88 protein-coding genes and 1 pseudogene are annotated in these 97,057 nt (G+C 39.3%); 44 read left to right on the plus strand and 45 right to left on the minus strand.

Going from position 1 to position 97,057, the window contains the following annotated elements; all coding sequences use genetic code 11:
- Nucleotides 1-1,431, minus strand: a 1,431-nt coding sequence (locus AAA970_RS25980; RefSeq protein ID WP_338239842.1) for a malectin domain-containing carbohydrate-binding protein, incomplete at its 3' end; no start/stop codon positions are given.
- A 1,222-nt stretch (nucleotides 1,432-2,653) separates the two neighbouring features.
- Between AAA970_RS25980 and AAA970_RS25985 the strand changes: the two genes are divergently transcribed.
- The 5 genes from AAA970_RS25985 to AAA970_RS26005 all read left to right on the plus strand — a co-directional run bounded on the left by AAA970_RS25985 (nucleotide 2,654) and on the right by AAA970_RS26005 (nucleotide 12,132).
- Entirely contained in the window at nucleotides 2,654-4,192 is a 1,539-nt protein-coding gene (locus AAA970_RS25985) for an ATP-binding protein (RefSeq protein WP_338239843.1), read from the plus strand.
- 246 nt (nucleotides 4,193-4,438) lie between these two features.
- A complete protein-coding gene (locus AAA970_RS25990; RefSeq protein ID WP_338239845.1) occupies nucleotides 4,439-5,002 on the plus strand; it encodes a hypothetical protein in 564 nt (187 codons plus the stop codon).
- Between the two features lie 1,173 nt (nucleotides 5,003-6,175).
- Nucleotides 6,176-10,114, plus strand: coding sequence for a hypothetical protein (locus tag AAA970_RS25995; RefSeq protein WP_338239846.1), 3,939 nt, complete (start codon nucleotides 6,176-6,178; stop codon nucleotides 10,112-10,114).
- 11 nt (nucleotides 10,115-10,125) lie between these two features.
- The gene (locus tag AAA970_RS26000) at nucleotides 10,126-10,791 is read left to right on the plus strand and encodes a C40 family peptidase (RefSeq protein WP_338239847.1); all 666 of its coding nucleotides are present in this window, start codon (nucleotides 10,126-10,128) and stop codon (nucleotides 10,789-10,791) included.
- 402 nt (nucleotides 10,792-11,193) lie between these two features.
- Nucleotides 11,194-12,132 (plus strand): hypothetical protein, encoded by a 939-nt coding sequence (locus tag AAA970_RS26005; protein ID WP_338239848.1) that lies wholly within the window; start codon nucleotides 11,194-11,196, stop codon nucleotides 12,130-12,132.
- A 517-nt stretch (nucleotides 12,133-12,649) separates the two neighbouring features.
- Here the strand turns inward: AAA970_RS26005 and AAA970_RS26010 are convergent.
- The 7 genes from AAA970_RS26010 to AAA970_RS26040 all read right to left on the minus strand — a co-directional run bounded on the left by AAA970_RS26010 (nucleotide 12,650) and on the right by AAA970_RS26040 (nucleotide 17,880).
- Nucleotides 12,650-13,423: a ParB N-terminal domain-containing protein gene (locus AAA970_RS26010; protein ID WP_338239849.1), complete on the minus strand. Its 774-nt coding sequence runs from the start codon at nucleotides 13,421-13,423 to the stop codon at nucleotides 12,650-12,652.
- The gene (locus AAA970_RS26015) at nucleotides 13,423-14,160 is read right to left on the minus strand and encodes a ParA family protein (RefSeq protein ID WP_338239850.1); all 738 of its coding nucleotides are present in this window, start codon (nucleotides 14,158-14,160) and stop codon (nucleotides 13,423-13,425) included. Before AAA970_RS26015 ends, AAA970_RS26010 begins: the two co-directional genes overlap by 1 nt.
- A 797-nt stretch (nucleotides 14,161-14,957) precedes the next feature.
- On the minus strand, nucleotides 14,958-15,668 hold the full coding sequence (locus AAA970_RS26020) for a DUF5131 family protein (protein WP_338239851.1): 711 nt from the start codon (nucleotides 15,666-15,668) through the stop codon (nucleotides 14,958-14,960).
- Entirely contained in the window at nucleotides 15,665-16,309 is a 645-nt protein-coding gene (locus AAA970_RS26025; protein WP_338239852.1) for a hypothetical protein, read from the minus strand. The genes AAA970_RS26020 and AAA970_RS26025 overlap by 4 nt, the downstream gene beginning before the upstream one ends.
- Nucleotides 16,310-16,326: 17 nt before the next feature.
- Nucleotides 16,327-16,587: a hypothetical protein gene (locus AAA970_RS26030; protein ID WP_338239853.1), complete on the minus strand. Its 261-nt coding sequence runs from the start codon at nucleotides 16,585-16,587 to the stop codon at nucleotides 16,327-16,329.
- A 102-nt stretch (nucleotides 16,588-16,689) separates the two neighbouring features.
- Nucleotides 16,690-16,953, minus strand: a complete 264-nt coding sequence (locus AAA970_RS26035) for a hypothetical protein (protein WP_338239855.1) — start codon at nucleotides 16,951-16,953, stop codon at nucleotides 16,690-16,692.
- 72 nt (nucleotides 16,954-17,025) lie between these two features.
- Nucleotides 17,026-17,880, minus strand: a complete 855-nt coding sequence (locus tag AAA970_RS26040; RefSeq protein ID WP_338239856.1) for an ArdC family protein — start codon at nucleotides 17,878-17,880, stop codon at nucleotides 17,026-17,028.
- Nucleotides 17,881-18,448: 568 nt separating this feature from the next.
- Here AAA970_RS26040 and AAA970_RS26045 point away from each other — a divergent pair.
- The 18 genes from AAA970_RS26045 to AAA970_RS26130 all read left to right on the plus strand — a co-directional run bounded on the left by AAA970_RS26045 (nucleotide 18,449) and on the right by AAA970_RS26130 (nucleotide 33,528).
- Nucleotides 18,449-18,790 (plus strand): hypothetical protein, encoded by a 342-nt coding sequence (locus AAA970_RS26045; protein ID WP_338239857.1) that lies wholly within the window; start codon nucleotides 18,449-18,451, stop codon nucleotides 18,788-18,790.
- A 514-nt stretch (nucleotides 18,791-19,304) separates the two neighbouring features.
- Nucleotides 19,305-19,643, plus strand: a complete 339-nt coding sequence (locus tag AAA970_RS26050) for a hypothetical protein (RefSeq protein WP_338239858.1) — start codon at nucleotides 19,305-19,307, stop codon at nucleotides 19,641-19,643.
- 85 nt (nucleotides 19,644-19,728) lie between these two features.
- Nucleotides 19,729-20,085: a DUF4134 domain-containing protein gene (locus AAA970_RS26055; RefSeq protein ID WP_420916753.1), complete on the plus strand. Its 357-nt coding sequence runs from the start codon at nucleotides 19,729-19,731 to the stop codon at nucleotides 20,083-20,085.
- 10 nt (nucleotides 20,086-20,095) lie between these two features.
- A complete protein-coding gene (locus AAA970_RS26060) occupies nucleotides 20,096-20,410 on the plus strand; it encodes a DUF4133 domain-containing protein (RefSeq protein WP_338239683.1) in 315 nt (104 codons plus the stop codon).
- On the plus strand, nucleotides 20,385-22,820 hold the full coding sequence (locus AAA970_RS26065) for a TraG family conjugative transposon ATPase (protein WP_338239859.1): 2,436 nt from the start codon (nucleotides 20,385-20,387) through the stop codon (nucleotides 22,818-22,820). The genes AAA970_RS26060 and AAA970_RS26065 overlap by 26 nt, the downstream gene beginning before the upstream one ends.
- A 4-nt stretch (nucleotides 22,821-22,824) precedes the next feature.
- Nucleotides 22,825-23,850, plus strand: a complete 1,026-nt coding sequence (locus tag AAA970_RS26070) for a TraJ family protein (RefSeq protein WP_338239860.1) — start codon at nucleotides 22,825-22,827, stop codon at nucleotides 23,848-23,850.
- Nucleotides 23,850-24,464: a conjugative transposon protein TraK gene (gene traK, locus AAA970_RS26075; protein WP_338239861.1), complete on the plus strand. Its 615-nt coding sequence runs from the start codon at nucleotides 23,850-23,852 to the stop codon at nucleotides 24,462-24,464. Before AAA970_RS26070 ends, traK begins: the two co-directional genes overlap by 1 nt.
- Entirely contained in the window at nucleotides 24,442-24,786 is a 345-nt protein-coding gene (locus AAA970_RS26080) for a hypothetical protein (RefSeq protein WP_338239862.1), read from the plus strand. Before traK ends, AAA970_RS26080 begins: the two co-directional genes overlap by 23 nt.
- A complete protein-coding gene (traM, locus tag AAA970_RS26085) occupies nucleotides 24,773-25,972 on the plus strand; it encodes a conjugative transposon protein TraM (RefSeq protein WP_338239863.1) in 1,200 nt (399 codons plus the stop codon). Before AAA970_RS26080 ends, traM begins: the two co-directional genes overlap by 14 nt.
- Nucleotide 25,973: 1 nt before the next feature.
- Nucleotides 25,974-26,798, plus strand: a complete 825-nt coding sequence (gene traN, locus AAA970_RS26090) for a conjugative transposon protein TraN (protein ID WP_338239864.1) — start codon at nucleotides 25,974-25,976, stop codon at nucleotides 26,796-26,798.
- The gene (locus tag AAA970_RS26095) at nucleotides 26,795-27,316 is read left to right on the plus strand and encodes a hypothetical protein (protein ID WP_338239865.1); all 522 of its coding nucleotides are present in this window, start codon (nucleotides 26,795-26,797) and stop codon (nucleotides 27,314-27,316) included. Before traN ends, AAA970_RS26095 begins: the two co-directional genes overlap by 4 nt.
- Nucleotides 27,317-27,358: 42 nt before the next feature.
- The gene (locus AAA970_RS26100) at nucleotides 27,359-28,228 is read left to right on the plus strand and encodes a hypothetical protein (protein WP_338239866.1); all 870 of its coding nucleotides are present in this window, start codon (nucleotides 27,359-27,361) and stop codon (nucleotides 28,226-28,228) included.
- A 20-nt stretch (nucleotides 28,229-28,248) separates the two neighbouring features.
- Nucleotides 28,249-30,210 (plus strand): type IV secretory system conjugative DNA transfer family protein, encoded by a 1,962-nt coding sequence (locus AAA970_RS26105; protein WP_338239867.1) that lies wholly within the window; start codon nucleotides 28,249-28,251, stop codon nucleotides 30,208-30,210.
- Entirely contained in the window at nucleotides 30,207-30,860 is a 654-nt protein-coding gene (locus AAA970_RS26110) for a hypothetical protein (RefSeq protein WP_060690408.1), read from the plus strand. The genes AAA970_RS26105 and AAA970_RS26110 overlap by 4 nt, the downstream gene beginning before the upstream one ends.
- A complete protein-coding gene (locus tag AAA970_RS26115; protein ID WP_338239868.1) occupies nucleotides 30,857-31,513 on the plus strand; it encodes a hypothetical protein in 657 nt (218 codons plus the stop codon). Before AAA970_RS26110 ends, AAA970_RS26115 begins: the two co-directional genes overlap by 4 nt.
- Complete coding sequence (locus AAA970_RS26120) at nucleotides 31,501-32,154, plus strand: hypothetical protein (protein WP_338239869.1); 654 nt, start codon at nucleotides 31,501-31,503, stop codon at nucleotides 32,152-32,154. Before AAA970_RS26115 ends, AAA970_RS26120 begins: the two co-directional genes overlap by 13 nt.
- 4 nt (nucleotides 32,155-32,158) lie before the next feature.
- Entirely contained in the window at nucleotides 32,159-32,818 is a 660-nt protein-coding gene (locus AAA970_RS26125; protein ID WP_338239870.1) for a hypothetical protein, read from the plus strand.
- Nucleotides 32,819-32,829: 11 nt separating this feature from the next.
- Complete coding sequence (locus tag AAA970_RS26130; protein ID WP_338239871.1) at nucleotides 32,830-33,528, plus strand: hypothetical protein; 699 nt, start codon at nucleotides 32,830-32,832, stop codon at nucleotides 33,526-33,528.
- A 36-nt stretch (nucleotides 33,529-33,564) separates the two neighbouring features.
- Here the strand turns inward: AAA970_RS26130 and AAA970_RS26135 are convergent, their stop codons facing one another.
- From AAA970_RS26135 to AAA970_RS26195, 13 genes are all read right to left on the minus strand, one after another.
- The gene (locus AAA970_RS26135) at nucleotides 33,565-34,035 is read right to left on the minus strand and encodes a hypothetical protein (protein WP_338239872.1); all 471 of its coding nucleotides are present in this window, start codon (nucleotides 34,033-34,035) and stop codon (nucleotides 33,565-33,567) included.
- 18 nt (nucleotides 34,036-34,053) lie between these two features.
- Nucleotides 34,054-34,467: a PH domain-containing protein gene (locus AAA970_RS26140; RefSeq protein ID WP_338239874.1), complete on the minus strand. Its 414-nt coding sequence runs from the start codon at nucleotides 34,465-34,467 to the stop codon at nucleotides 34,054-34,056.
- A 7-nt stretch (nucleotides 34,468-34,474) separates the two neighbouring features.
- Entirely contained in the window at nucleotides 34,475-35,248 is a 774-nt protein-coding gene (locus tag AAA970_RS26145) for a hypothetical protein (RefSeq protein WP_338239875.1), read from the minus strand.
- A gap of 19 nt (nucleotides 35,249-35,267) precedes the next feature.
- Nucleotides 35,268-36,929, minus strand: a complete 1,662-nt coding sequence (locus AAA970_RS26150; RefSeq protein WP_338239876.1) for a toprim domain-containing protein — start codon at nucleotides 36,927-36,929, stop codon at nucleotides 35,268-35,270.
- Nucleotides 36,926-37,243 carry a hypothetical protein gene (locus AAA970_RS26155; protein ID WP_338239877.1) on the minus strand — a complete coding sequence of 106 codons (318 nt, stop codon included), beginning with the start codon at nucleotides 37,241-37,243 and terminating at the stop codon, nucleotides 36,926-36,928. Before AAA970_RS26155 ends, AAA970_RS26150 begins: the two co-directional genes overlap by 4 nt.
- 3 nt (nucleotides 37,244-37,246) lie before the next feature.
- Nucleotides 37,247-37,852, minus strand: a complete 606-nt coding sequence (locus AAA970_RS26160; RefSeq protein ID WP_338239878.1) for a DUF4099 domain-containing protein — start codon at nucleotides 37,850-37,852, stop codon at nucleotides 37,247-37,249.
- 27 nt (nucleotides 37,853-37,879) lie between these two features.
- Complete coding sequence (locus AAA970_RS26165) at nucleotides 37,880-38,308, minus strand: response regulator transcription factor (RefSeq protein WP_338239879.1); 429 nt, start codon at nucleotides 38,306-38,308, stop codon at nucleotides 37,880-37,882.
- An 11-nt stretch (nucleotides 38,309-38,319) separates the two neighbouring features.
- Entirely contained in the window at nucleotides 38,320-38,931 is a 612-nt protein-coding gene (locus tag AAA970_RS26170; protein ID WP_338239882.1) for a ParA family protein, read from the minus strand.
- A gap of 19 nt (nucleotides 38,932-38,950) precedes the next feature.
- A complete protein-coding gene (locus AAA970_RS26175; RefSeq protein ID WP_338239883.1) occupies nucleotides 38,951-40,525 on the minus strand; it encodes a relaxase/mobilization nuclease domain-containing protein in 1,575 nt (524 codons plus the stop codon).
- Nucleotides 40,522-40,920, minus strand: a complete 399-nt coding sequence (locus AAA970_RS26180) for a hypothetical protein (RefSeq protein ID WP_338239885.1) — start codon at nucleotides 40,918-40,920, stop codon at nucleotides 40,522-40,524. The genes AAA970_RS26175 and AAA970_RS26180 overlap by 4 nt, the downstream gene beginning before the upstream one ends.
- A gap of 2 nt (nucleotides 40,921-40,922) precedes the next feature.
- Nucleotides 40,923-41,177 (minus strand): hypothetical protein, encoded by a 255-nt coding sequence (locus AAA970_RS26185; protein ID WP_338239886.1) that lies wholly within the window; start codon nucleotides 41,175-41,177, stop codon nucleotides 40,923-40,925.
- A gap of 604 nt (nucleotides 41,178-41,781) precedes the next feature.
- Nucleotides 41,782-42,123 (minus strand): hypothetical protein, encoded by a 342-nt coding sequence (locus AAA970_RS26190; protein ID WP_338239887.1) that lies wholly within the window; start codon nucleotides 42,121-42,123, stop codon nucleotides 41,782-41,784.
- 160 nt (nucleotides 42,124-42,283) lie between these two features.
- Nucleotides 42,284-43,225, minus strand: coding sequence for a ParB N-terminal domain-containing protein (locus tag AAA970_RS26195; protein WP_338239888.1), 942 nt, complete (start codon nucleotides 43,223-43,225; stop codon nucleotides 42,284-42,286).
- Nucleotides 43,226-43,533: 308 nt separating this feature from the next.
- On the opposite strand from AAA970_RS26195, the gene AAA970_RS26200 reads away from it, so the two are divergent.
- The 4 genes from AAA970_RS26200 to AAA970_RS26215 all read left to right on the plus strand — a co-directional run bounded on the left by AAA970_RS26200 (nucleotide 43,534) and on the right by AAA970_RS26215 (nucleotide 47,537).
- Nucleotides 43,534-43,815, plus strand: a complete 282-nt coding sequence (locus tag AAA970_RS26200; RefSeq protein WP_338239889.1) for a helix-turn-helix domain-containing protein — start codon at nucleotides 43,534-43,536, stop codon at nucleotides 43,813-43,815.
- A gap of 412 nt (nucleotides 43,816-44,227) precedes the next feature.
- The gene (locus tag AAA970_RS26205) at nucleotides 44,228-45,553 is read left to right on the plus strand and encodes a replication initiation protein (RefSeq protein WP_338239890.1); all 1,326 of its coding nucleotides are present in this window, start codon (nucleotides 44,228-44,230) and stop codon (nucleotides 45,551-45,553) included.
- Nucleotides 45,554-46,560: 1,007 nt separating this feature from the next.
- Nucleotides 46,561-47,049 carry an IS66 family transposase gene (locus AAA970_RS26210; protein WP_338239891.1) on the plus strand — a complete coding sequence of 163 codons (489 nt, stop codon included), beginning with the start codon at nucleotides 46,561-46,563 and terminating at the stop codon, nucleotides 47,047-47,049.
- Between the two features lie 74 nt (nucleotides 47,050-47,123).
- Nucleotides 47,124-47,537: a hypothetical protein gene (locus tag AAA970_RS26215; protein WP_338239892.1), complete on the plus strand. Its 414-nt coding sequence runs from the start codon at nucleotides 47,124-47,126 to the stop codon at nucleotides 47,535-47,537.
- 240 nt (nucleotides 47,538-47,777) lie between these two features.
- Here the strand turns inward: AAA970_RS26215 and AAA970_RS26220 are convergent, their stop codons facing one another.
- Together AAA970_RS26220 and AAA970_RS26225 are read right to left on the minus strand one after the other, a co-directional pair.
- Nucleotides 47,778-49,340: a tetratricopeptide repeat protein gene (locus AAA970_RS26220; RefSeq protein ID WP_338239893.1), complete on the minus strand. Its 1,563-nt coding sequence runs from the start codon at nucleotides 49,338-49,340 to the stop codon at nucleotides 47,778-47,780.
- Between the two features lie 756 nt (nucleotides 49,341-50,096).
- Nucleotides 50,097-50,669 carry a recombinase family protein gene (locus AAA970_RS26225; protein ID WP_338239894.1) on the minus strand — a complete coding sequence of 191 codons (573 nt, stop codon included), beginning with the start codon at nucleotides 50,667-50,669 and terminating at the stop codon, nucleotides 50,097-50,099.
- A gap of 872 nt (nucleotides 50,670-51,541) precedes the next feature.
- On the opposite strand from AAA970_RS26225, the gene AAA970_RS26230 reads away from it, so the two are divergent.
- Nucleotides 51,542-55,033 carry an RNA-binding domain-containing protein gene (locus AAA970_RS26230; protein WP_338239895.1) on the plus strand — a complete coding sequence of 1,164 codons (3,492 nt, stop codon included), beginning with the start codon at nucleotides 51,542-51,544 and terminating at the stop codon, nucleotides 55,031-55,033.
- A gap of 595 nt (nucleotides 55,034-55,628) precedes the next feature.
- Here the strand turns inward: AAA970_RS26230 and AAA970_RS26235 are convergent.
- From AAA970_RS26235 to AAA970_RS27895, 3 genes are read right to left on the minus strand one after another with little or no spacing between them, the layout of a single operon-like run.
- A complete protein-coding gene (locus AAA970_RS26235) occupies nucleotides 55,629-56,462 on the minus strand; it encodes a type II toxin-antitoxin system HipA family toxin (protein WP_338239896.1) in 834 nt (277 codons plus the stop codon).
- Complete coding sequence (locus tag AAA970_RS26240; protein WP_338239897.1) at nucleotides 56,446-56,769, minus strand: HipA N-terminal domain-containing protein; 324 nt, start codon at nucleotides 56,767-56,769, stop codon at nucleotides 56,446-56,448. Before AAA970_RS26240 ends, AAA970_RS26235 begins: the two co-directional genes overlap by 17 nt.
- Nucleotides 56,766-56,954 (minus strand): helix-turn-helix domain-containing protein, encoded by a 189-nt coding sequence (locus AAA970_RS27895; protein ID WP_060688894.1) that lies wholly within the window; start codon nucleotides 56,952-56,954, stop codon nucleotides 56,766-56,768. The genes AAA970_RS26240 and AAA970_RS27895 overlap by 4 nt, the downstream gene beginning before the upstream one ends.
- 100 nt (nucleotides 56,955-57,054) lie before the next feature.
- On the opposite strand from AAA970_RS27895, the gene AAA970_RS26245 reads away from it, so the two are divergent.
- Nucleotides 57,055-57,588, plus strand: a complete 534-nt coding sequence (locus AAA970_RS26245) for a hypothetical protein (protein WP_338239899.1) — start codon at nucleotides 57,055-57,057, stop codon at nucleotides 57,586-57,588.
- A gap of 327 nt (nucleotides 57,589-57,915) precedes the next feature.
- On the opposite strand, the gene AAA970_RS26250 is transcribed toward AAA970_RS26245, so the two are convergent.
- Nucleotides 57,916-58,071: a hypothetical protein gene (locus AAA970_RS26250; RefSeq protein ID WP_338239901.1), complete on the minus strand. Its 156-nt coding sequence runs from the start codon at nucleotides 58,069-58,071 to the stop codon at nucleotides 57,916-57,918.
- Nucleotides 58,072-58,352: 281 nt separating this feature from the next.
- Between AAA970_RS26250 and AAA970_RS26255 the strand changes: the two genes are divergently transcribed.
- Genes AAA970_RS26255 through AAA970_RS26275 form a run of 5 tightly spaced genes read left to right on the plus strand, consistent with a single transcriptional unit; the run spans nucleotide 58,353 to nucleotide 64,581 of the window.
- On the plus strand, nucleotides 58,353-61,373 hold the full coding sequence (locus AAA970_RS26255) for a LysM peptidoglycan-binding domain-containing protein (RefSeq protein ID WP_338239903.1): 3,021 nt from the start codon (nucleotides 58,353-58,355) through the stop codon (nucleotides 61,371-61,373).
- Between the two features lie 5 nt (nucleotides 61,374-61,378).
- Nucleotides 61,379-61,972 carry a hypothetical protein gene (locus tag AAA970_RS26260; RefSeq protein WP_338239904.1) on the plus strand — a complete coding sequence of 198 codons (594 nt, stop codon included), beginning with the start codon at nucleotides 61,379-61,381 and terminating at the stop codon, nucleotides 61,970-61,972.
- Between the two features lie 26 nt (nucleotides 61,973-61,998).
- Nucleotides 61,999-62,613 (plus strand): hypothetical protein, encoded by a 615-nt coding sequence (locus tag AAA970_RS26265; protein WP_338239905.1) that lies wholly within the window; start codon nucleotides 61,999-62,001, stop codon nucleotides 62,611-62,613.
- The gene (locus AAA970_RS26270; protein WP_338239906.1) at nucleotides 62,567-64,000 is read left to right on the plus strand and encodes a C39 family peptidase; all 1,434 of its coding nucleotides are present in this window, start codon (nucleotides 62,567-62,569) and stop codon (nucleotides 63,998-64,000) included. Before AAA970_RS26265 ends, AAA970_RS26270 begins: the two co-directional genes overlap by 47 nt.
- Before the next feature lie 2 nt (nucleotides 64,001-64,002).
- Nucleotides 64,003-64,581, plus strand: a complete 579-nt coding sequence (locus tag AAA970_RS26275) for a hypothetical protein (RefSeq protein WP_338239907.1) — start codon at nucleotides 64,003-64,005, stop codon at nucleotides 64,579-64,581.
- A gap of 168 nt (nucleotides 64,582-64,749) precedes the next feature.
- Here the strand turns inward: AAA970_RS26275 and AAA970_RS26280 are convergent, their stop codons facing one another.
- From AAA970_RS26280 to AAA970_RS26290, 3 genes are all read right to left on the minus strand, one after another.
- Nucleotides 64,750-65,706: a DNA/RNA helicase domain-containing protein gene (locus tag AAA970_RS26280; protein WP_338239908.1), complete on the minus strand. Its 957-nt coding sequence runs from the start codon at nucleotides 65,704-65,706 to the stop codon at nucleotides 64,750-64,752.
- A complete protein-coding gene (locus AAA970_RS26285; protein ID WP_338239909.1) occupies nucleotides 65,703-67,325 on the minus strand; it encodes a hypothetical protein in 1,623 nt (540 codons plus the stop codon). The genes AAA970_RS26280 and AAA970_RS26285 overlap by 4 nt, the downstream gene beginning before the upstream one ends.
- Before the next feature lie 212 nt (nucleotides 67,326-67,537).
- Nucleotides 67,538-68,167, minus strand: coding sequence for a recombinase family protein (locus AAA970_RS26290; protein ID WP_338239910.1), 630 nt, complete (start codon nucleotides 68,165-68,167; stop codon nucleotides 67,538-67,540).
- Between the two features lie 592 nt (nucleotides 68,168-68,759).
- Here AAA970_RS26290 and ltrA (AAA970_RS26295) point away from each other — a divergent pair.
- Complete coding sequence (gene ltrA, locus AAA970_RS26295) at nucleotides 68,760-70,034, plus strand: group II intron reverse transcriptase/maturase (protein WP_338239912.1); 1,275 nt, start codon at nucleotides 68,760-68,762, stop codon at nucleotides 70,032-70,034.
- A 99-nt stretch (nucleotides 70,035-70,133) separates the two neighbouring features.
- Here the strand turns inward: ltrA (AAA970_RS26295) and AAA970_RS26300 are convergent, their stop codons facing one another.
- A complete protein-coding gene (locus tag AAA970_RS26300) occupies nucleotides 70,134-71,468 on the minus strand; it encodes a serine hydrolase domain-containing protein (RefSeq protein ID WP_338239913.1) in 1,335 nt (444 codons plus the stop codon).
- 635 nt (nucleotides 71,469-72,103) lie between these two features.
- Between AAA970_RS26300 and ltrA (AAA970_RS26305) the strand changes: the two genes are divergently transcribed.
- Nucleotides 72,104-73,378, plus strand: a complete 1,275-nt coding sequence (gene ltrA / locus AAA970_RS26305; protein WP_338239912.1) for a group II intron reverse transcriptase/maturase — start codon at nucleotides 72,104-72,106, stop codon at nucleotides 73,376-73,378.
- Nucleotides 73,379-73,473: 95 nt separating this feature from the next.
- On the opposite strand, the gene AAA970_RS26310 is transcribed toward ltrA (AAA970_RS26305), so the two are convergent.
- Nucleotides 73,474-75,495, minus strand: coding sequence for an amidohydrolase family protein (locus AAA970_RS26310; RefSeq protein ID WP_338239914.1), 2,022 nt, complete (start codon nucleotides 75,493-75,495; stop codon nucleotides 73,474-73,476).
- 666 nt (nucleotides 75,496-76,161) lie between these two features.
- Here AAA970_RS26310 and ltrA (AAA970_RS26315) point away from each other — a divergent pair.
- Nucleotides 76,162-76,995, plus strand: coding sequence for a group II intron reverse transcriptase/maturase (gene ltrA, locus AAA970_RS26315; protein WP_338239915.1), 834 nt, complete (start codon nucleotides 76,162-76,164; stop codon nucleotides 76,993-76,995).
- Here ltrA (AAA970_RS26315) and AAA970_RS26320 read toward each other — a convergent pair.
- From AAA970_RS26320 to istA, 4 genes are all read right to left on the minus strand, one after another.
- Nucleotides 76,992-78,224 carry an IS256 family transposase gene (locus AAA970_RS26320; protein ID WP_338238188.1) on the minus strand — a complete coding sequence of 411 codons (1,233 nt, stop codon included), beginning with the start codon at nucleotides 78,222-78,224 and terminating at the stop codon, nucleotides 76,992-76,994. The two genes, ltrA (AAA970_RS26315) and AAA970_RS26320, sit on opposite strands and share 4 nt — an antisense overlap.
- Before the next feature lie 176 nt (nucleotides 78,225-78,400).
- A complete protein-coding gene (gene istB, locus AAA970_RS26325; protein ID WP_338237833.1) occupies nucleotides 78,401-79,159 on the minus strand; it encodes an IS21-like element helper ATPase IstB in 759 nt (252 codons plus the stop codon).
- Nucleotides 79,156-79,587 carry a hypothetical protein gene (locus AAA970_RS26330; RefSeq protein ID WP_338239917.1) on the minus strand — a complete coding sequence of 144 codons (432 nt, stop codon included), beginning with the start codon at nucleotides 79,585-79,587 and terminating at the stop codon, nucleotides 79,156-79,158. The genes istB and AAA970_RS26330 overlap by 4 nt, the downstream gene beginning before the upstream one ends.
- 3 nt (nucleotides 79,588-79,590) lie before the next feature.
- Entirely contained in the window at nucleotides 79,591-80,685 is a 1,095-nt protein-coding gene (gene istA / locus AAA970_RS26335) for an IS21 family transposase (protein WP_338239919.1), read from the minus strand.
- A gap of 46 nt (nucleotides 80,686-80,731) precedes the next feature.
- Here istA and AAA970_RS26340 point away from each other — a divergent pair, with 46 nt between their 5' ends.
- Nucleotides 80,732-80,947: a transposase domain-containing protein gene (locus AAA970_RS26340; protein WP_420916757.1), complete on the plus strand. Its 216-nt coding sequence runs from the start codon at nucleotides 80,732-80,734 to the stop codon at nucleotides 80,945-80,947.
- A gap of 65 nt (nucleotides 80,948-81,012) precedes the next feature.
- A pseudogene (locus AAA970_RS26345) lies at nucleotides 81,013-81,186 on the plus strand (thermonuclease family protein); the annotation flags it as partial.
- A gap of 160 nt (nucleotides 81,187-81,346) precedes the next feature.
- On the opposite strand, the gene AAA970_RS26350 reads toward AAA970_RS26345, so the two are convergent.
- The 5 genes from AAA970_RS26350 to AAA970_RS26370 all read right to left on the minus strand — a co-directional run bounded on the left by AAA970_RS26350 (nucleotide 81,347) and on the right by AAA970_RS26370 (nucleotide 85,410).
- A complete protein-coding gene (locus AAA970_RS26350; RefSeq protein WP_338239920.1) occupies nucleotides 81,347-81,805 on the minus strand; it encodes a hypothetical protein in 459 nt (152 codons plus the stop codon).
- A gap of 3 nt (nucleotides 81,806-81,808) precedes the next feature.
- Nucleotides 81,809-82,225 carry an EVE domain-containing protein gene (locus AAA970_RS26355; protein WP_338239921.1) on the minus strand — a complete coding sequence of 139 codons (417 nt, stop codon included), beginning with the start codon at nucleotides 82,223-82,225 and terminating at the stop codon, nucleotides 81,809-81,811.
- 180 nt (nucleotides 82,226-82,405) lie between these two features.
- On the minus strand, nucleotides 82,406-83,200 hold the full coding sequence (locus tag AAA970_RS26360; RefSeq protein WP_338239923.1) for an IS3 family transposase: 795 nt from the start codon (nucleotides 83,198-83,200) through the stop codon (nucleotides 82,406-82,408).
- Between the two features lie 186 nt (nucleotides 83,201-83,386).
- Nucleotides 83,387-83,635, minus strand: a complete 249-nt coding sequence (locus AAA970_RS26365; protein ID WP_338239924.1) for a transposase — start codon at nucleotides 83,633-83,635, stop codon at nucleotides 83,387-83,389.
- A gap of 113 nt (nucleotides 83,636-83,748) precedes the next feature.
- Nucleotides 83,749-85,410: a hypothetical protein gene (locus tag AAA970_RS26370; protein ID WP_338239925.1), complete on the minus strand. Its 1,662-nt coding sequence runs from the start codon at nucleotides 85,408-85,410 to the stop codon at nucleotides 83,749-83,751.
- A gap of 642 nt (nucleotides 85,411-86,052) precedes the next feature.
- On the opposite strand from AAA970_RS26370, the gene AAA970_RS26375 reads away from it, so the two are divergent.
- From AAA970_RS26375 to AAA970_RS27900, 3 genes are read left to right on the plus strand one after another with little or no spacing between them, the layout of a single operon-like run.
- A complete protein-coding gene (locus AAA970_RS26375; RefSeq protein WP_338239926.1) occupies nucleotides 86,053-86,220 on the plus strand; it encodes a hypothetical protein in 168 nt (55 codons plus the stop codon).
- Between the two features lie 14 nt (nucleotides 86,221-86,234).
- Nucleotides 86,235-86,924, plus strand: coding sequence for a DDE-type integrase/transposase/recombinase (locus tag AAA970_RS26380; RefSeq protein ID WP_338239928.1), 690 nt, complete (start codon nucleotides 86,235-86,237; stop codon nucleotides 86,922-86,924).
- 24 nt (nucleotides 86,925-86,948) lie between these two features.
- On the plus strand, nucleotides 86,949-87,059 hold the full coding sequence (locus AAA970_RS27900; protein ID WP_420916758.1) for an integrase core domain-containing protein: 111 nt from the start codon (nucleotides 86,949-86,951) through the stop codon (nucleotides 87,057-87,059).
- A gap of 75 nt (nucleotides 87,060-87,134) precedes the next feature.
- Here AAA970_RS27900 and AAA970_RS26385 read toward each other — a convergent pair whose 3' ends face one another.
- The 3 genes from AAA970_RS26385 to AAA970_RS26395 all read right to left on the minus strand — a co-directional run bounded on the left by AAA970_RS26385 (nucleotide 87,135) and on the right by AAA970_RS26395 (nucleotide 91,862).
- Nucleotides 87,135-87,956 (minus strand): N-acetylmuramoyl-L-alanine amidase, encoded by an 822-nt coding sequence (locus tag AAA970_RS26385; RefSeq protein WP_338239929.1) that lies wholly within the window; start codon nucleotides 87,954-87,956, stop codon nucleotides 87,135-87,137.
- Between the two features lie 108 nt (nucleotides 87,957-88,064).
- Nucleotides 88,065-88,706, minus strand: coding sequence for a hypothetical protein (locus AAA970_RS26390; protein WP_338239930.1), 642 nt, complete (start codon nucleotides 88,704-88,706; stop codon nucleotides 88,065-88,067).
- 492 nt (nucleotides 88,707-89,198) lie between these two features.
- Entirely contained in the window at nucleotides 89,199-91,862 is a 2,664-nt protein-coding gene (locus AAA970_RS26395) for a malectin domain-containing carbohydrate-binding protein (protein ID WP_338239931.1), read from the minus strand.
- Between the two features lie 457 nt (nucleotides 91,863-92,319).
- Here AAA970_RS26395 and AAA970_RS26400 point away from each other — a divergent pair, with 457 nt between their 5' ends.
- Together AAA970_RS26400 and AAA970_RS26405 are read left to right on the plus strand one after the other, a co-directional pair.
- Nucleotides 92,320-93,012: a response regulator transcription factor gene (locus AAA970_RS26400; protein WP_338239932.1), complete on the plus strand. Its 693-nt coding sequence runs from the start codon at nucleotides 92,320-92,322 to the stop codon at nucleotides 93,010-93,012.
- Between the two features lie 273 nt (nucleotides 93,013-93,285).
- Nucleotides 93,286-95,784 carry a malectin domain-containing carbohydrate-binding protein gene (locus AAA970_RS26405; RefSeq protein ID WP_338239933.1) on the plus strand — a complete coding sequence of 833 codons (2,499 nt, stop codon included), beginning with the start codon at nucleotides 93,286-93,288 and terminating at the stop codon, nucleotides 95,782-95,784.
- Nucleotides 95,785-96,112: 328 nt separating this feature from the next.
- Here the strand turns inward: AAA970_RS26405 and AAA970_RS26410 are convergent.
- Nucleotides 96,113-97,057: malectin domain-containing carbohydrate-binding protein (locus AAA970_RS26410; protein WP_338239934.1), on the minus strand; the 945-nt coding region annotated here is incomplete at its 5' end.

Raw genomic sequence — 97,057 nt, forward strand, 5'->3', positions numbered from 1 at the left:
CTCTGACCATGGGCCATGATAATCTGAGATATCCAACCAAAAGGTTTCTGCAGTCCATACAGATACCTCATAAAATCCTGCTTGCTTAATGGGTAAATGATAGGCAAATGATTTCCCATAGCGCTCTGTCAAAAAAACGTTTTGCGGAATTGAAGTCCCTTTATCCATTGAAGTATTTGAATAGATGTCTTCCCATAATTCAAACGGCACCTCATACGAACGACCTCCCGTATAGAAAGACGCCTCTTCAGGCTTTTCATTTCCAGCATTGATATATTGTGCTTGTTCAATTTTCGTTAAGCTTAAAGCACTTAGCATGGGGTGATTCTTCATGCCGGGGAGAAATTGTAAGTCTAAAGCACCATCCTTTATTTCGATTTGAAAGGTTTTGGTAATTTCTCCTGCAGCTGGGTCCGGATTAAAATTTTTCAACAACAGACGATCCTCCGCCTTCACATGAAAATCCCTTTGATTCGTTTCTTTGAAATAAATCTCTTTAAAGAAAAGGTTCAGCTGATACAAACCATTCTCCAATGGTATTCGATAGCTAAATTGACCAAATCGGTGACTGTTCCAAAAAGAATCTCCAAGCGCTAAATCATCATAGCGGTTCCCTGTGCGTTGATTTAACCATTTTTCTTCTTCCGTGGACCGTATGGGATTTTCTCCGGCATTCACAAAGAAGTTGGCATCTTCGGCGGGATTTGAAATATATTCTACCAGCCAAAGTTCATTGTTTAATAGGGTGGTAAAATAAAAGGCATTTCCAATTTTAACTGCCCTATCCCCACTGTTGTATTTCGCTATAGCTGGAGGTAGTAAGGCGCTGTAGTTTAAATCCAGTCTTGGGTTCCGGTCACTTCCCTTATTAAACTGATCCGGCTCACGAGTAGTGAGTTTGGTAAACTCCATTCCCGTATTTAAAGGGACTCCTTTCAAAACGGTCTCTATGTTTATATCCAGTGGGTATGCATTCGTTTTGTTTACTCCCAAATACTGATATTTATAACCTAATTCATTATTGATAAATACTTCAGCTATTGGCCAGGGCAAAGTGATAAGGGAATCATTCATCAAATAAAACTGTGGCGACTGGAAGCCACTATACATCGCTTCGAGCGCCCCCTCTATATAACTTGCTTGAGTGTTTTCTTCGTTGAAATAAGTGACTTTTTGGCCATCATAACTTCCAAGCTGATTTCCCCAGAAATATAAGTAGTCGTCATAATGGGTATAATATATTCCGGTGAAATAACCACTTACTAAAGGGACCTGCTCCTCAGTTACAGGGTCGTAGGCGACTAAAACAACTTGGTCATCAACACCGCTAGAAAAAAAGCAGACCTTATCCTTGAAAACAAATGGACTTGCATGGTAAGGCCCTCTTTCGTCATCTTCAACGATAAAATAAAGTGGCCTCTCCTTTGTCAAATTTAGGCACAACCTGAGGTTTTCGGGGATTTGTGCTATTGTCATATGCCATGGAAGCACACAATATAGGATTGGGCTTAGGACTATCCTTTGGAAGTAGGAAAATTTTCTCATGATACCCTTCGTTTATACTATCAGAAAAATTTCTCCCTTGCGCTTTTTGTTTACATGAAGAGCCTGATTCTTCAAGTGGGATTATCAGTTTCATCACTTTCATAATTATTCACAAAAAATAAGGCACTTAATTCTATTGTATTGGTGTTTTTGCTTGTTATAATCAGAAGGTATTTGGAGCTTTATTTGGGGAAATTTCACCTCACTATCTCGTTTTAAATTTGATTTTAGAATCATACACTCAAAGCCTTAAACTTCTTTAATCGCGATGTATAGTTCTTCAATTCAAATAATAGCATGCACCTTATTTACTTTATTCAATGATCGATATTTTTTCAGCTAATAAGAGGTATCCAATAACGACTTGAAGTCCTTTTATTTGATGTTACTTTACTCGTGAATTAAAGGGCTTTAGGTTGTAATTTTCACTCCATTATTCAATAGATACCTTTCCATTTGGCTGCTTTTGTTTCGGATTTTCGATACCAGGTGACTTGTAATTAATTACATTGTTTCTTGGACCAAGAATATAGGAAAACGCTCCGTTAATCTTTGTCAATACGCCAATCATCCTCTTTTAGCCTAGTTTATTTGGCTTTTTTGACTCATTAGTGTCAGAATATTTTCCCGGACTACAAGCTGCAATTCTACGAAAATTAGTTTATCATATATCTTACAAACAAGCCATTTGATCACCATTGTCCTTGATCAGGATATCCAATTTGGGTATTTCATTGTATTCTATTCTCAGATGGGAATTGAGTGGGATAAGCTACACATTTATAGTAGGTTAAATCCATAGGGGGAATGGTAAATAACGCAATTTTCATTATATTAGAATAAATATGAAACTCCCCAACATATGTATTTTTTTGATAAAATATCCTCATATTTTGTCGACAGAGCGAATAATACTGAATCTGTCCATGAAGTTCGAACGGTTCTAAAGTACATTCTATTTACCTTTGGCTTTCAAACGATCTTAGGAATAGCATTTCTTTATTATGAAAATTATTGGACTGCCTTAGCGCTGATTGGCTCCAATGTATTGCTGTTACCCATGTTTTTTTGGTTAAAATCAGGTCGTTTTTTATTGCTTAAAACTGGAATGATTGGCATTCTTATGCTGATCAATACTGGCCTGATCCTCTCTTTTGGCATTACTACAGGTATTGAGTACCTGTATTTTACGGCTGTAGTGGCCATTTTTCTCCTTTTTAAAAAAGAGGAAAAGGTCGCTAAATTTTCTCTCCTTACTTTAGTTTTTTGCTGTTTTGTGGTAGTGAATTTTATTGAGCTACCTCAACAGTATCAGATTCATTTATCTGCCAAAGAAATTCAATGGCAAAGGACGGGATTCGGACTCTGTGCTTTGATGTTGAGTGCTTTAGGATTAAAAAGTCTTCAGGATAGTTTTCAATCATCTTTAAGCAAAGAGAAAACCTCTACACGGAAGGCAAAGAATTTTAGCCAGGAACTTTACGAAGCGAATAGAAATTTGGAAGGGTATATTGAGAAAATAAGGGAACAGGAGAGTCTGCGTTATCGATTTTTTAACACGCTATCCCATGAATTACGCACACCCTTGAATGGCATCATTGGACTGATTAATGTGTTGAAAGAACAGGAGTCCATCAAGCATAAGTCCATTATTGATTCTCTTTCTTATTCTTCCAACCTCCTCCTTTTTTTAGTGAACGATGTATTGGATCTAGCGAAATTTAATGATAGTGACATCCCTATTCAAGCGAGGCCGAATGACCTTTTTCTATTAGGGATGCAAGTCCAGAATATTTTTAAGGAGACAGCCACCAAAAAAGGAATTGAATTTCATTTAGAGATTGATGAGCGGCTACCTAAGAAGTTACTATTTGATCTTACTCGTTTAAATCAATGTTTAAATAACCTGGTAAACAATGCGATCAAGTTTACCCAAAAGGGCTATGTTAAGCTAAGCGCCTCTCTAATTTCGAGTGAAGATAAGGTGATGAATGTGCTTTTTACTGTTGAAGACACCGGTAAGGGCATTTCTCCGGAAGTTGGAGAAAAAATTTTTAAGCCTTTTGTGCAAGAAACATTTGAGGTCTATAAAGATTATGGTGGAACTGGTTTGGGGTTGTCCATTTCTCAGAAAATCGTACAGTCCATGGGAGGACACCTACAATACACATCCAAAGTTGATGAGGGGACCAGGTTTTATTTCCAGTTACTACTAGAGGAAAGTCCGAACATTACTAAAGCTACTGCGAATAAAGTTGAGGAGTCTGGGTTATCATTGGCGGATTTGAAAATTTTGGCGGTGGATGACAATCCAATTAACTTATTAGTTTTAAAGAAGCTACTTAAGAAATCCGGTAGTTCGGTATTAACAGCTAAAGATGGCAAGGAGGCGATTAAAAAAGTGGCGGAGCATCCTGATATTGATCTAATATTAATGGATTTGCAAATGCCAGTAATGGATGGTTATGTAGCCACAAAAGTGCTTAGACAACAAGGACTTCAAATCCCTATTATTGCCCTGAGTGCCACCCTTCCCTCGAATTTGGAAAATATGAACGAAAAGGGGTTCAGCCATGCATTAGTAAAACCTTTTGATGTGGGAAAATTAAGAGCGATCATCTCACGTTTTCATGCGGGAAACATATAGCCATTTGTATAGAATGGTTTATTCTTTTTGGGAAAATGTACAATTATTAAAACCAAGCCACCTCCTTTTGTGGGAAACAGGGGAACTTACACCGCGACTAAGATTTTAAAGGATGAATCATTGTAAGGGGCTGAAAAAGTGTAGGTTAAGGAGGTGTAGGGGTAAATACTCAATTTGAATAAATATGACGAACTGTCGGTAAAATAATTTGTTGTTGATGAAGGATATTAGTAATTTATTCTAATAATGAAAAAATTTAATCAAATGATGATAGCTGTTCTGTATTTGTCGATTTTGTGTCTCATTATTTTTGGTTGGAATTATATCCAAGTCAAGTTTCAAGAGGAGCGCAAAGAAAGCCAATGGTCGATTGATCCTGAAACGTCCATAAAAAGAGGCGAAACGAATTTTGTCAAGACAGAGACCATTCTTTTTGATAAGGAGAAAATTAGGCACTTATTCCAGCAGTCACGGCCTATTCCTGACCAAAATGGTTCTTATAGACTCCATATTTCAGAGGGTGATGTGAATAAAATTTTATCGAAGTGCTGTATTATAAAGCCAAATAGATTCGACAAACAAGTTTTTAGCTTTGATCATGCGCTATCTACAGAGGTTCAGGAGAGTATAAATCGACATGAATGGATTTTTGCCGATGGTGAGCAATGGTACTCCTCAAAGGATTTAGTTGAGCAATCTAGTTCATTACCTCCTGAAATAGATTTAGTAAAGGCGGGATTGGTAGAGGAGTTGGAACGCCTAAACGATCAGGAACTTTCTCACAAAGTGTATAAGGAAGGAAGAATATAGATATTGTAAGATTAGAGTCAATAACTACTATTGTCGTGGAATATGTAACATCCAACGAAAAGAACACCACTTCACAAATTGAATTAGATTACAAAAGAGGAAAGCTTACGAAAGCCTGCACATAGATTAGTGAAAGTTGAATTATTGACTGATGTCCAAATGGTAGAGGGATTAAATATTCCTCTAGACCAGGTGCTTCGATACATAAACGAATCTTAGATTTGAAATTGAAAAACCTATCAAACCTGTCTTATTATTAGAGTTGATGGAATTTATTAGTGGTAGCCTATGGAGGAATACAATTCATTCCTGTTTTAAGGCGTCAACTTATTTCAGGCCGAGACACCTATAATTGACAATGAGTTTTTTTGGTAACAGACTACCGCACGCGACCGGAAAAATGGGCGTTTGTTTTGTGATTCCGATGGGTTAAATTATAATTTTTCAATAAAGTGATGAAATTTGATATTTCTTAAAACTAAAACAGAAGGATGGTGATTATTCTGGTTAGGTTGTTGAATATAAAGTGTCAGAGAGATGAGAAAGCCATCAAAAATCCTTCCAAATCCCGGTATTATTGCTATAAAATATGCTGATGCAATAAGCAGCAATAGGAATGCCTCCGGAAAGGAAGGTGCCGGGTGATGTTGCAAAACGTTCCGGATAGTTGGTTTTTATGTATATCTCCCTTATAGTGTGGAAGGATAGCCAATACCTTTCCTGTGAGAGAAGATATTGATAAATATTTTTTTTACAGATAGGGACGGTGCCACTAATTATCCTCCGGGCTGGTAGTCCTGATTTTGCTTTTCATTAAAATTATGCACGGAATAATAGGGATCGGGACTTTTATGTCCTGATTTCTGCGACTGATTGCAGACCGTCCAATGAAAATGAAAGTGAAGAAAGTGCACGATGAGGGGTTCCGGTTCCTCTGAAAAATAAGAAAACCCTTTCCCCGAATACCCGATTTTTAGCCGATGAATGATTGCTTTTTTATAGCAATCCGTGTGGTATATTTTAATTGCAGGAAATATGAAAAGCAGGCCGTTGAAAAAAAGAACTTCCTGGATCATCATATCCATTTTGATTATAGCAGGGGTTTATGGCACCTACTTCTTCTATTATGTTGAAAATCGTAAAAAGGAGTTTGATCAACGTGCGATGGCAGAGTTGAAATCCATTGCCAGTGATTTGGAGGAGATTGATGCTTTCTATTCAAGTCCGAGCATTACCGCTCAATTATATGGAATAATCGATAAGAACTCTGATTTTATTTTTGCGGAACAAGAAATCAATAACATAAAAAATAATTCGACCGTATTTGGGTTTTCCAAAGAAGATGTTGAGAAGAAAAAGATGGCGTTGTTGGAAAAAGAAAAGAAAAAAAGAGAACAAGAAAAACAAAAATATATGGAAGATTATCTTTCTAGATTTGACGGTTATTATGAGGAGCCAGATATTTTTGACGATATATTGTTGTTTTTAAATAATCTTATTGAATACAGAACACCGGATAGTGATTCAGCAAAATGTACTACTTTATTTGAAAGTGATAATCCGGAAACTAATTTTGAAAAAGAACTTTTGAAAATTGATTCTGTTGATTTGTATCAGATTTCAGTAGTTAAGAGCTGGTGTGAGAAACTGAAGAATGCCCTACCGACTATAAGAGACTGTTATGGGCTGAATGAATTTGAGTACATTGAGCGAGGGCTAGATGAATTAATTGTCAAATGCCAAACCATTGAACAAAAAGAAAAGGAGGAAAAAATAAATTCTCCTGTGGCTAGTGTGACACAAAGCATCAAAAGGGAGGCTTTCGCGGCAGATGTTTTTTTATTTACCAGAAGTTTCAAGGAATTATTGCGTAACACAGAAGATTATTTATGTAACCGGGATAGGTACTTGGAAAAAGTGGCAAGATTAGATTCTTTATCTGAGGTACAAGATATCTATGATGATTCGCAAATAGGGCGATGGTTTCCTTTAATGGAACAAAATTTACAGGTTATTTTAGCGTGTTTTCCGGCTGAACATAGAGTATGGGTAAATGAGGCGCAATTAAAAGCGCTGAAAGAAAGTTGGGAGGATGTTAAGCAATTTGAAAAGGGGTTTGCAAGGGTAAAGGAAATAGAGGAGAGTTACCGTAAATTTAAGCAGAGTTTTAGTAATAAAAGAGGGCATGATATGGTTAAGCCTTATTTTTTTGACTCCGGAATTGTTTATTCTCTATCCGTTAGTCAGGATTATGATATAGAACTACTATTGGGAGATCATTATTTTGATGAATTTTCGGAATCCTCTACTGCACCATCGATTAATAGTATTTTAGGAATGGAACCCATGGCTCTACCGTATAATCCAAATGGGAAAAATAGGAAGCATATAGTATTAGGTTTGCATAATTCAGAAACAGAGTCTGTTGTAGTGTATTTTCATAAAGTATTTCCTTTTCTTGTTCCCTTGAAGCGGATTTTCCTAAAGGTCAAGAGAATGCAGCAGTATGGGGGCAATTACGCCAAGACCATTTCTTCCCTTTGTTTGTTAAACTCAAACCAGATTTATTTCTCCGCAGATTTGCATAACAAAGCGGAGGCTAAAGATAATTTTAAGCCTATTTTATTGAATAAAGATTCCTCTTTTATTAAAGAGAGTATATCGAGTGGGGGGGAGTTTGTCCTCAATCTGGGAGGTGGGAATAGGTTGTATTCTACTACCGTGTCATTAGGGGGGGGGGAGTACCAGTTGGTAGGGCTTTTGCCTCAAAGTACTTTTGATCAATATGCGAAGAATTTTTCCCCTATTACATTATTAAATTTAATTTTATTGGGAGTGATACTCCTGATATTGCTTCCTGTCATCAGGCTATGGTTAATTAATAAGTATGAGGGTATCCGATTGTTTGATCTTTATCTGGGCTTTTCCTCTCTTTTTATTTTTTCATTTGTTATGATTTGCTACTTTATTTCCATGAATCATTATTATATCCATAGAAAAAAGATATTCGATGATTCCTATGATTTAAAGTGTGAGCTAAATAAGCGATTATCCGAATTGAGGGATAATTTTAGAACTAAAACGGCTATCTCTTCCGAGGAAATTATATTTGATGAAGAAGGTAAATTGCTATTTGAAAAAGATCAGGAATTATATGGTTATAAAAATTTTCGTAATCGGAGTATTTCTGATCGGGAGTATTATAAATACAGGGAGCAAATTGGAGGTAAGAAAAACGGACTCTTATTGGGGAAATTAATGTCCTATGTAGATTCTAAGTGGAAGTATTACTATTTGCATAGTGATTCAATAGATTATAAGGTGAATTTTTATGATCTGGATTCTGTCGATCAAGCGTATTTTAGTGATATTAAGGTGGATGTTCCTGCAGATTATAATATTTTTTTCTCCCTGGATGCGCATAAGTTTAAGGACAGTCTGTTACATTTTAGTTCGGTTACACCCGAAAACCGGGCCTTACTGAATGGAGATCATTATTTACAAACCTCTTTAGCAAATGTACATTATATGGAAGAATCACCCTCTCTCGGGAGCTTTTTGAATAACCAGTTTTGTTATCGGGATAGTACAGGTTTGTTTATTATTAATGTTGTTCCCTATTACGATAAGCTGAAGAGAGAAACATTAGATTATTTTCTAATAACCACCCGAGATGTCTTTTCACTTACCTTTGCATCCCTGTTTTTGTTCATCCTCATATTTGCAATTTTTTCCTCCATTCGTGGAAAATATTCATCCTCTCGGTTGATTATTAAGGATTTTGGTCCTTTGTATTATTTTCATGCAATGTTAATATCAAAAAATAGCAGATTAATTTATAACCAATTTTATTTAGTAATAGTTTTTTTTGGTGTTTCTGTGATGCTAATGATCTATTATCATGTAGGCAGAAATCATTCCTATACTATATTTCAGTTGATATCAGGTACTTTAATTGTCGTTGGCCCCTTAGTGTTCGTGCTCATGAACTTCTTGAAACGTGGGGTAGATAAATTTTATTTAAAAGATATGGGTAGAAAAGACCCTTTGGAGTATCTGTCGCGACGGCAAAAATTATTTGTTTTTCTGTTAATCTTGAATTTCTCTTTCGCACAATTAATTTTTGTTTTTGGTGGTTTCTCTAATTTTAATCCACTAGTGTTTGTGATTGGTGTATTTATGATTACGCTGTTGTTGATGCTGGTTTTTAACAAGCTTTTTGTATTTACCTTTTTTAATGATGAGTTTATAGGAGAAGCAGATGCTGAAAGAAAAATTGTGGCATCGGATATGGTGATGATTAGAAATATGTTAATTAAATCCTTTCATTGGTTAATCAAAAAAAAGAAAGATTCGCCAAAAACGGAGACCGATTTGTATTTTGTTATCAGGTCCTGCATGCGTAAAGAGAGATTACTGGATTTAAAGTATAAAAAGGAACATGAGTTAGAGTTCATTGAAGATGAAAAAGAAAGGAGCAAAATAAAAAAAATGAACTATGAAGAGTTTTCAGAATATCTTATTAAAGATGTTGTTCGTTTGAGATCCAAAAGTGATCCAGAAATGAGGGTTTTTAAATCCTTAAATTTTTCGGACATCGCCTATAAATATTTGTATAAGAAAAGGGACGAACTCATAGGGATGAAATTAAAACTAAAGGACAAATTAAAAATTACATGGGATTCTTTAACAAAAGAAGAAAAGCTTTTTCTGGTAGATTTGGCCAAAGATGGGGTGGTGAATTTAATGAACCGAACGGCTATTATTTCACTGACAAATAAGAAAATAATAGTTTTTGAAGGTTATCCACGCTTCACTTCCCGGATTTTTAAACACTATATTAATAATGATTTAGAATCAAGTGAGGTCCATTTATTGGCAAGTTTTAGTAATGAAAAAGGAATTTGGTCCTATTTACATTGGCCGATTTTATTAATGGTGGTCACATTAATCGGGATTATTTTTATTTCCAGTCAGGAATTTTTTAATCGCTTTGTTTTGTTCTCCCCATTAGTAGGCGCATTAATTCCGGCGATTTTATCCTATTACCGCATTAATAGAAATATGAATTTTGGAAATGTGGAACCAGTTAATGCTGGTAATACTGAATAAACCATATTATTATGAACCAACTCCTTCAAATTGCCTTTGCTGAGCTAGGAATCAAGGAAATTCCGGGTGTCAGCCACCATGAACGAATTCTGGAATACGCCAGGAGTAGCGGCTTCGGGAAACAGGTGGATAGGGATGAGATTCCCTGGTGCAGTATCTTTATGAACTGGTGTTGCCAGGAGGCGAGGCTTCAAAGGAGTCATCAAATGAATGCACGTAGTTGGTTGCAGGTAGGTTTGCCGGTGGATGATCCGGTTCCCGGAGATGTAGTGATTTTCTGGCGGGAATCGCCGGCCTCCTGGAAGGGACATGTGGGTTTGTTTCTAGGTTTTTCCAAAAACCTTCAGGAGGTATTTACCCTGGGTGGTAATCAGGATAACAGCGTTTCTGTTCGAAGCTATCAGCATGAACAGGTATTGGGTTTCCGGAGGTTGGGGCAGGATGGGGTGCTGGTTGTTCCGGATGAGGAACTTAAGGAAGGAAGCAGAGGGCCGGCGGTGATGCAGTTGCAGCGATTGTTGAATTTCTTTGGGTTTTATTGTGGCTATGAGGACGGGATTTTTGGTCGAAGGACCCTTGAACAACTTCAGAAATTACAGACTCAAACGGGGCTGCAGGTTACGGGTCATTATACGCAAGCCACACAGGATATTTTAAAGGAAATGCTGTTGGAGTAGGAATATAAGCTTTCTTGGCGACAGGCAATTGAATAGTTTAACCATGAATGCCCACATTAAAAGCCTGTGATGGGGTAGTCCTTCCGGCTTGTTGACTTCCCCTTAGAATAAAAAGGTAAAGTTACCGCTTCTGCCCTAGGTTTGATGTTACTGGACTTCATTTTAATCCCTGAAAGAGAGGTGAATTTCTGCTTTCCTGCATCAGTAAAATTATTGGCCTGTATAATTCGGAGGCTTCTGAACTGACCATAAATCAACCGAGGGAAGTCTGTCTGGTACTCAGGTCTGTTGCCTGGGGTGGAATTCCATCAGGCCTATGGAATCGTTTTGCAAGACGGTTTTTTCAGGCCTCTTCAAACAGTCTATTTAATAAAAAACGGATTTAAAAATTATTCTTGTATTATGAAAAATCGGATTGTTTTTGTTCACGGCAGGGCCCGAAAGCCCTCGGAGGATAACCTAAGGTCACTATGGTATGACGCCATAAGGAGTGGGCTCGAACGCGACTTTGGTAGGGATGCCGTAAATGCTTTTGAAAACACCCCCAAGGATTTTGTTTATTACGGCGACTTGTCCAATAAATTTCTGAAGGAGGAGGAAGAAGATCCGGAAAGCAGAATTCAGGCGTTGAATTTGCTCTGCCAAATAGGGAAGAATGATTTTACAAAGGATAAGTTTGAGGCATTATCCAAATTAGGTTGTTTAAAGGAAGCTTTAGCCGATACTTTTTCCGGTGTTTTGGGGTGTCTGAGGCTAGCCGATGATTTCATTTCAGCCGTGGCCCCGGATATTGAAAATTATTGGAATGAAGAAGATTATTATGGGAGCGATATTCGGCATCGTTTGTTGCAGGTATTGCGTGATGCGTTAAAAAAGGAAGAACGAATTATGCTTATCGGTCATAGTCTGGGTTCGGTGATATGCTATGATAATTTATGGAAGTTATCTCATTACGGGGAATACCGGGAGGAATTCGGCGATAAAAAACGGGTCGACCTTTTGGTGACCATGGGCTCCCCTTTGGGTGACATAACCGTTAAGAGAAGACTCAAAGGCTCCAAAAGTAAGGGAAAGAAAAGATACCCCCTGAACATTAAACGTTGGGTAAACATTTCGGCTGAAGATGATTATATTTCTCATGATAGTAAACTTGCCGATGATTTTAAAGCGATGGCAGGCTATGGCATTATTCAAGAGCCGGTAAAAGATATATACCCGGTTTATAATATGACCGTACGAGGTGGAAGGTCCAATCCGCATGCCTCTATGGGGTATTTAATTCACCCTGGGTTTATTGAAACATTACATTCATGGATAAAGGAGGGTGCTTTAGGTAGTTAAAAAAAGCTAAAATACGCCTGTTTCATGTGTTAAAAAGTTGATTATGAAAATCGTATAAAGAATTAAGTAATAAAGAAACCTAAATTAGAAATTATGGAGCCGTTTATCCTCATTGAAAGCAGTTTCAGTAAAATATTAGAAGCCCTCCCCTTCCCTATTTCAACAATTTTTGATTGAAGTAACTTTTTAAGGCTTATCGATATTTTGATATATGAAACCTCAATTTCTTTTTATTTGGGCATTTGCGTTCCTTTTCGAATCGGTTTCTCCTTTTTTGAATCTGAAATTTACAGAAAGGAGATAAAGGTTATGTCGGAGATTCTTTAATCGTCCTGGATATAGATGAAAAACAGTTTATTATCCGATTATATAATACAGAGAGGGAATTCTATCATTTAGTCAAATGATGGAATTTATTGAGATCTGAGAAAATCATTTAAAATAATGATGAAAGTATTTTCTCCAGAGGGAATAATCAAGGGGACATTATGTCCCCTTGATTATTTAAGCTTCTTCTTTACGAAATTCTCTCAATTTCATTTTCGGCCCAGGAAGATAGGTCCTTCAGAATTTTAACCTTCATCTCCCCTTCTTCTGTATCCTTAACCAGTTTATTGATTTTATTAAGGATTTTACTCAAAGCTTCAGCGGTTTTTTCCTCTAAACTCTTTTGCTGTTCGGCCTTTTGTTTTTCCTCTTTTATTAAGGTGCTTTCTCTTTCCTCTTTCATCCATCGTTTAATGGTTCTTGAGGATGCCCCTACTTTTTCAGCAACTTCTTCGAGAGTCATGAAAGATCTGTTTTGACTTTTTCGGTCTCCCCCATGCTGAACATTTTCCAGTGCAATTTTAGTCCAGAATTTTTTCAATTGAGCTTTAGTCAGGTTCCTTCTTCCCAATTGATTTTGTAGCATCCAGTGTTTAACCTCTTGAATACTGCTTTTTTCCAGATAGGTTACCTTAAAAGGCCGTTCGCTTGCTTGTGCGGCTCTATACCGGTTATGTCCATCCACCAGCCAGGTTTTCCCATTTTCTTTCCATAATAGCAAAGGCTCTCTTACTCCTTCTTCTTTTACGGATTCCACTAGTTCTTCAAATTCATCCTCGGATTGTTCCGGGAAAAATTGTTTTAGGTCTTCATGAAAATCGAAAGGTGCATTATCAGTGGTGTATTCCTCCATTTCTAATGGCACCGCTTTTAAGGTCTCTGAAATCTCAGATTTCTTTTTTTCCGTTGTTTCTGTATTTTTCTTAGTAACTGGTTTTGCCAGTTTGAAACCACCTTTAGCCATTATGATAAAATTTCTTTTGCTAGGGATTCAATTTCTGAAGATGCTTTACTACTTGGTGCATATTCAATAACAGGCATTAAAGATGCATTTGCTTCAGGAAAGTCTTTTAGGTTTGCAATCTGACTAGTGAAGATCATATCTCCATAAGCCTCTCTAATTTGTTCCACATAAGCAGTATGGACTCTCAGGTTTCTAACCATATTGAGAAAAATGCCATCTACTTCCAGGTTAGGGTTTGATGTTTCTTTGACCTCATCAATAACCTCCATTAAGTTGTCAAAGCCATCTGTAGAGAATTTTTCCGGAGCAGATGGAATGATGACATTAGTTGAAGCATTAAGGGCGTTTTGGGTCAACCATCCTAAAGAGGGAGGGCAGTCGATTAATACTATATCGAATTTATCCTCAAGTTGAGGGATTAGTTTTTTGAGTTTAAAAAAACCAGCAGAGGATCCGCCAAACATTCTTTCACATTTTGCCAAAAGCAGGCTGGAAGGCAAAATATGGAAGTTTTCATTGATTTCATGTGTCTTCACTTCAAGATCCTGAAGTAGAATGTCAGCAATGGAGGTGTATGGGGAATCTTCATCAATCAAGATACTGGTTGAATTGGCTTGTGGGTCAAAATCAATCATTAGAACTTTTTGCCCTAACTTTGACATTTGTGCGGCCAGATTTACCGTCATAGTGGATTTACCCACTCCCCCTTTATGGTTAATTATGCTATATATTTTCATTGTAAATTCAGTTTATGTACACGGTTGAGCCTTGGTCTTATCCAGCCTCGCATATTTTTTAAATGCAGCTTGATTTTCGTTAGTCGGAGATCCTCCGGGTATTGGACAGCTTCCAATTTATACTGGTTTTCCTGATGGATAATTTCTAATGAACAAGGGTTGTTGGTTTCAAAGTCAAATTTTCTGAGCACACATTTAATAATAGGAGGCTCAGTCCTTTCTATTGAGACTTGATTATCAGAGATATTGTACCAAAATGGAGGCTTGTTGGGATCCATAAAGAATTTCCAGGTTACTTTGCTTATGTAATTCACTTCGAATATATAATTTTGAGGTGAACTTAGTGTAAAATCGTGTCTTAAATTCCTGTGAATTTTCATTTTTTGGTAGATTCATGGCTGTTATTTAAAATGAATTGTTTTCACATAATTATTGATCTTATTAGCCATCCTTTTGAAGGGTACAGCAGATCCGGTTTTCAAATTCTGATTAATTGAGTTGAATTTGTTGTCAATCAAATATTATTCGTGAGGATATTTTTAAACATTTTTTCAGCAATTGGGCGGCTTTCAGTCTCCCCTAACCCAATTAGGATAATCAATTTGTCCAATATTTCATTTTTGATGCTATTTGCAATCTGCTGGGCATTAATATAGTTCATTCCTTCAGATTTGCAGTAATCAGCCCAGTTCATGAAGAGTCGGTACCTGACAAATTCATTATCAAAAATGTGACTTATTCCGGAATTAATAGGGCTTGGGGTAAATTGCATTTGTGTATTCATCTTTCAATTGATTTTAGATTGGTGGAAATTGGGAATAGGTTTTTCCGTTGAGTACTCTCCCCTTTTCTTTTTTATGTGGCCCACCCCACTGTTTGAAGAAGAATGGGGTGTTGGTATTTTGACATATGGTTTGAATGTGATTCACCCAGAAGGGATTCATCAAACGGGCTTTATAGCCACTTTCCCCACCTACAATCACCCAGTCAATTCCATCAACATTCAATTGGTGTAGCGGGCCTAATAAGGGTTCGAGGGAGAGAAATTTAACTTTTGCTTCGGTGGATTTAAGTAGGTCTACCCTACTGAGAAACTTTTCACTTTCTACTGATACGCCCATCCAAATATTATCTGACCAATTGAGGTAAGGCGAGAGTTTCGCTAACCTTTCAGCACGCTTGGTGAGCACCTGAAAGTTATGCTGTGGATTTGATTTCATGACCTGAAAGACCTTTTGGATGAAGGCCTTGGGAACTTTTTCATGAAATAAATCGCTCATGGAATTAACAAAAACCCGTTTGGTCCTTTTCCAGTTAAATGGTGCCAAAAGGGCTTCTTCATGTGATTTGATTACAGAAAATCCGTCCTTATATTTTTCAATATTCATGGCTTGTAGGCGCTTACTCATTTTCTCGGCATAGCAATTTTTGCAACCAGCGGATACTTTGGTGCAGCCTGTAACAGGATTCCAGGAGATGTCGGTCCATTCTATTTTTGAGGTCGTCATAATGAAATGTTTTTATAGTGAGCGTAGGAGTTACTAAATCCGGAATTTTCCTTTGTAGGTAGGGATAAAGCGGTTTGGCTGGTCTGTAAGATATTGGCAAGTTCTTTTTCAGGGCTGGTTTTATTCCATTCCGCTCTTTTGGTCGCTAATATTTTGCAGACTTCAGTTCCATAAGTTCGAAGGAAGTCGAATTCACGGTCCTGTTCTTTTTGAATTGCCTTAGTGGCCTTTATATCTGATAGGAATTTCAATCGCAATTCTTCCAATTTTTGGAAGTATGAATCATCGATTGGACAATCATTTAATAGCGCGATTACGATTTCTTCTTCGATGAAGACTTCCATATTTAAGGAGCTTTGGTAGGCCATTCGAAAGGATTCTCGATCCTTGATGATTTCAGATTTTCTAAGGGATCGGCTGAGTAGAGGTTGACACCACGGCCAGGCTATTTTTTTGTTTGAGGCTGACATTGGTCGGGTAAAACTGGAGTTGCAATTGGGGATGAAAAATACTTGCTCAGGGTTAATTGAAGTGGTGTATTCCCGGCTTTTATAAAGTAGAAGGCCGTTGTTTTTTGCTAAATTGGGTAGCCTGGCGATGCCCTTAAAGTCTGTGTAAGAAAAAGTTTTAGTATTTGACATGAGCGTGTTTTTTAGAATCATAATTCGATAAAAATATTTCCTTCAATAACATAAGGGAGGGAGGCACAATCGGTCTCCGGATCTATAGGGCTGATAAAGGGTAATTTGAATTCATCAAATAGCCCGATGATGGTTCCCGTATATGGATCTTTATAGTATTTGATCAGTTGGTTGAACCGATTGAGAGATTGACATTTTTGCCGGATGGTAGGGGTAAGGATGATTCGAAAATCCAGTACTTCCAGCATTTGGGGAGTAAGTGAAATTGAATTGATCATGAGTGTAAGATTTGAGGGTGGGAGAAACTACTCCAGCGCTTGCGCTGGTTGATTCAGGAATGGCCGTTACAATAAATAGCGACCATTCCCATTTAGATTCGACTACAATTGAAGGGAGAACAGACTGTACTTACATGAGAAATCGTAATCAATAAAGTGGTATTCCTCCGTACTGGAGGCATTTAAAAACTCACGGATTTCTGAAATACCCCCACGTGGGGTAAAAGGCTGGGATTTTCCCCTTAAAGCCAGTACTTGATTTTTTTCATTCACCGCAATATACTTTCGGTAAATACCCGTTAGCGCTTTGAAACCATCACCAATGTAGGCGAATTGTATGTTTTGTTGATTTGTATTGAAACACATATTCAATAAATTTTTGAGTAGAAAATTTGGAAAGAGAAAGGGAGGGGGAGCGGGCTCCCCCTGTCAAAAAAATTATCCCCCGATAATGTATTTTGCTGCCTGACCAGCTTTGGCTGAGGCTTCGAAAATCATTTTCTTATCACTTTTAAGTGCCTTTAACCATCCCTGTAAGTAGGCTGCCTGGTTTTCAATTACATGCTCTGAAATCCCTGCTTCACTACAAAGGAAAGCGGCTCCAAGCTCTGCCGTTAACTCCTCCTTGCTGTAAATCTGACTACCAAAATTCACTTTTTCAGTAATCTCTTTTCTGTTAAGTCTGGACTCATGTCCTGTGGCGTGTACCAGTTCATGAAATAATGTGGAATAGTATTCCTCCTCTGAAGTACAATCCGCAATCTTTGGGACATTTACCGTGTCAACTGATGGCCTGTAATATGCTCCAGTGCCCCCATAAGTTATTTTTGGAGCGTTGGGCATATGATTAATAATCTCCTCGGCAGCCTCAATAGGGTTAACCTCCTTAGCTTCTGATTCAACAGGACTCCATTCAATTCCCTCGGTCTGCTCCATATTAAAAACCGTGAAAACCTTGAGGAAAGGAACTTTTTTGACGGCCAGTTCTTCGGAAACTTTATTGTTATTAGCATCCAGATGCATAACGTCATAATAAATAACTGGAAGGCCTTTAGATCCCTTTTTGATAGCACCATTCAGGTTCTTGGCTTGCTTAAAGGTTAACCACTCCGAAGACTGATAACCTTTAAAGCTTTGGAAAAAACTTAACCACATATGGTTAAAGCCATTATATTCCCTTTTTGAGGTGAAATTTTGTGGGGCCTGAGGTGAATTCAAATAATGTTTCCAAGGACAAACACCCTGCTCCAATAGACCAATGATTTGATCGGTGATTTTTTCGTATGGTTTCATATTACAATTTTTTAATCCTGTTGTAGACAGGAGGTGGAGAAAGAAAAACTGCTTTCTTTCATTACTTTAATATACGAATAATCTAATTTATTTGATAATTAATAGGCTTTATTTGTAGCTTTAAAAAGCCGTTTTTAGTACTCATTAGGCTATATTTAACTCCTTTTAGAGGTTGATCGTGCCCTTTTTGGGGTTTGAAATGTACAATTATTAGTAAAATTCAATATTTATTTTATTCGCACGATTTGCTTTCCTTCTTGCCTTTGTTTTTTTCTCCCCCTTAAGTCTATATTGCTCCAAGTTGAGTCTAAAACCTAAAGCCATATAAGCCCATAAAACGAATAGGATATATGAGGTAATTGCCCTCAATCCTTTGGTTCAGTATTTTTATTCCAATACAAACTAATTATTTCTAAGGTCGACTCTTATTTTTGGTTGGGCACTAAATGGAGGAATATTTTTAGAGAGCGATCTCCTTCTTTTATTTTTTGTGCTACTATAATTTTTATATATGATTTTGGCTACGGATATTGATCTCTAACACTAATTTCAAATCATTACGATGGGAATGGAAGAAATCACAATTAGCGGATGCAATGAGAAATATCAATTTGAAGGTCCTTACAAATTATCTGAGGCAGATCACCTGAAGAATGTTCCGGGAGTGTTTATTATTCTGTGCTTTGGAAAGAAGTCTAAGACGGTAATTGATGTGGTGAGTACTTCTGATATAAAGGATAGCGTTCAGACTCATGAGCGGTCTGCCATTTGGCCGGAATACTGTGATAAGGATTTGATGGTGGCTGTTTATGAAGTTGCAGCTGAAGAGACAGAGAAAAGAGACTGGCTTGAAAAAGATATCCGCTGCTTTTATGCTTTCCCTTGTGAAAATCAAAAGAAAACCATTTAAGCAGGGAAATATGGCTCCGGGGAGTTCCTTTCAAGATTTCTTTATGATAGCAGCCCGAATTTTCAATTTTACACTATCATAGTAGTAGGCATCTTGGTTCTAAATTGCAAAAAGTACCATTGTAAGGGAGGCTAGGAATGGTCTCCTTTTTTCATTTGGAGGGCTTCGGCTTAAGGAAGAGAAAAATACTCAAGCAGGTTTAGGGTAAGTTGCTGAATAGATTGAGTTTAGTATAAAACCCAAAAGCAACCTCCAAATTCCATAGTGAAAAAGTCAAGCCGAGCATCACGAAAAAATTAGTCATTATTTTCGCAGAGAAATATAAACGTATAAAAATATGCCTATACGTTAATTATAGGCCGTTTTTATGCGTTTTTGACCAAAAAGTTGCGTAAAAAAATCAGGGTAAAGTCCCACAAAAACTAGGGTAAACTTCCACCCTGTTTTCAAAAATTCTTCCCAACTTTGGAACATAGCAAAACAAATAACTCACTAATAATTAAACAATAAAGCTATGAGTTGGAGTGATTTCTTTTTATTAGTAACAGGAATTTTAGGTATTTATTATGGGGTGGTTGCTTTCTTTGAATACATCAACCTTCGTCGCCAAAATATCAATAGCACGGCCTCCAATATTACCTATGATATGGGGGCATTGGTCCAAGAGGATGCGGCTCCGCCGGAAGAGGTGAGGATGGAAGATTTTAAGCCCGGGCAGACCGCAGCAAAGGAGGAAGAGGAAGAGGTGGCCTTCGGAAAGATCTATGATGAGGGGATGGATCTGGATCAATATTACGCTCGGGCGGAGGAGTTTATGGAGACTTTATCAGAGAACGTCTTTGCCGCCAGCTAAAGCCAATTAAGCATATTCTTTATCGTAATTCGCCTCATTCAGAGGAATAACATTTCACTATTATTTAAACCAAAACAATTTTCTTATGAAAACTGTCATGAAATCTTTTGCCCAAATTTTCGGGGGCATCTCAAAATCTGTACGTAAAAACAGCATCGCCTTTCTGGCTTTAATGCTGGTAATGTTGTCCAATATTACGGTGTATGCACAAGGTTCTGCCGGGCTTGATGCAGCCACCACCGAGCTACTGAGCTATATGAAATCATTGGGGGATTTGATTTTAGCAATTGGTGCCGTTGTCGGAATGGTTGGAGGGGTAAGGGTGTACACCAAATGGAATGCGGGGGATCAGGATGTTAACAAGGCGGTCATGGGGTGGATGGGCTCTTGTTTGTTCCTGGTACTGGTAGGGACGGTGATTAAGTCCTTTTTCGGGATTTAAGTATCAACTGATGTTTAGGACGCATCCATTTTTCAGGGGGCTTCAACGGCCCCTTGTTTTTAAATTCATCAAAGGGCGCTATATCTACTGGGCAGCGGCTTCACTTTTAGGAGGCTCTATCATTGGAATGGGCGTTTGCGCGCTGAATATGTGGGCAGGCATACTGACGATCATTCTACTTGCTGGCGGAGGCTTTGGTTTCACAGCCTGGAGGCAAAAAAAAGGCTTGCATTCGAAGCCGGAAGAGAAGGGGTATCATATGACGCTCCCACAAAGCTTAAGACTTAAATCCTACACTAATGAGCAAAAAGAAACAGGCTTTTGAGCTACCGATCATCGGTATTGATGATTTCAAGGGGTATTCTGTGTTCTATCAAAACACGGGAGATTTCTCCGCCATGTTTGAAATCACTAACACCGTGGAGCAATATTGTGCAGATCCTGATGCTTATGAACAGTTTCATGCTGCTATGCTTAAAATAATCGGTAACCTGAAGGAGGGGTATATCTTGCAAAAGCAGGATATTTTCATTCGTAAGAAATATCAGGCACCACCACAGGAAGACTTTTTGTCTGCCTGTTACCATGATCATTTTAAAGGGCGGATCTATACAGAGGTAAAAACTCTACTGACCATTACCCTGCAAGTGCATCGCGGGGGGATGTATGTCTTTGACCCGAGGGCGTTTCAGGATTTCGTTACGATCATTCATAAGATAGAATCTGAGTTAAAGGAGTCCAACTTTAACCCTACGCTTTATTTTTCTGATTCGATTAGACAAACCGTTTTGCGGGAAGTTTCTTTTTCCTTTGATAAGGAGGTGATGTCGATTGAAAATTTCCATGCCACGGAGTCTTGGGTAGGCATAGGAGATGAGCGAAGAATCAAGGTCATCAGTCTGATTGATACGGATAATGTAGATCTACCAGCTCAGCTTTCCTCCTGTAAAATCCAAAACATCGGCCATCGGGATTTCCCGGTAGACTTGATGTCATTTCTATATTCAGTGCCTGATTATGAGCTGATCATCTACAATCAGATTATTGAAGTAGTGGACAAATTAAAGACGCTGGCAAAGCTGGAAGCCAAAAAAAGGAAGCATAAAAGTATGCCGGATCCTGCTAACGATTATGCTATCCGGGATATTGAGGCGCTACAGCAAGAAATGGAGCGGGATAATCTGACCTTGGTAAACAGTCATTTTTCTATCTTAGTGAAGACCCACCGGGATAAGTTGAAGGATGTGGCCAACCATATAGACAGCAGGTTGAAGGATTTGGGAATACATCCATCCGAGACAGCGTACAATCAATTTGAGTTGTTTAAAGCTAACATCTCCGGAAATGCCGGAAGCCTGAAGCATTATGACCGATTTTTGACCACGGCTAATGCGGCTATTTGCCTGATGGCCAAGGAGAGGTTGCCACAAGACGATCCGTCAGATTTCAAGCTCTATTTTACCGACCGCCAGGGCGTGCCTATTGGCATAGACACGAATGAATATCCACGTTCTATTGGACGCACCAATAATCGGAATAAGTTCGTTCTGGGACCTTCAGGTGGGGGGAAATCCTTCTGCTGGAATTCAGTGATACGACAATATTACCTCTATAAAAGTGATATCATGATTATCGATGTTGGTCATAGCTATAGTGGTTTATGTGACTATTATAATGGTCGTTATATCACTTATTCCGATGATAATCCAATCACGGTAAATCCTTTTTTGGTCACACCGGAGGATTTAAGAGAGGTGGAAAAACTTCATAGTTTGGTGAGCCTAATCGCTATTTTGTGGAAAGGGACGGGTGGAATCTTAACCAAGCTGGAAGAATCCATATTGTCCGAAGTGCTTAGAGACTATTTTACGGCATACTTTGAGGAAAAGACCATTGATCAGTTGAGTTTCAATACGTTTTATGAATTTTCAGGAGAAAGGATTAAGCAAATCAAGAAGGCTCATCATATTGATTTTGATCTGTATGAATATCAATATATTCTCAAATCCTTTTATAAAGGTGGCCAATATGATTTCCTGCTGAATAATACGATGGACTCATCCCTGTTTGATGAGCAATTCATTGTCTTTGAGATCGATAATGTCAAAGATCATCCCGTTCTATTTCCTATTTTGACGCTTATCATTATGGATATTTCTCTTCAAAAGATGAAGCGAAAGAAGGGACATAAGGCATTGATAATAGAAGAGGCGTGGAAGGCGATCGCGAGTCCAATGATGGTGGGGTATATACAATACTTATACAAAACCTGTAGGAAGATGTACGGGGAAGCGTGCCTGGTGACGCAGGAGTTAGATGATATTATATCTTCTGAAACCCTTAGAAAAACAGTGATTGGAAATTCAAGTGTGGTCATGTTATTAGACCAAACTGAATTGAGGCGGGATTATGAGTCAATCGCGAAGGTGTTGAATTTGGATGAGGTTGAGCAGCATAAGATTTTTAGTATTAATGCTTTAGACAACCAAGCTGGCAGGAGCAAATTTAAAGAAGTCTATATCAAAAGAGGAAAAACGGGGGAGACTTATGGGGTTGAAGTAAGCGATGAAGAGTATTTCATTTATTCAACCGAGAAGCCTGAAAAAGAGGCTTTAAAGCTCTATATGAAAACGTATGGGGGTGTTGAGCCTGCCGTAAAAGCGTTGGTCAAAGACTACAGAGCATCCGGATTAATCCCTCAGGCTTTTGCAAAACAAGTAACGTCAAAACAATAAAAATATGTGGAGTTTCAATGAGATTATTGACCTGGGCTTCCTTGACTTTATCAAGGAAATCAGGGACATATTCGGTTATACTGAACTGGCGGATCATGCCCGCTACGGGCAGTATCTGGCCGGAGTATTTACGATGCTGTTCATGGCAGTAAAAAGTTATGGGATGATTGTGGGGGATCGACAATGGGAGATCATGCCCTTGCTTCGTCCTTTTGCTATTGGTTTGGTGATCATGAACTGGGGGGCATTTCTCGCCCTGATTGATGTTCCCCTGCGAGGGGTGAGTAGGATTTCCGAAGATGGTTTCCGGAAAAAGGTAGAGCAGACGCAAACAGAATATCAATTAGTGATGCAGCTCACCAATGAATTGGGCATGAAAATGATTAATGGTGCCATGGAGGTGAATCAAAATAGCGAACAGCAGGAGCAGGGCGTTTTTGAGAAGCTGGGGGTGAGTTTGAGCAAAATGGCAAGCCTGATTGAAGGGGCACGAATTATGGTGATGGGCTTACTGAAGTTCATTCCAAAATTATGGATGTCGGGTTTGTGCCATTGGATTTACCAGTTCTGTTTTTATGGGGTGATGTTTATTCAGCAAATATTTCTGGTCATACTGGGCTTATTAGGTCCTTATGCCTTTGCGATTAGCATATTGCCTGGATTTTCCGATAGTTATATCCAGTGGATATCCCGCTATATTTCCGTAAGTTTGTATTCATTAATTGCCAATATCATCGCCACGGTGAGCATGTTTGGCATGAATTATACCAACCGGGCGGATATCGAAACACTTCAGCAAATTCTTGATGATGAAGAGCATTATATTTCCTGGTTGTTTCAATCGGACTTTACCTTTACCATGCCAGCTTTAATGATGTTGCTTGGAGGGTTGATGATGTTCACCATTCCAGCGATCAGTACCTGGATAGTGAGTACTTCAGGTTTGGGGAATGCCTTAGGTAATTCAGTACGGGGTGGTCAAGCATTAGGAATGCTCGCGAGAAAAGCAGTCACCGGAGGGGTCGCCTAATGCTATTACAGAAGATAGAAAACAAGATTCGTCTGGCAGTCTGGGTGAGTGTCGGCAGTTTTGTCACCAGTATTTTGATCGTCATTCTGATACTGGTGTTTACTAATATCCAGCTGGATAAAACCCGAAAGAACATTTACGTTTTGGATGAGGCCACGCCTATTTTAGCTAAGCAGGTTGGGACCGAGGCCAATCGCATGGTTGAGTACCAGTCTCATGTTAATATCTTTCACTTGTTATTCTGGACGCTGGCTCCGGATGATAAAATGATCAAACGGAATATAGGCCGATCCATGTACCTGGGAGATGAAAGCGTTCATGCCGAGTACAATAATATCTCTGAGAAGGGCTTTTATAACCAATTGATCAGTAGCACCACTACGGTGACCATTGAAATGGATTCGGTCAACATTGACCCGGCAACACTGGAATTTGTCTATTACGGCACCCAACGATTTGAGCGTGAAACAGGAGTAAGTAAGCGGAAGATCAAGACCACAGGGGTGCTTAAAGATGTGATCCGAACGGATAATAACCCGCATGGCGTGCTTATAACGCAATATCTAACCTTGGAGAATAAATCTATCAGTGATGAAAGAAAACGACTATTCTAATAAGGAACCGAACCGGTTTTTTGAAAAGCTTCAGAAAAAGAGTGAGCAGCATAAAGCGGCAACGCTGGGCATGGTCGTCCTGCTTTTTGTGTTGAGTTTTATTGGTAATGAAATGTATTACCGTACTCGCCCCAAGCCTGATACTGATTTCACTCCTTTGGCGCGGAAGTTATCCGATACGCAGGAAAGCCTTACTGAGATCGATAAGTGGCATCAACTGGAAGCTCAGCTGACCGCACTCCTGGAAAAGGATAGCCTGACCACTGAAGATTCCCTTTTACTCAAACAAATCGAAAAGGAGATTTCATATGAGACAGATTAACTGGAGACATCCAAAATATGTAATTCCGCTGATCATTTATCCTTTCACTTTTTTACTTTTTTATATCGCAAAGGATGTTTTTGCAAAGGAGCCGGAAGAGGAGCAAAGAGTGACACAAGGGGTAGATTTTACTGTTCCCAAACCCTATTTGGAGAAAAGGAAAATCAAAAACAAGATGGATGCCCTTAGATCCCGATTTGATAAAAGAGGAAAGCATACCGCTATCCGGGGCCTGGATATTGAGCGACAGGAAAAAGAGGTGTTGGACTATGGGCTTTCTGATCAGGATATGGACAGCATCATGCTGAACACGGAAAAAAAGCCGACCATGAAGGAAAAGGTGGAAATAGCCCTGAACAGAGACCGACCTAAAAGGGGGATTGACTTGTTTGTGGAGCAAAATGGGGAAGAATACCTGTTGCCGGAAAAGGATCATCCTCCGATAGTGAGGAAGCCTAAACCTCAGCCTATAAGTGAACCTGCTCCACAAAAGGAAACGGAGGTTGAGGAATTTAAGAAACGCTTGGCGGTGATTGACTCGATGATGAAAACTCCGGACCAGCGAAAACAGGAAGAACTGGAAAAGCAATTGGCGGAAGAAAGAAGGAGGCAGGAAGAAGAGGAAAAAGCCAGGGAAGCGGCCATTGTTCCCATTAGCAAAAGCAAAAGTACGGCAAACGGCCATTTTAATACCCTCAGTAGCAGGAATGAGCACAATATGATCAGCGCGATACTGGATGAAGGACTGAAAGTGACCTCCAATAGCCGTGTCAGAATTCGACTTTTAGAAGATGTCTATGCAGGGGAAATGCTGATCAAAAAAGGCCAATATCTTTTCGGCACCGTCAAGGGATTTTCTTCCCAGCGTGTGAAAATAGAAATCTCTTCCCTGCTGCATGAAGGTAAGCCAATTCCGGTTCGCCTGAATTTGTACGACAACGATGGGATGGAAGGGCTTTTTGTGCCGGAATCAGAATTCAGGGATTTCACTAAAGAGCTCGCAAGCCAGTCCTCTCAGGGGATGACGCTGTCAAGCAATCCGGAGAACTCCGGCCAGTTCTTCTATCAAATCGGGCAAAGTGCGGTCTCAACCACCAGCAGGGCCTTTCAGAAGGCGGTCAAAAAGAATAAGGCCAGCCTGAAGTACAACACTATTGTCTACCTCATTGACCCAAAACAGCAATAAGATGAAACGATTATTGATATTATTAATCCCTCTTCTGTCGACCATGGCTGTGGCGCAGGAGATTCCTGAAAAAGACCTTCAGGGAAGTGAACTGATCATGGTGCACATTAATCCGGAGGTGACCACTCACTTGGTCTTTTCTGAAAACATTCAGACTGTTGATTTCTCTACAGACCGTCTGGTAGGGGAGATGGCGACAACAAATGTATTGAAGCTGAAACCACTACCTGAAGACTCTTTGGGGAATGAGCAGCTCGGAGTACTGACGGTCATCTGTGAGAGCTATATGGCGCAGTTTCTTCTTTTTCCTACTCAACCAAAACTGGCGGCAAAGAATTTATTAATCGGTCGGAAAGAGGGGATTGATTTGATTGTTCCCAATGTTTCCATTGCCCGCCCGGAGTTGGAGCAAATTGGTATGAAGGTGATGAATACCAAGCCCAAATACCATATTGTAAAAGCGCAGGAGTATAAATTCGAAGCCCGCTTAAATAACATTTATACGGTAGGGAACTACTTCTTCGTAGACGTCTCCTTATTCAACAAGACCAATATCAAATACGATATTGATCAGATCCGATTTAAGATCGAAGATAAAAAGATACAGAAGGCTACCAACTTTCAACAGGTTGAGCTTCAACCGGAGTTCGCACTCTTTAATACCAAGAGTTTCAAAAGGAAGTATCGAAATGTATTTGTATTCGAGAAGTTCACCTTCCCAAACCAAAAGGTGTTCTCGATCGAGGTTTCAGAGAATCAGATTTCCGGCAGGACGGTAAATCTACGGGTAGACTATTCAGATGTACTTAATGCAGACACACTATGAGAAGCTGGATCATCATATTGCTGACGCTCGCGTCTTTCCCCTGCTTCGCGCAGCAGGGATATAATTATTTCTCAATGGCCGGAGGACTTTATCATCCTGAAATGGCGATCGGAGAAATGTCCCTGGAGTTCGGGCAGAAGTATTACCGCATGTGGGAGGTGAACTTTGACTATGCCCACCGTGACCGGATGACCACTTTCACTATTCCTCCGACCACAGAGGAAGGGGAACCGACTTTTGGGGAGAGAAGAGAGATTGTCAATAGCTTTAAAGGAGGAATAATCTATAAGCCTGTGTTATTCCGAAGTCGGAATATGATGCTGAGCTTCAGAACCGGGGCAAGCTTAGGGACTAATACTCACAAATTCATTGCCGGCGCCACGGCAGGTTTTGAATTTTCCTTCATGACCAAACAGGGTATTGTGCTCTTTCTTCGACAAAAAAATGAGGTGGTCTTTTGGGATGAGGATACCTGGAGGGTAGGGGGATTAGTGGGGTTGAAAGTACCACTGAATTAGCTAGACGAAAGTCACCCGTCTTTACTTTTAAACTAGATTCAAATGGAAGATTTACATAACAACTTCGAAGATTTCCTCTATAAAGATTCTCTTAGTGATCTTTTGACCAATAAATTCATAAACAAAGAGCCAGAGGGCTTTGCTGAAAAAGTTGACGAGATCATCTGGAAAGGTATTCAAGGTGGGAAGAGACGACCTGAATGGATAAAGGGTGTTGATTCACCCATAGTAGGAAAAATTGATGTGAAATTATCCCCATCTGGAATTTATGAAGTATCCTCTCATGAGCCTTTGAAATTTGTTCAAAAGGTTGATGAGCATAATTTATTTGTAAAAGGGCACTTAATAGAAGGCGTGAAAATTTCCGCTGAAGTAATAGAGAATGAATGGCGTAGACAGTCAAAAAGATTAAATCAATATGCATCAGAAAAGCTGTATAATGATTTGGGGGTAGAAAAGGTCTTAGATGACTTTTCCAAAGTAGGACAGCATATTTTATCCGCGCCAGATCGATGTTGGTTAAAATCCGGTGGAGATGTAAGTTTATTAAATATTGAGACCACCTTCGGTATGACCAATTTGACCTTAAAGGGTGATGGCACTGGAGGAGTTTTCCTGAAGGAGTTTGAGTTCCAAAATCCGATCGAAGCAAAAACCAAAATCCAGGAATTTCAAAAAGGATTTATACCAAATGAGGAGCTATCAGCTTTGGAGAATGGCAGCATTCAATCTAAGCTATATAAGAGGATAACGTTTATTGATGCTACGATTGAGAAGTTTCAAAATAACCAACAAAGCACCAAGGTAGAAAGCGCCTACAAGGATTTGGAGCGATCGATTATTCAAAACTCACAGGTTTCTGAAAATGCGGTCAAAGCAAACTTTTCCCAAAGCCAGGGAAGAGCTATGTAATCACCATAACCATTACTCAAATGGAAGAAAGTAAAGAACTTCAAAAGCTGTACTCCATGCTACAGGGGGTAATTTATGTGACCATCCTCCTGGAATGGCTGGTGTTTTTTTTGCCTGTGGAATTTATTCCGGAATGGTCCGCTGATTTATTGATGCGTATTAGCCGATTCGGGGTATATGAAAATGCAATTTATTCGAAGTTCCTGACTTTCTTCCTGATTGGAATAGTGAGTATAGGCACAAAAGCGAGAAAGAATCTGACGATCAATCCCAATACTCAGATCCGAATTCCTTTCTTTTTTGGACTGATCATTTTCTTTGGAGCCTTAGTGTTTTTTATATATCCAATACGTTACGATTGGTTAATGTATTTGGCTCAAAGTGTCATTGGTGCCTTGTTATTGCATACCTCATTGGATAACCTTTCAAAGCGAATTAAGAATAAGCTGGCCACAGACCAGTTCAATGAGGAGAACGAAACTTTCCCGCAAAATGAAAATCTTTTGGACAATAATAGATCTGTGAGCTACCGGATGTCTTATTTCCACAAGGGTAAACGACGGATGGGATGGATGAATATTACCGATGTATTTAGAACCGTCTTTTTGATCGGAAACCCCGGTTCCGGAAAGACTTTTTCTATCATCTTAAACTACATCAAAACGCTGTTGGCTAAAGGGTTTTCCATGCTGGTGTATGATTTCAAATTCCCCGGATTGGCAGAGGTGACTTATTATCATTACCTACTCAATAAAAAGCGAGGGATACTAAAAAATCATAAGTTCCATGTGATCAATTTCAAGGATGTGGAGAAGAGCCGAAGGGTAAATCCTTTATCTCCGAAGTATATTTATTCATTGCCAGCTGCTCAGGAGGCAGCTGACGCCATCGTGAGTGCCTTGCAAAAATCAGAATCTCAGCAAGAGGGAGCTTCGCAGTTTTTTAATCAATCAGCGATTAACCTGTTAGGGGCTGTGATCTACTTTTTTAGCAGGTATGAGGGAGGAAAGTACTCCACCATGGCGCACGTCTTGCTCTTTTTCACCTTGAGCTATGAGCAAATTTTCAATGCCCTGAGTACTGAGTATGAAATTCATAGTCTGATTAGCCCCTTTATGGATGCGCATAGAAATAAAACTTACCAGCAGTTAGACGGTCAGGTGGGTACGCTTAAGATTAACCTCTCCAGACTGGCGAGTAAGGAAACACTTTGGGTTTTCTCCGGGGATGATATTAATCTAAAGATATCAGATCCGAATGATCCGTCCATATTGGTTTTGGCTAATCATCCGGACTTGATGAATGTGAACTCTGCTTGCTATTCAGTGATCATGAACCGATTGACCAGGGCATTGAATGAAAAAGGAAATCTTCCGGTTTCCTTAGTAGTGGATGAGCTGGCTACCTTTTTCATTTACCAATTGGACACTTTGATCGCCACCGCCAGAGAAAATATGGTCGCTGTACTTTTGGCCTTTCAGGATCTTTCTCAGCTGGAGAAGATGTTCGGAAAGCAGACTGCTGCTAGTATACAGAGTGTTCCGGCCAATATTATTTCCGCAGTGATTAAAAACAAACAGACTCTGGAGTGGCTGGAGAAGCTTTTTGGCAAGACGATGCAAGTCCGGAACGGTGTCAGTATCGACCGGCACAAGGCTACTTATTCACAGAATGAGTTCATGGAAAACACTATTCCCGCCTCCAAGATTGCCGACCTGAAAACCGGAGAGGTAGTGGCCAAGCTAGCTTATGAGAAAAAGGACCAGGAGCAACTTTCAGTGAATCATTCGTCCTTTAACTGCCGGATAGAAATGGATGTGGATGCAGTCAACAGAGAAAAAGCACAATATCAGCCCACGCCTATTTATTACAATTTTGGCGATAATAAGGAGGTAATTCTGAAGGAAAACATGCTGAAAATTCAGGCAGAGGTATTTGAAATGGTCCAGTCAGTAAAATTCAAAAATACAGTAGCATCATGAAAAGGGTAATAATTTTTTATGTGATGATCATGCTTCCTGTTGTGGTGATGGGGCAGGATAAGCCGGTTACGGATGTAGCAGTTACCGGAGTTTTAAAGCTTCATGACAATGATCAAAACAACTTGATGGATGATTCCAATGATTCTCAAAAAGGATTGGCTGCATTGGGCACTGCCATGCAGACGCAGGTTGATACGATGAGGACCATATTAGTGAGACTGTATAATGCCAAAACCAAGGCTCAGGAAGTGGTGAAAAACCTGTATGATGTGGCTTATGCTTTTGAAATTATAGAGCAAATATCAGATTACCAGAAACAGGTTTACTCCTATGCTCAAGGGGATGCAGAGTTACTGTTGATGGCTGCTATTTTGGAAAAGCAAGTGGTTGAGCGGATTACAATGCTAAGTACTCAAATAACTTTGGCGCTCACCGGTGGCTCCAAAAACATGCTGGACAATAAGCAGCGGGATAATTTGATAAAGAATGCTGTAAAGGAATTAAAGTACATCAGGGGCATCATGTATGGGGTAAGGCGGGAGATCAAGAGTGCCAGTACTGCTAAAAAGTTTAAGAACCCAAAGCCACTTCAGCTAACGGATAATCGAAAGCAAATCGCTCAGGAACTCATTAAAGAATTTAAGCAATGAAATACTTTATACTTTTTTTATTGATGCTGCCCGTCCAGGGATTTGCTCAAGTTTATGAATTTGTAATTGATGCAGAGTATTTGATAAACTCGACAAAGTCAGATGGTTTGGTTTCGATGTATCAACACTTTGTAGAGGGCCGCCTGTCAGATGCGAAGGGATATACAGGCAAATCATCAGAGCGTTTGGCTGGAGTGACAGCCATGACTACTGTGGTCTATGAGATGCACCGGACAGTGAAGTCTGTGATGAAGGATTCTAAATCCATAGCAGAGGTTAGTAAGGTCTTGTCGGATATATTCAAGTATCAATCAGAGGTATATGAAGTGGCTAAAGGAAATGCACAAATGATGCTCATAGCTGCTGATTTGGAGCAAAAATCAGCTGGCCGAATCATAGATTTAATGGACTATGTGAATTCTTTCGCATTGAAAGAAGGAAAAGAAAACCTATTGGATGCAAAGGAAAGAGCGAGCTTTATCCGCTATGTGATTCAGGAGTTACGGGTAATCAGGGCCATTGCTTATGGCATGGCAAGGAGGATGAAAACTGCCCGTTATGGCACCCTGTGGGATTATATCGGAGTGGAATCAAAAATTAAGGATAATAGACCAAAAATAGCAAAGGAGGTGATTTCAGAATGGAAAAGGTAGTTCTCATGATGATTATTTGCGTTACATCGCTACGATCCTGGGCTCAGTTACCAGTAGCAGATGCCGCCATATTAGGTCAAAAAACCGCTGCTTATGTTGAGCATACCAGTGTGTTAAAAGCAAAGAAAAAAGCCATGTCTGATATGGTGAAAAACAATACCATTAAGCTGGGAGAGTATGAGATTGTAAAATCGATTGAGTCAAATTTTGATAAGGCAAAAACAACGGTAAAAGCGATTATCAGAAACTCAAAAGATGTGATCCGTATTACCCAGGCTATTGATGACATATACCAGATACAATCTCAAATAATGGATCTTGGGCAGGAGCAACCGGAATTATTTGTAGTGGCCTATGATTTAGAAAATGCCGTAGTCCGTCAGCTGGTGGAATTGACTAAGTATTTGAGTGACTTTGCCCTAAAAGGAGGAGAAAAGAATATGCTGAACAATGCCGAACGGGCTAAAGTGATTATTCACGTTTTGACTGAGCTTCAGCAAATACGTGGGGCATTATTCACGGCAGAGCGATTAATGAAGAGGGCAAAGTATGCGCATAAATTTAATAAAAGCCCCAATAAGCCTTTTCAGGATAAGAGGGCAGTGATTGCTCTGGATATTATTAATGAATATAAACAGTAGGAAGATGAAAGGAGTACTGACTTTATTTTTCACCCTGACAATTGTAGCTGGTTTTGCTCAAGCTCCTCAGTTTGATGTGTTGCAGCGAAATGCGCTAATTGATCTCCATTGGGATTTAACCAAAAAGCTTGAAGAGTTTACAGTTTCAACGGGAGCAACAGCTTTAATAGAGAAAGAGAATTCGAAAGACTTTCAAGGATTTGTACAAAAAGTAAAAGCAATTCAAAACTCTAGGAAATTGACCTTTGCTGTAATCGAGGATATTACCGAAGTAAAGTATGCGTTTTCTATTGCCGAAGATATTTATGAGTATCAGTCAAAGGCGATAAAAGCGGCTTCAGGGAATAGTCAATTGATTCAGTTTGTGACGGAGGTGAATTTTAAGATGGGGAAGCGGATAAATGATTTATCCCTATATATAGCAGGGGTAATTGCATTGCAAGGGGACATGAATCTGATGGATGCTGAACAGCGGAATGAGGTGATGTCGCATATTATCAAAGAGCTAAGGGTGCTTAGGGGAGTGAGTTATGGTTTGTATAGATCTGCCGTAAGGGCGGATTTAAATTTCAAATTCAAGGCTGTAAAAGAAAATCCTAAGCCTGTATCTGATCATCGAAAGCGAATAGCACAGGAAGTAATTCAAGAATGGTATAATAATTAAAATAGAATATTATGAGATTTTTTATGTTGATAATTTTTACCCTATTCTCTTCTTGGACCTCGGCTCAATCCATTACTCCGGTTCGGGATGCAAAAAAGATTCGACAGCAACAAAGGTATTGGGAAGTCTATGATAGTTGGGGGGAATTACAATTACTGGACAAAGCCTATTTAATAAGAGATGGGAAGCGACCATATTTTAAGGAGGGAGACAAAAGGCTTCATCCTTATTTTTGGGCACAGGAGATAGCGGTGAAAGAACAATTAGATGCAGAACGAACCAATTACACCTGGGCAGATGAGTACCTAAAATTAGTTGAGATCGATTTTGCGAACAGGGCAATTCATCCGGAGTATGAGTTATATTTTAAACCTCGTTATGAAGAGTTATTAGGAGAATATAAGATTGCATTTATTGATTTGGTGGACAATGAGGCCGATGAAGCTGATTTAGTAATAATAGCGAATGAATGGGATCGAATATGGGAACAGCAGGAATTTGTTAAAGATGCCATGTTGGATCGGGCAGATTATTCCAGTGAAATGTTTACAATTCAGGAAGAACTACAACAGCACTTGATTTTAATGCGGAAAATGAGCCGCATATGTGCTTTAGTCAAAAGAGGCTATCACAAAAACCCCAAAAAGCCTATTGAGGATAGGAGGGCTGAAATAGCTAAGCAAATCCTTGAAGAAGCAAAAAAACAATAACAAAAAAAGCCCTCCTTATTATTTGGAGGGCTTTTTTTAAAAGTTAATTGCTTGGTTCCATGGTATTTCACTGGGAGAAATCTGCTTTTCTCCAATAGTTAGGAAATCCTCTTTTTCAAGATCCAAAAGGCTATATCCTAATCTAAGGTTTCTTTCTGAAATCCCCATTTCAGGAATCGGGACGTTAATTTTAAATTCTAGCGTGTTAGGAGAGTATTCTGATGAATAAAGAAGAAGGGTTTTATGATCTTGAAAAGGAACAGTAAAGGGGGCTTTCCTATTTTCAAAAGTTACGGATTTCCCATTTTCAATTGATATATAACTGAATACCCCGGAGGTCACTTCTATTTCCATGTTTTCATTAAATTGAGGTGGATATTCAGTAGTAGTAAATGAAAATGCAAATTCATATTTTGCCTTTTGGTTTTCATTTATTGGGTCACTTTTCTCACTATCACATGAGAAAATAAGTACAGATAGCGCAAATAAAAAAGCTAATTTTTTCATAATTATAGAGTTAAATTTTTAGTCAACTTGTAGAACTCGATTAGTTTTTCTGGATACTTCCACCAGCTTGCGAACAGTATCCGGAATATTGGAATCCTGAATACCTATCATGGAGAATTCAGGATGTGATTTGTCGGAGGTGATCAGGGTGAAGTTCATTATACCCAATATCCTCGCGATGAGGGTTTGTTTTTTGATATAGTCTTTGACTCTGTACATCTCCAGGTAATCAGTTTCATAGCTCAAAACTCCCCTGGAGTAAATGATCTGAGTACGTGTGATTTCGTATTTCACGGTTGCTAGGTAGATAATCTGCCAGGCAATCATGATGATCAACACTCCGGAAGCAATTAAGATCAGGTCTTCAATCAGATAAGCAGCGGCTAAAGAAATGAAAAGGAATACCAACAACGGAAATACCCTTATGATCATGTACCGCTTAGTAGGTCGAATAGTGAGATTTCTTTTTGGTTGATTCATTTTCGTGTAGGTTAAAATCATCATTGAATGAGCCGGATTTTGGCTTAATCACTTTGATGACATTTTTGAGACCGGAAGCTTTTCGGAAACTATTGAAAGATAGCGAATTAGCAGGATTAAAAATAATCTCCTTATCGTTATAAAGTAAAATTAATTCTTCCTCTACTAGATTTATATCTAAAGATTTGTTTGCTACCCAACATGCAAACCGAATGTCATTTAATTTTCCTTCAAGATGGTTTCCGAATAGACTAATGAAGGATGCATTAGGGTAATAATTTTTCAGAGAATGGAAATGAAGTTTGTGTAATTCATCAGGAACAGATATAAATACAGATTGCTTAAAATCAAACTTAAATTTATATTGATCAAAGAAACTTAGTATCTCTATCACTGAATTCGTGATATATACTTTTTGCGCAAAGAAGCTACAATGATATGGATCTGCTATCCATAGCCCCCTGAATGTGTCAGATCCCTCAGCAATTTCATGATAATTGATGTTTTTGAGAATCACTCCTATAATAGTCTCTGTTTCAGGGGACCGGATAGGGAAGGCGATATTCCAATAGCTTTTTCGTACATCCTTAAGAATGAAGGGAAGAAACATTTCCAGCGTAGCTGTAGAAATACTTTTTACTCTGGAGAGAAATCCAAGATCCTGAACCGTAGCAGGTTCAAGGTTAAGGCTCCCAAAATGGGATTTGGGAGCTTCATTGCTTTTTTGAGTCATAACAAATTATTTATAGCTGTTATCGGCTGAGGTAAGAGGCGTTTGAGCGACTTATTTCATTTTGATCGGCACCACTGGTCTGCTGGACCAATATTCCCTTAGGCGCAATCAGATCCAGTTTGATGGATTGGGATTCTCCTTTCGAATTTTGGAACTCCACACGTTGGCCTTTCTTCAACAACTCTTTTTCCTTTTCCTCAAGAACATAGCCCTGAATCCGCTCAGGTAATTTTAAAAAGCTTACATCAACGTATTTCACTTCATTGGTCTGTTTGTCAGCCTGCAAAAGGAAATGCTTAACAAACCCATTTTTATTAGCCTGATGTGAAATGATTTCACCCTCCTTCAGCTGCTTAAATTGCTGTTCAGATAGACTGTAGTTGTTTTCAACGCCCAATTTTACCGGATGGACTTTTATATCCATTTCACCACAAGGTTTTTCATATAAAGAAACCTTTCCATGTCCAGAGAAAGTGATGCCTTCTTTTTCAATTGTCAGCCTCATCACCGGAGACGACTTTCCTTTTAAAAATGCTTCCCGCTCCACCTGGTTCAGGGAATCAATATCGGCTTTGGTAATGCCAATGGATTTCATCTGAACGTAGGGAATCCGCTCCCTGGGCATCAATCCCTTTTGCAGATCCTCGTTAAAATCCTTTGTGTGGGGGGTGTAAGTGGTTAAACTGTTTCCTACACCTGAGGACTTTCGAAAACTATTGAATAGGGAAGGATCATATTTATTTATCCGAAAAGTTTGCTCGTTCAGATTGACCTGAATTTCAGGATCTTCTTTTTTTTGGCGGACAGCCACTTCCTTTCCTTCCAGCCAGGCTGCTGTTTTTATGTTAAACACTTTCCCGGCAAGATCATGATCGTAAGCTGTTGAAAATTTAGCTTGTTGGAAAGTACTCTTTAGCGCTTCAATCTGACTTTTTGAAGGAGTTCCGCAGGTGGCAACAAATACAGCTTCCTTTAAGTCCAGCTTGTTTTTATGAAGGTGATAGAAACTGATTGCATCGATAGGCGCCTCACTAATATAGACCTGTTTGGCTTCTTTACCAACCTTCTCCGGATCTGCAATCCAAAGTCCGTTTTTTCTGTCTGATCCATCCGCCTGGCGTTTGAAGTTTTTATTTCTAAACTCCAGTCCAATGATGGTCTCCTCTCCAGGAGCCCGAATTGGAAAAGCTACATTCCAGAATTTCCCTCTGCTTTCTTTCATTATTGAATCCTGAAACACTTTAAGCGTTTCGGGAGGTATCTTCCTTTCATTGCTCAGATACCGCATTTCCTTTATTTGAATAGGACCCACTTTATAATCCTCCAGATTGAATTTTTTGTCCGGAGGTGCATTAATGGGGATTTGCTGTGCGACCTTCCCGCCAGCTAAGGAGTTCAGTACATCTACTACCTCTCCAAAACCCTGCCTTCCGCTATGTATGTTAAAAGCACCGACGCGATGTTTTACAAAATCCACCACACTGCCTTTGTCCAGGTCGTCTCCTCGGGTGAAATAACGCTGTCTGGCGGAATCATTTGGGTTGTAAACTATGATATTGCCAAGGGTTGGATGCGTTAGCTCAGGAGTCTTTTTTCCTTTCTCAGGATTGAGTTTGTATCCTAAGATGGTAGCGGCCTGAATGATGGAAACCTCATGTTTAATTTTTTCTAAATCTGTCATAACTTATTGATGTTCCGAGCAGTGAATAATTTAACCATTGCCAGTATCTGGTCACTCTGATGCATATTCCAATAAGGTTCCAGCTTACCAGGAGACATCCCCATGAGAATCGCCTCAAATTGTGTGAGCACTTCTTTTACAGATAGCTGCCGACGCTTTTTTTTCTGTACCATTTGGCCAATGATCTTGGAATATTGCTTCAGTGCTTTAGCGATCTTCTTTGCTTTTGTATACTCAGAAATAGTATTCTCTCCGATGTAAGAAGTGGGTCGCAGCCGCAAAGAAGCAGCGACCCTTTCAATTTTAGCATTCATAAATTAGCGGCTAATTGAATTTGACTGTGATTGCTTCAGACTGTTGTCCTTTGCCAATAGCACAGGCTCTACTTTAATTCCTTTTGGATCGATCAGATCCAGTTTAATGGATTGTCGTTCCCCTTTTTCATTTTGGAATTCTACACGCTGGCCTTGTTTGAGCATGTTCTTTTCCTCGTTCTTCAGGGCATACCCCTGAATTTTATCCGGAATTTTTACGGTCCTCACCTCAGTAGACCGGACTTCATTCGTTTGCTTATCAGCCTGTAGGAGGTAGGTCCTGCTTTTGCCTTTATCCAGCGTATCGTGTATAACCGTTTCTCCAGACTGTAGGCGCTCATACTGCTTGGGGCTAAGGCTATAGTTGTTTTTGATCTCCGCACGCACAGGATGCACTTTTATGCCAATTTCACCTCCGGATTTTTCATATAGAGAAATCTTTCCCTTTCCCACAAATGCTATTTCATTTTTGCGGATAGAAAGATCTAATAGGGGAGAAGTTTTACCTTGAAAAAGAGCTTCTCGCTCTTCCTTTTTCATACCATCGATGGCACCACGCGTAAGGCCAATCTGAGCCAGTTGTTCGTAAGGGAAATTATCTGCTTTCATATATAAGTAATTATTTGTGCTGCTATGTTAGCAGCGGTTAAACAAATCAATTTTATTGCGGAGGCTGAGCTTGTTGTATATATTGCTGATGTGGGATTCTACAGTTCCTATTGATATATATAGTATCTCTGCTATTTCCTTATTAGACTTCCCAAGGCGTAGTACCTCAAATACTTCACGTTCTCTGGTGCTTAGTATTTGATTCATATTTTCATCTCTACGATCCGATTTAATAGAGGCAATCAGTTCTTTGATTGTTGAGAATTTTGTTTTTTGAAGAATGCCTGATCGTTTGCGGTATAGGGTACTACTAGATGTATTTAACATAATACATATAGTCTCTACACAATACCCTTTAGCATAAAGCGTTAGATACTTTTTTTCCCAGTCAGTCAATTGACAGGCGTAGGTGAAATTTTGAACAAACCGAGATTCGGGACGGATATTAATGTTCATAGCAGTAGGGGTTATAAATTGTACATCAGATAATCAAATGCATTTTTGGATCTATTGGCCTGTTCCTCATTGATTGAAAATGAGGGAATCCTTTGGAAGCAGACCAAATCCGGAATCCGTGGGGTGATTTTCCCAAACTGTTTTAGAATTTTGTGGATCTCCTTTTCATTTTCGAGCTTAACACTGGACTTTACTTTATTGGGGAGAAAGAACATTTTCTTCCGGAAGTCATCCGGCATAAGGACCGTGCACAGCTGAGCAAAAACCAGTGTTGATTTAAAAGTGATTGGGTCAAATATGAAAGGACATAATACTGCATCGGCTTTTTTAATAAGACTTTGCATGGCCTTATTATCCAGTCGGCCGGGCAAATCAATAATCACCACCTTTCCCTCCTGGTTCAATTTCTTAAAATCAGGAACTGTTTGTCCATCGACGACCTGGATTAACTCATTACTCCACCCTTTATCGATTGCTTTTTTATAGTTGTCCACCACTGATTTTTGAACATCCAAATCGATAACGTGTGTAGGTGTTCCTTTTTGGGCCAGGTAATTAGCCAACAGAATAGTAAGTGTTGTTTTGCCAACACCACCTTTTTGGTTTGCCATCAGAATAATCATGATCGATTAAGTTTAAGGGTTAATACTGTATTTGACTTTTATTTCTTCGTTTTCGACGGTCAGTTTCACCGGAAGCATTCAGGGCAGAAGCAATCTCTGCCATTACATTCAGGCTTAATCCTTGTCCCTGCTCCAATGCCTGATCCAGAATACTGCTCTGCTTTCGGGAATAGAGATCATATACTTTTGCATCGGAAGCGATTTCAAATTTGAGGTCATTCTTTTCATCAGCCAGATCCTTGCGATCCACCACAATCCCGAATTGTCGATCAATGAAATAATGCTCTCCTTTATGTTGAATGATTTCAAATCCAAGTGATTTCTGAAGCTCCCCGAGTGAGGTGGTTTGCAATCCACTTCGGATGAGGTTGATGAAATTGGTTTGCTCAACATCCATATCCCGAATGGAAATATGCTTCAATTGAACCTGGTATAATTCCGAGAGCATTACCGCCCCTTCGAAACTATAAGCATTGTAACTGGTGGCTTCGGCCAGTCTGGTATTGGCTTTCAACATTTCCAAATCCCAGGGTCGCATTTGTGCTAAAGCCTCATTGGTTCCCGATAGCAAAACAGTACCATCATGTTTCGCCCAAAAGCCTTTTTCATTCAGCGTCTTTTGGAAGTATGCGAATTGTTTATCCTCGGACTTGTATTCGAATTGCTTAATGATCTCTTTAGCCAACGCTGCCTTTCGCTCCATACTTTCCATTTTGCGATAGGAATCTAAAGGCATGACCTCACCACCTTTATATATCGCCTTGCTGGCATGATCTATAATCGTGTAGCCATAGGCTTTCTTTTTTCCTTCCCCAACATGAAAGGAAAGCTCAACCCCAAATTTCTCCTGCAGATACTTTTGAAAAGCCTCGTGCTCCATGGCCGGCTTATATTTGTGGAAGATGGCACGAAGTTGCTTGATCCGCTTCTGATCCTTTTTATAAGTTTTCATTCGCTCTTCCAGCACCGCCTTATCCTCGGTTCCCTGCACCTTGCCGTACTTTATGAACTCCATTTTCTCCCCCTTCAATCTCATGATGTATCCGGCTGCTTCCCCCAGGGCTTTGTATTGCGCCATGGTGGAGAAGGAATATTTAGAGATATCCTCATGAACCGCTTTAAACTCCAGCTCCGGACTAATATTCTGAATCTTTTGCATCGCCTGCTGAGATTTTAAGCGCTCAAAACTATCATCTACCTTTTTGCCCTCCATATCTACCCGGGTACTGACGATATGTACATGATTGTTTGCGGTATCATAGTGCCCAAAAACTAAATAGGGAAGGTTTCCATAGCCCATTTCTTTCATGTAATCCTCCGCCATTTTTGCTAATTGCTCATGAGACAATGCTTCGCCTTTTACGCTGAGTACCGCATGAAATTGCTTATTCTTTACGTTCTCATTCCGAAAAGAAACTGCCTGAAGATATTTAACATAATCTTCTCTACGGGCATTATCACCCATCATTTCTAACTGCCCAAAATTCTTTATTTTAAGCAATTCCGCCTTTTCGCCATCACGTTTCCGGTCATTATATTGGACCGCATTAAATTTCCCTCCGGCACTACTGAGTATTTTCGCCTGGGCACTCATATCAGTGAAGCAACTAAATTCCGATAGGCCAGTGTAAGTTCACAAAGCGTAGAAGTGTATGTTTCTATCACCTTTAATAGTAACTCAACCTGCTCTTCCTTTATCCGACCATGCTGATAGCCCAATAAAATACCTCGTTTACATTCCTCTAAAGAAAAATGACAGTTACTCATTACCGTCCCTAACAAATGAATGGACTGCATAACATCCTGCTTCGAATCTCTTTGATAAACTCTTTCTTCCTTCACAGCATCCATCACAAATTGTCGAAGCATGGCCGAAAGATTCTCCGGCTTCTGCTGGCTTTGCATCAGTTTGATTTGCTCATGCTCTTCCTGAGAAACTCTGAATTTCAGGGCAACCATTGGCGGCTTTTTTGCTGCTTTTCTTTTCATCTTTATTTTCGGTTAAGTGTGGTCAAATACGCTGCTACTACTTTCCCTAATTCTCGACGCTCTTTTCCCTTCAGATTAATGACCGTATAAAATGGCCAATTCTTTATGTAGTCTTTCCGGGCAGAAATTCGTTGAAGGTATTGGATGTATTCTTTCCGATGAACATCATCTTTCGCCATTTCCAAACTTTGCTCAGTCCTGAAAATTCCGGACTTTTCTCTTTCAAAAAGCCGGGTATTTAATTCTTGCTTGCTCATTTCTATTTTCAGTTAAGTTGCGCCAAATATTCCGACTCGTCGGCAGGGATAGCTTTTGAGGGACTCAAAAGCACATCCTGCAACAACAAAAATCCAATTTTTGGTATTGGCCCTCCGTGGCCTCATTAGAAGCATTGTCGCAAAGCGACGCCTAAAAAAGCGGGTGGGGGAGAGGACTCCAACCTTGAGGTCATGGGAGCTTGCCTCCCTGGTGACCTCAATTAACTCTTGCCGCAAAGCGGCTCCTAAACCTTAGTGATTTCGGAAGACCGGGAGGATCTGGCCAACGAAAGGAACGGTCCGGATTTGCAAAAAGTCATGGGGAAAATGGGTTAGATTTCTCTCCCTTTAGTCCTTATTGCTTTTTTTATCTCCTCCAGCATATCGCGAAATTTATTGCCTGCATTCTCCCAACCCGCATCCGTCGGACGTATTATTGTAGTCTTATATAGTATATAGTAGAAAAGGGAAATCCACGCCCATCCAAGGCAAACGATATCGAAAGCTTCAAAAAACTGTTCTATGAAAATAAGTGCAATACTAGCGCTAACCGATATACTCCCTTTTTTCCTCCCTTCAGTCCATGCCTTCTGATTGGTGCTTCCTACCTTAACTTAGCAGATCTGCTTTTTAATCTCCTTAAAGCAGACAAAAGCAATATCCGCTCCTCAACAGCATTACTTTTCATTCTTTCAGGAAGTAACGAACAGACCAATTCACCAGAATCATACTCCAGTAAACCCCAACCGTTGGGTAATTCCTCTTTCTTCACTAAGCCTTTTAGAACGCAATAATAGCGGAATTCTCCCATACCCTTTATGGGCTCCTGTCGAAATGGCTTTTTCCTATCCCTCAAAAAATCAGCCCTACTCGTTTTTACCTCAACCACAACAGAAGTCCAATAATTGAAGCCAATCACGTCAGGAATCTCACCAGTATTATTCATGGTAACCAATTCAGTAAATACTTCGGTACAATTGATCTGATTTGAAGGTCTGCGCCTCTTCAACCAAGAGGCCGCAAGACCTACCAAACCTTTATGATTTATACATTGCGTAAAAAGCATAAGGGAAAATACCTAAATTTCACAAAACGTAAAAGATACACTAGACTATGTCAGTTGTTGCGTTCTCCTGATAATGTTCAATAAGCTCATGAAGTCTATTCGCCATTCCCAACAAATACTTACTTTCCTCCGGCATCGTATCTTCAATACAACTAAACTGCTCATTGAACAAAGTCTTGATCTGCTCTTTTATCACATCGAATTCCTTATAATCGTGGATCTCGGTCATATTCTTGATAAATTCAGCCTTCGGATCCTTCTTCGCCTCATTCTCGGACGCCTCCAATGTCTTTTCCGCCTGGTCTCGCGAAATCGCGATTAACTTATCCAAACTGGATCGACCATTTACATTCCCCTCTTTACCTAGTTTTTGAACTGCTGCCTTGGATACTTTCTTTTTTCCGGAAAGTATATCTGCCTTCAGATTGGGGTCTTCTTGTCCAATCTGATCTAAACCATTTGCGTAATCAGCATCACGTAGAACAGTTCTTTTTGTAACTCCATGATCTTCCGCTATTTTCTCAGCTGTAGTCGATGGTGACAAATTGTCACCATCGACTTTTCCTGAAAAATTAGAATTTCCTTCTTGCCCACCTGGTTTTCCCTTCTCTCGATTATATAATTTACCTCGTAAATAAGATAATTCATTGGAATTCAAGTTTCTTCGACCTAACTGATTACGAATCATCCAATCCTTTACATCCTCAATTGAATCAAACGATTGATAAACCACTGGAACGGATTCCCAAGGCAATTTTAATTCCTGAATAATTTTAAATCGGTGATGACCATCAACTAATAGGTCTTTTTCTTTCCAAATTAGTAAAGGCTCTCTAACTCCATCCAACGCAATATTCTCTTTGAGCTGAAGGAATTGATCATCAGAAAGAGGTTTAATCCAATCTCTCAAATCATTTGAAACCTGAGGCTCACTTTTCAAAAAAGTGGCATCTACGTTGATTAAGTGGGTTTTTTTCTCCATTTTAAAGTAAGTTTTAATTACAATTAGAGCCGTCTAGTTCCAGCTAGCGGCTTTTTTCCACAAAAGTCGTTGATATCACCAATTAGTAATCGGGATAATCACCAATGTAATAATTGAATTTCACAATTTCAATTATAGTACAAAAAAAGCAATAATTTTTCATATTTTAATCATATTTTAACACTTCAGCAAAAGCATTATTTTTATGAGTATTTTACTATCTTTCCTAAAGATAGAAATTTAGACGAAAAGTTCATTCTAAACAATAACTTTTTTAAAAAAGATCTTACCGAGGGTAAACTATTTATATGGATTTAAGAGGAGAATTACGAAACGCAGGGTTAAAAGATAAAGATTTAGCTGAAAAACTAAATGTTTCAAAATCAACAGTATCTGCTTGGGTGAATGGGAAACAACGACCCTCTTGGGACAATCTGGAAAAAATTGCAGAGATTTTAGGTTTAAAATTAAAAGTAGAATTTGTTGACCCAAATGAAAATGACAATTTTAAAGGGGTCCTAGATTCAAGTATTTTGGAGATCTTTTCTAATGGTAAAAAGTTATGTTCCATTGAGGTAAAGAAAGATTGATTTTACGACAAAAATTGCAACAACCTAACTGTATTTTTATATTTTATTGTTTTAAGGTTTTATTGTTTTCCCTTTACTTAAACAGCTGAATATTAGTCTATTCTTTTTAATTTCCACACAAAAATTCCATATTCCTACACAATTATTCCATTTACCTACACAAAAATTCCATACTTCTACACTATTATTCCATTGTACCACACAAAAAGTCCATCTTGCACACAATTATTCCATTATAGCTTACAAATATTCCGTTAACGCAGTGCGTGTTGAGGCTTTATTGGGGTTATTTGAGGTGTTATATAAAAAAACTAGCATTAACCACACAAAATTTCCGTCCTACCACACAAAATTTCCATTTTATTTTTTACATTGCTATCCTTCAATCTTTGAATGGAAAAAATGTGTGCAAATGAAATTAGATCAGTACAGATTAGTTGTTAAGTCAAACGAGCTAGTTAATTCTAGGCAACATTTTACTGCTACACAGCAAAGGATAGTATTGGCTGCTGTTGCTCGGGTAAATGATGATAGTGATGTTTTGCAGTACAAAATTCCTATCACTGAAATTTTAGGCGAGAACTATAAAGCGGGGGGGAAAGCGTATTCCTTAGTTAAGGATGCCGTAAGAGGCTTAATGAATTCCTCTGTAGAAATGGAGCAGCAAAATTTGCACGGTAAGTTGGTCTGGGAGGCTGTTGGTTTTATTTCTTACACATCAATTGTTGAAGGGGAGGGGAGTTTTCTAATTAGGTTTGATCCTGAAATGAAAAGATTTTTGTTAAATCTTAAAGGAAATTTCACCAAATACTTTATTCATAATGTAGCAAAATTTAGAAAGGCTTATTCTATAAGAATTTATGAATTATGTAAACAATATTTCCCAAGAATAAAAGAAAGGAAGTTTGAAATAGGCTATTTTAAATTTTTATTAGGTTTAGAAGGAAAGTATAAATATATAAGCCAATTGGTAGATAGAGTAATATTGCCTTCGATAGATGAAATTAATTTGAACTCAGATTTATCAATTGATTTTAAACTTTTACCTGAAAATAGAAGATCTAAAAAGGAAATTGTTTTTGTAATTTCTGGAACGAACAAATCCATAGCTGAAAATGAAGAAACAACTACAATTAGCTTAGATAAAAATCCTATTACTTCCAAAAATGAGTATATCGATCAATATGTCGCTGAAATGGAGGGGGTTAGAAATCCGACTGCTTATAAAAGCAAGCTTATGAAAGATGATAAATTTGATCAACAGTATCAGGATTATTTACAAGAGCAAGAGCAGAAATTAATTAAAGTAGAAAGGCTAAAGGAAGCTCAAGTTAGTAAACAAAATGAGGAAAAATTAGCTAAAGAAAGAGAAGAGAAAAGAGCGCTACATTTTGAATGGTCTAAGTCATTATGTATAGCGTATTATAATAAATATGATTACAAGAAATACCGAGAAGAAGTAGTTGATTTCTTAAGAGAAAACTATACTACTATTTTGAACAGAATTATGGAGGAGTTTGTCTTTGGTGAATTATCCGTGGATACTCAAATGCGAATCGGAAAATTCCTTCTATTGAAACTTGGCTCTCCTGAAGAAATCGAATTATTTAATAACCAGGCTAAGTGGGAGCAGTTTAAAGAATTTGAATTGAATCAGGAGCAACAAGCTAAAGAACTGGAAAAGCAGAAGTTGGAGGAAGAGATTCGGAAAATGACCGAACGACTGAATTCTCTTTAATGCCTACAGGTTTTTACAATTTTGATGACCAATTGAAAGTTGATTTGATGTTAGAGTAATTTTCAGGTAAGATAAATGGATTAATCCTAGTGTACTTTTTGAGGTTTACGGCTTTTATTTGATAAATTTGACTATCATCTTAAATATCAAATAGATATGGTCAATATTGTCTACCTTATACCGGTGCTTTTAGGAGGATTTTTTTACTATTTGGCGGAGGGACACAATAAGAAGCCAATTCCTTGGCTGAAGGGTAGTGGGAATATTTTGTACCTAATTTCCGCAGCCTTATTGTTTGGGGGTGGTTTACTTTGTTTGATGGAATTAATTTGGCAGAATGGCTAATTGTAATTTCAGGATTAGTATTTATTGTAATCGTTTCACTTTCAGTTAGATTGTTGTAGTTTTGCCTCAAATTCTATCAAAAAATCTATTTTCGGGAGCCCCTTCAGTAAATGTTGGGGTATTTTTTTGATCTAATCCAGGTCGTTTTCAAGTAGGATATTTCTAAGTGGTTAACATATAAGGAATTATGTTCCTTACTTGAAAATTAAATAAAGGAATTTTTATGTATAGTAATGTGTGTAAAACTTAAGGTGGTGGTAGTGAGCTCATGCCTTTGTTAAACTATCAATATTTATATACTTTTATATCAGGATCCCCACTATCATCTTCTTGTTTTCTATTTTCTGGGCTGGTTGGATTGTGATCTTCGCTGAAGGTGTCAATATCTTCGGTATATCCAATTGTTAGTGGCTTATCTTTGTGAGGTTGCTAAGCAATTTTGAATTAGACATACAACATCCCAAAAGCCAAAGCGGAATGGTGCCTTCACATATTCAATATCATCTTTGACGTCAAAAGCATTCTCAAGACCATGTATTTACTTTTGCTTCTTATTTTTGCTGCCAACTATAAAAGTACCTGAGTTCTTGGAAAAAAGGCGTTGTCAGGTACTGCGAACATAGGAAATATCTACTATTTTACTTTTTGAATAAGACGAAAAAATGGCAGAATACGCCATCAGATTGATCGGGCTGCTGTATAAAGTAGAGCGCTGGGCTGAGGATAAAAATTATTCTTCTGATCAACGACAAAAACTTCGACAAAGATGGTCAGTCAAAATAATAAACTGGTTACATGAATTGGGAAAAAAGTACTACTCTGAATATCCACCGTCAACTCCAATTTCGGAGGCAATCGGTTATATGCTAAAAAATATGAGTAGACTTCTGGTCTATACGGAGAATGGTGATTTTCAGATTGATAATAATCCAATTGAGAACAAAATCAGGCCATCAGTTTTGGGGCGAAGGAGTTTTTTGTTTGTCGGCTCAGAAAGTGGCGGACAATGGGCCGCTATGTTTTATACTTTTTTTGCGAACTGCAAACTGAGTGACATCAGTCCCCAAACATGGTTAGAGGAAACACTTCGGAAAATTAATAGCACAGCAGAAGAAGAGTTAGAAATTTTGCTTCCGATCAAAAATTCTTAAAAATTTAAAACCTCGCTGAGTACACCTGAGCGAGGTTTTTATTGATGAGGTGCCGCTGACCGGAGGTTTACAAAATGAAAACGATAATGAAGTTAATGCCCATGATTGCCCTTTTACTTTTTTTTGTATTAACAGGATGTAATAAAGAGGATGTAAAGCCGATATATCCTAAACAAGGCAATGGGCATTGGAGTGGAAATAGATGGTATGGGCCTACTCCTCCCAATATGAAAATTGATCCTAATTGTCATTGGGACCGAGAGGATGATGGCGGATGGGAACTGGAATGTGAAGGTCGAGGAGGAATGAACCAACCACCTTATCCGGCGCCTTCCGGCTGTCATTGGGAGCGAGAAGATAATGGTGGATGGGAATTGGAATGTGAAGGTCGAAGAGGATCGAACCAACCGCCTTATCCGGCGCCTTCCGACTGTCACTGGGACCGAGAAGATGATGGTGGATGGGAATTGGAATGTGGTGACGATTAAGATGAAGTCATTCACCAAATGTGTATGACCAGCAACTGGTTATACTTTCAAAAAAAACACCGTTGAAGATCGCTGTTATGGTGATCCTCAACGGTGTTTTTTTGATGCTATAGGATGGCTTAACAAATATACATATTTAATTTTCGCTGCGAATTTTGGCTTTTAAGTAGGTTCTAAACGAGGGCTTTAGCATGAATAATCCGGCTTAAGTTTGGTTTCATGATTTTCAATCAGCCCAAATTAGGGTTTGATCACAGAGCCCTTTAATTCCACATTTGCAAACGTCCATGCGGTTTCCAATTGCTGCCCCACCAATTGCTCCTGCGCTACATCTCCAACCTTATGGTAAACCGTTTTCAGCCCATTTAAAGCCCAGCCATTTTTGGGAAGCTTTCTCAGATCTTCCTGATACACCCTAATGGCCTCTTCATATCTCCCGGCTTTAACCATCACATCGCCGAGGGCATGTCTTACGGAAAAGAACCAGTCCGGTGGTTCCTGATAATTTAAGGAATCCTCATACATCACCGCTTCCTGAAGCATCGCTATACTTGCCTGGAATTGCCTTTTTTCAGCAAGCAGTCCGGCTTCCAAAACTCTAACCGCAATTTGCAAAAGATCGTAAGTCGTATTTATATCCCAGATCGTCACATTTTTTAAATTTTCATCTTTCGCATATTCCTTTAGTTTTTGAAGTTCATTTTCAGCCATTGTTAACTTTTTCAGTCCCAAATACGCCATTCCTCTGGCGTAATGGCGTATCGCTTCCGGATAGGGCAGGGAAGTGTCTTCATTTTTCATTTCCAGAATTTCATTCCACCGGCCAAATTTGACCTTCACATAATAGGGGATGGTATAATAGTGCTGAATCGTACCCCATTCCTGTTCCTTCATCAGCTGGCGATTGGCGTGGTCCGCTACTTGCTGCGCTGCAAAAATAGCCAGGTCTGCATTTCCCTCCAGCGTAGCCGTGGCAGATAAAAAATGGTAATTGTGTGGATATAATGTCAAAGGGTAGGTGCCTTGTGCATAGCAATTGGAGAGGTAAGCACTGTCCACCTTCAGTGCCCGAAGATTAGAAAGCGTTCCTTTATGATAATCACCGGTTCTTATATAAATATGTGCCGGCATATGAACTAAATGACCTGCTCCCGGAACCAGATCCTCATCATAAAGGCGGGCACTTCTGAGTCCCAATTCAGGCGTTGAGGAGGCTTCCACGGAATGAATATATAAATGATGTGCCCCGGGGTGCAGTGAATCAATTTTAAATATCTGATCAAAAATGGAGAGCAAATGGGCCGTCCATGGTTTTGGCTTACCCTGCTGATCCCAGATATCCCAGGGATGAAGATCCATGATGGATTCCGCATACAAAGCAGCGACATCCGCATTGTTTGGGTATTTCTGAAACACCCTTTGCATGGCCCGGGAGTAATCTGCCTCTAAAACAGACCTGTCAGCGGGAGGATTTGCGCTGTACCTGGTCTTTAATGCCCGAATCAAATCCTTTTCGATATCCTTAGTTTCCTCCGTAATTAAAGCTTCCGCTTTACGACTGGCCTCAAATGCAGCTTGAAAATTTTCAGGAGACATGCCTGCGTTAAAATTAGGTCCCAACACATATGCATAGCCCCAATACGCCATCGCACAGCTTGAATCAAGCTTTGAGGCGTAGTAAAACGACCTTGCTGCTTCAGCATGATTAAATGCGTAAGAGAGGATTAATCCCTGGTTGAAATAAGCCTGAGCTAAAGGATTATTGGTGGTGACCGGAAAATTTAAGACATGGAGTCCTTTCATTAATGGGGCTTTATTTTCCGATTGATACCATGCTCTATCACTCAAAACCGGAGGACAAAAGGCAATTTTATTTTGCAGATCCGTCGTTAAATCCCTTCCGGTCCGATTATTTTTTTCTGGGCTGCAAGCGAAGAGCAGCATGCAGGTAAGCAGGAATATATTTTTCACCGTTTATTCTTGTTTAAAAGCAGCAACTCATAATGTCTAATCATCATGTTGGCACTTTTTATTATCGGTAAGTTGTTCATTTACAGCTTACTGTCTTTAATATATAATATTCCTTCAGCGCTTGCAAGTCCATGATGGGCCATTCTGGCTTCCTCCGAATGATGCGCATTATCCTCGTTTAGTTGCAATGCTGGAAAAATGCAGGAATAGTTGTCTGTTTCGAGCTTTTTCTAAGGAAGCAGAGGAATGAGGAGAAAGCGGTTTAATGACTTTAAAATCCTCCAATACACCTGACATTGGGAATATTAGAGGAACATTTTTTGTGAACCAAATGCAGGGCAAGCAATAAGTAGGAGCTTCCGATCAGGCAGACTTTTGGGTGGATATTCAGTATATTTATATAGTTGGCGGCAGAAATAAGGAGCAAAAGCATATTCAGGGTCTAGAGAATGCTTTTGACGTCAAAAATGATATTGAATATGGGGAGGGCTCCATTATTTTGCTTTGGCTTTTGGGATGTTGTATTAAAAATTGACTACCCAAAAATCTTAAAATCCATTTTTGCAGGATCTAGCCGAAAACCGGATTCTATTTCTCATCTCTCCATTTCGCAATACTCACCCGACTTACACCAGTGAGTCGGTGAATTGCCGTAACCGACTTACCGGATTCCAAATGCGCCATCACACTATCGTACTGATGGTGCTTCCGTATATTTTTCGATCCGGGCTTCCTGCCTTTGAATTTTCCTTCCACCTTTGCCAGGGCGATGCCCGCAAGGGTCTTCTCTTTGATCACCTCCCGCTCAAATTCCGCAAACTCAGCCAACACCCCGATGATCATACGGGTAGCAGGTGTTAAAGACCAGCGATCATTGAAACATACCAAGCCTTGGTTTTTAATAATCACCTGCACCTTCCTGCGACCAAACCAATTGATCGCTTGCTTCACATCCTCTGCTTTTCTGCCGAAACGGTCCAGACGGCTAACCTCCAACTCTGAGATCTTACCCGCTTCAATAGCCCGGGTTAATTTCTTAACGGCCGGCCGCTCAAAAAACGGGATGGTGCCGGAGCACTTATCGATGAACTCTTTGCCTTCTCCTTTTTGGATGGCGATGTTCTGACCTTCGGTGGATACTCGGATGTAAATTGCCTTCATTTTGAAAAAATTTGAACGGGTAGCGTAGTGATATTCGGTAAAGATCAAAAAAAATCAGAATACCAGCAAGTTATGGGATTCTGATTTTGGATAGGGGTAGGGTATAGTATAATAAGTATCAATGTATGAAAGCAGTGATCTATACACGTGTTTCGACCAAGGAACAATCTACCACAAGGCAAGTTGCTGAGCTGAAAAATGTGCCTGACTTTGAAGTCGTAGAATGTCATCAAGATTATAAAAGTACAATAATTACAACAACTTCGTCAGCAAATATTATTTGGTAGATAGTTTTTAAAAATAGGTGGGCATTTTGGGGTGAATTTAGACTTATGGCTGCATTTGATACGAATGTGGGTGGGACCTCGATATGCAGTTATGTGGAACTCCCCCCCCCTTTGATAACGACCGCCAAAACCGTCAATCATTTAAAGAAGACCGTGATATAGCAATCAACTGCCGGATCATCATTCAAAATGCAATCATTCTGTGGAACAACCTTGAGCTTTCAAGCCAACCACTCTATGCTACCACCAGACAGGAATATGAAACCAAAATAGTAATAAGCAAAGAAAACTCAGCATGTTCCTGGCAACAAGTAAATTTCAATGGCTAATATGAATTTAATCAGGAGTGTTTTTCCGAATTTTCGAAACTGAAAGTCGATAAAATCCTAGATTTGAAAATTAAGTGAAAATAGCAGGTAAATTGCTTTCAGATAGGGATTTAAGTGAGTTTTATGTGTGGGCGAAGTGTTACGTTTCACCCTGTTCTGTAGGGAAGGTCTACCCTATAAAATAAGACAGTTGTAGATTTTATGAACAAAGTTTCTTAAATTAAATTTAAATGTGTTATTTTTTATTTTAGGGTAGATGATTTTTAGAGGATTTATTGATTGTGAGTGTCAACATTATAAAGAGGATTGTTACAAGGTTGTTGATATAGAACGAGGGACTGAATTTTTCGTGCCAAAATACCAGTTAATGCATTATGCTGGAATTGAAATAGGCAATGAATATAGTTTTAGCCGAGGAAAAAATCAGAATAGCAGTTTTATTAATATAAAAAGTGAACCTATCATTCTGGATATCCTAGACTGTAATAGTGTAATTGAGGACGGAAGGAACAAAACGCAAATACAAGCGATTACCGTTAACTATAAAGGTAAAGCCGTAAAAGTAAGAAAGAAAAAATGGCAACTCCATATTACAAAAGGTCTAACTAAACTTAAATGCGAAGTAGAGAGAAGCCTACGTGACGGAAGCGTTGTTTTAAGAAACATAGACAACAATCATCCGCATTATGAACAAAAGAAAATTTACGATTTTAAGGTTGAGGGAATATTTAAAAAACAAATTAAAGAGATAGAAAAAACATTTCTAAAACTGAGTGATGAGCATGGGGGTAATTTTGAAGTGTTTGCTATAAACGGGCAAGAGGAGATAATAGAAAAAATAAAAACAGTAAAATGCGAAGTTACTAACATTAGTGGTCACGTTAAACTACATCAGTTAAAATCAAATGACCCATTTTTTGAAGAAATAAAAAATATCATCCAAAAAGATGATTTGTTTATTAATAGATACTTTACCAAGGTTATTAATAAAGAAGCTATTCATGAAATAAATGAACAGGACCTTAATAAATGCATCAAGCAATATAAAAATAAAGAATCATTTTACATTTTTACCTATGTTGAAAAGATACTTCCTGCCATTTTTAAAAATTTGATTTCAATAAAAAGATATAAGGATTGTCTAAATATTGTAGAAGGAATTATTAAAATAGAGGATTGGATTATTGAAAAGGGTATTCTTAAAGCCTTTCCTAAATCAACACACCGAAAAGAGGCAAAGATAAAAGCAAAAACCGCATTTAATAAATATAAAAATATTAAAATCGCCTTAGAGAAAATAGCTTCGCACAGTTTTTTGACAGAAAATGATTATAATGAATTGCACAAAAAGGACTTTAAAGTAGTTGTTCATTATATAGGGTTTATTGACGTCGATTTATTAGATCTAGGCATACTGATTAACTATATTAGAAAGATATTCAAAGATTATAACTTTGACGAAGACGATATATACGTTCTAAATTTATTAGCTAAAGTTGTTGGCTATAAGAAAAGAATTGTTCTAGGAAGAAAAGATAAAATAGATTTTAGTTTATTGAATACTTCTTTAGATAAAATAGAAGTGCAGATCATACAAACAGCCATCAATCTAGAATACATCGAATATCTGATAAACACTAAACTAGGCAGAGTAGAGGAAGCCAACATCATATTAAGTTCTTTAGTAGGGCATTTTGGGCTTCTAGACAAAAACATCTCAGGAAAAAAAAGGTGTTTATTCGCCTCTAACTACTATCTTGATAATATTCAAAATGATCATAGCTATTGTTTAGAATGGAAAAAAGATAAATTGAATATTAATCTAATCGAGATTGAAAACATTCAAAGTAAAATAGCAAACTCACTAAACGATATAATTAGTGTAAATCAAATAATCAAGGTTAAGTTAACGAAGAAAAGCTCAGCTGGTTTTGACGCAGAATACAATGGAATAAAAGGATTTATTCCAACTAACAAAATAAAAAACAGAAAGCTAAAACGTAAAAAGATAGGTGATTGTGATATTGACACTAACATTAAGTGTGTGATTTATGACGTCTATTTCAACTATTTTATAGGAGAACACATAGACGAAGAAGACAACAACTACTTTTTTAATGATCATATTTTAAACTCACTAAAAATAGGGGATAAAATAGCAGGAGAGGTCAAATTTATTGAGAAATACGGAATATTTGTCTCAACAAAATACGGAGACGGTTTACTACATATAAAAAATATATTCAATTTTGTGTGGGATGAAAGTCTATTGGATCAATATTTTTATATAAAACAAAGCATTGAAGTCGAAGTAATTGAGTATAGTAGCGACAACAAGCTATCATTATCACTACTAAATAATAAAAAAATTCAAAAAATGTATTACGACTATACGTATTACAATTATGAGGATTTTGATGTGAATTTCGATGAAGTAAATATTAAAAATGAAGATGACAATAAAATAGCTCTTTTAAAAGCTAGGTATTTTGAACAAAGTGCTTTATTTCAATCCTCAATTGAAGAAAAACTTTCAACTTTCGAAATATCCAAGCTATTCTACTCTAAAACAAATAATGGAAGGAGTTATTTAGTAAATATATATATACAATATTTTACTTTTATACTTCAAATTAAATTTGCAATAGATAAACGACATAAAGATTCTTTAAATACAATAATTGCAGAAGCCAGAAAATTACGCGAATCAATAAATAAAGAAACATTATCTCAATTTCCAGACGCCAACATTGTAATCGAATTAGTTAATTTATTTTCTAAATTTGGAAAAACAGACCAAGAAAGTATAAAGTTCCTAATCGAGTATTCGTATTCCTTAGAAAAAAAAGGAGATAGCACACTTCTTTCTATCGCTAAGGTGATACTTTCAAACAATATTATGGTGTCAGAAGTCAAAATAGAGAACGAGAATTTCATCAACACAAACCTAACTATTCTTTACAAGTATTTATCAAAAGGAGTGTTATCGTTAAAAGAGGAAAAAGAAGATGAGCAGAAAAAAATCAACGATGCCAAAATTTCTAAATTAAAAGCGCTAATTAAGAATGATGAAAACCAAAGGATGGAATTTAAAGCCTCTTTGTTGATACCACATCCATCAGAGGATGACTTAAAAACCCTAGAAGGATTGCACAAGCAAAAACAAAAAGGAAACTGTAGTAGTGGGATTGATAAAAGAATAGATGAAATTAGTGGGAAAACCGCAGAAAAAAGAATACTACACTCTGCGTTTAAAAATTTGTGTGCTTTTGCTAATACAGATGGCGGGATGTTATTAATTGGAGTCAATGACGACAAGACTATCAGAGGAATTGAAGAGGATTTCAACGGAATAAAAAGCGGTAAAAAGAATTTAGACGGATATGGTATTAACTTTGATAATCTCATTAAAAAGTTTTTTGGAGAAGCCTTTGGTTCGCTTTTGAGTTATGACCACATTAGGTTCCAAGACAACAAAACTGTTTTCTGTATAGAGGTTAAACCGTCTAGTCACGAGGTATTTTTACTGGTTGATGAAAATGGAAACAACGCAGAGGAGGTGTTTATTCGACACTGTTCATCAGCGCGACAATTGGTAGGCAAAGAATTAGTAAGTTTTATAAAGACTAAATATAATAGCCCAACGAACCCTCTTCTCTTAAAAGAGAAGCAAGATGAAGCGCAAAATACTAATGACATCAAAAAGGGTTCCCCCCTAACGGCCACGGGAAACAATGCTTCATGTTAGATTTAACAATCTTACAAATGATTACACAAAGACAGGTATCAAACCAAAATTTAGGTATAATTTTTATACAACACCCAAGACCGATATTGCAAAATTGAAACTTTTAATAACCGGGTGACTGCTTCTTTCATTTAGGGTCACCCGGTTTAGAATAACTATACTCCGTACCTGGCTCTACAAGTGAGATAGACAACCATTGGATCTTCCTGAAAAACAAAAAAGAGCCTGACTACCCTTTTTCGCTACTAACACATTGGAAAAGATTCATGTAATCTCTAACCAAATAGGCACCAAACTTCCAATTGAAAAAGCCCTTTTTAAAATTCGATTATAGTGGCACTTTCAAACTCTATTTAACATATAGGTAACTATATCCTCGCAATGAATTGTACAAAACGAAGATTATAACATGATGCTCCTTTCTCCTCGTGTTACACTCTCCCTTAGAATGGCCTATAATTTTTTGATATATCCAGTAGTGTGAAAAGGCTTTCCAGAACTACTTTTTATTTGGTTTAGCTATTTGATGTGCTTATAAAAACAGAAAACTTGCAATTAGGCAGGTTCGGATATTTTTAAAATTCAGACGGCCTGCTTAGGATAGTAAACATTTTTGACGATTCAGAAACATAGAAAGGTAGGCTTCCTTTGAGGCTTCAGACATTGAGGAAGAAGCGATCGCCTTTTTCACTTTCTCTTCATGCTTGCACATTTGATTGATCACCTTTTTACAAGTTTTGGATGGAAGACCGATACGCTCACCAAATTCGATGAAATCAGCACCGGTGTAAAAGCCATTAGCTTCAAATGCTTTTGGGTATTCACCATCGCGGAAAAGCTCGAGTGCCAGGTAGGAGTCGTCTACATGTATTTTAGTATTTAGCACATCATACATCGGGGAAATTCTCAATGCTCCTATTTCGCCTAAAAAGGCGAAGTTTTTGGCGTGCGCATCTCCGTTGGAAAACAGGTAATTGAAGATAATGATAGTGTAAAAATCCAGCAGATCCACTGCCGGCAGGCAGGAATATGACTTAATGGTGTCGGCAAGTTCTTCATAGGAGGCCGCATATTTGTCATCATGCTCCAGGAACATATTGAACTCATACATTTCCAGGTTAACCCCATCCTTAATGATGTCGAATCGCTTGGTCACATAGGCTTCACTCCCATCGTCCAGGGTGATTAATTGACTTTCGGCGGTATTGATTTTCATGATATCCCGTGCAATACTCATGGTCAAGTGCTCATTGGCCGGGGTATCGTTTCCCGCTCTGTGTCCGGTAGGGAATTTCAGAATATGTGTAGAATGCTCCCCCGGATTTTTAGGCCTGAGCACATTTCCGTCCAATACAAAGCTTTCCTTTTCCTGAACTCCGGAGATGGACATTGGAGATGGAATTCCTCCTCTTCTAACCTCTAACTTCATGTATTGTGATTTTGGTGATGGTATCCTCTTTACAGATTTTTAATAATAAGCCGAAGTCATCTCCCTTTTTAAGTTGGTAGGTATTTTCCTGTTTGGTTCTGTTTATGCCCTCTGTGAGCATGTTTTTGAAAAGAGGGAACAGCGTTTTGGAGTGGTATACCTTTTGATCTTTGGGCATTGTAGGGATCAGGCCTTTTGTGTTTTTATCCTTTAGATATTCCTCCGCATAACGGAAAAAGTAACCACCTGGGCTTTCCTCAATAATGCCAACAAACTTCCCTTGCTTAAAAACATTCGCCTTCCTCATGATATCGTTATTTTCATCCCCAATGCCTCACATGTTGCCTGCAGGTTGCTGAAGGTTACCGAAGTATCTCCCGATTCTATTCTTTGAATGGTTTTGACGCTAACACCAATAACAAGTGCCAGCTTTTCCTGCGTGATCTTAAGCGATTTTCTTCGCTTTTTTATTTCACTGAATAAATGCGACATATATGGCGTTTATGTTGTTTTAAATATAATTATAAGGTTAATTGTATTGATAATCAAATAAAAGCGACATAAAAGTCGTTAAATTATAGGCGCTAATATAATGAAGGCGATATACGCAATAATAGTATTTTCAATATCCATTTTGCTTTCCAGTTGTGACCGTAAAGAAACATCAGAAACAAGGATTGTTTTACAAAATCTATATAGTACCCATCAGTATTTGAGGTCAGATGCCTTATTCCTTAAAAAAATAAGTAAAAATGATTCGATATGGCATATCTATATTGGGGCAAACAGCGAAGAACGAAAGGATACGATTTATTCATTCTTGAAACCTCTTGATAACGATTCTTTACTTTACTTCTTTGATTATAAGTGTCCAATTAAATCTAAGAGAACCTTTAAAATCCACAACAAAGATTATGAAGTATTCAAATATTATTATGATTTGGTAGAAGCCAATGATGAAGAGGCCAATTATTATTACCATGAAAATTATGGTTTTTTATTATGTTACAGCAAGGGGTGGGGTTTTCTTGCCAATACAATAGAGCAGGATGATGTTTCTAAAGCCCTAATTGACAGCATTATAAATGATAAAACTGGATTTTATGACGGTTACCACCCAAACTAAAAAATTGCCATTTCCGGTTAAAGACCAGGCCACTTATATAGTAGTATTTTAAACATAATTGATCTGACGTTTACATTCACAAAGCCGAATGAGGAGCAGAGATCACCAATAATCCACCTTTCAATTTGATTATCCATGATTTTAGCATTAGCAGTTCATTCGTCATAGATGTAGTTACGATTCAAAGTTCCATGCGCCCTTCACATGTTCGAGCACGCTGTACATTACAAAAAGCGTTCGGTTTTTGTCTTCAAATGGTTTACATTCCTTAGATTAAGGGGCTACGCTAAAAATCGGCAGGAGGGAATTTACCTCACCACCATCTCATCATTCTCTCCCTCCCTCAATCTCCTCCTCAAACACATTAAATGCCTCATCGGTATTCGAATGCCGGTTCTTCTCATAGATATCCCTGCCGTCTTCATGAACATGGATCACCATAAAGGAGTCAAATTCCAGCATATTTCTTCCCTTGGTTTTCAATCCGGTTTTATGCGAAAAAACCAGTCTGGTTTTTTAGTCGGTTAGGAACAGGTTTAATATCGATTGTGGTGTGAATAAGGGGGGGATATCAATTGATTGTCCCTATTAGGAAAATTCATATAAATGGAAAGCTCATATTTATCACATATGTAGCGCTTTAACCACTCCTGCGCCTTAATTAAAGATTTTTAAATTTTTATAAAAAAGTAAAATTCTCTACCACAGGCTTCCTCTAATAAGCTAATTTCTTATTAGCTTTATGAAAATTACTTCAACCTTACATGAGTACCAAGCAAGACGTCCTTCATAATAGTCCTCAAATCCGTCAAAATCAGGAGCCTCAAAGGCAATCCTTTCAGGATTATCAGGAAATGCAGCAATCGGAAGAAGCGAAGCTGCAGGATTTTCGGGCTGAGTTAGCTGCACATAAAAGCGGGAAGCCCAATAAGGCCGGGGCTGAAGTGCCTTTGGCCGAGCGAGATGCAGCCTATTATCAGCGCTACCCATTGGAAGAGATTAAAGATTTTTATATGGGGAGTCCGGAAAGCAGGGCGCAGGTGCTGAAAGCGAAGGGGATTGAAATTCCGGAATTGCCGCATACGCCTATTACTCCTGTGGAAGAGCGTCGGGAGGACTTAGTGGCTGTTGCTCAAGAATTGGTGCAGGAAAAGCAGACTCCGAATACTTATGAAGTACAGGCTGGCGACTGTTTAGAAGTGATTGCGGCCAAATTTGGGGTAGCCGTTTCGGCTCTCAAGGCTGAAAATGCCGATGCTTTACAACAGTGGGGCAATATTGAAGGCTTTAATGCCGGGGCAACCATTGAGATTCCCAAAACCACCGCAAAAGATCAGGGAGAGGAGGAAGCACCGAAATTGTCAGAGGTAGTGAAGGAGCCGCAGGCGAAAAGCAAGAAAGAGGAAAAAGCGGAGGACATGAAAATGCTCATCGGAGATCAGTCTGTAGGCGATTTCACCAATTTGGTAGAGGGGGATGATAATCCTGACAGTCTCTATTTTAGTAGAAAGGCGCATTGGCCGGGAAAAAAATCCGGGGTGACCATCGGGAGGGGTTATGATCTTGGGCATAGAGGAACGAGTACTTTGATAGAGAATGAATTCAAGCAGGCCGGAATCGCGATTAGTCCATGGAAATCCGCCATTGGATTGCGAGGGCTTGGCGCAAAAAACTGGCTGGAAGGAAATGCCGCTAAATTACCGATCATTAGTCATCCGCAACAGAATGCCTTATTTCAACTAGCTTTTGCAGAGAAGAAAGCTGATGCTAAGCGGATGGCGACAAAGGCGGATGTGACCGCCAAATATGGGGCAACGGATTGGGAAAAGCTTAATCCGATGATCAAGGAGATGCTTTTTGATTTGACTTACCGAGGAGATTATGAAAGAGATACACGGGAGTTTTTACAGCCGCATGTGGTGAAAAACGATCTGGAGGGATTTACCAAAGAAATGAAAAATCGCAGTCGTTGGTTAAAAGTATCGGATGACCGTTTTGATCAGCGGGTTGCCTTTTTGGAAGGTCGGGTGAAGGGCCTGGAGATTTCCAAAGATAAAACAGAAGAAAAAGCCGGCACTGAAAGCGCCGCAAAAAAGGCGGCAACTCCAACCATCTCGGCCGGAGTGGGAAGCGGAAGTGCGGCCAATAACAAAGCGGATGTACTATTGATTCAGGCGCGTCTGCATGCATTAGGATTGCTTTCCCCTACCGCTTATGCGGATGAAAAAGCCAAGGCCGAGGCCGTCGAGACCGCCGTGGATCAGAAAGATTTGAAAGCAACCATTGACGCGATCTATAAATTTCAGCAGCAAGTATTGCATTGGTCAAGTTCGGATGGAAATATAGGCGGCGCTTCCAGCAAGACGCTTGCTGAATTGAATGGCACTTCTTGCACCGCGGAATATGTGAAGCAGCGGATCGAGCAGTATCCGCAGGTGAAGGCGGATCGGGAAGCGAAAGCTGCGGCCGAGGCAAAACGAAAAGCAGAAGAGGCCGAAGCTAAACGCGTTGCGCTCGAAAAGCAAAAAGCCGAAGAAGAGCGCAAAGAACAGATGCGTAAGGAGCCTGTAGAGAATGCCAAAACTTATATTTCAAACTACGGTTCTGACATCCTTGCATTAGCTGATGCGATGAAACCATACGTCGGGCTTAATCCTCAATTGGTTGGTGCAGTACTCGGCAAGTTAGGACGTATGACCCGCGATAATTTCACTTACGCCCTCATGAATCGCCTTTCAGATACCGAACTTCGAAATGGAGGTCCAGAGCTGCTAGGCCAGATGAAGAGTAGTTTGGAGGCGTGGTTTGTGAGTACGGCGGATTATTCCCAAAACATCGCTTTATTGAATAAGATTTTGGGTATTTCAAATGAAACCGCAACAGAACAAAAAAAGAAACGAGGTGATGATATCAACCCTAATGCTCCAATCAGAGAGAGTGTTGGAAAAGGAGGTGTAAACAAGGCTGGAGATGTTCGAGTCATTCAAAAGAACCTTATAATATTAGGTTATTTGACTGAGAGCGAAGAAACTAAGAGTGTTAAAAAAATGGCAGATGATGAAATCGTTACTCAGCTGTCGAATACAAACCAAGCCATTGAACGTTATCAACAGTTTGGTTTGGGGGCAAACCCAGATGGAAAAGTTTCTCCAGGAGCCAACACTTATAAAAATATGGTGGCCAGACTCACGCTGATAAAAGAGTATATGAGCCATGATATTGAAACAACTTCGATTGATCCTGTTCTTGAAAATAGTGAGTGGATCTCTCAATTTAATGATAATGTAACCGGTGTAGGTAGAGGTCTTAAAGACTCCGAAAAGGCGAGAATTGACAAAGATAATAATTACTGTTGTTGGGATGCTGCCTGTGCAATGGTTAAACAAAAAGGAGGGGATTTGAATCATATCGTAAGTTCAAGGCTACCAACTTTATTACAGCAAAATGAGCAAGATATTTTACTTAATAAACAAGCTGAACTAGGTGTAAAATACATTGACAAACAACTGTTAGCAGGGAAGCCCGTGATGATAGGTGTTGATGACGGTAAGTATAAAACCTTGAATGCAGATAAAACAACTGAGCACTTTATAGTAATTATAGCAAAGGTGGTGAAAAATAATTCCGTCTTTTATCGTTTTTTTGACCCAGGGTCTAGATATGGTGAAATTAGAGGTTATAATCAAGAAAATTTACTTCTCTTGGGTGATAAGTATGACTTGGTAGGTAAAAGCCCCGATAAGTCTAAAGAATATACATTATCTCAAGTTCGTCAAAACAAATAAAAATTATGAAATATTTAAATATTATTATAATTGCTTCTATATTAATATGTTCTTGTACTAAAAGAGATGAAAATTCTGAGACAGAAGCGAATTATATTTTTGAAGCAGGAAATGAAGATTTCAGAGAGTATTTAACTGGGTTTTTAAATCCGAAATACCCTTTATGGATTAATCAAGAATATAAGGATCTTAGTATTAAGAAGTTAAAGCAATTACCTCAGGGGTCAATATATACATCATCAAAAAAAATTAAAAAAATCCTTGGCAATGATTTGGATTACTTTATATGTACTTATAAACTAGCATTTTCGAAGGAAGTAGTAGGCTTGATTTATCATGTCAGTGGTGCGAATCCCGTCAATTATCAGTTTATTTTAGCTCTTCATAACTCCAATGGAGAAGTCCTTGATGTTTTAACAATAGGAGGGGAATTTGATGAAATGTATTTGTTAAGTGGAGTTATTGATAATAAATTAGATATCACTGTATACGATAGCTTATATGATTATTCCAATGGTATGATTGATATGAAATTTCGTGATTCATCTCAGTATACCTTTAATGGAAATGACCTTACATTTGGTGATAATCTTCATTGAAAACCCTGAGGCACAAATGAAGTAAAATGAAAAATATTTTAGTTATTATTTCTGTATTTTTCTTGGGCTGCTCAACCGCACCTGAAAATATACTAGATTATTACCTTTTGATGCCCGATTTTAATGATGTGTTTAATTGCGAAATAGTAGGCATTCAGGATTCTGATGAAACACGAAAAAAATGTATTGTTGAGGGTAGTTTAACCGACAATTATCTTGAATATCAAGCCCCTTCTGTCTGTGGTGATGGAGAACGTGAATATCTTTATCTTGTTCAGATTGAAGGAGTTAAATATTTATTATACAATATAGAAAAGGGGGATTACGAAAAAAAGAATTGGGGACTGAATGTTTTTCAAGCAGACGGAAATAAAATTATCAAATCCGATATAGATCTTTTTAAGGAATCATATGCTGATGTCAATAACGTAATACTTGAGCAAAGTGCTGCATCTGGGACTGTAGCAAACTACTCCTCTAGCATTCCATATTATCTAAAATTTTCTAAGGCATCCACAGACCTAATTCTATGTGTTCACCCAATGTTTGATGACGATACAGTATTTGGTATCTTTCAATTAGTTGATGGTCAGTATGTCTTTAAAATGGATTACAAGGCTGAGTCAATGGCTAATAATTGATGAAAAACCCAAGGCTGAGGCCGTCGAGACCGCTGTGGATCAGAAAGATTTGAAAGCAACCATTGCTGCGATCTATAAATTTCAGCAGCAAGTATTGCATTGGTCAAGTTCGGATGGAAATATTGGCGGCGCTTCCAGCAAGACGCTCGCCGAATTGAATGGATCTGCTTGCACCGCGGAATATGTGAAGCAGCGGATCGAGCAGTATCCGCAGGTGAAGGCGGAGCGGGAAGCGAAAGCAGCGGCCGAGGCAAAACGAAAAGCGGAAGAGGCCGAAGCTAAACGCGTTGCACTCGAAAAGCAAAAAGCCGAAGAAGAGCGCAAAGAACAGATGCGTAAGGAGCCTGTTGAAAATGCCAAAACTTATATTTCAAATTACGGCTCTGACATCCTTGCATTAGCTGATGCAATGAAACCATACGTCGGGCTTAATCCTCAATTGGTTGGTGCAGTACTCAGCAAATTGGGTCGTATGACCCGAGATAATTTCACTTACGCTCTCATGAATCGCCTTTCCGATTCAGAGCTTCGAAATGGAGGCCCGGAGCTGCTAGGCCAGATGAAGAGTAGTTTGGAGGCGTGGTTTGTTTCTAATACCAACTATGACAAGGAAATCAAAACATTGGATTCAATCTTAGGTAACCAGAAGACACAGGGTAGTACTGCTGACCAAATTGATACATACTTTGAAAAAGACCGATTAACGCCAGAAGAGATTGCAGAGGTAAGACCGTTGATCGCTTCATTAAATGATGAAGAAAGGCAAGGTTATTATTTAACTCTGCAAGAAAAAGTAATGTATGAGAATCAAAGGGATAGTCAAGCTATAAGTGGAAAAAAAAGGGTGGAATCTGGATCGGGAGGTATATGTAACTTTGCATCTTTAGCAATGGTGTTACAATATTTAGGAGTTTCTAACCCTTATCCAGACTTACAATATGAAGACGCTCTAGAAAAGGTGAGACAAGAGAATAATTATCCTGCTCGGACAACACGAGGAGGGTGGGGAGCTGTCTCTAAGAAACTGGGGGTCGAAAATGAATTGCTTTTAGGGGAGTCTAAAGCGATGAAAAAGGAATGGTGGAATAGCACGGTTAAAAGCAAAATGTCCGAAGGTTGTGGAGTAATGTTAAGCATTCAAAATCATATAGTTCGCCTGCAGGCTGTGACTAAAGAAGGCTTAATAGTTGACGACCCGTATGGAAAAGTTAATCTCAGTAAGCGGAAAAAAAATAAATTTAGAGGTGGATATGAGGTATATAACAAAAGTGAATGGAAATTTGGAAGTGAAGGCGAAACAACTTCAGAAGGAGAGGATAATTTATGGAAGTGGAATGACGTTGAAAATTATCCAATGAGGTGGATTGCTTCTTTTAAAAAAATATGAAAATGAAAAAATATCTATTATTACCTTTTTTACTAGCTCTCTTTTCATGCCAGAGTGAATCGTTAAGAGTCTTAAAATTATACTACCAGTTGCCGAGTGATTATTTTGATTGCCCGGAAATGGGTATAAAAGATAATCAAAAAACAAGGCTAAATGCTGTAGCGGAGAGCCCACAAAGTGATACCTATTTAGAGTTCATGACTCCATGTTCAGATGATGGTTGGGAATATCTTAAAATTATAAAAGTTGGTGATAAGGATTTTCTCTTGCATTATATGGATTACAATAGCCTGGATGAGAAGAATTTAGGAGTAGTAGTATATGAAGTTGATAATGGTTCACTCAAAAAATCTAATACAACTCTTTTTCCTTCCTTCTCTATTGTTAGTAATGTTGCTGATAAAAGTAATATAGGATCTGAGATTGCTAATGGAAACTCAATAACAAGTCTTGATCCTGAATTAAGATTTTATCCTGATAAAAATGAAATAGATCTTATTCCTTCTTCAATGTTAGAGTTGGACGTTGTCTTAGGGAAATTTACCTTGGAAGACAACTCTTTTAAATTTAAAGTAAATTGAGTTTTAATTTTTATCACTGTGAATTATAAGGTTACTAATTACCTAAAAATACGGGTTTGGTTTAGCCTTATTAGGTGGTAGTGAACTGTTTTTAGTGGTTAAATTTTTTCGTTCGATTCAAGGTTTGAAGGTTTCCATGGATAAGTCAAGAGGGCTGGTTGGGATCCCTCACCTCACCACCACCTCAACATCCTCTCCCCCCTCAAGCCGCTCCTCAAAAACATTAAAGACCCGATCCGTATTCGAATACCGATTCTTCTCAAACATCGCCCGACCGCCTTCATGCACATGAATGACCATGTCAGAATCGAATTCCACCATATTTCCGCCTCGGGTTTGGCGTCCTGTGGTGGATTGGAAGATCATGATGAAGATGATTTGTTTGTGCTGTTTGCGCAGGTCGTTCAGGTCTTGCTGTTTGGCATTGGGAATCTTATTCCAAGAATCTACCACGACTACATCAAAATGTTGGGTAGCTTCATGTAGGGAAGTAACGCCTTTGGTAGCCTCTGCTGCAGACTGAATTTTGGACCGGTTTTCTGGGGCAATATAGCTTTCTGTATAGCTCCGAATCACTGGATGCGCCGGATCCATCTCCAGCGTAAAGAAACCTACGGTTTTACCAAGACTGGCCAGTCCGTTCATTAATTGGAAAGCCAATCGGGTTTTTCCTGCTCCTTTGTCTCCCCGAATGACAATGGCCGATTCATGAGGGGCAAATTCTCCCAACCATTCTCCAATCTCCCCGGGCAATTTGATTTTGGGTGTAGGATCTTCTGCCCTTTCCAGACTTCCGAAGCCAGCAAAGCCGGTTTGCACCTTTGGTGTTGTGGCTCCCGTGAGCTGTCGGTATTGTTCCGGTTTGATCGAATGCCCCTGGTGCTGGTCGCACTCGCAACCACAGATACAACTTACCGCATCACCCAGTCCGGAGCCATGAAATTTACCACCGCATTGACATTCGCATTTTGGTCCGGTGGCATTTTCACAGTCGGTGGAATGCTCCGGAACACCTTCTATCTGTGATGCTCCCAGATGTTCTTCCATGGATGCGATAATGATCATTCGCTCCGTTTCGTCTTTGGCGTTTTGCAGGGCTTTGATATACTTTTTGGGAATACTCATGAGGCTTTCTTTTTGGTGCCGAATAGAGCGGTTTGCTTCCTGCCGGCTTGTTTGGCTTCGGCTTTTTTCATTTGGTGCTTCGCCAGTTTCTGCTTGATGGTCCCCACCTTGTCGAGATAGGGTTTGGAGAGTTCATCGGCCTTGGCTTTGGAGATTTTTCGTGTGGGATCATCGCTGTTTACTGCAGCATAAAAGCGGGTGGATTTCTCCTGATATTCCTTTTCTGCCGCTTTGAGGACCTTTTCCAATTCCCTTTTTTGCTCCTCCCATTCTTGCTCGGCGGGACTTTTACTTACCTGCCGGTCCAGATTTATCACTGCATCAAATTTACCCATATCGGAGAATCGGTCGAGGTACTGGAAGAACTTTGATTTGGCACTGAACTGCCCAGACCTGTTTCCAAAGCCTTTCTCCAACAGCCACTTTGCGATCTGATTTTCATGCTGATCCGTTAGCTTTGGGAACTTCCGACGGGCTTCTCCCGTCCATGTGGCAATGGTGTTTAAATTATTCGAGCTGGTCTTATCCTTGCCGTCAAATTGTAATATTTGCTGTACAATCCATCCCTTCGGATTGAGATAAGACAGATTATGGATGGTCGAGGCGTTTTTCCCTTCCTTCTCCCGAATTTCTTCCTCTATCTGCCTGGCACAGGATGGTCCGGACAAGCCACAGTTGATACGCTTATTTTGATAATAGGCTGCACGTTCCAGGTCCGTTTCCTTTGTAGAAAGGGTGTTGGAGTTCAGGGCAAAATCAATGGCTTCAGCTTCCGTACCTGCAAAGATTTTGACAGGGATCTGCTGGAACTGAGCATCCTTTTTACTGAGCTTTTTGAAAGCAGCAAAACGACTGTGGCCGGACAACACCTTATAAAGATGCGTCGATTTTTCCCGCCAAACTACAATTGGATCGAAGGCGGCCCAATTAAATTTTCCTTCCTCATAAGCTTTTACAATCCGGTTGGCCGACTCTTCTGAAAAGGCATTTTGTCGGTTCTGGAATCGCTTTTCGTCCGTGGTAATGATGGATAAATTCATCATTTGGACGTTGGCCTTTTTAGAACCAGTTGGCTTTTTTGTGGCCCTTTTGGGAGTCTTTGGCGTATTACCCCTTACCTTTCCGCTGGACTTCCCCTCAGACTTTTTTTTTAGAATGCAGCTCATTTGTGCCACTGCCTGCTTTACCTTTTCCTCATTTCCGGAGGAGATGGGGATTTGCCACACCTTTTGCTTCGGTGCCCAGGAGAAACCATTATCCTTCAAAATCGCACGATCCACTTCACTCGGTTTGCGGGTAAATTTCAACTGCAGGCGTTTGATCTTTTCATTGCGGACCAACTCCACTTCAATATTGCTTTTTGGTTGACTTACGGTCTTGGTGGTTTTCTTTGGAGCCCTCGGAGTTATTGGTTTTACCGGAGCTTTGGGTTTCGGCTCAGGTTTGGCTTCAGTCTTCTCAGGCTGTTTAGACTCCTTCTTTTCGGAGGTGGACTTATTGAGGTCCTTTAGAAATTTCAGTTCAAAGGGCACACTTTTCTCCCCGGATAAAATATAATCGGCTACTTTTTGCGAAAGCGCCGTGGTACGAATGATCCAATTATGGGGTATGTTCCACATCCTTGCAAATCCGGCACGAAACCTTCTGAGAGCCTCTCAGGGCGGTTTTCTAACAAAATCAGCTAAAAAATCATCCTCCTATTACCAATTTATAATTAATTCAAGACACAAATGTCATCCTTCCTCAATATATAAGCCCTGTAAAACTTACATTCAGATCTCATATGAAGCCTCCCTACTAATAATAATGCAATTAAATTAAAGCCTATTAGTCAGTATTTCGGTTTGATTTGTGCCATAAGTTGGCGGGTTTTGATATATCGGGCGATGCCCGTGGGGTTGGTGTAGCCGAGGATGCTGGCGATTTTTCGGATGGATACGCCGAGGGTGAGTAGTTCTTTGATTTGGTCAAGGTCTTTATCGAACTTACTTTTTTGAAGGGTGCCTTTGGGTTTACCCAGTCGGATGCCTTGTTGTTTTTTGATCGCTAGGGCTTCTTTGGTTCGGATGCTGATCAGGTCGCGTTCGAGTTCGGCGAGCAGTGAAAACAGGGTAACCGTAATTTTGGAATTCATATCATGTTGACGCAGGTCGAGGCCTTGTTTGATGGCCACGAGTCGAATGCCTTTTTCGAGCAGGCTGTTGATCAGCTGGATCACTTCGGAGGTGCTCCGACCGAGCCGAGATATTTCGGTCACGATGAGCGTGTCTGAGGGCTCCAATTTTTGGGTCAGCTCATCGATGCGTCTTTGGACGGTGGTCTTTCGGGAGGAAATTTGGATGCTCAAAAATTCATCGATATTGATCTTTTGCTGGTTGGCATATTCGAGCAACTGTAACTTTTGATTGTCCACCTCTTGTAGTTGGGTGGATGTGCGAATGTAGGCGATGGTCCGGTTCATTTTTTGGTCTGTAAGCATTTAAGTTATTATCACCTAATAATTTATACATATTGACGCTTTTGATGAAGTGTTTTTATGATTCATAATGATGCATCTTAATGTTCATTAATCATGTACAGTTGTGCTCTAAAATGAATCGAACAAGAGAAACGTGTCCGCTACATCACCCCGTTCGCTAAAAATATCATGCCTCAAAATGCTCAGCAACTTACCCAAATCATCAAAGAGCTGCGATCCTAAAATAATTCTATTACAGAACCGAGACTCCAATCCCTTATCCCCTACATGACCGACCATATCCGTAGATATGGTGATTTTGTACTCAACATAGATAAAGAGCCAGAACCATTGGTCTATGAAATGTGATTTTTAGAGGTAAATGTGGTGGTTTTTGGGGTTCATGCCGGATTTGCAGTTATGTGGAACATACCCCTAGATGACTGATGGAGAAGTCAGCAGAAGCCATAGTACCCGAAAGGGGAAGGGCTGAATGTTAATCGTCTCTAATGAACGAGGGAGGTCAGCGGCAAATGGGTAGTGTCTCAGCCAAAGATTAGCCCTTGTTTAAGCGAGACTAAGTGAATTTTGTTATATGATTAAAGCATTAACCGAAAGACAAAACATGCGAGATGCGTATCAACAAGTGGTACGTAACAAAGGTGCTGGAGGAGTTGACCACATGAAAGTGGACGATCTACTCTCTCACCTGACGGATACGTGGGCAATTACCAAGTCTTTTTTGGAAGAAGGAAAATATACTCCTCAACCAATTAAGGGAGTGGAGATCCCAAAATCCAACGGTAAAACACGATTATTGGGCATCCCGACCGTGCAGGATCGACTGATTCAGCAAGCCATGTGTCAGGTGTTGAATCCCATTTTCGAAGCCGAATTCCAAACGCACAGTTATGGCTTTCGACCCAACAAAAGTGCACATCAGGCAGTGATTCAAGCACTCGCCAACATCAATGATGGCTATCAGGATATCGTAGATATTGACCTGAAAAGCTTCTTTGATGAGGTAGATCACGCCCTTTTATTGGAGTTAATCCATGCTAAGGTGAAATGTCCACAATTTCTCCTACTACTCAAACGCTATCTGAGAGCGCCCATCCAAATCAACGGAAAATTGATCCGTAGACGAAAAGGCGTACCTCAAGGCGGACCACTCAGCCCATTACTCTCCAACATTTTACTCAATGAATTGGATAAAGAACTGGAGAAGAGAGGGCATCGCTATGTTCGGTATGCAGATGACTTTAGCATCTATCTGAAAAGCAAGAAAGCAGCTAAGCGCACGGGAAATAGCATTTTTCTATTCCTGAAGCATAAGCTCAAATTGCCGATCAATAAAGAAAAAAGTGGTATCCGTAGGCCTCACAACTTCAAATTGCTAGGTTATGGATTCGTCCCGACCTACAAGAAAGGGGAACGAGGTAAATACCAGCTAGTGGTAGATCAAAAGGCTTGGGATCGACTGAAGGCATCACTTAAAGCGGTCACTCGAAAAACCATTCCGATGAGCTTCGATGAACGCATTACACGCCTGAAGTCTATCCAGCGTGGTTGGGTGAACTATTTCAAACTCGCCAGTATTCAAGCTAAGATCAAAAAGGTGGACGAGTGGATCAGGAATCGCCTCCGCTATTGCATATGGCACCATTGGAAGAAGCCTGAGCGGAAAAGGAAGAATCTGATCCGTCTGGGTATCGCCCAAGGGCAAGCCTATGCATGGAGTCGTACAAGAATGGGAGGATGGGCTGTGGCCTGTAGTCCTATACTTGGAACGACCATCACAGTGAAGCGATTGCAAATCCGTGGATATGAATCTATGCTTAATCTATACAGAAGATGTACTGAAAATTAACAAACCGCCGTATACGAGACCCGTACGTACGGTGGTGTGACAGGCGCCCCGTGGGCTTATGGCTCACGGCCGTCTAGTCGATTGTGCGTTCGTACTTTTTTAATTTTGTTTTATGTATTCTATGTTCTTTCCGTGTTCGTGAAGAACTAATTTTCCATTATTAAAATCAAATCTTGTGTTGAAATTGTCCAAAAAATACTGATTCTCGTTTTCAGGTAGCAATCTCATATCAGGGGAATTTGGTAAAGCCAAAAATAAGTTGTCATCAACTAATTTGATTTCAAGTCGACCTTTTCCGCTTTTGTATTGTCCAACGTGCTTTTGCATTTTACTGACCTCTACCTTGTTGTCATTCCTGATTGTCCATTTATCATACGGCATTCCCAAAACTATCGAAGTTATTCCCATTCCAATGGCCCATACATTTTGCTCATACGTGCCATAATTGTTCAACAGAATAATGATTAGTTCATCGTTTGGATAATAAATCAGCTCAGACATGAAACCAGGGTAACCTCCAGAATGCTTAATGTATTTTTTGTCAAAATACTTGCTGATTTCCCACCCATATCCATAATTTCTAATTTTCGGTTTAAACGCCAATTCCCAAGTTTTTGGTTTTAAGAATTGCTTATTTGAAACCACTTTTGCCCATTGCAATAAATCACTTGATGTACTATAAATAGAACCAGCGGAATATGCAAAAGTCGAGTCGTAGTGTTTGTAAGAAATTGTTTCCTTTTGATTCCAAAACTGATAGCCTTGAGCCTTTTCGTTTTTTGGCAATCCGTTAAAGTCAAAACCAGAGTTTGACATTTTAAACGGCTCGAACAGATATTCTCTTACAACAGTCTCATACTGTTTTCCAGTTACTTTCTCAATTATGAGACCAAGAAGGAAATATCCCGAATTGTTGTAACTGTAGTATTTGCCCGGTTTAAAACCCAATGGCTTGTCTTTAAAATAATTGACGACAAAATCTTTAGACACAGGATTGTTTACCAATATTGAGTCTTCAATCCCAACATCTGTTGTATAATTGTAAATTCCGCTTGAATGAGTAATCAAATGATGTATTGATATTTTTGAGCCATTCGGATATTCTGGAAAATATTTATTCAGTTTGTCTTTTACCGATAGTTTCTTTTCGTCCTGTAATTTCAGAATAATTGATGCTGTAATTGTCTTGGTAATTGAAAGAATCGGAAATTTCGTTTCTGTAGAATTTGGTACCTTTTCAGCGATTTGGCTATAGCCGTAACCTTTGTTTAATAGAAGTTCATTTTTATGATAAACCAGTGCAACACCATTAAATTTGTAAGCCTTATGAGCTGAATTCAGATACTCATCTATCTCGGCAGTTATTGACTTGGTGTTTTGTGCATTCAGATTGTAAGCACATAAAAGCATTGAAAAAATTATAATTAATCTCATATTTTGATGTTCAACAAGTTTCTTTTAGTATGACGCACAACGTTTAGTGTATGGTGACGTAAGGGATTGCGGGCTTTAAACCTATCAAGTTACTGCACAAAATTGATGCGGGTGATACCGCTCGAAAACCTCTGAAACCCTTATGCACTATACACATTGTGTGTGCCCAGCATGGGCATCATTATTCTATTCGAATATAGAATATTATTCTAGAGGGTGCAAGTCCCTTATGCGCGGGAGTAACGTCTCGAAGCATTAGCAAGTCGCAAGGTGGTTTACCGTGAGGTATGCACTGAAGGAAGCGAGACTGCAAAACTCGGTACTGACGAACAGGAACCACATATGAGGCTTACGGCGCCGGATAAGCAAGCACATCTTTGTGAAGTCCAAAACACGAGAGTGAGTGCAATGTAAGTAGATGTGGCAGGAATCGAGGGAAAGAATATGCTCTTACCTGGGGAGATCTCTATTGTCACTAGATGACTGATGGAGAAGTCAGCAGAAGCCATAGTACCCGAAAGGGGAAGGGCTGAATGTTAATCGTCTCTAATGAACGAGGGAGGTCAGCGGCAAATGGGTAGTGTCTCAGCCAAAGATTAGCCCTTGTTTAAGCGAGACTAAGTGAATTTTGTTATATGATTAAAGCATTAACCGAAAGACAAAACATGCGAGATGCGTATCAACAAGTGGTACGTAACAAAGGTGCTGGAGGAGTTGACCACATGAAAGTGGACGATCTACTCTCTCACCTGACGGATACGTGGGCAATTACCAAGTCTTTTTTGGAAGAAGGAAAATATACTCCTCAACCAATTAAGGGAGTGGAGATCCCAAAATCCAACGGTAAAACACGATTATTGGGCATCCCGACCGTGCAGGATCGACTGATTCAGCAAGCCATGTGTCAGGTGTTGAATCCCATTTTCGAAGCCGAATTCCAAACGCACAGTTATGGCTTTCGACCCAACAAAAGTGCACATCAGGCAGTGATTCAAGCACTCGCCAACATCAATGATGGCTATCAGGATATCGTAGATATTGACCTGAAAAGCTTCTTTGATGAGGTAGATCACGCCCTTTTATTGGAGTTAATCCATGCTAAGGTGAAATGTCCACAATTTCTCCTACTACTCAAACGCTATCTGAGAGCGCCCATCCAAATCAACGGAAAATTGATCCGTAGACGAAAAGGCGTACCTCAAGGCGGACCACTCAGCCCATTACTCTCCAACATTTTACTCAATGAATTGGATAAAGAACTGGAGAAGAGAGGGCATCGCTATGTTCGGTATGCAGATGACTTTAGCATCTATCTGAAAAGCAAGAAAGCAGCTAAGCGCACGGGAAATAGCATTTTTCTATTCCTGAAGCATAAGCTCAAATTGCCGATCAATAAAGAAAAAAGTGGTATCCGTAGGCCTCACAACTTCAAATTGCTAGGTTATGGATTCGTCCCGACCTACAAGAAAGGGGAACGAGGTAAATACCAGCTAGTGGTAGATCAAAAGGCTTGGGATCGACTGAAGGCATCACTTAAAGCGGTCACTCGAAAAACCATTCCGATGAGCTTCGATGAACGCATTACACGCCTGAAGTCTATCCAGCGTGGTTGGGTGAACTATTTCAAACTCGCCAGTATTCAAGCTAAGATCAAAAAGGTGGACGAGTGGATCAGGAATCGCCTCCGCTATTGCATATGGCACCATTGGAAGAAGCCTGAGCGGAAAAGGAAGAATCTGATCCGTCTGGGTATCGCCCAAGGGCAAGCCTATGCATGGAGTCGTACAAGAATGGGAGGATGGGCTGTGGCCTGTAGTCCTATACTTGGAACGACCATCACAGTGAAGCGATTGCAAATCCGTGGATATGAATCTATGCTTAATCTATACAGAAGATGTACTGAAAATTAACAAACCGCCGTATACGAGACCCGTACGTACGGTGGTGTGACAGGCGCACCGTGGGCTTATGGCTCACGGCCGTCTAGTCGATTGGCAATAGTTTTTTATTTTTTACGTTTAAATTCTTTCCCTATCGAATATTCACCATCTCGTGTTTTATAAACAATGCCATTCCAAATTTCTCCATTTTCCAATTCAAAAGTCAAATCGTAATTTATGCCGTTTACCAGTTGTTGTTTGGAACTAACTATCTTTTTTAGTTTAGAATCCAAATTGCTTTCTAAAATGCCAAAGCTGGCAGCATCTTTAACCTCTTGGTTGATTTTAATATTTTTCCAGCCACCAGTAATTTGTTGATCAACAGTTTTATTGTTTTCTAATCTATAAACTGTATTACCTCTATGTATAGACTCTAATATTTTTATTTCATGTATATGCAAAGGGTCAATTTTTATTGGGTTTTTATTTAGAATCACGAAATCAGCATATTTTCCTTTGGTAAGAGTTCCCTTGGTTGTTTCTTCAAAATATTGATGTGCTGCCCAAGAGGTTAGTGTTTTTAACCCTTGATAAGCACTGAGCCTTTGATCAGGCCCTAAAATAACACCACTTCTGGTAACCCTATTAACTGTTGCATCTAAGACTCTCATTGAGTTTGGAAATGTGACAGGGGCGTCATGGTGAGAAGTAATATTTAAGCCTGCAGCTATGGCGTCTACACAAGGCGAAATATAATCTGCTCTAGGGTGACCCAAAACGGACTCAACATGCCAATCTCCCCAGTAATAAGTATGCATAGGGAACAGTGAAGCATCAACATTAAGAGATGCTGCTCTTTCAATCTGATCTTTTCTAATTGTTTGCCCATGAATAATTACAGTTCGGTGATCATCGTAATTGTATTTTTCTTGAGCCTTATCTATTGCAGTTAGATATTGGTCAATGGCTGCATCGCCATTGGTATGACACAATAACTGCCATCTATTTTTAAATGCATCTTCAACATATTGGTTGGCCAAACTGTCGCTCATAATAGCAAAACCTTTATAATCTGCCGGTTTTCCAGCAGGTGGTGTATGATAATGCTGGGTCAACCAAGCTGTTTTACCTTGTGGTGAGCCATCAAGCGTAAGTTTTACACCTCCTAATTTAAAACCGTTGTTATACGAACGGTCAGCATTATAAAAATCAGTATCGAACAAATCATAAGCCCCATTAATACGCATGTCTGGGTAAGAAACAATATCGATATAAATTTCACTATTTTGAGCAGCAGTCATTAAAGCCTTGACCTGATCAGGTGTAGAACGCCCCTCTTGAGCTGTCAAGTAACCATTTTGGGCATACTGTTCTTGCCCCAATTTAACCGCTTTTGTATTGACCTCTGCATCTGCTTTTTCAAAAATTTTAACGAGAACCGTGAAAAAAGCATTTTCTTCCATTACGCCATTTGGTGTACCGTCTTCATTGCGTCTTAATTTACCCTCTTTTGGATCGGGTGTGTTTGCTGAAGTCCAGCCCATCATCTCTAATGCCTTGGAATTTATAACGCCTAAATGACCTGACTGGTGAATTATTAGTACAGGATGCTTTGTACTTACTTTATCAAGGTCTGTGGCGTTTGGATGGTCTTTTTCTTTTAGTTGTGAATCATCGTAACCATTACCTACAATCCATCCAAATTTGTTTAAAGCCCATTTACCATCTTCTGTTTTATTAAACTCGTTAAGCGAGTTAATTACGCTGGAAATATCAGCTCCTGGGCCGTCAGGGGGTGATAGAATATTAGCAAACATCGATACTAATCCTACATTGAAAACATGTCCATGCCCATCTAAAAAAGCAGGAAGCAAGGTTGCACCTTTTAAATCATGTTTAACGGCATTTTTAAATTGATTTTCAGCTTCTTTTAAATCACCAACAAAAACAATCTCTCCGTTAGATTCTACCACAGCCTCAACATATAGTGGGCTTTCTCCTTCCATGGTTATTATGTCTCCATTATAATACATGGTGTAGGCTGCATAATTGTCAGATTCTGATTTTGCTTCTTTCTTTGAGGATTGGTTGCATGATGTACTTAATATCGTAATCAAGACTAGATTTAAAAATAACAAAGGTTTCATTATGTATTATTATTTGGTTATCAGAATTATTGCCAACGATTAGTATAAATTGCGTAGCCGATTGCGTGGCACTTTCCTATCAAACCGTTACAAAATTTATGCGGGCTACACACTTCAAATTTTCTGCTATCTCGGCTGTGAAATTTATACATTGTGTGTGCCCAGCATGGGCATCATTATTCTATTCGAATATAGAATATTATTCTAGAGGGTGCAAGTCCCTTATGCGCGGGAGTAACGTCTCGAAGCATTAGCAAGTCGCAAGGTGGTTTACCGTGAGGTATGCACTGAAGGAAGCGAGACTGCAAAACTCGGTACTGACATTCCTGAGAACGGGAGTTCGAAAGGACCGCACGAAGTGCTGGAACCACATATGAGGCTTACGGCGCCGGATAAGCAAGCACATCTTTGTGAAGTCCAAAACACGAGAGTGAGTGCAATGTAAGTAGATGTGGCAGGAATCGAGGGAAAGAATATGCTCTTACCTGGGGAGATCTCTATTGTCACTAGATGACTGATGGAGAAGTCAGCAGAAGCCATAGTACCCGAAAGGGGAAGGGCTGAATGTTAATCGTCTCTAATGAACGAGGGAGGTCAGCGGCAAATGGGTAGTGTCTCAGCCAAAGATTAGCCCTTGTTTAAGCGAGACTAAGTGAATTTTGTTATATGATTAAAGCATTAACCGAAAGACAAAACATGCGAGATGCGTATCAACAAGTGGTACGTAACAAAGGTGCTGGAGGAGTTGACCACATGAAAGTGGACGATCTACTCTCTCACCTGACGGATACGTGGGCAATTACCAAGTCTTTTTTGGAAGAAGGAAAATATACTCCTCAACCAATTAAGGGAGTGGAGATCCCAAAATCCAACGGTAAAACACGATTATTGGGCATCCCGACCGTGCAGGATCGACTGATTCAGCAAGCCATGTGTCAGGTGTTGAATCCCATTTTCGAAGCCGAATTCCAAACGCACAGTTATGGCTTTCGACCCAACAAAAGTGCACATCAGGCAGTGATTCAAGCACTCGCCAACATCAATGATGGCTATCAGGATATCGTAGATATTGACCTGAAAAGCTTCTTTGATGAGGTAGATCACGCCCTTTTATTGGAGTTAATCCATGCTAAGGTGAAATGTCCACAATTTCTCCTACTACTCAAACGCTATCTGAGAGCGCCCATCCAAATCAACGGAAAATTGATCCGTAGACGAAAAGGCGTACCTCAAGGCGGACCACTCAGCCCATTACTCTCCAACATTTTACTCAATGAATTGGATAAAGAACTGGAGAAGAGAGGGCATCGCTATGTTCGGTATGCAGATGACTTTAGCATCTATCTGAAAAGCAAGAAAGCAGCTAAGCGCACGGGAAATAGCATTTTTCTATTCCTGAAGCATAAGCTCAAATTGCCGATCAATAAAGAAAAAAGTGGTATCCGTAGGCCTCACAACGTGAGCTATGCCCAAAAGTGGTGTTCAGGAGGTCGAAGTTAAGCGGCCTGTTTGATCTCTTCGCCGTCTTTAAATTTAACTTCTCTGATTACTTTTTCAATGGTTTTATAGCCCCGTATTCGATTCCAGTTTTTCTCCGCACACATGCCGAGTTTGAATATCATATGGAGCATTCCGTCCCGATCCAGACAACCCTTTGATCGCTTCGTACGATGTCTGATCGTCCCAAAAGAGGACTCTATCGGATTGGTGGTTCGGATGCTTTGCCAATGTTCAGCGGGAAAGTCGTAAAAATTTAGCAATTCATCACGGTCTTTTTGTAAACAAATTGCAGCTTTTGGATACTTTGCCTCATAAGTATCTATGAATAAGTCAAATGCTTTATCTGCTTCTTCTTTGGTTTCGGCCATCCATATTTGATGGATTTTGTCCTTAGCCTTTTGTTGAGCCGATTTGGGTAAGCAATTCAAAACATTGCCAGTTTTATGCATCCAGCAGCGTTGCGCCTTTGTTTTAGGGAATTCTTCTTCCAATGCTGCCCAAAAGCCCAGCGCCCCATCACCAATCGCTAATTTAGGCGCATTCATACCGCGGTGTTTCAGTTCGAGTAATACCTCTTTCCAGCTTTGTTTTGACTCTCTGACCCCATCTTCAATCGCTAAAAAATGCTTCCTTCCCTGACTGTCAACTCCAATAACGACCAGTGCACAAAGTTTATCATCTTCCTTCCTTAGACCACTGTAGATTCCATCAACCCAAATGTAAGCCCACTTCTTGTCCGCTAAAGAGGCTTTTCGCCAGACATCGTATTCCTTTCCCCATTCTGTTTTTAAACGGGAAATAGTGCTGGAAGACAAACCGCTGGCTCCGGGGCCTAAGAGCGCTTCTAAAGCATCATTCATTTCCCCCGTTGAAATACCCTTGAGATAAAGCCAGGGTATCGCAGCCTCCAGTGATTTCGATTTTCGAACATATGGCGGAACCAGAACCGATTGGAAAGAAACCGGGGCTCCTGTTTTGGAACGAATCTTTGGAACTCTGACCGTTACCGGGCCAATACCTGTCTGAACTTCTCGTTCCGGCAAATGACCATTTCGGACTACTGCGGCTTTTCCATCAGCAGTTTTAAGGTCGCGGAATTGCTTTAAATACTCCTCCAACTCCGCCTCAACCGCAAGGCGTATGATTTCTTTGGCTCCTGCCCGAATCGTCTCTGTTAATAGATCGTGAGTTGCTTCCGCAATCGGTGGGATTTGATTAATTTCGCTCATGGTGGCAAATTTTTGGCTTGTTTTTTATTGGCGTTTAAATCAACCAATTTTGCCGCTATTTTTCAACCCTCAAACACCACTTTCGGGCATATCTCTGGGTACCACCCTTCCAACCGAAAAGGGTACCATTAAAAGTAAAATAAATAGGCTAAAAGCCCATGGTTGTTTTCAATAAATTATGCCTGTTGTGTAAGATTCATTGTCTCTCTTAATCGATAAGACTCCCCATCCATATTGATCAAATGAGCTTTGTGAGTCAACCGGTCAATCAGGGCTGCTGTTAAGACCGGGTCAAGGAATATTTCATGCCATCTCTCAAAGTCCAGATTGGTGGTGATGATCGTTGATTTCCTGCCAGCCCTGAGGGATAAATGATTGAATAAGAGTTCCGCACCGGCCTTATCAAAGGAGACATAACCTACTTCATCGCAAATTACCAAATCGTATTTCTCAAATCTGGCTTCGATCTGCCTTAGCGCCTTCTGAGAGTGCGATTCCCGTAGGAGGGTTAGTAAAGCATGGATGGTGGTGAAATAAACGGAATAGCCCATTTCACAAGCTTTCAGTCCCAGCCCAATAGCGATATGCGTTTTACCTGTCCCTGGATTGCCTGCCATGATGATATTTTGTCCCTGGTCGATAAATTCCAGTCGTTCAAGAACCGGTAGCTTTTTTTGGGCCGCCTTGGGAAGAAAAGTACGTTCCAACAGCGAAAGATAGCTCTTTGAAGGAAAACCCGCTCTTCGGATAATATTTTTCTTTCTATTTTCATTTCTATTGATGAACTCTTTTTCTAAAATAGCTAACAGGTAGTCCTCATAGTCCAGATTGTTTTCGGCTGCTTCGGCAGCTAATGTGGTAAAATTATTCCTCAGTGCCGGAAGCCTCAATTCCCTGCTGAGTTCAATGATTCGTTCTTTATCTGACTTTCTCATCCCTTCAGTAATTTAGAGGCCTGTGATATGGTTTGTTGAGCATGATGCAGAATGGTCGAATTAATATTAATCACCGGAGTTTCTTTTTCCTTATTGCCTAGTAAAACTCTGATTAATTCCCAGGTAATGGACGCCGTTGGTTGCTTCCGCTTTATTTGATCCACACATAAAACCAGCCGTTGGTGGTCAATTCCTTCTTTCTGGCAAAAGGCCAGCATCTCGATAAATGATCTTGGATTCGTGCTAAAATGATCATCAAAAAGCCCCTTTAAAAATGGGTCTGAATCCAATGCCACACTTTTTGCTAACGCTCCGGGTTTCATTGCCAATGTGGGTAGGTAATGATGGAGTGATATTGCCCACTGATGGGTGCCAAATACCCGAGAATGACTCGCGACCAACTCCTCTTGGTAGAAAGCCTTAATCATGTTTTAAGTAACTTCAAGCGTAATAAATTTACCTACAAGATGATCTGGGACAGAATATCTGTTTGTCTTGTAGCACACTGTGGCATACTTATCTACACGTACCTCCTCTCGTTCAAAACAGTGAAATCCACCGGAGTGATCAAGTAGGTAATCTCGTTCCAATTCCAATAACTCTTTGGCTGATTCTTCTTTCTCCGTTAGTCTTCTATTATTAATTTTATCTAATTCTACCTGAAGGTATTCATTAGCCTCTTCCAGTGATTTAAAAGATATTTTTCCCGCAAATGATTTCCGGCGAACATACTCTACACTTCGTTCTACTTTACCTTTTTCATTCCCCTTTCGAACATTACAAAATCGATGACTGAAACCATAATGTGCTTTTAAATTAACGAGTGCTTCGGAGGGTTCCTTCTCTGTTTTACTGATGAATGACTTAACTGCTACACGCATATTATCGTAAACCACCTCACGATAAACACCCTCTACATTTGCAAAATAACGGACATGAGCCTCCTGAAATGCAATACTATCCTGCCGGTTAAACAGGTAGGCGAATCGATGGTTACTAAAGCCAGATGTGAAGACTGCCATCTGTATTACACGCAGCTTTCCATCTATTTCTAATTTTATCTCTCCCCAATCGAACTCCGTCATGCTTCCAGCTGAAATTTGCTGTCGGATATATGCCTCATTCCTTCTATTTGCCTTTTTCTTTTGCAAGTATGCGCATACACTTGAATAGCTAATGGAATAGCCCTCAGATTCCAGGCATTCATGAATATCAACCGCCTTTAAAAGCTGCTTTTTTAAACCCAAACCTTGCCGGCGATCATTTTCTTCCAATAGAGATTCAATTCTTGCGATGACCTTATCTGTCAGCTTCGAATTAGTTCGATTGGAGGAGTCATACTTTGGATGTATTGCCAAACTCGCTCTCAGGGCACTTTGAAAATCATTGTGTTGAGGCCGTAACTCTTCAAATTCCTGAAGATATTTTCTTACGGTCCTTCTACCAACCTTCAATTCCTTTACAATAGTGCGCTGGCTTTGATGATCCCTGTATTTCCTTAGCAGGATTTCTTGTTTTGTATTCATAGATACCATTTTGTAATCTAATTCAATTTTGAATTAGATTGGTGAAGTGGTACCCTTTTCAATTAGAAGGTGGTATCGTTTTCGTTGGTGGTTACACTCCGAAAACGGAGGCCACTGGGCTGCAGTATTCTATTCCTTTTTTGCAACCTGTAAGTTGAATGAGGTGAACCCCTACAAGTGGCTCAAGCATACCCTTGAAAATATCCGATCGACTCCTGAGGAAAATATTTCTTCCCTTTTACCACAAAATTTCTCCGAATAAGTTTGGGGCGATAGAGCCTGGCTGGGAATTAGAGGGGTTGACGGAGATGCCGGGATGTTTACACCGAAGGTGTTTATGTTAATGCCTGGCTAGTGGGTGAAGGATTAGCCTGGCATTATAAGCGATACACCCCTGAAGACCAGTTGCTTGCCGATCTGCATGAGCAGGCTAAGAGTGAAAAGAAAGGCCTTTGGGTTGAGGAAGCAATTGCTCCCTGGGAGTTTCGGCGTCGAAGGTAATTTGTAAAGACGTTATGTTATCCATTTAGGAGAATCGGACCTCCTAAGTTTCTTGAAGCGCTTTTCATGACAAGAACCGTATGAATTGAGAGGTTCACGTACGGTTCTGTGAGAAGTCAGGGGGGTGAAAGTCCCCTGGCTTACTCGACATGCTTAGTTTCTAATTTTCATTTTGCCACCTTTCACGGATTTTTGTTTTTTTATCAAGTTCTTTGCTCATGGTTTCACAGAATTTCACAAATTCTTTATCCTCAACATATGTGTTTTTCAGTACATCAGATGTGGTTAGCCAAGCTTCGTTATATTCTCGTCTATTAGGAAGGTTGGAAAGATATCCGTCTAAGCCATCGTAAATATCTGTAATCAATTTATGAGCGAACCTTTCAGTCCATTTCTTATTTCCAGAAAGGGCTTCTGGTTTGAAAATAGCCAAAGCTATTATTGCGATAAATGATAAACCAAAAAAAATAATTGCGGTATATATAAGAATTAATCTTTCATCATTATTTTTATTATTGGCAATGAGAAAACCGAAAAATGACTCAACTATTATAAGATAGAAGACCATAAAACTTAATGGTGTTTTAACAAGCTCTAGAAAAGTTTTAGAATCTTTCATAACCTATAAGTTTTTAGGTGATTCTTCTCCGAACTTTTCAATTAGTCTAATCATACTTTTAGCCTCAGAGGGTTCCACCAAGAAATTAGATGCTTGTGGAGCACGAAATAGAAGTAGATTTGAAAGGTTAGAATATTTCAGGATTTTACTCTTGGTAATTGGCTTCTCAAATTTTGATCTGTAAACGATATCAACTCCATAACTATCCCACTCTTCCCTTATATATGGTGCTGAAGTTATTTCCCCCCAACCATATAAGCCATGGAACATGTCATCTCCTCCCATCCAGAAATAGACTAAGTCACCAGGTTTCATTTTATTCCTGTATCGAGTTGCATACCAAGTGTCTTTTTCTCCAGGTATTAACTTTTCTCTCAGGTCATATCTCTGAGGTAGTGATTGAAAAATAAATGTATTCATGGTCTAACCTATTTGTTATTTGAGTCTCCTTAATTTCAGAACAATGGTCCGAGTAAGGCGCGTTTTATTATCTGTGTAAAGCTCCCCCCCGAATCCTGAACAACTGATCGCGCTGTTTTAAATTATTATTTCTTTTGCCTGAAACATCTGAGGCCCTTTCAATTCCTTTGATGAGTAATGTCAAGGGTGGGGCTGTGTTGCGCCTGCGGCAGCCCCACTTGCTTGCCCTTGACACTGCTCAGCACAAGGAATTACCTTTGCGTCTGATGTTGTCGGGCATTGCTGCTTTTCATATACGTCTGCAGGACGAAGCTCTCCGATAGAGCTATGTCTTCTCCGTTGATTGTAATAATTAAAATATTCGATTAATCCAATCTGAAGATCAAGCCCGGTGTCATAGGCATTTAGGTAAATATCTTCATATTTTACCGTCCTCCAAAGCCTTTCTACAAAAATATTATCCAAAGCCCGTCCCTTTCCATCCGTACTTATTTTGATATCCTTTAATTTTAAATACCCAGTGAATTCATGACTGGTAAACTGAGCCCCCTGGTCAGTATTTACGATTTGTGGTACTCCATGAGTGTTAACACACTCTTTGATGGTTTCCATGCACCAGTCCGCATCCATAGTATTTGATACCGACCAGCCCACAACATATCTGCTATAAACATCTATTACTTCCATTAAATACATAAAGCCCTTAGCCATTGGAATGTAGGTGATATCAGTCTCCCAAACCTGATTAACTTCTTCAATTTTCATCCCCTTAAGTAAATAGGGGTAGATATAATGCTCTTTATTAGGTTTTGAAGTGTGCGGTCCGGTAGCCACGGCCTTTAAGCCCATGACTTTATATAATCGTTCTATTCTCTTTTTATTTACTGAATATCCAAGGTCATTTATCAGATAGGAGGTCATGGAAGGGACTCCTTTGAAAGGCTTTCTGGTGTATTCTTCATCTATCTGTCGCATGAGTTCAAGATTCAATGAGGTCTCGCCCTTAGGCTTGTATTAATAAGTTGATCGGGAGATGTCTAATAATTCACACTTTTCTGAAATGCTCAGGGAAGCATGCTCCTCATTGATCAGGACTTTTCTTTGATTCCTGTTCTTTACTTCAGAGGCTTCTTTTAAAAAATCGACCTGAACTTGAAGTTGTCATATTTTGGAATAGAGCTGCTGCTTTTCACTTTCATGGGATGCATCCAACTTTGAGGCCTTACTTTCCTTTTCGAAAACGGAAGAAGCCCCTGAAAGAAATTCCTTTTTCCAGTTTTTAATTTGCTGAACGGAGATTTCGTATTTCTGGCTCAGCTCCGGTAAAGTTTGAATCTCCTTAATGGCATCAATTGCCACTTTGGCTTTAAAATCGGCGGAAAATTTTCTTCGTGTTTTTATATTCTGCAAAATATGCTGTCCGATTATTGGGGGTAACTTTAATATATGAAAATAGGATCCAGTTTTAAGCTAGATCCTATAAAATACATTTACACACTTTATGGGAGAGTGTCTAATGATCATCATTCTATGCGAAACCATTCAAGTGCATCTCGTTTTTGGGAAAAGGAAGGCTTATCATTTTCTTTGGTAATACCAAAGTCAGCATAGACTTCCTTCACTTTTTCAATAAAAAGATTGTTTTTTCTAGCTTCAGCCAAGATATTTTTGAGTTTTTTTCTCTTACACAGTTTTTGATAAGCAAAAGTAACTGACTGATGAACCAATGTTGAATCTACATCTGTTTGATCCTTGATCTTTATAGCAATTGGCTGTGGATTGAAATCCCCTAAATCACTATTTCCTATTTTATTTAGTAACTTCTTAAAGGAATCAATAATATTACTTATAGTAGATTCATCGAGGTCTTGCGGGTTGGGCAAATCCTGAATAATTTTTTTGTCATTAATTCCAATTGCTCGTATTTCATATCCTACGTTTGCTAGTCCTAGTTCTGCGGATGCTCCCACCGAAGCAAAATTAATATCAGTACCAAATTCCATTTCAGAAACCTTCATTTTCATTCGTACCCCAACTCCATACCTAGTCTCCAGAATTTTTCCTTTCGGTTCAGCATCATAAATATTCCAATATATCATTGCATCGAAAATGATAGTTTTAGAATTATAATCACTTGATACATCAGCGATTGCCGAAACCTGAATTTCCGACGAGTTTTGAAAACTTATTGAAATGCTATCGAAGTATTCTGCTTTTGCACGAGTACTCCAATCTACAGGCAATTGGTGCGGTTGGTACTCTTCTCCAAGATGGCGCAATGATACAAAGTAGCCATTATCATCCACATTAGGTTCTACTGATACCCATTTATCTTTAAACCCAGTGCTCTGTGTTTTATTGTATGTACCTTCAATCCATTCTTTAGCTCTTTTTTTCTGCGTTTCGTTTGGCGTTGAGTATGCATTATCTATCCCAAAGTACTGATACATGAAAGAAATAATGTCTTCATCTTCTGCGTGAGAATTACTATTCCTTGCTCTCAGAACAGCATCTCGCAAATTTAGGCCACCCGAGATTGAATCGGCACCAAAATAAAAAGAGCGGGAATCTTCCTCATCGGGTGAGATAGTGACAGGAGTAAGTACGTCAATCGGGAATAGCTTTACTGTATCAGTATTATCTCCAATTAAGTCCTTAATGGCTTTGGAGCAGGTAATTATTTTTTGATAACTCTCGAAATTAAAATCTCCGACCAAGTCCACATAATTTTCAATAATGTTTTCAGGAACACCAAAACTGTCAATCCGATACTGTATTTTAGCTAAACCCATTTTGGTAGAAGCAGCCATACTGCCAAAACTAATATCAAGATTTGCTTGCACATCTGTTACCTGGAGCGTCACTTTGATCCCATATCCATATCGTTTGAAAATTTGTGTTCCATCATCTCTAGTAATAACATCAAACTTATCTGAAAAAAGCATCGCTGCATATTTGTAATCAAGCGATGAGAAAGTGCTCTCACCTTTTACAAAGCCACCAATAGCCAAGTTTCCCCCTCCTTTTATGCTAGAGATGTACTGATATACCTGTATAGCGCTTAAGGGATAGTTTTTTGAATTAATATCTTGATCTTCTGTATCACCCTCCAAGAGGAGAATATCATTCTCTTTTAAATTACCTGTAAGGGCATCAATGCCAAAAGTTTTTAATGTTGTGCTCATGATTTCAAGGTTTTAATGTTTATTTGTTACTTGCGTATAAGGATTGGCCATAACTAGTGTCAGCTTTTGAAATCGTTATTGTCCACCGTGACCAAACGTAATAGTGAAGATAAAATTTTATACTTCTCGTCAACCCGCAATTGGATATAGCTACTGTGTGTACTCAGCATAGATATCATTATTCTATTATAATATAGAATATTATTCTATAAGGTGCAAGTCTCTTATGCGCGGGGGCCACGTCTCGAAGGATTAGCAAGTCGCAAGGTGGTTTACCGTGAGGTATACACTGATGGAGGGGGGCTACAAAACTTAGTACTGATGAACAGGAATTACATATGTAGCTTATGGCGCCATGTAAGCAAGTACATCTTTGTGAAGTCCCAAACACGAAAGTGAGGGTGGCACAAATCGAGACGAAGTAGCCAAGTAGCATAAAACTGGACTCAAATGGTCGAAGAAATTTTAAAAAATGCTAGATTGTCACGTAGTGGAAGAAAGCTATTAACCTCAGAACAAAGAGCGACAATTGTAGAAAGTTGGGAATAATCAGGTTTATCCTGGCCAGAGTTTTGTCGGCGGTATGGCCTAATTACAAGTCAACTTTATCAATGGCGATCAAACGCCAAAAGCGGTGCAATCATGGGGATTAAAAATGAAGGAGAACTTCACTCAAAAGCAGAGTTAGATTTTCTTAAAAAGCAAAACGAAGAGCTGTTAAAGGCTTTGGGTGAGGCCACGCTAGATATCAAAATCTTAAAAAAAAAGTTAGAGATGGATCAACTTCGAAACAAGAAGTTGAAGGGCTAGCGATTGATTTTCAGGTGGGTAAGAATATAGTAATCAAAGCTTTTGGGGTGGCGAAATCTTCCGTTTACTATAAGTCAAAGGAGTATCCTAAAGACACAAAACGCAAGAAAAAGCCAACACCCCCTGAAGTGAAATCAGCAATTTTCGCGATTACTGAACGCAAGGCTACCTATGGTGTTCCTCGGGTTAAAGCACTCTTAAAAAGGGATCATGGGATTGAAATTTCTAAATACATGGTTCACCGAATAATGAAGGAAGAAGGTTTACTTATAAAGAAAAACCGCCCTCTAGGAGCGTCAAGGCCACATACAGGGCAGATTTCTGTCGCTAAACCTAACACTCGATGGGCAAGTGACATTACGACTATAAAATGTTGGAATGGCGAAAAAGTCAAAGTGGCAATAGTACTGGATTGCTGTGATCGCTCCATTATATCATGGATTTCCGGCAAACATATTCAGGCATGTGATATTGAATTAATGGTTCAGGATGCCCTGATTAAACTTTTTAGGAAGGCAGAGGCTCCTTTATCTTCTTTCATTCAGTTTCTTCATGATAATGGGCCCGAGTTCATTGAAAGAAAATTAGGTCGTCAACTGAAGAAATGGAATATCGAAAATTGTAACACCCCGACATATTCACCACAATCGAATGGAATGTATGAATCGTTTATGGGGACTTTGAAGCGTGACTACGTCTATTAAAGTTGCCTGGATAATGCTTTGGTCGTGCAAAGTCAGATTGTGAGCTGGATGAATGAATACAACACATTCGCACCTCATTCAGCTTTGAAAATGTTAACACCAAATCAATTTTATACTTTAAAAACTGCAGCTTAAGTGGTACAGTTTTTCATCGGAAAGAGCACTTTAGTTGACATTTTTACTTGAATTATGGTTAAAATTATAGCTTACTCAGGATAAGTACCGACCATGAACCCATCCTACAATATCCATTTCATTATTTATGACATCTATTACATCAACTTTCCTCCAAATTCCATGACTCTCAATTACTGATAAATTTGTTCCTTTGGGTAAGGGAGAGACTTCCGTAAATTTATCATATTCAGTTCCAGGTCCTTTACGGATATTTAGGGCTGTTGAGGTCTGGAAAATATTATCGGATTCATCGCTACTTCTACCGGCAGCTAAATTTTGAAAGGTAGACATTGGGAAGGCTGCTCCTGGATCATTTTTTCTTCCTGGGGAAATATCATCATGACCGATTACCTCCTCTATGTTATAATGACGGACAATGGCTAAGGAGACCTCTGCAGCGACCTCTAATTGTAGTTCAGTATAGGTGTGCCAGCCTTTTATTTTTCCAAAGGAACTTTTCTGCTCCAATACTTCATTGTCCGAAACAGGTTTACCCCAGGCGGTTTTCCAGTTGCCAGAGGACCCTTGTAGAAGCCCTGGGTTGTCGAGCTCAATACCAATAGAATAGCTATTGAGTCCATTAACACCTCTCCAATGGCTTTTCCCTGCATGCCATGCTTTTCTATTAAAATCTACTAATTGAACTATGGATCCATCCCGACCGATAACTATATGAGCTGAAGCTTTTGCTTTAGGGTTTATCAACCAATTTATTGAGCTTTCCGCACTGGAGCCAGCTGTATAATGCATAACTAAAAAACGCGGGTTAATTACTGCACTACTTTGATTCGGACTGCGCTTAAATTTTACTTGCAAGCCATCTGAATGAAATAATTTATGAGATTTAATTTTCATTTTGTTATGTGCGATTATATTATTGAAGGAAATATATTTTTTTAATAAAATTACATCTGATATATTATATTAATTGTATAGGTGCAATTTTTAAAGGATGGAAAAATTTTAAAACCTGATTTTAAGCTCTTTTAATACTCTAGAAATAGGAATAGCATAAGCAGTATCCTCGATAGGAGTTGTTGTGTTATTTTTTTCACCAGCCCTATGAAGGGCTACTGCTTTAAAATTCTCTTCATCTGTTACCCATAAGCTTCCTGAATCACCGCCGATAGATATTTCTTCACATGGTTTGTCCGGATTACCTTTGATTATTATAGTTTTGGAACTGACCTTTTGAATTATCCCGTAAGTATGGCCAGTACTTTGCCCCACTTTTTGTACTAACATTCCGATTTCAGGTTCTACAAATTCAGTTATTTTACCCGCCAAACCGAATAGGCTATTTTTTTGATTGATAGCACGATTATTTGTGTTTATTTCAAAAACAGCGAAATCATTCTCCTTACCGTTTTTCCCTTTTCTAAATATATTACCAATAATATACTCAGAGGCTCTCTTTTTTCTTGCTGGCTGGATTACTGAAAAACCTCTTCTTTTTTTGAGGATGTGCTTGTTTGTCAATCCCAAAGGCTTTCCAGATAGTCTATCAAATACAATGCACCCCAAAGTTCCTATTCCTCTTTTTCTCTTACTTTGTATTTGAATTCCACCGATAAGTTGGTCTACTCTTGATTTAAGTTCTTTCATTTTTCATTTAGTAAATACTGTTCCTTCCAAGGAAAAATGTTATCATTTGAATCCGATTTTATGCAACGAAACCAATCCATTTTTTTAATCGGCTAAGAACAGTTTTAAATAGATATTATTGGTAATCTGGCTTAGTTCATGTGTGATTATTACAGTAAAATATTTCTTTAGATCTATTTCAAACGTGGCTTTAAAATCGTAATAATATTCAGGTCTTAATCGTGTAATGTTTGAGTTTGAACAATAGTATTTTGCTTTTTTTCGTACAAAATCTTTTTCTTCTCAAAGGGTTACAGTTGATATTTGATAAATAAGGCCTGTATATCGTTGATAATGAGTTGTTTTCGTTTATGATGGCAAGTGTAAGGTTTACCACTAAATTGATTTTATTTTCATATGGTATATAATAATCTAATTCAATCAAATGAATAATATTTATTTTTTCTATGTTAATTTTAGTTATTGGTGCCTGTCAAGACGATTTTTCACTAACTACCTCCTCAACACAGTAACACTCTTTGAGCCCAAAGAACCCCTAACCCTCACCTTGATCATCTGATTCCCGAGGTTATTCACAGGCGAAATCTCCACCACCTCATTATCCTCATTCACCACTGTATACTCCATCATTCTCCCATCCATACTCACCAATGCGATCCCTTCAATTTCACCTGCTACTGCGGATTTATTTATCCGGATAATATTATTCACGACCGGGTTTGGACTCACCAGGCTGTTTTCTTCCTCCGGCAATTGGAGCTCCTCAGTCAGCATTCGTTCATTTGAATCTCCGGGTTCCAGCAGGATACCGGATATTTTGGCGTTGTTGACGCCTTCCGCTCCGGTATAAAAGCGGATTTTGGTGGTCTGGTGCTGGGCAGTGAAGCTGAGATCTTTTGTGATTTCGATATAAGGACCACCAGCTTCTTTGATGATGTCCAGGTTGGATATTACCTGTCGACCATCAATGTCCACCTGAAAGATGCGCTGCCCTTCCCGCTTAAAATAGATTTCCGCAAAAATGAGCTTTAGATCATAAGATTCACCCGGAATAGTCGGAAGGCAATAACTGAAATCCCGGCCATACCTCTCCGTTTTTATGGCATCGTTAGTGTCTTCGTCATTATACGGTAGTGAAGGAGGTCTTTCGGAGTATCCGGAGTAATTGTAGGTATTTTCATCAATTTGGGTGATCCAATAATAGAATCCTTGTCCCCTATTATACCGGTATCTTTTTCCAAAAACAGAATAGCGCTCACCTCCCTGAAAATATCCATCCTCCGGAAGGAATCTCCTTCTTTCTGAATTGTATCCCAATTCAGGCTGATAATAATAAGCACTTGCACGCAGATAGGAAGATGCCCCGGCATCAATATAAACAGGGGCTGGAACCGATTTCTCCCAGCTAATGGCATTGACTTTGGCATGATCTAAGCCATAATCGCCCAGAAAAAATCTGATTTTAAGGCTGTCTGTTGCTTCTACATAAAAATTACGTTCAGTCAATTCAATACGATCCCATAAATCGAAATCATCCAGCACCCTAATGCCGTTGATGTCGACATTAAATCTTCGTTTTCTGGGCGTATAGCTGAAAAATCCATCCTGATAGGGCTCAATTACTTCTTGATTATTTTCTGCCCAATAGAAATCATTAAAATAGAGGCTTACCTTATAAATACCGGCTTCTTTTACCGGGATACAATAAGAAAAGTCCTTACCGTAGCGTTCCGTGTTTTCAATGAAATCCGTTCCATCTTTTGAATAACTTTTACCAGAGGTGTAGTAGCGATCAATCCCTTCACCCAGGTCCATAGCCGGATTAGTCACCGAAGATCCTGCATTTATTTTTTTATCTTTTGTAAAATCAGGTTGGATAGTAATGGCGGAGATCATCGCATTATCTATACCGAATTTACCTGTGTAGAATCTTATATTTAGCTTTTCATCTGTTACTTCGGCAGTGAATTTCTTATGAATTACTCCTTCAATTGGATTTGGACTATAATCTTTTATAATATTTTCGCCCTGAAGGTCAACGCAAAAAATTCTTTTGCCAATTTTATCATGGTATACTTCTTTGAATATCAGACTAACTTCATACCTGCCATTAGGTAAAGGAAGCTGGTATTGGAAGTCTTTTCCGTAACGATGGGAATTATATAGGACGTCTTCTCCTTTGCTCGTTTGATAAGTCCGGCTTGGACCCGTAATTTTAAGCTCTGCATCCGGGCGATAACCATTCACCTCTGTATTTCCTCCTGCATTTATTTTCAAGTTTTGACTTGCAATGACCTCTCTCGGACTGTATTCACACAACCAAAGATAGCCTCCTTCAATGATGTCAAAGTAATATTTCCCATTGACCTTTACCGCCAGGAGGCCGGTAGCCATTGCCTGAATGTCTTCCGGTAATTCCTCATAGTGGTTTTCAAAAGGAGTATCCAAAAACTCGCTGAGTGGTGGTGAGTCGCTTCCCTTTATTTCACTTGCGCCATAGCGTGCATCAAAAAGCCTCCTATCTAACCATTGAACATCGTTTAAAAGGTAATCTGATGCAGGTGTTCCCGGTTCGCGCACTTCCCCAACCATGAATTTTTCCCCATCAAAATAGGTGGCATATATCTGTTGGAATTTAATTTCCCCATCTTCTCCGACAATGGGATTTAAATAATTCATCTTATCATGCCGGTAGTAAAAATAGTTTTCATCTGCACCAAAAACCTCCGGCCAATAGGGATTGAGGTAAAGGAATTCAAATTCGTCGTAATTTGCGCTTTCATACCAAACGTTCTCAATGGTACCGTTTTGATATAAATACCATGCTTCCATTGAATTCATGAGCAGGCTATTTTTATAACGCATTACAGTGAAGGGGTTGAAAGCTTCTGTTTTTTTGATGGCTTCATTTATGGGATCATAAAAGTAGACATATAAGTCCCCATTGGTAAAAAACACCTTGTCATCCCATACGAATAATTTGGATCTTATAGTACCAAATTCTTCCCCGCTATCATAATCCAGCTCCGGTACGCCTTCTCCTTCAATAATGCGGTGTATCTTTCGAATTCCCTCCTGAGACCAGGCCTGAAAACCGAGGAGCATCAATAGCGTTGCGGTAATTAGTGTTTTGATTTGTATTGCTTGATCTTTCATTTTGACTGATCATTTTAATTTCATCCAGTTTACAAAGGGGAAAAGCATTTCATCTAGTGATGGTTTTATGAAATATAAAATTTCATCACTTTATTAAAAAGTAACAATTTATTGGATAAATGATGCAATCTACTCAGGCTTTTGTCTTGTTGTAAGTAGTTGCTTTATAGGGTGTTATGTTTTGAAGAGGTCGTATTAAGGCCATAATTCAATCTTGACTTTCAATATATCAAAACAGATAACCCACTCCTCGTAATTTTCCGGTATTCCATCTCACATTAACTATTTATTACCTACGCCCAATTTTTCAAATGAATGGCTGGGGACTCCACAGCTATGTTGGTGCCCTGAATTTAGGGTAGAATTAAATCTTTGGGAATAACCCAATTGGGGGATTTTTCTTTTTATTTATCGGAACCAAAACCGGGAGACGCCTGTTTTTCTGAAAATAGTAGATATGACAGAAAAGGAGATATTGCTCGCCAACAGACAAAACCTTAGACTGATTGATCAAATTACTATTCGGGAAAATGAAAATTTGACCAATATATCTTCAGAAATGCCCTGCGTAGTACACCTCAATAATATGCAGCATTTGGGGATTGAGCAGATGAATGAGTTCGGGACCTCTTTATTAAGGTTAAGTCATGATGAACTGATCAGCCTTGGGGAGAACTTTGTGAAGAACTATCTACACCCGGAGGATGTGAAGCTTGAAATTCCCAATTTGATCCGGTTTTATGGAAATGCTGACTTAGATGAGAGTTATACTTTCTGCCAAAGGGTCTATGATACTAAAAAGAGGGATTATTATTGGATGCTCACCACTACCAAAATTTGTAGGACTGAGGATTTATTAATTTCTACCTCCCTCCCTTTTAATCAGGTTAACCACCTTACGAAAAAGGTGAATTTGGCATTGAATGATAATGTCTTCATGCGAAAGAATTGGGAGAAATTTGCAAGCCTGTCCAAGCGCGAGCGAGAGGTATTCAATTTAATTGCCACAGGAAAGTCTAATACGGAAATCGGTGAATTGCTTTTTGTTAGTAGGGAAACGATAAAACGCCACCGAAAGAATATTTATTATAAGTTAGAGATTAACAGCATCGCCGGAGTTTTAAGGTACGCCAGGGCCTTTGTGCTGTAGCCATTTTTTAACAATAAAACCCCTTTATTTGGCCGCCTCTATGGTATTAGGTATAAGCGTAGCATAAAAAAGAAAGAAAATATTCTTCTGAAATTTTCGTTGTTGGTAGTAGCTACGCTCCCTAGTTTAAACTTTCAATATATCGCTCTCTTATATCATTTTGACTTGAAAATGATGAAAATCGCTATCAATCAGCATTTTATTGGGATCCATTGGGAACAAAGTTTTCTGATAAAGATTCTGAGATTGTCATAGCCCCCAAAAAGATTCATTATGAGGAAGATTTTATATGTTATTGGGGTTGCTTTTTGCTTCGTATTTCTATCCAAATTTACCTATTCGGCACATTCTACCTTACCTGAAGGTTTAAAGTTATGGCTCAATTTGACTAAAGGTGAGCCCATCCTGATTTATGTTGACGATGAGGATTATGGGCCATATCATGCCAGCCCTTTCCTTTTCAAGGACAAGGTATGCTTTTTTATCAATGGTCCGGGCGATCAGGTAATTTTAGTTGCTTATGATCCGGAAACGGGTGAGCAAATCCCCTTAGTGACTGGTTTTTTAGGAGGTATTCATGTCACCATTGTCGATGATTATCTGTATTTTTGGGCCAATGGCCTAGGTAGTTTTGACGGGCAGAATGTAACAGAATTTAATTTTAAGAATTCTACCCTGGATTACATAGAGTCAGCGCTGGAAACGCAGATGTCAGGAATCATTAAAGATCCTCGATTCCTATTAGTGGATGATTCCTTGGTCACCGTTTCTGTAGCTCCCGTTGTCGTTTACACAGAAGATCCGGAGTCCGGCTATTTGAAGACAGAAAATAAGTATATCGGCCTGAAAGGGGAGCAAGCCGTAATTTTTGGATCGGAGGAGAAGGATGTTGCCACAGCCCCTGAGCTATTCGGTCAACATGATTATACGCCATTAGGTACCGAGCAGGTGCCACAGACCGAAATTGGGAGTATCAGAAACCCTCGTTTGGACCAAAACTATATTCAATTGCTCCCGCCTGAAATTGCCCAATACAATAGTGGGGATAGGGTGGTAAAACTGGATAACCGCTACTATTTCACAACTTTAATTGGTCAGGATTTATGGTTAGTGGAATATGAATCGCAGGCGGAACAGGACGCCGATTTTTTCCTGAATACAGGGAAATACAGAAGTGGGGAAGAAGATGTTTATTTGAAGCAGTTTAATGGAAATCGATATGATGATTTATCCTTGGGTAGAAATTTTTGGAATAGCCATCGGTTTGGCGCTTTTGAGTACGATATACCCATAGAAAATGGCATCTATTATTTGAACTTATTTTTTAAAGAAATTTATTTTAAAGAGGCAGGAAAAAGGGATTTCCACGTGTTTGCTGAGGATAGTTTATTACTCGAGCATTTCAATCCAGACCCCAAAGATGGGGAAATTACCAAAGGCTTTTTTCTGGAAATAACCGATGGCGCCCTTAATCTAAAGTTTCAGCGAGGCTTGGCGAACCATCCGATGTTAAGTGGGCTAAGTTTGAAGAAAATCAATCCATCGAACTTTATCGATGCTGGAAGTGCAGAGGATCAACATTTTTTCTCGGGAGTTGCCTATGAGAGTCGCGAAAATATTAAGGATGATATTCTGTCTTTCACGCAAAGATTTTCAGCCGATTTTTCTGTCCCTCAGCAGGCCTTCCTGACCGAGCGATATGGTCACGATTTTTATTATCACTTACCTGTAGAGGAAGCCGGTTACTATAAGGTATCCTTATTTGCCGCTGAAACCTTTTGGCTGAACCCACCTTATTTAGGGCCTTATAGCGTTGAAGAGGTCATAAAGAGGAGGTTTTCCATTAAAGTAGGAGAGCAAGAGGTTGCCAACAATAGGGTTTTAAATGCATTAGGTGATAAAATTGAAACGATCGTATATGCGGATGGCCCGATCAATCTCCGCTTTTTTGTGGATGAAGATGGGCTTGATAATGCCAAGATCAATGCCATAAGGTGGACTAAAACGGTACCTCCTCAAACATTATATATTGATTGTGGAAATTTTGGGGAGACATCTTATTTCGTGGAAGTGCAGGATTCAATCGATTATTATTCCAGGCTGACTGTTCCTGATAACTATTTTGATGGTGGTGAAATTTTTAACTCCACGGGGAGACCTGGTGATTTCAGGGTGACTGAGAGGTTCGGTCAAGATTTTAAATATACATTGCCTACCTCCGTTGGTAGTAAGTATAGGTTGCTGGTATTTTCCGGATCAAGTACACATATCCCTGGAGATAACAGGCAATTTAATCTGAGCATTGATGATAGTTTAGTGCTTGTAAACTATCGCCAAACTAAGATTGAAAACTACGCATTAGATTCCCCTAATAACCAGATATTGTCGTTTGAATTTACCGCGCACTATCCTTTTACCACCCTTAGGTTTTTTACTGCCCCGGGTAGTTTGGACTACGCGCATATTAATGCCTTAGCGCTTGAAAGAGTGGATCTGGATGAATTGACCAATGACGGACGACAAATTCGTGAAAGCTTTCTTTTGTATCCTAATCCAGCTTATAGTACTTTCAGAATTGTGACTGATGCCCTTGTGAAGCAAATTCAAATTATTAATGATCAGGGGGGCTCCATTCCCTTTGAGCAAGGACAATTTACGCCTGGTATTTTGAATATAGATGTTGGGCAAAATGTGCCAGCTGGATTGTATCAGGTCATTATTACTACCGAAAATTCAACTACCAATAAACCGGTGATGCTGGGTGTTTGGTAGGTTATTCCGGTTCAAAATGTGCCATTTTTGTGCGGGAGTTAGCAATTGCTGAATCACATTTGTGATCAACAATGATTGAAATAGTTAAGGGCTTCATAGCGTTAAAGCACTCCTTTTTTGAAATATTCGGAGTGCTTTTTTGTTATCTGAAGTGGGCAATAGCTTATTGTACTTTTCCTGCTGGATTGTCTTCGATTAGTCGGATTTGTTTCCCCAATCCGTTGTATTACCACCTACTTATGTTTTCTCTTTCGTAAATCTCAAGTGAGGAAGGTTGGTGAATCGCGCTTTCGGAGGAATTATATCTCCCCAAAAACGCGATTTTAGCTTATCGTCCTAATAAAATGTTTTTACTGATCAGGTCCTTTTCTGTTTGTACAAACACCTGGTAGAGACCGAATGGGGCTGATGCAAAATCGCTTATTCTCCACTGAGTTGAAGTTTCAATCAAAAAGTCGAATTCAATTTCATTTCCAGCAGAATTAATAATCCGGACCTGCTGTATGGGGGTTTCTGATTTTACAATAAAATATTTCAAATAGGCAGGGTTTGGGCTAATTATGACTAATTCCCGGATGTTCCTGGCCACTTCTTTAAGGGAATTCAGGTCCACTCGTTCCAATAGCAGGGCATTGACATTGGCATTATTCAATCCATTGGCAGGCACATAAAATCGAATGGTGGTCAGTGGGTATTTTGCTGTAAAGTCGAATGTTGGAAGTTCCGCATCACCATATTCGAAATCATCTCTCATTGGGGGCATGTAGTGATCTAAAACTTTTTGCTGATCAATTTCTACATTAAATTTTCGGTTACCGACACTATTAAAATAGGTTTCAGAGGATAAAATCCTTAACCGGTATTGGCTTCCAACACTTGTGGGTAGTCGATAACTGAAGTCTTGCCCATATCGCTCTGTGCTCATGAATGAACCATAATTCTCATTATCATAGATTCTTCCACCTTGAAAATAGCCATCCGGGGTGGCCAGCCTGGAATAGATACCAACAGAATCTACATATAGGGCGTATGGAGTTCCTCTCAAGTTACCACAATCAATATAGAGGTACTGAGGGGCTGTTACTTTTTCCCAACTGATGGCATTTACTTTGGCGTTGTCTATACCTCTTTCACCCATATAAAATTTTACATTTATAGGGCGGTCAGCATATATAGTGGCTGTAATACGTTCGGCTGATTTACTGAGTACTATGCCTTCCTGATCAGGATATCCTTGGATTTTGATGGAAAATCGCCGCTTAATATACTCTTC

Origin of the sequence: Persicobacter diffluens, from assembly GCF_036244895.1 — a bacterium.
Classification (GTDB): Bacteria; Bacteroidota; Bacteroidia; order Cytophagales; family Cyclobacteriaceae; genus Persicobacter; species Persicobacter diffluens.

Bases quoted from the DNA above. Each gene is read 5' to 3' on its own strand.
- ltrA (WP_338239912.1), top strand. From the start codon at position 68,760: ATGATTAAAGCATTAACCGAAAGACAAAACATGCGAGATGCGTATCAA.
- AAA970_RS26320 (WP_338238188.1), bottom strand. From the start codon at position 78,224: ATGAGCGAAATTAATCAAATCCCACCGATTGCGGAAGCAACTCACGAT.
- AAA970_RS26110 (WP_060690408.1), top strand. From the start codon at position 30,207: ATGAAAAGGGTAATAATTTTTTATGTGATGATCATGCTTCCTGTTGTG.
- AAA970_RS26235 (WP_338239896.1), bottom strand. From the start codon at position 56,462: ATGAAGTTAGAGGTTAGAAGAGGAGGAATTCCATCTCCAATGTCCATC.
- AAA970_RS26375 (WP_338239926.1), top strand. From the start codon at position 86,053: ATGGGGATTAAAAATGAAGGAGAACTTCACTCAAAAGCAGAGTTAGAT.
- AAA970_RS26200 (WP_338239889.1), top strand. From the start codon at position 43,534: ATGGATTTAAGAGGAGAATTACGAAACGCAGGGTTAAAAGATAAAGAT.
- AAA970_RS26050 (WP_338239858.1), top strand. From the start codon at position 19,305: ATGAGTTGGAGTGATTTCTTTTTATTAGTAACAGGAATTTTAGGTATT.
- AAA970_RS26330 (WP_338239917.1), bottom strand. From the start codon at position 79,587: ATGATTAAGGCTTTCTACCAAGAGGAGTTGGTCGCGAGTCATTCTCGG.
- AAA970_RS26350 (WP_338239920.1), bottom strand. From the start codon at position 81,805: ATGAAAGATTCTAAAACTTTTCTAGAGCTTGTTAAAACACCATTAAGT.
- AAA970_RS26185 (WP_338239886.1), bottom strand. From the start codon at position 41,177: ATGAGCAAGCAAGAATTAAATACCCGGCTTTTTGAAAGAGAAAAGTCC.
- AAA970_RS26115 (WP_338239868.1), top strand. From the start codon at position 30,857: ATGAAATACTTTATACTTTTTTTATTGATGCTGCCCGTCCAGGGATTT.
- AAA970_RS26145 (WP_338239875.1), bottom strand. From the start codon at position 35,248: ATGACTCAAAAAAGCAATGAAGCTCCCAAATCCCATTTTGGGAGCCTT.
- AAA970_RS26005 (WP_338239848.1), top strand. From the start codon at position 11,194: ATGAAAAATCGGATTGTTTTTGTTCACGGCAGGGCCCGAAAGCCCTCG.
- AAA970_RS26080 (WP_338239862.1), top strand. From the start codon at position 24,442: ATGAAAGAAAACGACTATTCTAATAAGGAACCGAACCGGTTTTTTGAA.
- AAA970_RS26035 (WP_338239855.1), bottom strand. From the start codon at position 16,953: ATGTGTTTCAATACAAATCAACAAAACATACAATTCGCCTACATTGGT.
- AAA970_RS27895 (WP_060688894.1), bottom strand. From the start codon at position 56,954: ATGTCGCATTTATTCAGTGAAATAAAAAAGCGAAGAAAATCGCTTAAG.
- AAA970_RS26385 (WP_338239929.1), bottom strand. From the start codon at position 87,956: ATGAAAATTAAATCTCATAAATTATTTCATTCAGATGGCTTGCAAGTA.
- AAA970_RS26120 (WP_338239869.1), top strand. From the start codon at position 31,501: ATGGAAAAGGTAGTTCTCATGATGATTATTTGCGTTACATCGCTACGA.
- AAA970_RS26045 (WP_338239857.1), top strand. From the start codon at position 18,449: ATGGAAGAAATCACAATTAGCGGATGCAATGAGAAATATCAATTTGAA.
- ltrA (WP_338239912.1), top strand. From the start codon at position 72,104: ATGATTAAAGCATTAACCGAAAGACAAAACATGCGAGATGCGTATCAA.
- AAA970_RS26390 (WP_338239930.1), bottom strand. From the start codon at position 88,706: ATGAAAGAACTTAAATCAAGAGTAGACCAACTTATCGGTGGAATTCAA.
- AAA970_RS26405 (WP_338239933.1), top strand. From the start codon at position 93,286: ATGAGGAAGATTTTATATGTTATTGGGGTTGCTTTTTGCTTCGTATTT.
- AAA970_RS26140 (WP_338239874.1), bottom strand. From the start codon at position 34,467: ATGATCATAAGGGTATTTCCGTTGTTGGTATTCCTTTTCATTTCTTTA.
- AAA970_RS26010 (WP_338239849.1), bottom strand. From the start codon at position 13,423: ATGGCTAAAGGTGGTTTCAAACTGGCAAAACCAGTTACTAAGAAAAAT.
- AAA970_RS26155 (WP_338239877.1), bottom strand. From the start codon at position 37,243: ATGAATGCTAAAATTGAAAGGGTCGCTGCTTCTTTGCGGCTGCGACCC.
- AAA970_RS26370 (WP_338239925.1), bottom strand. From the start codon at position 85,410: ATGAGCACAACATTAAAAACTTTTGGCATTGATGCCCTTACAGGTAAT.
- AAA970_RS26285 (WP_338239909.1), bottom strand. From the start codon at position 67,325: ATGTGGAACATACCCCATAATTGGATCATTCGTACCACGGCGCTTTCG.
- AAA970_RS26260 (WP_338239904.1), top strand. From the start codon at position 61,379: ATGAAATATTTAAATATTATTATAATTGCTTCTATATTAATATGTTCT.
- AAA970_RS26125 (WP_338239870.1), top strand. From the start codon at position 32,159: ATGAAAGGAGTACTGACTTTATTTTTCACCCTGACAATTGTAGCTGGT.
- AAA970_RS26205 (WP_338239890.1), top strand. From the start codon at position 44,228: ATGAAATTAGATCAGTACAGATTAGTTGTTAAGTCAAACGAGCTAGTT.
- AAA970_RS26245 (WP_338239899.1), top strand. From the start codon at position 57,055: ATGAAGGCGATATACGCAATAATAGTATTTTCAATATCCATTTTGCTT.
- AAA970_RS26190 (WP_338239887.1), bottom strand. From the start codon at position 42,123: ATGAATAATACTGGTGAGATTCCTGACGTGATTGGCTTCAATTATTGG.
- AAA970_RS26060 (WP_338239683.1), top strand. From the start codon at position 20,096: ATGTTTAGGACGCATCCATTTTTCAGGGGGCTTCAACGGCCCCTTGTT.
- AAA970_RS26300 (WP_338239913.1), bottom strand. From the start codon at position 71,468: ATGAGATTAATTATAATTTTTTCAATGCTTTTATGTGCTTACAATCTG.
- AAA970_RS26020 (WP_338239851.1), bottom strand. From the start codon at position 15,668: ATGACGACCTCAAAAATAGAATGGACCGACATCTCCTGGAATCCTGTT.
- AAA970_RS26180 (WP_338239885.1), bottom strand. From the start codon at position 40,920: ATGAAAAGAAAAGCAGCAAAAAAGCCGCCAATGGTTGCCCTGAAATTC.
- AAA970_RS26400 (WP_338239932.1), top strand. From the start codon at position 92,320: ATGACAGAAAAGGAGATATTGCTCGCCAACAGACAAAACCTTAGACTG.
- AAA970_RS26030 (WP_338239853.1), bottom strand. From the start codon at position 16,587: ATGATCAATTCAATTTCACTTACTCCCCAAATGCTGGAAGTACTGGAT.
- AAA970_RS25990 (WP_338239845.1), top strand. From the start codon at position 4,439: ATGAAAAAATTTAATCAAATGATGATAGCTGTTCTGTATTTGTCGATT.
- AAA970_RS26230 (WP_338239895.1), top strand. From the start codon at position 51,542: ATGATTTTTAGAGGATTTATTGATTGTGAGTGTCAACATTATAAAGAG.
- AAA970_RS26150 (WP_338239876.1), bottom strand. From the start codon at position 36,929: ATGACAGATTTAGAAAAAATTAAACATGAGGTTTCCATCATTCAGGCC.
- AAA970_RS26255 (WP_338239903.1), top strand. From the start codon at position 58,353: ATGAGTACCAAGCAAGACGTCCTTCATAATAGTCCTCAAATCCGTCAA.
- AAA970_RS26240 (WP_338239897.1), bottom strand. From the start codon at position 56,769: ATGAGGAAGGCGAATGTTTTTAAGCAAGGGAAGTTTGTTGGCATTATT.
- AAA970_RS26095 (WP_338239865.1), top strand. From the start codon at position 26,795: ATGAGAAGCTGGATCATCATATTGCTGACGCTCGCGTCTTTCCCCTGC.
- AAA970_RS26025 (WP_338239852.1), bottom strand. From the start codon at position 16,309: ATGTCAAATACTAAAACTTTTTCTTACACAGACTTTAAGGGCATCGCC.
- AAA970_RS26395 (WP_338239931.1), bottom strand. From the start codon at position 91,862: ATGAAAGATCAAGCAATACAAATCAAAACACTAATTACCGCAACGCTA.
- istB (WP_338237833.1), bottom strand. From the start codon at position 79,159: ATGAGAAAGTCAGATAAAGAACGAATCATTGAACTCAGCAGGGAATTG.
- AAA970_RS26160 (WP_338239878.1), bottom strand. From the start codon at position 37,852: ATGAAAGCAGATAATTTCCCTTACGAACAACTGGCTCAGATTGGCCTT.
- AAA970_RS26220 (WP_338239893.1), bottom strand. From the start codon at position 49,340: ATGAAAGGACTCCATGTCTTAAATTTTCCGGTCACCACCAATAATCCT.
- AAA970_RS26135 (WP_338239872.1), bottom strand. From the start codon at position 34,035: ATGAAAAAATTAGCTTTTTTATTTGCGCTATCTGTACTTATTTTCTCA.
- AAA970_RS26210 (WP_338239891.1), top strand. From the start codon at position 46,561: ATGGCAGAATACGCCATCAGATTGATCGGGCTGCTGTATAAAGTAGAG.
- AAA970_RS26100 (WP_338239866.1), top strand. From the start codon at position 27,359: ATGGAAGATTTACATAACAACTTCGAAGATTTCCTCTATAAAGATTCT.
- AAA970_RS26360 (WP_338239923.1), bottom strand. From the start codon at position 83,200: ATGCGACAGATAGATGAAGAATACACCAGAAAGCCTTTCAAAGGAGTC.
- AAA970_RS26070 (WP_338239860.1), top strand. From the start codon at position 22,825: ATGTGGAGTTTCAATGAGATTATTGACCTGGGCTTCCTTGACTTTATC.
- AAA970_RS26355 (WP_338239921.1), bottom strand. From the start codon at position 82,225: ATGAATACATTTATTTTTCAATCACTACCTCAGAGATATGACCTGAGA.
- AAA970_RS26215 (WP_338239892.1), top strand. From the start codon at position 47,124: ATGAAAACGATAATGAAGTTAATGCCCATGATTGCCCTTTTACTTTTT.
- AAA970_RS26265 (WP_338239905.1), top strand. From the start codon at position 61,999: ATGAAAAATATTTTAGTTATTATTTCTGTATTTTTCTTGGGCTGCTCA.
- AAA970_RS26310 (WP_338239914.1), bottom strand. From the start codon at position 75,495: ATGAAACCTTTGTTATTTTTAAATCTAGTCTTGATTACGATATTAAGT.
- traM (WP_338239863.1), top strand. From the start codon at position 24,773: ATGAGACAGATTAACTGGAGACATCCAAAATATGTAATTCCGCTGATC.
- AAA970_RS26040 (WP_338239856.1), bottom strand. From the start codon at position 17,880: ATGAAACCATACGAAAAAATCACCGATCAAATCATTGGTCTATTGGAG.
- AAA970_RS26165 (WP_338239879.1), bottom strand. From the start codon at position 38,308: ATGAACATTAATATCCGTCCCGAATCTCGGTTTGTTCAAAATTTCACC.
- AAA970_RS26225 (WP_338239894.1), bottom strand. From the start codon at position 50,669: ATGAAGGCAATTTACATCCGAGTATCCACCGAAGGTCAGAACATCGCC.
- AAA970_RS26015 (WP_338239850.1), bottom strand. From the start codon at position 14,160: ATGAAAATATATAGCATAATTAACCATAAAGGGGGAGTGGGTAAATCC.
- AAA970_RS26195 (WP_338239888.1), bottom strand. From the start codon at position 43,225: ATGGAGAAAAAAACCCACTTAATCAACGTAGATGCCACTTTTTTGAAA.
- AAA970_RS26175 (WP_338239883.1), bottom strand. From the start codon at position 40,525: ATGAGTGCCCAGGCGAAAATACTCAGTAGTGCCGGAGGGAAATTTAAT.
- traN (WP_338239864.1), top strand. From the start codon at position 25,974: ATGAAACGATTATTGATATTATTAATCCCTCTTCTGTCGACCATGGCT.
- AAA970_RS26000 (WP_338239847.1), top strand. From the start codon at position 10,126: ATGAACCAACTCCTTCAAATTGCCTTTGCTGAGCTAGGAATCAAGGAA.
- AAA970_RS26065 (WP_338239859.1), top strand. From the start codon at position 20,385: ATGAGCAAAAAGAAACAGGCTTTTGAGCTACCGATCATCGGTATTGAT.
- AAA970_RS25985 (WP_338239843.1), top strand. From the start codon at position 2,654: ATGATTGGCATTCTTATGCTGATCAATACTGGCCTGATCCTCTCTTTT.
- AAA970_RS26290 (WP_338239910.1), bottom strand. From the start codon at position 68,167: ATGAACCGGACCATCGCCTACATTCGCACATCCACCCAACTACAAGAG.
- AAA970_RS26270 (WP_338239906.1), top strand. From the start codon at position 62,567: ATGTCTTTAAAATGGATTACAAGGCTGAGTCAATGGCTAATAATTGAT.
- AAA970_RS26055 (WP_420916753.1), top strand. From the start codon at position 19,729: ATGAAAACTGTCATGAAATCTTTTGCCCAAATTTTCGGGGGCATCTCA.
- AAA970_RS26105 (WP_338239867.1), top strand. From the start codon at position 28,249: ATGGAAGAAAGTAAAGAACTTCAAAAGCTGTACTCCATGCTACAGGGG.
- AAA970_RS26280 (WP_338239908.1), bottom strand. From the start codon at position 65,706: ATGAGTATTCCCAAAAAGTATATCAAAGCCCTGCAAAACGCCAAAGAC.
- AAA970_RS26275 (WP_338239907.1), top strand. From the start codon at position 64,003: ATGAAAAAATATCTATTATTACCTTTTTTACTAGCTCTCTTTTCATGC.
- AAA970_RS26170 (WP_338239882.1), bottom strand. From the start codon at position 38,931: ATGATTATTCTGATGGCAAACCAAAAAGGTGGTGTTGGCAAAACAACA.
- AAA970_RS26130 (WP_338239871.1), top strand. From the start codon at position 32,830: ATGAGATTTTTTATGTTGATAATTTTTACCCTATTCTCTTCTTGGACC.
- traK (WP_338239861.1), top strand. From the start codon at position 23,850: ATGCTATTACAGAAGATAGAAAACAAGATTCGTCTGGCAGTCTGGGTG.
- ltrA (WP_338239915.1), top strand. From the start codon at position 76,162: ATGATTAAAGCATTAACCGAAAGACAAAACATGCGAGATGCGTATCAA.
- istA (WP_338239919.1), bottom strand. From the start codon at position 80,685: ATGAATACAAAACAAGAAATCCTGCTAAGGAAATACAGGGATCATCAA.